The sequence below is a fragment of the Paenibacillus validus NBRC 15382 genome (assembly GCF_004000985.1).
Classification (GTDB): domain Bacteria; phylum Bacillota; class Bacilli; order Paenibacillales; family NBRC-103111; genus Paenibacillus_G; species Paenibacillus_G validus.
Window position 1 is genome coordinate 1 of sequence record NZ_BIMH01000012.1, and the last position, 115,343, is coordinate 115,343.

Here is a 115,343-nt window from a genome sequence, read left to right on the forward strand (position 1 = left end):
GCCCGTCCGCAAGGGTCGGGCTGCCTGGAGCGGCAAACGCGTTCGCAGGAGGGACTAGTGGACGGACAGGGCCATTCGCATGGCTTGCAGCGGGACGCTTTTGCGGCAGCAAGCTTGCGCCTCGGCAGCCGCAGGCGGCACGTTGGCCCCGCTTCTGGCCATACGCCCGCCTTCAGCGCTCCGGACGCCCGCTGCTTCGGGCTGAACCGGCGCGTTCATGAAATGCCTTCGTCATCGGAGCCAGAGTCCCCGTACTCCCGGGAATACGCCAAAGCGCCGTCGTCCCAATCGTCCAACCGCTCTTCCTCGACGATGCTTTGCAGATCGTATTCCGTAATGCTGACGATCGGATAAGGCCGCACGAGCGCTTGCCGGGCGGCCAGCTCCTTCATAAATTTCGGCGAGCCTTCCTTCTCCTCGTCATAGAGGATGACCATCCCGTCGGTATTGCGGAGCAGAAATTTGTTGCTCTCTTTAAATTGCCACCCGCCCTCATATTTCGTTTTCGTCACGCTGTTGACGTAATCGGCCCGCTGCAGTACGCCGCTGTACAGACCGCGCTTCTCTTCGCTCCACTTCTCGTCCTGCTCCAGAAACGGTGTGATGACGGCCAAACGAAGGCCCGGAAACTCGGACTTCAGCTCGACCGCCGCCTCGGCCGCCCACAGCTCGACGCCCCATTGTCCGCTGACGATGACCCATTCCAGCCCATCGTCCAGCAGGGCGACCAGCTGCTTCCGGATCGCCTTCTTGATAATGCCGATGCCCGGATGCTTCAGCGAAAAAATGCCGAGCTCCGACGCTTTATAACCGGTGACAAGAACCCGCTTCATCCGCTCCCACATCCCTAGTCCGTTCATTCTCTTCCTCGTACGTACTAGGGTAGCATAGACGAACGTGTTAATAAAGCACCGGCTTTAACGCCCCCTCCCCCACCCGCGCCTGAACGAAATAACGCCGAAGGCTGCTGCCCCCTCCTACTTCGTGCCTCCCCTAATGCGAAACGTGCCCGTGCCCAATGCGCACAGGTCGCCGCTTTCGTTATACGCGCGGGCTTGCGTCGTCACCATTTTGCGCGAGCTGTGCACGACTTCGGCAGTCACCCGCAGCGTACCGAGGTTCACCGGCGCCATGTAATGGAGATGCAGGTTGGTCGTCACGACGCTCTCCCCGGGCTTCCTCGCCATCGCCGCGAGCCCCATCGCGGAGTCGATCAAGGTCGCGTGCACACCGCCATGCAGAATCCCGATCAAATTGAGATGATGCGGCTGAATGTCCAGCGTAACGACGACGCCTTCCGGCGATAACGATTCCAGCTTCGCTCCGAGGTGATCCCAGAAGGTGCCCCGGGACGACTCTTCCAGCCGCTGTATATCAGATGACGGATCCATGGCCGTCTCCTCCCGTCTCCAGCCAAAATACGGGCAAATCCGCGAACGCCCGCCTTCCTAAAGGTCTTGTTTCAGCTTTTCCGCTTCCTCCTCGATCAATTTGCGGCGCAGCACCTTCCCGACGATCGTCTTCGGCAAGCTATCGCGAAACTCGAACTGCTTCGGCACCTTGTAAGCCGCAAGCCTTTCCTTGCACCACGCTTTCAGCTCTTCCGCCCCCGCCTCCCCATCCGGCTTCAGCACGATATACGCCTTGACCGTTTCGCCGCGGTACGGATCGATGACGCCGGCGACAACCGCCTCCTCGACATCCGGGTGCTCGAACAGCACTTCCTCCACTTCGCGCGGATAAATGTTGTAACCGCCTGCAATAATCAAATCTTTGCGCCGATCCAAAATATAAAAATAACCGTCCTCGTCCATCCGCCCCAAATCACCGGTGTACAGCCAGCCGTCCTTCAATACCTTCTCCGTTTCGTCCGGTTTGTTCCAGTAGCCCTTCATCACTTGCGGTCCGCGAACGACGAGCTCGCCGATTTCCCCGACCGGCAGCTCTTCCCCGGTTTCCAGATCGACGACCCGGCTGTCTGTGTCCGGAAACGGAATTCCGATCGAGCCCAGCTTGCGCTTCTCCCAAATATTGTTCGCATGGGTGACGGGCGACGCCTCGGTCAGCCCGTACCCTTCAATCAGCTTGCCGTTCGTCATCCTCTCGAACTCCACCTGCACCTCATGAGGCAGCGAGGCAGCCCCGCTGATGCAAAATTTGATTGACGACAGATCGTACTCCTTCACTTTCGGATGATGGATCAGCGAAATGTACATCGTCGGCGCACCCGGGAAAATCGTCGGCTTCAGCTTGTGGATCGCCGCAAGCACTTGATTCACGTCATAGCGCGGCATCAGCACGAGACAACCCGCGACATAGGCGGATTGATTCATGAGCACTGTCATGCCGAACACGTGGAAGAACGGCAGCGCCGTCATATACTTTTCCTTGGCGACCTCCGTTCGATACGCCCAGAGCTTACACTGAATGGCATTCGCGATCAAATTGTAATGGGTCAGCATGACGCCCTTCGCAATTCCGGTCGTGCCTCCGGTATATTGAATCAGCGCCAAATCGTTCTCCGAATCGACCGGAACGCCGCCGGGTTCGGGCGTGGCGCGACGCAGCAGGTCCACCCACGATACAACGCCGCCGCCATACGCAACCTCGCGTTTCAGGCCGTCTTTTTTGGCCTTCAAGGGGTACAGCCAGTTTTTCGGAAAAGGCAGGTAATCTTTGATCGAGGTGACGATCACCTGTTTAATTCCGGTCTGAGGGACGACCTTCATGACGCGTTCGAACAGCAGATCAAGCGTGACGATCGTCGCCGCTCCGGCATCGTTCAACTGATGTTCCAGCTCACGCGGCATATAGAGCGGATTCGTCATGACGACGATACCGCCGATCATCAGCGTTCCGTAATACGCAATCATCGCCTGCGGGCAATTGGGCAGCATCACAGCCACCCGATCCCCCTTGCGGACGCCAAGCCCGGACAGCGCGCCGGCAAACCGATAGGCGGCATCCAGAAGCTGACGGTAGGTCATCTTTTTTCCTAGAAAATGCAGGGCGTCCCGATCCGGATAATCGGATGCGCTTTGCACCAAAAAATGCGCTAAATTTTGCTTCGGGTATTCGTAGGTCGCTGGCACTTCGGCAGGATAATGGCTTAACCATGGTTTGCTGGACAAGTCGACCACCCCATGACTCATGATGTCGGGATCAGAGCACATATTTCTCGGCTTCGATCACGCGAGAACCGATGGAACGTTTCAGTGCGATGCTGTCTACCGCCGTTCGGCGCGCCAGCTTCTTCAGCACGGACAACTGGGTACGCAGCATATCGCCGGACTCCATAGCCGCGAGCGATTGTTTCGCCCGCGCTTCGATCCGATCGAACGATTCGTGGACGAACACGGTTGTCATCTCCACAGCAAGCCGGGACTTCGCTTCCCCCGAGCGGGCCATCAGCTTCTTCGCGCGCAGCAGCGCGCTTTCCATGGCGAAGACTTCGATCATGATGTCGGCCAAACCGCTTAGTATTTCCTGTTCTTGCTCCAGCTTCATTTGATACTTCTGAACAGCTCCGGCGCCGGCCATAAGGAACACCTTTTTGGCCATCGCCAGCAGATGCGTCTCCTGCTCCAGCGCGCCTTCGAACAGCTGCCCCGGGACGAGGGACAGCAGGTCGGATTGCAGCGCCATCGCCTTCTGCATCAAGGGCAGCTCGCCTTTCATCGCGCGTTTGATCAGCGTGCCCGGGATGAGCAGACGGTTGATCTCGTTCGTGCCTTCGAAAATCCGGTTGATCCGGGAGTCCCGATAGATGCGTTCAATCCGGTACTCCTGAATAAAGCCGTACCCGCCGTGAATTTGCACGCCCTCATCGGCGACGAAATCGAGCGTTTCCGAGCCGAACACTTTGTTGATCGAGCACTCGAGCGCATATTCCGCGATTGCTTTCGCCGATTGATAGCCGGCATTCTCGCTGCCGTGACCGACTTCGGCCAGTCCTTCATCGAACAAACCGGCCGTCCGGTACACCATGCTCTCCAAGACGAAGGTGCGGATGTTCATATCCGCCAGCTTGGCGCCGATCAACGGAAAGGATGAAATTTTGCGCCCGAACTGGGAACGCCCGTTCGCATACTTGGAAGCGTATTCGATCGCATCCTTGGATGCCCCGAGGCAGCCCGCCGCCAGCTTGAAGCGGCCGATGTTCAAAATATTGAAGGCGATCAAATGGCCTTTGCCGACCTCCCACAGCAGGTTTTCCGCCGGCACCTGCACGTCCTCGAGAATGAGCGGGCATGTGGACGACCCTTTAATGCCCATCTTCTTCTCTTCCGGACCGATGCTCACGCCTTCCATCGTGCGCTCGACGATAAATGTGCTGAAATCGGTGCCGTTCACCTTGGCGTACACGATGAAGACATCCGCAAATCCGGCGTTCGTAATAAACTGCTTCGTCCCGTTCAGCACGTAATGCGTTCCGTCTTCCGACAAGACGGCCGTCGTTTTGGCGCCAAGCGCGTCGGAGCCCGAGGACGGCTCCGTTAAGCAGTAGGCGGCGATTTTCTCGCCGGACGCGAGCGGCGGCAAATAGCGGCGCTTCTGCTCCTCGTTGCCGAAATACACGATCGGCAGCGTGCCGATGCCAACGTGCGCGCCGAGCGTCAGCGCAAAGGAAGACGCCTTCGTCAGCTTCTCGTTGATCAGCGTCGAGCTGATCTTATCGAGACTGAGCCCGCCGTACGCTTCCGGCACATCGGCGCCGAGCAGTCCGAGCTCGCCCGCTTTGCGCAGCAGGCTGACGGACAACGCATAGTTCAGCTTCTCCACTTCTTCCTCGTGCGGGACCACTTCGCCGGCGACGAAGTCCTCGGTCGTCTGACCGATCATGCGCTGCTCTTCCGTAAAATCTTCCGGGGTTACGACTCGGTTAAAGTCGATATCGTCGATGATAAAGCTGCCGCCGATCGTTTTGCTCATCTCGGGTTCTCTCCCTTGTACGCGATTTGGATTACGCATGAACTTCGAACACACCGGCCGCGCCCATGCCGCCGCCGATACACATCGAGACGACGCCGATGCCGCCTCCGCGGCGGCGCAGCTCGTGAATGAGCGTGGCGGACAGCTTCGTGCCCGTACACCCGAGGGGGTGGCCGAGCGCGATCGCGCCGCCGTTGACATTGACCTTCGCTTCGTCAAGCTCCAGCTGGCGAATGATGTGCACGCACTGCGAAGCGAAAGCCTCGTTAATCTCGAACAAGTCGACGTCGGCGAACGTCAGGCCTGCCATCTTCAGCGCCTTCGGGATCGCTTCGACCGGGCCGACGCCCATAATCTCCGGCTCGACGCCGGCGAGAGCGAACGAGCGGAACGTCGCCAGCGGCTGCAAGCCGAGCGCCTCGGCGCGCTCCCGGCTCATGAGCACTGCCGCAGCCGCGCCGTCGCTCATCTGCGACGCGTTGCCCGCCGTCACCGTGCCGCCGAGCTTGAACGCCGGCTTCAGCTTGCCGAGCGTCTCAAGCGTCGTATCGGCGCGGACGCCTTCGTCTTCCTCGAAGACGAACGTCCGGCTTCTCACCCTGCCGCCGTCGTCGACCTGTTGGAACTTGACCTGCACAGGCACGATCTCGTCGCGAAACTTGCCTTCGCGCAGCGCAGCCGCGGCCTTCGCATGAGAACGGGCGGCGAAGCGGTCCTGATCCTCGCGGCTCACGCCGAAGCGGTCGGCGACATGCTCGGCCGTATGGCCCATGCCGATGTACACCTGCGGCATTTGCTCCACGATCTTAGGGTTCGGCGACACCTTGAACCCGGTCATCGGCACGTGGCTCATGCTCTCCACGCCTCCGGCGATCAGCACATCCGCAGCGCCTACCATGATGCGCTCCGCCGCGAACGCGATCGACTGCAAGCCGGACGAGCAAAACCGGTTGACCGTCAACGCCGGCACCGTCGCCGGGAACCCGGCGTACAGCGACATGATGCGGGCGAAGTTGAGCCCCTGCTCGCCTTCCGGCATGGCGCAGCCGATGATGATGTCCTCGACGTCCTCCTTCTTCAGCCCGGGGGTCCGCTCCACGACGGCTTGCAGCACCGCCTTGCCCATATCTTCCGCGCGCGTCTGGGCGAAGCTGCCTTTCTTCGCCTTGCCGATCGCGGTTCGGGCGATCGATACGATTACCGCTTCTTTCATTCGCCTTCCCTCCTCTGTCGAATAGTCAGTTCCGCAGCGCTTTGCCCTTGGCCAGCATGTGCTGCATCCGGGCTTGCGTCTTCGGCTCGCCGCACAAGCTCAAGAACGCTTCGCGCTCCAGATCGAGCATGTATTGCTCCGTGACGAGCGAACCGGCCGGCACATCGCCGCCGGCAAGCACGTGAGCGAGCTTGTTCGCAATCTTCAAGTCGTGATCGCTGATGTAGCCTCCCTGCTTCATCCCGTAAGCGCCGAGCTGGAGAACGGCTTTGCCCTCTGCGCCGACGACGCGGATTTTCTCCTCCCGGATCGGCTCGTAGCCGCCGCGCGCGAGGCCCAGCACGGACCGCTTCGCTTCGTAAATCAGATGCTCCTGATTCACGACGATACGGTCGGTCGGCTTGAACAAGCCGAGCTTCAACGCGTCATGGCCGCTCGTCGATACTTTCGCCATGCCGATCGTTTCGAACGCCTGGTTGATATACGGCTGCATATCCGCATCGGGATGCGTAACACGCTGGCTCGTGCGCAGCGCCAGCTCCTTGCAGCCGCCGCCGGCCGGAATCAGGCCCACGCCCGCCTCCACAAGGCCGAAATACGTCTCGGCCGCAGCCACGATCCGGTCCGCCGGCATGCAGGCTTCGACCCCGCCGCCGAGCGTCATCCGGTGCGGCGCCGCGACGACCGGCTTTTCGAACCGTTTCACCTTATACATCGTGTTCTGGAACAGGCGGATGATACCGTCGATTTCGTCCCATTCCTCGTCCTGGGCTTCCATGAGCAGAATCATAATATTCGCGCCTACGCAAAAGTTCCGTCCCTGATTGGCGATGACGAGGCCGTCGTAATTGCGTCGAACCTCCTCCAAACTCTGCTGGATCATCACCAAAATATCCGCGCCGATCGCATTGTTCGGCGAATGGAACTCCAGGCACGCCACCCCGTCGCCAAGATCGATCAGGCTTGCGCCGCTGTTCGACTTCACGACTTTGTTATGCTCCTTCAGCCGCTTCAACGAAATCTCTTCCGCAGGCGTTTCCAGTTGCTTATATTCGCCCCGGCTCACATAGAACGTCGCGCCTTCCTGCTTGCGGTAAAACGACGTGTGGCCTGCCGCCACCCAGTCCTTCACCCAAGCGGGCACCGCCGTTCCTTCCGCTTCCATGCGCTGCACCGACTTCGGCAATCCGATGGCATCCCACGTCTCAAACGGCCCAAGCTCCCAATTGAAGCCCCACTTCATCGCCTCGTCGATTTCCCGGACGGTATCCGCAATTTCGCCGAGCTTCTCGGCCGAATACACGAGCACCTTCTTGAGAATGTTCCACGCCAGCTCTGAGTAGCGATCGCCTGCGCCGATCAGCGCCTTCGTCTTCTCCTTCGCGCCTTTAGCGAGCTTCACCGCTTCGAGCGAAGCGGAGGACGGCTTCTTCTGCGGCTCGTATTCCATCGCAGCTACGTTCAAAGAGAGAATTTCACTGCCGTTCGGACCCTTCTGCTTCAAATAAAAGCCTTGACCCGACTTCTCCCCGAGCCATCCCTTCTCCACCATGCCGCGCAGCGCCGCCGGGACGGCAAATACAGCTTTCTCCGCTTCGTCCTGCGTCGATTCGTATACGTTGTTCGCGACATGCACGAACGTATCGATTCCGACCAGATCGAGCGTGCGGAAGGTGGCGCTTTTCGGCCGGCCCATCGCAGGCCCGGTGACGGCATCCACCTCTTCGACGGCGAAGCCTTTGTCCAGCATTTCCTGCAGCGTCACGAGCAGCCCGTAGGTGCCGATCCGGTTGGCGATGAAATTCGGCGTATCCTTCGCCAATACGACGCCTTTGCCAAGGCGCTTTTCGCAAAATTCCCGCATCCCGCTGACGATGTCAGGTTCCGTGAGCTCGCCCGGAATCAGTTCAAGCAGCTTCATATACCGCGGCGGGTTGAAAAAGTGGGTGCCGAGGAAATGCCGTCTGAAAGATTCGCTGCAATCCGCCGACATGGCCTCGATCGAGATGCCCGACGTGTTTGAGCTGACAACCGTGCCGGGCTTCCAATGGGCTTCGACCCGGGACAACAGCCGCTGCTTGACCTCCAGATTTTCAACGACGACCTCAATGACCCAATCGACATCGGCGATTAACGCCAGATGATCGTCCAGATTGCCCGGCGTAATGCGGTCTGCGAACGCGTCGTCATACAGCGGCGAAGGCTTCGTCTTGCGAAGCTTCTCCACCGCCTGTGCGGCAAGCCGGCTGCGCACGGCCGCGTGCTCCAGCGTAAGCCCTTTGGCCGTCTCCTCATCCGTCGGCTGCTTCGGCACGATGTCCAGCAGCAAGCAGGGAATACCGGCGTTCGCCAAGTGGGCGGCAATGCCCGAACCCATCACACCGGACCCGATTACCGCCGCTTTACGTATCGATCTCATCATCATGGACCTACCTCCGTCTCAATGCGTAGTGGGAATTTGGGCATTTCCGGAGCCGAATACGGCTTGCTCCAGCAGCTCCGCGATATCTCTGGCTTTCACTCGGGATTCGACCTCCTTCATCTTCGTCCCGTCCTCCATCATTGTTAAGCAGTACGGACACGCGCTGCTGATGACCGTCGGGTTCGTGCGAAGCGCCTGCTCCGTCCGGGCCGCGTTGACACGCTTGCCGGACGTCTCTTCCATCCACATCATCCCGCCGCCGGCGCCGCAGCACATCCCGTTCTCGCGGGTGCGCTCCATCTCGACGAGCTCCACCCCGGGAATCGCCCGCAGTACGCTGCGCGGCTGATCGTACACGTTGTTGTAGCGCCCAAGGTAACACGAATCGTGGTAGGTGACGCGCTCCTTCAGCTCATGCTGCGGCTTCAGCCGGCCGGTGCGGACCAGTTCGTCGAGCAGCTCCGAATGATGCTGCACCTCCACGCCCTCCAGGCCGAAGTCCGGATACTCGTGCTTGAGCGTGTTGAACGTATGCGGACAGGCGGTGACGATTTTCTTGACGCCGTATTTCTCGAATGCTGCGATATTTTCAGCGCACAGCTGCTGGAACAACATTTCGTTGCCGAGTCTGCGCGGCGTGTCGCCGGAGTTTTTCTCTTCATTGCCGAGAATCGCGAAGCTGACGCCAGCCTCATGCAGCAGCCGGACGAAGGCGCGGGAAACTTTACGGCTGCGCAGGTCGTACGAACCCATCGACCCGACGAAGAACAAATAGTCGAAGGCCGGGTTTTCCTTCACCGTCGGCACCGCCAGCCCTTCGATTTCGCCGGTCCATTTGCTCCGGTCGCTGCGGCTGAGACCCCACGGATTGCCTTGGCGTTCAATGTTTTGCATCGCGCGCTGCCCTTCATGCGGCATGCTGCCCTGCATCAGGACCAGGTGCCTGCGCAGGTCGACGATCTTGTCGACATGCTCGTTGCCGACCGGGCATTGGTCCTCGCAGTTGCGGCACGTCGTACAGGACCAAATTTCGTCCTCCGTCATCACATCGCCGATCAGCTCCACTTCCGTCGCCGATTTCCCGGTTTGCGTCTTCCACGAAGCCTGCTGCCACTGCAGTGTAGGGCGAATATCGGTTACAACGTCGTCACCCGCTCTCCAGCCGACGCCTTGATCGTCCATCGCAGTCATCATATGAGCGCCCGCGGACGAGCCAGCTGGCCCGGTAAAGGCGAATTCCGGCACCCAGGGCGACTTGGACGTCACGGCCGCGCCCTTCTCTACGAGATGGTCCCGCAGCTTCACGATCAGATGCATCGGCGACAGCGTCTTGCCGGTGTTCGACGCCGGGCATACGTTCGTACAGCGTCCGCATTCGACGCATGCATAGAAGTCAAGCATCTGCTTCTGCGTGAAATCTTCGATCCTGCCGACGCCGAACGATTCGGCCTCCTCGTTCTCGAGATCCAGCTTCTTCAAGCGGCCGACCGGCTCCTGGCGCCGGAACCAGATGTTGACCGGGGCCGTCATGATATGAAAGTGCTTCGATTGCGGCACATAGACCAGAAAGGCGAGCAGAATGAGCAGGTGAAGCCACCAGCCGGCGTAAAAGGCGGCCTTCGCCGCACCGGCGGACAAGCCGACGAACGATGCGGCGATCGCGGACGAAATCGGAGCGTAGGCGCTTGCCGGATGCCCGAGCCATACGCGTTCGAACGCAAGCGACAGCAGAACCGAGAGCATCAGGCCGAGGATGAAGAAGAGGACGAGGCTCGGCTTCCATCCCTTTTTCAACCGGGGCAGCTTCTCGGCATACCGGCGGAACGCCGCATACCCCATCGCGATCAGGATCGAGAAGACAGTCGCCTCCTGCAGCAGGCTGAACGCGTCGTAGCCCGGGATCGGCAGATTCTTTCCCCCGGTCAGTCCCTTAAAGATCAGTTCCAAAGCCCCGAATTGCAGGATGATGAAGCCGTAGAAGATGACGAGATGCATGACGCCGCTTTTCCTGTCTTTCAGCAGCTTGGTTTGCCCGAAAATCTCGGCCATGAACGCCCCGGGCTTCTCGCGGCCCTGCCTTCTGAAATCGGCAGGCTGCCCGAGCTTCATATACAAATAACGGCGGTACACGGCTTTGCCGAACAAAAGGACGCCGTATCCGGTTACGGCCACAAACAACAGCGCGTTCACGATCTGCCACATCATCTCGCCCGACCTTCCTTTCAACTGATTTGGAAGCGGTTACAAACAGGTTTCATAAAAATCTTACGAGTGAAATACGTTGACAATAAGTACCGTTTCTCATAAGATTAGGATAATGAATGAGTATTCATTCAGTTATTTGAATCTTAACATCGGGGTGCCCGAAATGACAAGTAGGAAAAAAGAAAAATATCATTTTATTTTGGACGCCGCCTTGAAAGTGATTGCCGAGAACGGGTACCACAACGCACAAGTATCGCGGATCGCCAAGGAAGCCGGGGTCGCAGACGGGACGATTTATTTGTACTTCAAAAATAAGGAGGACATCCTTATTTCGCTGTTCCGGGACCGGCTCGGAGACCTCGTACAGCTGTTTCACGACAGCATTCAGGAAACCGATTCCGCGGATGAAGCGCTTCGCAAAATATGCGAAATTCACTTCACCCAGCTGGAGACGAACGTCAACCTGGCCTACGTGACCCAAATCGAGCTCCGGCAAAGTTCGATTGAGCTGCGCAAGGCGATCGGCGAAGTCGTGAAGACGTACATCGAGCTCATTGAGAAGGTGCTGCGGCAGGGCATCGACGCCGGCTTGTTCCGTGCCGATCTGGATGTGAAGCTGACCCGGCTGCTGGTGTTCGGCGCCATGGACGAGGTCGTCACGTCCTGGCTCATCTCCGGCCGCAAATATACGCTCGCGTCGCAGGTCGACAAAACCGTCGATTTTTTCATCAGAGGCTTGAAAGCATAGGTTCTCTATATTGTATGGGGAGGGGCAGTACACATGAACATTTATGTGCTGATGAAGCAGACGTTTGACACGGAGGAAAAGATCGTGATCGCGAACGGCGCCGTATCCGAGGACGGCGCGAAGTTTATCATCAACCCTTACGACGAGTACGCAGTGGAGGAAGCGATCCGCCAGAAGGAACGGCACGGCGGCGTCATTACGGTCGTCTCCGCAGGACCGGAGCGGACCGCCGAAGCGCTGCGGACCGCCTTGGCGATGGGCGCGGACGAAGCCGTGCTCATCACGGACGACCGGCTCTCCGGGGACGAGTATGCCGTATCCAGGGCGCTGGCCGCTTATCTCGGGCAGCAGCCCGCAGACCTCGTACTCGGCGGCAACTTCTCGGTCGATACGGGCGCCGGTCAAGTCGCGGTTCGCGTCGCCCGGCTGCTGAACCTCGCGCATACGTCCTCGATCACGAAGCTGGACATCGCAGACGGGCGCGCCACCGTACTGCGCGACGCCGAGGGCGATACCGAGACGCTCGAAGTGACCCTCCCCGCCCTGTTTACCGCGCAGCAAGGCTTGAACGAACCGCGGTATCCGTCCCTGCCCGGCATCATGAAGGCAAAGAAGAAGCCGTTCCGGCAGCTGACTCTGGACGATCTCGGTTTGAGCGAGGCGGACATCGCGCCCCGGACGGTGCGCGAGTCGCTCTCGCTGCCGCCGGCGCGCCAGGCGGGTCAGCTGCTGTCCGGCGATCCGCAGCAGCAAGCCGCCCAACTCGTGCATCTGCTTCGTACGGAGGCGAAGGCGCTTTAATCGAAGCGCCCGACATTACGCATACCAAGGAGGGTTCACCCTATGAGCCAAACGTATATGATCGTCGCGGAAGTACGAGGCGGCAAGCTTCGTCAAGTCTCATTGGAAACGCTTCACGCCGCCGCTCTGGCCAAAAGCGAGGGCGACCGCATCACAGCCGTCCTGATCGGCCATCAGCTAGCCGAATTCGCGCAGGAGCTGTCCGGATACGGCGTCGATCAGGTCGTGACCGCGGATCACGCCGGGCTCGCGCACTACAACCCGGACACGTATTTCGCGGCTTTATCGGAGATGATCGACGCCGTTCAGCCGTGCGCCGTCTTCTTCGGGCATACCTCGACAGGCCGGGATTTGGCTCCGCAAGTCGCCGCCCTGCTCGGCGCCGGACAAATATCAGATGTGATCGCCCTGGAGAAGGACAGCTCCGGGCTGGTGTTCACACGGCCCCTGTATGCAGGCAAGGCGTTCGAGAAGAAGCGGTTCACGCAAGGACCGTTCGTCGTCACGATCCGGCCCAACAACATCTCCGCCGCCGCAGCTGTGCCCGGCTCGCAGGCCGAAATCGTGCAAGCCGCTTACGTCCCTGCCGCCGATCTTCGCTCCGTCGTGAAGGACGTGGTGCATAAAGCTTCGGGCAAGGTCGATTTGACCGAAGCGAAAATCGTCGTCTCCGGCGGCCGCGGCGTCAAAAGCCAGGACGGCTTCAAGCCGCTCGAGCAGCTGGCTGAAGTGCTGAACGCCGCCGTTGGCGCTTCCCGCGGCGCATGCGACGCGGGATACTGCGACTATGCGCTGCAGATCGGCCAAACCGGCAAAGTGGTGACCCCGGAAATTTACATCGCCTGCGGCATCAGCGGCGCCATCCAGCATTTGGCCGGCATGAGCCAATCGCGCATCATCATTGCCATTAACAAAGATCCCGACGCACCGATCTTCCAAGTGGCCGATTACGGTATCGTCGGCGACCTGTTCGAGGTCGTGCCGCTCCTGACCGAGGAGTTCAAGAAAGCTTTGGCCTGACATCAACAAGAGCACCCTGACCATACGAGGTCAGGGTGCTCCACGAAACTTTCAACTCTTATGAGGTTACCACAATTCCGCCCTGCTGGTGGATACGGCAATCGCGCCGGCCTGGAATAAGGTGGCTACGTCCTCTTTCTTCTCAACGAACCCGCCAAGAATAATATCCACACCCGTTTCTTTCTTTACGGTTTCCAGCTTCGGATAAGAGAAGCTGGGGAGGATTTCAATATAGTCCGGCTTCACTTGCGCCGCAGCATGAATAATCGTTCTTATGGAATGAGAATCGATCAGAAAGCCCCGCTGAATGGCGCTCAACCCGTATTTCTTCGCATGAATCAAGGAAGAGGTTCTCGTACTGATCACGCCATCGATCTTGATCACTTTGGACAGAAAATGAATGGATGCCTCATCTTCCTTGATGCCTTTGACCATATCCAGATGGAGATAAATTTTCTTTTTCGCTCTTTTGACGCTTTCGACGATGCCTTGCAGCTGGATGAGCTCGCCTTCAAGCAGGAAAATCACATCTTGGGGCGCAGCGAGCGCCATTTCCAGCTCTTTAAAATTTCTTACGGCCGGTATAACCATATTTTTGATCATAACGCGTCCTCCACGTCCAGCTTATCTTCCTGACGTATGGATGGTGTCACTCTTCGTCCTTCTCCCATTCCATCGTTCGTTTCACGGCTTTCTTCCAGCCTTTGTACAGTTTCGTGCGGACTTCTTCCTCCATATTCGGCACGAACGTCGCATCCCCGCTCGCACGCTTCGCAATATCTCCTTTGTCCCAGAAGCCGACAGCGATCCCAGCCATATACGCCGCTCCGAGTGCCGTCGTTTCCGTCACCTGAGGCCTTTGTACGTTCACCCCCAGAAGGTCTGCCTGGAACTGCATCAGCAAATTGTTCGCCGTAGCTCCGCCGTCCACCCGCAGGGACTGCAGCTTCAATCCGGAGTCGCTTTCCATCGCGCTCAGGACGTCCTTCGTCTGGTAAGCCAGCGAGTTCAGCGTAGCTCTTATAATATGCTCCTTTTTGGTTCCCCGCGTTAAGCCGAACATGGCGCCTCTCGCGTACATATCCCAGTAGGGTGCGCCTAAACCGGCAAAAGCAGGCACAACGTACACGCCGTCGGTATCTTTGACTTTGCCGGCGTAAAACTCGGAGTCCGCCGCCGAATCGATCATTTTCAACCCGTCGCGAAGCCATTGCAGCGCTGCTCCGGCAATAAATATACTTCCTTCCAGCGCATACTCGACTTTGCCTTCCATGCCCCATGCGATCGTCGTCAACAGCCCGGACTTGGAGGCAACTGCCCGGTTTCCCGTATTCATCAGCATAAAGCAGCCTGTGCCGTACGTATTTTTGGCCATGCCCGATTCGAAGCAGGCTTGCCCGAACAGCGCCGCCTGCTGATCGCCCGCAACCCCGGCGATCGGAATTTCGGAGCCCCCGAATGTTTGCGGATCGGTGACCCCATAGAGGCCCGCGGACGGTTTGACTTCAGGCAGCATCGAGAATGGAATCCCAAGCTCCTTGAGCAGCTTTTCATCCCAGCACAGCTCTTTGATATTATACAGCATCGTACGGGCGGCGTTGGAATAGTCCGTGGCATGTATCTGCCCCCGCGTTAATTTCCAGATCAGCCATGTATCCACGGTGCCGAATAACAAATCGCCCCGCTGCGCTTTTTCCTTGGCTCCCTCGACGTTGTCCAGGATCCATTTGATCTTGGTGCCCGAGAAATAGGCATCGACGACAAGTCCCGTGTTGTCCCGAATGTAAGGCTCCAGACCTCTTTCCTTCAGCTCGTCGCAAATCCCCGCCGTTCTCCGGTCCTGCCATACGATTGCGTTGTATACGGGTTTTCCGTTATGTTTATCCCAGACGACCGTCGTTTCCCTCTGGTTCGTAATCCCGATCGATGCGACCTCCTGCGGGCGTATGCCGACGGTTTCCAGAACTTCCCGTGCTACCCCGCTTTGCGTTCCCCAAATTTCCATCGCATCGTGCTCGACCCAGCCGGCTTTCGGATACAACTGGGTGAACTCCTTTTGAGCCATGCCTACGATCGTTCCCGCTTTATCGAAGAGAATCGCCCGGGAGCTGGTCGTACCTTGGTCAAGGGCGAGTACATATTTCTTGTCCACACAAAAACCTCCTACTTATGTCTTGCTCCTGTCAAAGCACCCGTCATTTGCACGGCGTTGCATCCGGGAACCTGACTCCAGAAGAAATTCTCCGCACCGGCTGGCACAATCGTCCCTTATCCATTCCGGCTAAATGGCTTTGGAGTAGTTCCGCTTGGTCTCATCGCGAGGCGTGACCGCATCCTGCATCTCTTGTTCCAATTCGCTCGCGTACCTTGCGGCGGTCTCTTCGTCCCACCCGAACATCATCTTCATGCAATGAACGACCTGGTCCTTATATGCCTTGGCCAGACCCATATGAAACAGGACGGCCCCTGACCGCCGAATCAGGAAATCGACCGGTTTTACCGACATTTCCTCCTGTACGGCATACATCAAGCTGAGATACAGGTCGAGAGGCAAACCATACTTCTCCGCCTCGGCCTTGCCATTTCCCGATTTTGCGATCTCCAAAATTTTATCGATATTAGAACCATATAGCTGCGCCAATTTCCGGCCGCTCTCCAAGCTTAGCCCATATTGAAGCGCAAGTGTAGCCTTTTCTTCAACAAAATGCGCAAAATTCGAAGATCCGCCTACATCGCCGCCGGAGATAGGCAGCGTTTTGGTCCTGCAGGGTTGAAAGGTAAGCTGATATTCGTGATGAAGGTGCTCCGCAACCAGGTCGACGACCATCTCGGCCATCTTCCGGTAGCCGGTCAGCTTGCCGCCGGCGATCGTGATCAGCCCGGAGTCCGATTCCCAAATTTCATCTTTCCGTGAAATTTCAGAAGGGTCCTTGCCTTCCTCATAGATTAAAGGCCTTAAGCCGGCCCAGCTCGATTCAATGTCTTGCTCACGAATGCGCACATCAGGGAACATGTCATTGATGGCCTTGATCAAATAGCTTCGATCTTCCGTGGACATCTTCGGATGTGCGATATCCCCTTCATAAAAAGTATCCGTCGTCCCCACATAGGTTTTGCCGTTCCGGGGAATGGCAAAGACCATCCGCTTATCGGGAGTGTCAAAGTATATGGCCTGCTTCAACGGAAACCGGCTTTGATCAATGACGATATGCACGCCCTTCGTCAAGCGCAGCTGCTTCCCTTTTTTGGAATTGTCCTTCTCGCGCACCGTATCTACCCACGGCCCTGTTGCGTTTACAATCTTTTTGGCAAACAGCTGTATCGTTCTTCCCGACAACCGATCGACAACCTGGGCTCCGATTGCCTTGCCGTCCTCATACAAGAACTGCTCGACTTTCGCATAGTTCACAGCGAAAGCACCAAAATCTACCGCGCGTTTAAGGACTTCGATCGTCAGTCTGGCATCGTCCGTCCGATACTCGACATAATAGCCGCTGCCTTTCAAGCCTTTCTTCTGGAGCAAGGGCTCCCTTTGGAGCGTCTCGCTGACATTCAGCATCTTGCGCCGCTCGTTCGGCTTCACGGCGGCTAAGTAATCATAAACCATTAAACCGATCGAGGTTGAAAAAGTGCCGAACGTTCCGCCTTTGTAGATCGGCAGCAGCATCCACTCCGGCTTCGTCACGTGCGGTCCGTTCTCGTACACGACGGCCCGTTCCTTGCCCACTTCCGCCACCATTTTGACTTCGAAGTTTTTCAAATAACGCAGTCCGCCATGAACCAGCTTCGTGGAGCGGCTGGATGTTCCCGCGGCGTAATCCTGCATCTCTACCAATGCGACCTTCATCCCCCGGTTAGCGGCGTCTAAGGCAATACCGCTGCCTGTAATTCCGCCGCCTATCACTAATAAATCCACATGCATACCGTTTATTTGGTCTAATAAGGCGTCACGATCGAGCCCTGAAAATTTGGATGGCATCTGCTAAAACTCCCTCGCCGTTTGATTTACATGGTTGACGGAAACACAAAAATCCACACCCATTCGTATCCTTATTATGCCTAAGGATACCAAAAAGTGTGGATCTCAACATTCTCCGTCACATTGTATTTACTTGATACTAATCATAGTATTAGATGCAGCCGCTGTCAAGGGAAATGATCAGGGGCGTGCCTGGATTCGCCTTTCGTCAAGCGGGCGCTACGGCTTGCTCAACCTGCGGACCCATTCCGACAAGCGCTCTTTGCCGTTCACATAAATACGCTTCAGCTCCAAAGGCGGCTGCGCCGAAGTGGTCCAGCCTTGCCGGATTGTAAAGGCGTAACGGAACCCGGCCTCCTCCAGCACGGACAACGTGGTCTTGTTGAATTCGCCGTACGGGTAACAGAAGACGTCGGCCTTCGTCCCGAGCTTCTCCTCAATGAGCCGGCGCGCTTCCGTAATTTCCTCCTTCTGCTTCTCGGGAGAAAGCTTGGGCAGATGCGGGTGCGTCATGCCGTGCGGCTGAATATCCCAGCCCGACTCGTGCATTTGCTTCACCTGCTCCCAGTTCAGGTAACCGTCCTGACCTGCGACGCCGGGAGACATGAACAGCGTTGCGGGAAATTGATGCTTCTGCAGCACAGGCATCGCGTGCTCGAAGTTGTCTTCGTAACCGTCATCGAACGTCAGCAGCACGGGCTTCGGGGGAGCCGGCTTCTTTTTCTCAAGGATCAGGATAAATTCGGTTAAGGAGAGCGGCGTAAATCCGTGCTCGGCCAAATACGACATTTGAGCGGCGAACTTGTCCGGAGCAAGCACCAGCGAATTGCCCGGATCGTGACCGATGCTGTGGTAGTTGAGCACGGGCATGGATACCGTCTTCTTGTCTAGCGCAGCGGGGAAGGCTTCCGCCTCCGCGTTCGCGGAGGACCCGGCGTACACGACGGCCGTTACAGCCTCACGGCCTTCCGCAGCCGCTTCCGCCGCGGCTTGGGAGGCCGCCGCGGCCGCAGCCGTCTCGTTGACGCCGGGCGATGGCGCCGGGGCTTCGGGCGGCGACGTTGCCGCAGGCGGCGCATCGCCGGAAGCGCCAGCATCTGCGGCGTCCGTGTCCGCCGCGGACGCAAGCGCCGCTGCTGCAGAAGGCGGCACAGCCGCATCCGGTTCCGCAGGCGGCAGCGTCTCCTGCCGGGGCACCGCCGCAGTGAGGGGCGCTTCCCGCCCCGGCGGCGAGCCGGCTGAGGAAGTGCAGCCGGCGGCCCATAAACCGACGCCGGTCAGGACAGATAGCGATAGAGCGGAAGCCAGCTTACTTTTCATACGAATCCTCCCGCGCAAGAGTAATAAGCGAAGCCGGCAGCCTGTTTGCATGCTGGACATTCATGTCATTTTGATCCTCTTAGGTAAGGCTATACGACTCATTCTTACAATATGTATGCGGGCTGTCCGTGTTATTATTTCTCCATCGTCGAATAAATTCCTTTGCCCGCTTCGAAATCATGAGCTGCTCGGATGACGAACGGCAGCACTTGCGCGCTCACGGCCAAAAAGCGGAACGCCGTGCGCCGCAGCGCCCGAACATTCCGCTTCTGACCAGCCTGCCGCATCTAGTTCGCATGAGCTCTGCCCGTCACCCAGTTCCCTTGCCGGAACAACGGCTCTCGCTTGCCGTCCGGCAGCTCTCCGTCAATATCGAGCTCGGCCGATCCGACCATAAAGTCGACATGCGTCAGACTGACATTCGCGCCCTTCGCCAGCAGCTCCTCCTGCGTCATTCGCGTACCGCCCTCCAGCGTAAAAGGATACGCGCTGCCGATGGCAAAATGGCACGAGGCGTTCTCGTCGATCCCGGTGTTGTAAAACACCCGGTTCAAATTCGATATCGGCGAGTCGTGCGGAACAAGCGCGACTTCCCCCAGATAACGGGCTCCCTCGTCGGTTTCCAGCAGTGCGGTTAAATAGTCCAAACCCGCTTCCGCCGAATAATCGACGATCCGGCCGTTCTCAAAGGTGAGCGAAAAGCCTTCCACCAGCCGGCCATTCAAATTGAGCGGCTTCGTACTCGTCACCGTCCCGTGGACTCCCAGGCGATGAGGCATCGTATACACTTCTTCGGTAGGCAGATTGGCTACGAAATAAACGCCCTGATCGTCGGTTGTGCCGCCGCCATGCCAAATATGGCCCTCCGGCAGCTCTACGGACAAGTCGGTGCCCGGTGCCCGGTAATGCAGCTTTTTATATTTCTTCGCATTCAAATCGTCTTTCGCCGTCTTCAGCCGGTCGATATGCTCTTGCCACGCCGCGATCGGATCCTCCCGATCCACCCGGTTCATCTTGAAAATGGTGTCCCACATCGCCTGAATCCGCTCATCCTCCGGCAGATCGGCAAATACTTTGGCCGCCCATGCGCGGGTCGGAGCTTTCACCAAGCACCAGCTGAACTTTTTATTGCGTACATAGCCTTGAAACTTTTGGCGCGCCACAGCGGCCGCTTTCGTGGCAGCCGTTACTTTATGCGAGTCAACGCCCTTGTATAATTCGGGGTCGGGCACTTTGATGTTCAGCAGCGCTCCCCCGCCTTCTGCGAGCTGTTCCATCATTTGCGCAGTCCACGCCGGGTAATAAGAAAACGACTCGTCCGGCGCATAAGCGAAACGGGTTTTCGTCACTTCCTCGTCGTCCCACTGCACCTGAACATATTTGGCTCCCGCTTGATACGCTTTTTGCACCACCTTGCGGGTAAACCCGGCGGCTTCGAGCGGCGATTCCACCAGCAGCACCTGACCCGGTTGAATGTTGACGCCGACGCGTACGACGAGCTCCGCATATTTTTCCAGATGTTGTTCAAATTCGTTGCTATCCATCTGCCTTATCTCCTCGTCCGAAAGTTCAAAATGTATATCCGTTAGTATACGCCAAAATGATGAATGAGCCCAAAGTCAGTTCAATATACGGAGCAGCACGCGCTCGTACAAGTTCCATGGCAGCAGCGCTTTCGCCCGCAGCGCGATTTTGGCGCCCCTGCCAAGCGGGTACCGCAAACTCGGGTTGGACAAAGCAACCACCCCGGCGATCCGATCGGCCACTTCCCGGGGGTCGGGCGCCGCTTGCGCGGCCTGCCGCGAATAACGCAGGACGCGCGCGAGCGGCTCGCGGTAGGGAGACGTGGCTGACGTGCAGATCGTATCAAAGCCTTTCTGCCAAATCGCAGTGCGGTAAGCGCCCGGCTCGATCAGGACGACGCGTACGCCGTACGGTCTCATCTCCAATCGCAGCGATTCGCTGAACCCTTCGACCGCGAACTTGGACGCGGCATAAGCCGAGTATCCCGGGAAAGCCGAACGGCCGCTGATGCTGCTTACATTGACGATACAGCCGGAACGGCGCTCTCGCATATGCGGCAGCACCGCTTTCGTGACGGCGACCAAACCGAAGAAGTTCGTCTCCAGCTGCTCGCGGAACCGCTCCATCGGCACATCCTCGACGAACCCGCCGACGGCCATGCCGGCGTTGTTCACCAGCGCGTCGATCCGCCCGTACCGCTCCGTTACGGCAGCGACGGCCAGCTCAATCGATTCCGGCTTGGTCACGTCAAGCGGCATCGTTTCGATCAGCTCCCCTACGCCGTCCCGCACCGCCCGTTCCAGCAGATGTTCGCGGGCTGCCACGTTACGCATCGTGGCGACGACCCGATATCCCCGGCGCGCCAGCGTCACCGAAACGAGCAGGCCGAACCCGCTGGAAGCCCCTGTGACGAGCGCTACGGGCCGTTTGGCATCAAGGTTCTCCTTGCCCATCTTCATGACCTCCTCCGTTTCAACCAGCAGATGTTCATTAACGGCATCCCGTTTGCTCTCATCATACTTGGGATGGGCTGAGGGGACAAGCGAGGGGACAAGCGCAGCCCCCTGCCGATCCGCATTTTCCCGGGCCAACCGCCTGCGGGCGGGTGTCCTTCCCGCTGCTTTCAAGCGCGTATTCGTCGGACTTCACATCCAAACAATATTTATCGATACGACATTAACTGACATATTTTTCAACTATCTCGATATATAATATAACAGGTAACCCATATTATGGAATAAATGAACAGGAGTAAAGACAAGAATGAGTAACAATGTGATGGACGCCATACTGGAATCTCAAGAACGCTGTAAACAAATCGGATTAAATCCTGCTCTTATTCCATCCCCTTCCAAGAAACTGTCAGCTCGTGAACTATATAACCGACGCATGAAATATGACGAGCTGCTGTCCGTCATGAGCCTCTTTGCCGGGCGGGTCATCCACTTGTTGTCGCACACCCCGATCCTTCTCGTTCTAACCGACGAGCAAGGATTTATTCTTGAAATGTACGGCGACCAGTTAATTAAGAAAACCGTCATGGATCTCGGCATCATCAAGGGCATTCAATACAGCGAAGAAGATATGGGCACGAATTCGGTACATCTTGCCTTACAGGTCGACGCGCCGGTGGCCATTATCGGGGAAGAGCACTACCATCAGGCGCTTCATCAATCGGCTTGTTACAGCGTCCCGTTTCATTTCTGCAGCATATTCCCGCTTTCGGGAACGATTTCGTTATTGACTACTCTGGAGCAGAACAACCCGATTTATTTGACGCTGCTCAGCAACATTGTCGATTCGATCGAACGGGAGATCCTGCTGATCAAAAATAATCGTCAGCTCGACCTGCTCAACCGCATATTAATCGAAAATATGCGCTACGGGATCATCATTACCGACGTTTACGGCCGCATTACGGAATCCAGCCCGTTCATCGAACAAATTACGCAAAGCGCGAAGGCCGATCTGATCGGCTGCTCCGTGTTCGACATCGATCCGTTCGGCCGATATATGTTTGAAGTGCTGCAGCACGGCAAATCCTTTGAAAATGTGGAAATTACGTTCGGCAATCCGCTGAACGGCGGACTCGTCTGCCAATTCGACAGTTATATCATTTATGACGAGCACCGCCGGACCAAAGGCATGTGCGCGCAGTTTCGCGACATTACCGAGCGCCATATGCTCGAGAAGCAAATTATCGCCGCCGAGAAATATTCCGCCATCGGCAAGCTGGCGGCCGGACTCGCCCACGAAATCCGCAATCCGCTCACGTCCATTATCGGATTTATCAAGATGTTCAAATCAGGCGCTGTCCCCCCGGAGAAAGAAAAGCTGTATATCGATATGGTGTACAGCGAGCTGCTCGGATTAAACGACCTCGTTTCGCAATTTGTGCTGATGGCCAAGCCCAGCGTACCCGACCGCAAGCAGATCGATATTCAATCCCTCGTCGAAGATACGCTGCATTTCATGGAAAGCCAGTTTATTATGAAAAACGCTTACGTTCAATACCCCCTAAGCGGTCAACCGATCTACCTGCATGCCGACCCCGCGCAAATCAAACAAGTGCTCATTAATATATTGCAAAATGCCCTGGAAGCTTTACACGAGAAAGGTACGATCCAAGTCAGCATCGAACGCGACGATAAGCATGTGCGGATTCGAATCGAAGATAACGGTATCGGGTTAACCGAGAACGAGCTGAAGCAAATATTGCATCCTTTCTTTTCCACCAAGGAGAACGGGCTTGGGCTCGGGCTGTCCGTCAGCTACCGCATTATCGAAAACCATGGCGGCACGATCGATATCACCTCTACGAAATATGTCGGGACGACGATGACCGTCGTGCTTCCGCTGCCCTCAGCGCAGCCTCCGTACAGCAAGTAAAGCTGCATAGGTTTACGCACGCTTGTATACGCCAAGAAGAACCGTCCGCTCTGAACTGGTCAAGTTTTTGTAGACAGAGATATTAAAGCCGCTAAGCGCACTCCTTCCTGTAGGGAATGGGTGCGTTGTTTTTTAATCTAGATTGAGGCCTTTCGTTATTGTGAAAGAGCGCATGAACATACACAGCCTCCCGTAGTTCCTCAGGACTCCCAGGGCGGTAGTCTATGTACAGCTCATTCTTAAACCAACCAAAGAAGCTTTCGACGGGGAGGCGGTTCACTCCATCCGACCAAGCTTTAGCTACAGGCGTGTCACGGATCGACTTCGCAAGGATGGCTGGTGGACAAGTAAATAACGTGTACTCAAGGCCATGCAGCGGCTAGGAATTCAGGCAAGGCTTCGAAAAAAGCAAAAGCACAGAGTAGGAACGGAGCATCATTCCGTCGGTAATGTCCTGAATCGGAACTTTACTGCTACACGCCCCATGGAAAAGATCGTTACCGATGTTACATACTTGTATAGTCGCGGTACCGTTCAATACTTGTCTGTCTTCGTTGATCTCTACAACAATGAGATTTTGGAACTTGAAGTCAGCGACAGGAACGATCTTGAGCTTGTCATACGTCCACTCCAAAGACTGCTTTCCACCAAAAAGAGCGATTTTGGAGCTTTTTTAATTGTGCGATCTCCAATTTTAGTTTCGCGTTCTCGTACTGTAATCGTTCCATCTCGGAAGTGAAGGTCGTTTTAGGTCTGCCAATAGCAGGCGTTCCCTTAGGTCTGCCCTTCGCTTTAGGCTGTAAGCCGCTCGCACCATGCTCGATATAGATTGTCCTCCAACTACGGATAAGCCTTGGTTCTAATTGGTGCTGGACAGCCAGTATTTCTATGGATATGCCTTCTTTAAGATGCTGCTCCACAAGCCTTACTTTAAACTCCTGCGAATGTTTACGATGGATGGATCCTTTTTTGGACATGAAAAAACAACCCCCTAGGTAGACTTTTTCGGCTTTTTAATGCCATGTCTACATAGAGGGTAGCAGTTCAAACACGGGCGGTTCTTCTTGGCTGCACTCCGCAGGTTACGCGCGCGCTTCCGTTTCCACACTCACGCCCCGCTCTTGATAAATCCTCATGACGACCTGCAGCGCGCCGATCGCTTTCGGGAACCCCACGTAAGCGGAGCAATGCATGAGAAGCTCCACGATGTCCACCGGCCGTACCCCGACGTTCAACGCCGCATGGACATGAAAGTCCAGCTGATCGACCGCGCCTTGCGTAACGAGCGACGATAGCGTAATCAGCTCCCGCTGCTTCTCGTCCAGCGCAGGTCTCGTATAGATGTCGCCGAAACCGTTCATGACAATGAGCTCCTCGAACGCCGGGTAAAAGCCGCGAATCGCTTCAAGCGGCGGAAACTGTTCCAGTCCGGTAAGCTTGGACATGACTTGTTTGCCTTGTAAATAACGATCTTCGCTCATAGACAGCTCCTCCTTGATGGCATGCATTAGTCTAACGTTAACAATCGGGTTAAAATCGGCGGAATTTCCAACGGATCGACCATGATCTCGATAACCGTCGGTCCGTTATGCCGCAAAGCTACGGTAACAGCCGTTCGCACCTGATCGGCGTCGAAGCACCGGTGGCCGGCCGCTCCCAAGGACTGCGCAAACATCACCGCATCAAGCGGCGCCGTATAAATCGCCCCCACGCTGCGACCGGTATTGTAAGACATCCCTTTATCGACCATGTCCAGCCTTCCGTTGTTCAGTACGACGAAGATAACGGGGAGCCGGTGATTGGCTGCCGTAGACACTTCGGTGCCGTGCATCATGATGCAGCCGTCCCCCGTTAAACACACGACGGTGCGGTCCGGAGCAGCCGCTTTCGCGCCGATCGCATAACCGATCGCATGGCCCATCGCGCCGAACACGTCATCGAACACAAAGGTCCCGGCTTGCTCGACAGCGAAATGCTGAAGCGCGTAGAACGTATGGCTGCCGTCGTCGCCAAAAACGATAGCATCGGAGGGCAAAGCGTCGCGCAACGCACGAACGGCGTCAACCGCCGACAACACGCCGGCCTCCGCATCGCTTAGAGGCGTTTCCTCGACCTCTCCGGCCGTTGCCGCGGCTGCCGCTTGCGCCGCCGTATGCTCCAGCTCGATGAATCCGGCGCCTTTCTTCAACCGCGCGTTCATACGCTGCAAGTTTTCCTTGGCGTCACCCAGCACAAGGCACGTCTTGACCGGCAGCGCCTTGCCGACGAAGGTCGCATCGCAATCGAAGTGGATCACCTGCTGCGGCATCATCTCCGGGGTGAACCCGGACAAGGTCATATCGCTCAATTTGCTGCCGACGACGATCATCAGATCCACACCCGATTTCAAATACTGCCGCGCGGCTTCCGTACCGCCTAAACCGAAGTTGCCGAGGCAAAGCGGGTGCGAGGTCGGGAACGCTCCTTTGCCGCCCGGACTTAAGATGACCGGGAGCCGGAAGCTTTCGGCCAGCGTGCGCACCTCCTCATACGCGTTCGCCGCCATGACGCCTTTGCCAAGCAGGAGAACCGGCTTCCGCGCGTTTCCGATGAGCTCGATCGCATCATCGAGATTCGGCGAGATCAGCTTCGGGATGTGCGTCGGCAAGGGAATGGAGAACGGTTCGATGGACGCTGTCAAGATGTCGAAAGGAATGCACAAATGCGCGGGACCTTTTATGCCGGAGCAAGCTTTCTCAATCGCATGCTGCACATACCGCTGCACCAAATCCGCACGCTCCACTCGTGCGCTGAAAAGCGTGACGGGTTCGAACATTTTCACCAGATCCGTACCGAATAGACTCGAGTCTTGTCCCATCGCCTTTCCCGAGTCTTCCGCCGAAGGTTGTCCGGTCAGGATCAACAAGGGGACATGATACGCCTTCGCTTGTCCGGCCGCCGTCAATAAATTCGTTCCGCCCGGCCCTGACGTGCCGACGGCCACACCCAACGTCCGATTCATCATGGCGTAGCCGGATGCCGCGAACCCCGCTCCCGACTCGTGCCGGGTCAAGACGAACTCGATGCCTTCCGCATCAAAATCCAACATAATCGGGGATATGGGTTTACCAGGAATGCCGAAAATATGGTCGACTCCCCATTTTTTAAAATTTGCCGCCAGTACTTGAGTAACTCGCATCGCTCTCTTCTCCTCTGTCTCTATAATGCCTTACTGGGGAAATGCAGGCAGGCTTAAACTCGGAAGCCGGAATAGGCGGGCAGGCGCTCGCTCTGCCTGCATCCATGCGCGACTCATGCTTGTGGTCCGCCGGGCTGAGCGACCCCGGGAGGAACGGATGCATAGCGGCTTACACCGTTTGACATCCTATTCGGTCAAGCTTGATTTCCCTGCGCTTGACCCCAATCGTATGCGACCCAAGTAGGAAAGCCTATGCGATTGGCAGCTTTGATTAGCATTTAATTCCACATTTAGGATAAAAATCCCTTCTTTTTTTCGATAATTTTCCAAATTTTATGCATGTTTCCACATTTATCATGTAGAAATCCGATTTTTCGCCAAATCATGAGCTCCATCGTGAATGGAAAAGCCGGAAGGGTCCCCGCTTCGTTTCGACATATAAAAATACCCTTCGCCGCCTTAGATGAAGGCGCGAAGGGCACTGTTTACTTCTTCCATTCGTTATATGCGCCGGCGGACGGCAAAAAGATTTGACTTTCGGACACCGGCTAGTCATCTTCATTCGGACACCCCGCGCCGCTTCTCCAATGGCCGGAACGCGCCACTTTGGTTTGCAAATATTTTTCGTTATACGGCGAAATGTCACCCCACAACGGAATTCGGTCTTCGACGTTCATGCCCGAAGCCTTGAGCGCTTCCAGCTTCTTCGGGTTGTTCGTGATCAATGTCACCGGCTTTTGCCGCAAAAATCGAAGGATGCTGATCGCGTCGTCATAATTGCGCGCATCGTCCTTGAAGCCGAGCTCCAGGTTGGCTTCCACGGTATCAAGACCTTTCTCCTGCAAAATGTAGGCCATCGCCTTGCTGAATAAGCCGATGCCCCGCCCCTCATGATTAGCCAAGTAACATAGCGCGCCCGTTCCGTGCCGTACGATCATCTTCATCGATTCATGCAATTGAAACCCGCAATCGCAGCGCTTGCTGCCAAAAATGTCACCGGTGTGACAAATGCTGTGCATGCGGATGAGCGCCCGCTCGGCGCCGGCAAAATCACCGTACACCAGCACGCTGGACTGCTGCTTCTCCGCCAAGTTAAAGGAAGAGAGACGTCCGATCAATTGCTCCGTATCCGCCTGTTCCCGGCATATTCGGGCTGCCGCCGGATCATGAACCGGAAGCCAGCAGTACCACTGAAACAGGACCGTTTCCCCGTCCAACTCGACCGGCAGCCGTATCGGTCCGACCAAAATATTCGTCGTATTCGAGCCTGCCACCGTTTGAATACTATCGTCCAGCATGGCGGCGATATCGTGAGCGATCAATCGTATTCCACCTTCCTCGGACCGGGTCCGAACATGTTATACTAACAATTTGTCCCTGGGCTTGAAAAATATGCGCGCCGCGTTGAAGCCCCGCCCGAACGCAGCCGCACGGCGAGCCCCCCGCCAGCGCCCCCACTCACAAAATCTTCTCCCCGAACAACGCGCCGATGAGCTCAACCGCGGCCAGAGCCGTCCGGTTCTGCCGATCGAGCAGCGGGTTCACCTCGACGAACTCGGCGCTTCGGAGCACGCCCGCGTCGGCCAGCAGTTCCATCGCAAGCAAACTCTCGCGCAAGCGGATTCCGCCGGGGACAGGCGTACCGACACCCGGAGCTTCGCACGGGTCGAGCCCGTCGAGGTCAAGGCTCAGATGAAGGCCGTCCGTACCGTCCGCTGCCCGGTCCATCGCCCGCTTCATGACCTCTTCAATGCCGAGCCGCTCGATATCGCGCATCGTAAACACAAGGATGCCCCGCTTCTTGAGAAATTCACGTTCGCCGGGGTCGAGCGATCGCGCGCCGACCAGCACCGTATGCTCCGGCTGCACCTTCTCCGTCTTGCCGCCAATCCCGGTTAATCGGGGATGCCCGCAGCCGAGCGCAACCGCCAGGGACATCCCGTGGATGTTGCCGGAGGGCGTAGTCTCGGCGGTATTCACGTCGCCATGGGCGTCGAACCAGATGAGACCCAGCTTGTCGACGCGGCTGGACATCCCGGCCACCGTGCCGATGGCGATGCTGTGATCGCCGCCGAGCACAAGCGGCAGGCGGCCGTCTCCCGCCGCCTTCGCCACCGCCTCGCACAGACGTTCGTTGACTGCCGCGATTTCGTCCAGATGGCGCAGGGAGCTTGCCGTCCCCGGGACGGATAAGGAGCTGCACCGTTTCACGACCAAGTCTCCTTCATCCTTAACGCTGTGCCCAACCTGCTCCAATCGGCTGACCAGACCGGCGTTGCGAATCGCGGTCGGTCCCATGTCCGCGCCGCACCGGCTTGCTCCCAAGTCCATAGGCACCCCGATAATGGACAGCGTCCTGCCCGTTAGCTTCGTCATGCTGCTCACCTCTGTCCTGCATAATCGGATGAAGACCGGAACAAATGCTTGGCCACGAACCAGAAATTCGCCGGCCGCTCGGCGATGCGCCGCGTAAAGTAAGGGTACCAATGACGGCCGAACGGCGTGTAAACCCGCACGGCATAACCGGCATCCGCCAGGCTCCGCTGCAAATCGACGGCAATCCCGTATAGCATCTGAAATTCGAACCGATGCCGGGGAACGGCCAGTCGTTCGGTCAGCTCAAGCACGCTGCCGATCATCCGCGGGTCATGCGTCGCCACCGCCGCGTACCCGCCCTGCTCCAGGTGGGCGCGAACGAGACGGACGTAGGCCGCATCCACCTCCCGCTTACGGCGATACGCGACATCGGGCGGTTCGCGGTAAGCGCCTTTGACAATGCGCAGGTTCGTCCCTTGCGTTCCGATCTCCCGGACGTCCTGCTCGCTCCGGAACAGGTACGATTGCAGAACGAGTCCGATCCGTTCCGGACCGAAACCGCTGCGCAGCTGGCGAAACAAATCCACCGTCGCCTGCGTGACCGAAGAGTCCTCCATATCGATCCGCACGAAATTCCGGCAAGCGGCCGCCTCGCTTGCGATGCGTTCCATGAGCTTCAAGCATAGTCGAGGATCCGTCTTCAACCCGAGCTGCGTCAGTTTGACGGATACGTTCGCGCGCAGCCCATGCCGTTCGATGACCGGGAACAGCTCCGCAATGGCGGCGGCGGTTTGCTCGGCCTGACGAGCATCCGATACGTTCTCGCCCAGCAGATCGAGCGTAGCCAGCAGTCCGCGCTCGTTCAGCCTTTTCACTTGGGCGAGCGCCTCGGGCAGCGATTCTCCGGCAATGAATCGATCGACGCCGAACTTCATGCCGTGTTTCTCAAAGAGCCACCGGACCGGAGCAAGCTCCGCCACGGTCAGTACGCTTCGTCGAAGCATCGGATCCAGCATACGGGCGCCTCCCTTACCAGCATTCGGAAATGAGCTTAAGCGCCGTCAACCTTGACAAGCCCTTACGGGAGTAAGGATTCACGCCGTCAGCTCCTTTCCGTCAATACGTCTTCTACGCAATCTGCCGCCCAATCAAGCTCATCCTCCCGAATCGTCAGCGGCGGGGCTATCCGGATGACGCGATCGTGCGTTTCTTTACAGAGCAATCCGGCTTCCATCAAGCGCTCGCAGTACGGTCTGGCCGGCCCCTGAAGCTCTATCCCGATCAGCAGTCCTTGACCGCGGACGTCCCGAATCAGGGGCGAGCGGATCTGCTTGAGCCGTTCCAGCAGCCAAACGCCTGACGTCCGGGCGCGTTCGGCCAGATTCTCGTCCTCCAGCACCTGCAGCGCGGCCAGCGAAACGGCGCAGGCCAGCGGATTGCCGCCGAATGTCGAGCCGTGCGAGCCCGGATTGAAGACGCCGAGCACTTCACGGTCCCCGGCAACGGCGGATACCGGGAGCACGCCGCCGCCAAGCGCTTTACCGAGCACGTAAACGTCAGGCTGCACGTCTTCCCAGTCGCAGGCGAACTTCTTCCCTGTCCGGCCGAGCCCCGTCTGAATTTCGTCCGCGATCGTCAACACCCCGTGACTGCGGCATAAAGCGGCGGCCTCGCGCAAATAACCGGCAGGCGGAATGATGATCCCGGCTTCGCCTTGTATCGGCTCGAACAGGAAAGCAGCCGTTCGCTCGTTTATCGCTTGCCGAAGCGCTTCGGCGTCGCCGAACGGCACCGTGACGAAGCCTGGCGTGAACGGACCGAAGCCCGCCCGGTATGCGGGCTCGGTGGAGGCGGAGGTCACGGCAATCGTGCGCCCGTGGAAGTTGTTCCGGCACACGATGATTTCCGCCTGCGAATCAGGAATGCCTTTGACCTCGTACGCCCAACGCCGTGCCGCCTTGATCGCCGTTTCGACCGCCTCCGCCCCGGTGTTCATCGGAAGCACGGTCGTTTTGCCCGTCCAGCGGCATACCGCTTCGTACCAGTCTCCGGCCAGGTCGTGGTGAAACGCCCGCGACGTTAACGTGACCCGTCCGGCCTGCTCCGTCAACGCCTGAATAATTTTCGGATGCCGGTGCCCCTGATTCACAGCCGAGTAGGCGCTCAGCATATCCAAGTAACGCCTGCCGTCCGCATCCTCCAGCCAAACGCCTTCGGCGCGTGTGATGACGATCGGCAGCGGATGGTAATTGGCGGCTCCGTACAGCTCCGCCTTGCGAATGAACGGTTCGGAACGGTTCATGCCGTCCCCTCCTCTCTTCCTCTTGGCTTTAGAGCATCAATTCTTCCGCCGCCTCCTCCAGCTTCAGGAAGCCCAAATAAACGGAGCGGAACAACCTCGATACATCCGCGTCGCTTAACAGCTCAGGCTTGAGATCGTCCATGTACGCTTGACCCTTCCAACGTCTCAACCATTCCAACTGCTCCTGCCGCGAACGGGGAAAAGACAGCGGCACCGACAAGTCAGCCATCACGTTCACCTACTCCTTCAGGATGATGGAATACCGTTTTTCGCGATTAATGAAATGTTGGAATTTTCAGACTTTATTACATCATATGATCGACATTTCCGCTTCGTGATGTTTTTATGCTCGTGCCCCTGAAGTGCCAAGCCTGTTCCAGCACAGGTATGTAGCGACAGAAAAAAGGCGCAGCCGCCTGACGTATCGATGTTTTGTTTGGCCACAAACAAACACGATATCCCAGGAAGTACCCCTCTATCAGGTATTGTATTCACTAGGCCGAGCTGTCTTTCCTCCCCCGGTCTCCCCGGCTTAATACGGCACACGGACCGGGACGCAGCCCCTTGCATACGAATAGCCCGCTTCCCCGGCAGGAAAGCAGGCGGTTCGACAGTACGTATTCGCGGCTGGTCCGGCGTCCGCCCATTTGCATGTCTCTCTTCAACCGAAGTATAATGAGAACACACGTTCCTTGAGGAAAAACATACCTATTTACGCACATTATAAGGACAACAGGTGATCGAATACGATGGACCCGAACCGCTTTTATGAGGAAATCCGAATCAAGTACCAAGGCGAAGATCGCGCCAAGTTGGTCATGCAGCAGCTCAGAACGTATCAAGAAAGCAAAAAGCACCGCAAATGGTGGCAGAAGCTGCGCATCCTCAGGAAAACAAAAACGCAGCCCAAACCTTGGGATTGAAGCCGTTCATGGATGCCGCGGGATCACTGGCCATGGCATCCGGGCGATCGTACACCCGGATTCGCAATTCCAGCCAGGCGGCCCAGGTTGACCGCCGCCTGGCTACACGCCTCCAAGCATCCGCAGCACGTCCTCGTTCCCCGGCAGCGAAGATACGGCGCCTTTACGCGTCGTTGCGATCGCGCCCGCCGCATTCGCGTAAGCCAGCATCTCCCGGATGACGCCCGGTTCGAGACCGTTCACCGGTAATTCGCGCGTATGCAATTGATACAGCAGCGCCCCGATGAAGGCGTCTCCCGCGCCGGTCGTGTCCGCCACGGTAACGGAGTGCCCCGGGACGGCGACCCGTTCGTCCGCCGTATACCAGACGGCGCCGGCTGCGCCTTTCGTATAGACCACGTGCCGGACGTCGCCCGTGAACAACGAGGCGATCGCTTGTTCCTCGTCCTCCAGCCCGGTGACGAAGGCTAGCTCCTCATCGCTGATCTTCACGATGTGCGCTTTCGGAAGAAACGCCAGAATCGTCCGCCGGCACGCCTCCGGACTGCTCCACAACGGCAGCCGCACATTCGGATCGAAGCTGACGATGCCGCCCATGGCTTTCACCGCTTCAATCGCTTGAAGGTGCGCATATTTCACCGGCGCTTCGATCAAATCGACCGAGCAAAAATGCAGAATGTCGCCGTTCCCGAACGGAATCCCTCCGATCTCGTCCGCGGCGAGCAGCATGTCCGCGCTCGGATTGCGGTAGAAGGAGAAATCCCGGTTCCCGTCGCTGCTCAAGCTGACGAAGGCAAGTCCCGTCTTGGCTTCGCCGGTTCGAAGCACATGACGCACATCCACGCCTATGCCGCTCATCGTCTCGACGAGGAAATCCCCGAACGCGTCGCGGCCCAATTTGCCGATAAACGAGCTTAAGCCGCCGAGCTTCGCAACCGCGCACGCCACATTGAACGGAGCCCCGCCGGCAGCCCGTTCGAACCCGCTCACATCCTTCAGCCCGATGCCCTTTTCCGTTGGAATAAAATCAATCAGCGCTTCCCCAATCGTATACACGATAGACAATGAACGTCCCTCCTAAATATTAACCGATATCCCATTTCGTCAACGAAACGACCCTGCACTCGCCTTCGGAGAATAACGCAATTCCGCGCGCCTGTTCGTTCGGATAAATACGGCCGGTCATCACCTTATGCCCCTTCCCGAGGAACACCTCTACAGAGGAGACGTCGACGAAGATTCGCAAACTAAGCTTGCCGTCCTCCAGCTCGATGGACGTTTTTCTTTCCCCTTTCGGTCCTATCCCTGAACGATCGCGGTTGAAGCGGAACTGCCGCTCCTCCGCATGATAGGACAGCACGGTTTCCTCCCGACCGGACGTACGCAGCTTGATTCCGAACGCCGACGCACCCTTGGCCTCGATCACAACCTTCAGCTCATAACGGTCTCCTTGCGTCTCCAGAACCCGCTCCCCCTTCAGTATAACATCTGAAAGTTCGTAAGGGGCTTGCCGATACGCTTCGATCTCGTCCACTGGCTTGAACACCAGACGGTCGCCGTCCGTCAGCACCTCGCGCGGAACGGTCATCGCCCCCGCCCAGTGATGTCCTTGCTGCGTCGGCATCAACGATTCCCACATATCCATCCAGGCGATCATAACACGGCGGCCTTGTGCGTCAATCGTCGTTTGCGGGGCGTAGAAATCGAAGCCGTAATCGATCGGATAATACGCGTCATAATGAAAGCGGCCATCGTCCGTATCCAAGTGCCCGACCATATACGTCGTGGAATGCAAATTGCAATAATCGTCCCCTTGCGCGGGCACCCGCTGAGGCGACATCATCAGCACGTCCTTCGAGCCGAGCGCGAACACATCCGGACATTCCCAGTTATCGCCCAGCGTTCCATCGCTCTTCGCGATGACGTTCACATACTCCCAGTGTACCAGATCCGCCGATCGATACAGCAAAATCAACCCGTGTCCTGCGCCGTCATTCGATCCGAGCACGGCATAATACGCGTCTCCGCGCTTGAACACCTTCGGATCGCGGAAATCTTGGCGGCTCACGCCCTGCGGAATCGCCCCGGCAGCAATGACAGGATTATCCTTCCATTTCACGAAGGTCACCCCGTCCTCCGACACGGCGATCGCCTGCTCTTGCCGGTAGTCCCGGTCCTTATCCGGTCCGGTCTCGACATGCCCGGTATACATCAAGTACAGACGTCCCTCATGCTCGATCGCGCTGCCGGAGAAGCAGCCTCCCTGATCATAAGCTTCATCGGGCGCGAGAGCGACCGGCAGGTGCTCCCACCGGATCAGATCGCCGCTCACCGCATGGCCCCAATGCATCGGCCCCCATTTGGCCTCGTACGGATAATATTGATAGAACAAATGATACGTTCCGTTATAATGGATAAACCCGTTCGGATCGTTCATCCAGCCGTATTCGCTCATGAAATGGTAATGCAGCCTGAAGTCCGAACGCAGCTGATGTTTGTTTTCCCGAATAAAGCGGTTTGCTTTCTCTACGGTATAGGTCATTATGCATCCTTTCCGATCGCGCTGCGTCTTATATTTATTTAAGGAGCCCTGCACATTGAACAAGGGGAATATAAGGGCCATTATAGATGTCAAAGGTTTGACATGTCAATCGTTTGACATCATACGGTTTACGAAACTACGAAGCATCAATGCCCCGTAGTCCCGTTCTTAGCGCAGTCGTCTAGTCTTCATTCCGGTTACGTAGACTCCCGTTCGATCAATTCGACCGGAAGAATGTTGTGATAGTCGAATTCGGATTCGTCCAATTGCCGCTGAATAAGGTCAATCGCCAATCGGCTCATCTCTTCAATCGGCTGTCTTATGGTAGATAAGGAGGGGAACATCCAGGAAGCCGCGTTGACGTCGTCATATCCGACGACCCGTACGTCGCGCGGCACGTCTTTCCCGAGACGCCGGCATATTTGCACCACGAAAGCCGCAATGATATCGCTGGTCGCAAACACGCCGTCGATGTCGGGATGCTGCTGCAGCAGCTCTTCAATAATACGCTCGTACTGGCTTTGGTCGAACACGTTCATATCCGTTTGGATCATGACATGATCGGTCCCGCTCTGGTTGACGACGTTCTTAAACGCTTCGCTCCTTTGATTCGCAAGCAAATTAAGCTCTAAATTTCCGCAAATATGCGCGATCTTCTTGCAGCCCTTCCCGACCAACAATTTCGTCGCCAGCTCGCCGCCGCGGTAATTGTCCGAAGCGACAAATGGAATGTTGTCGCCGATCCGCCGATCCATGGTCACGACAGGCCGGTTTATATGCTTGTATTCCCCGACTTCCAACGTATGGCTGCCCATAATGATGCCGTCGACCCGGTTTCGTTTCATCATGTCGATATATTCGCGCTCTTTATTCGGGTCAAGCAAGGAGTTGCACAACAGCAGCTTAAATCCGTATTGATGCGCGTAGTACTCCAGATGCGTCGCCAGCTCACCGAAGAACGGATGGGACACGCTCGGCAGAATCAGCCCGATCAGGTTCGATTGCTTCTTCAATAACGAGCGCGCGATTTCATTGGGGCGATAGCCAAGCTCGTCCATGCATTCGTATACTTTACGCCGCGTCGCTTCGCTAATATAACCCCGATTGTTCAATACGCGCGAAACCGTCGTTACCGAAACCCCTGCCTTTAACGCTACATCATTAATGGTTGCCATACGCCGTACGTGTCTCCTCTTCTCCTCAAAAAATGGCTTATGCCAAACATACCTGAAAATGATCCTTGGGTAAAGGACAAGCTGGCCTCATATGCCGCCGTTATTGGCAAGGCACAGGCTTACGAACCTTCCCTCCCGGCTAGCCGCCCAGGTTATTGACGGCATTCACGGTAACCCCGTTCATAAACGATCGGACGTTGTCGACCGCCGTTGCCATTAATCGGGCTCTCGCTTCTTGAGTGGCCCAGGCAATGTGAGGGGTAATGATGCAGTTCGGCGCGGTAAGCAGCGGGTGTTCGGCCGGCGGCGGCTCGACCGCCAACACATCGAGCGCAGCGCCCGCGATACGTCCGGCGTGCAGAGCCTGAGCCAACGCCTGCTCATCAATAAGCGCGCCGCGCGAAGTATTGATGAGGAAGGCGGAGCGCTTCATTAATTCAATGCGCTCGGCATTGATCATGCGCTCGGTAGCCGGCGTTAACGGGCAGTGCAAGCTGACGACGTCCGATTCGGCCAGCAGCCGCTCCAGCGGCACCCACTCGACGTCTTCATGCGGCGGCGGAGTCGTCCGGCCGCTGCCTGCGGCAAGCACGCGCATGTCCAGCGCCCGGGCGATCCGGGCCGTTTGACCGCCGATCCGGCCCAGCCCGACCAGCCCCATCGTCTTCCCGGACAATTCGACCAGCGTCGACCGGGTGAAACAGAAGTCCTGACTGCGCGACCACTCGCCCTGCTTCACCGCCTCGTCATGCCGCCCCACCTGCGAACTGAGCTCCAGCAGGAGAGCGAATACGAATTGGGCGACCGATTGCGTGCCATACGTCGGCACATTCGTTACGGGAATTCCCCTCTGACGGGCAGCCTCCGTATCGATAACATTGTACCCCGTCGCCAATACGCCGATATACTTAAGCTTGGGAAGGCGGGCCAGGGTATCCGCCGAAAGCGGCGTTTTGTTCGTAATCAAGATCTCCGCTTCATAAGCGCGATCCACAATCTCCTCCGGAGAGGTGCGGTCGTATACAACCAAGCGCCCCAGCTTCTCCCATTCACTCCAACTCAAATCCCCCGGATTTAAGGTATAACCGTCCAGTACCACGATGTTCATCAACGTTTTCTCCTCCCTGAAGCTCCTGTTCTTTCTTGAACTACCATCCCTTATACGGTTTATTTATAAGGCCTGGTTTAACAAATACAAGTCTTCTTCTTGATTCCGGTCTTTCCCAGCGCTTCTACTTTGCGGATGTATGCCGTGGCGAGCGGCACCTTGCAAGCGGTTTCACCTACATCCACATGGACCTTGCCGATTTGTTCCGCCACTTCCCTCGCTTCCTCCTGCAGAGCGGCAATCGAGGTGCCTGCCACGATAACGAAGCCGTTCATCGTGTAACGCACGCGGTTACGCTCTTCATGAATCGTCTCCCGCACCCGCTTCAGCAGACCGCGGATTTCCGCGATATCCAGCTGCTCGTCCGGTGTTATCGAGATGTAGTTCGCATACGTGCTCCAGCCGCACGCAGCGATCAGCTCCTGGTCCGAATCGAGCCATTCCCTCGCCAGATCGAGCGCGAACGGACTTTCCGCCGCTACGCCCGCCACCGTATACTCGGCAAGCATATGCCAGTATGCCTGCCTGGCCCAAGTCTGAAGCTGTTCCTTCCCCATCTGTTTCGGATTTACCGACAGCCCGGCCAAATACATCGCGTCATGATTACCGGAATCGTATAACGCCAGCGCTAACGCCTGATCCTTGCGAACCTGCTTCACCAACGTTTTTAAATCTCCGATCTTCACACCGAAGCAAGGTTCTTTGGCCCCGTGACGAAAAAACGTTTTTTTCGTTTGTTCCGTTCCCATGGCTTCTAGCTTGCTCATAACCTCTTCCAAAGTCAACATAACCACTTCCTTATAAGGCGCAGTTTAGTTATATCCTATCACACTCCCGGCCATCTCCCAAGTATCCAAATCATATAAAAGAGCCACATTCGTGGCTCCCGCTCCATCGCCTCAGAAGAACAGGCAGCTTGCGAATGAAACCCGGTCTCTCCGCTTGCCGCCCAGCAGCTTGTAGACCGGCACGTTCAGCTTTTGCCCATCCTCTCGAGACAAGCGAATTCGATGCTGGCCAGGAGCTGTTTTCACTCCCCGGCTAAAACCAATACCATAATCCCGCGGGATCAGCACCTTCTACAACCGTCCCTCTCCCTGCCGCCGAAATGAAGGGTCGTTATGCTCCCCGACGGATCGCGTCACCTGATCGAGACAACGGAGAAGCCGTCCCGCCAGTTCACGGGTTAGCTTGCCCGAATCCACCAAATCGCGGATTTCCTCCCGTAGAGCGCGGACCGCTTCCAGCCAATGCTTCGGCTGATACAAGCTGAAGGCTTCCTGCCCTGCCTGTCCGCTTGCATCGGGGCTCAACAGCTGTACTCTGCGGCTGTATTCAGCAATGACGGATAACGATATTTCACGATTGTCATTCCGGATGCGCTCTTTCATGGCGGCTATCGCCGCTTTGTACATGTCGATTTTAGCGCAGCGCACCGATTCCGCATGTCGGATAAACCGGGCGATGCTTCTGCCTTCGATTACGAACAAGCCCGAGATGAACGATCCCATGTCGCGGAGGGAGGGTGCGGACGGAAAGGGCGTCCCTGGTGTCAACAGCAATTCCAACTGATTCAGCAGCTCTTCAAACTTATAAGCCGTCTCCCGGGAAATGCGTTCGTTCTGAAATAAGCTGCCCGCCTCCTCGCGCTCTGCCTGAATGCCGATAAGCCGGATTTCCGACTCCCGAAGCGCTTTGCGCTCCCGTTCTTCGGAGATGACCGATAGCGCAGCCGCTTCGCTGCAAACCGACAGTTCCTCGCGGATCAGACGGATCGTCGCCTGGAGGATTCGAATGCCGCCCGCTTGTCCGATCTCCTCTTGCTCCGCTTCGGCAGCGTCGTCTTCTGTCTTCATGAGCACCGGCAGCACAAAGCTTGCGGTTACCATCGTGAATACGATAACCCCGGCCGCCATAAAAATAATCAAGTCGCGTTGGGGAAAGGGCGACCCGTCCTGCAGCGTATAAGGAATGGAGAACGCTGCGGCCAGCGTGATCGCGCCCCGGACGCCGGATAAAGCGGTCAGCAGAGCCGGCTTCAGCTGCGGCTTGGTTATCTTATTACGGCTGCCGAGCAGCCAGGCTCCCGTCCAGCCTGCATAAATCCACAGAAACCGGAGCGCAAACAGCCCGGTGGAAAGGACTGCCACATACAAGAGCACCCGACTGATGTCGAAAGCCCCGCTCTCAACAGTAACAGCGGTGACGACGGGAATGTGCAGGCCGAGCATGATGAATACCAGTCCGTTCAGCATCAATAAAATAACCGACCAGGTGCTGGCCGATACGATTTGCAGCTTGAGCATGGAGGATTCGGCGCGTTCCTGCTCGATCGCATGTACGATGCCGCCCGCGACGACAGCCAAAATGCCGGATACGTGCAGTTCCTCTGCGGTCAAGTAAATGAAGAACGGCGTAACGATTTGGAGCAGTGTTTGTAGCGTCGCTTCTTCCACGCCCAGACGCCGGATCAGCACCCGGAGACGAATGATCAGGAACGATAAAGCAGCTCCGCACACCGTTCCTCCGATTGCCATCCACACGAAGCTTAAGCTCGCCGCCGACAGGGAGAATACGCCCGTCAACATGGCGGCTATCGCAAATTTGAAAGCGACCATGCCGGATGCGTCGTTGATCAGCGCCTCCCCTTCGAGCAGACGAAGGATGCTCTTGGGCAGATGAACTCGGCGGGAGATGGCGCCTACGGCCACCGCATCGGTCGGCGAGAGAATGGCCGCCAGCGCAAAGGCAGCGGGCAGCGGAATGGAAGGGATCAAACCATGTATGCCGTACCCGGCAATAAACACCGTCGCGAACACCAAACCCAGCGCCAGCAGCAGAATCGGGGCCTTGAGCTTCCATAGCTCGTCCCTTGGCGTTTTTCTGCCGTCATGGTACAGCAGCGGCGCGACGAACAGCACCAGAAACAGTTCCGGATTCAACGGAACGTGAATGCCGAATGGCGATAACGCGGCCAGACAGCCGAGAACGACTTGAAGGAGAGGAAGCGGCACGGCCGGCAAGAACCGGTGAACGATGACGGAACCCACAATAATAGCGAGCAGGATGAGAATATCGATAAACAGCTCCATCTCGAATCCCCCTTCTTGTGTAAGCTCGAACCCTGTATGGGCACTATCATTTATTTAAACCAAAATAAGAAAAACGTACCGGGACGGGAGCGCGGGGTGCGCGGTTGCCGTGTGTCCGGGACGGGGGCGCGAGGTTGGGCATTTCGGACAAAATGAATTTAAGGGAACATTTGTTCTGTAATCCAACTACATAGTCGGCCGGGCCTACGCAGCGAGCGGACTAAACGGCTCAGCCGCCCGACATATCTTCCACATCTCTAACATGAATTTGATAATCACTGACCCTCTCGCCACATCCCTCGATCAGCGAACACGTAGACGCTTATGCTGCTTGTTATACCGCTTCCGCCGTTTCCTCCGCCATAAAATGCCGGTGACCCCGCGAGAATCCTATTTACTGCCCATAATTTCCCCGGAAATGATTTGCCCGTTCCAGCTCCAGAACGACAATGTTTCGTGCGTCAGCCCCTTCACATGGGCCGCGTCCGCTGCCGTGCCCGTCTGTTCCCAAGTCCAACCGAGCAGGCGGCATGCGTTGATAGGGCACAAATATATTGGCCAGGCCGGGAAGTGTTGCGGGTCGAGGATATTTTCCAACCGCCGTCCGGGAACAGGCGGACGCCTTCGACCAGCACGGTTGCGAGGAGCTTGCGCAAAGCTGCGATGATAGAAGCCGAATCGGCTGTTCGCGCCGAACAGCTTCTCCAAGGCGAAGTAGGCGGTTCAGCTTTTACCCGCCAAGTCCATGTTGATTCTTGCCAGCCCGACAAAAAAACGTTCGTCAAAACGTCCAAGCTATCGGCTGTCGTATCTTCCGCACCGCCCATCGTGCGGGAGCTGTCGAGCCCCTTTCCCTTGCGGATCAAGTAGCAAACGTGCTTCTGATGTCCGGGATCTTCCTGGGCTATCTGGAATTAAACGGTTAGTTTTTCACGACTTTGGTGATGCCAGCATCCCTTGGAACGGATCGATCGGTTCGGCTGATCATTCAAAAAGTTGCGCGTTCGTATACATTGGTATACAATTTATGTGAACATTATTAACATATAAGAGGTTTATGATGGCGGAAACTTATCGCAAATCCAAAGTCGAGCATTATGTCTCGCGACTCCTGCTTCGAAAGAACGCTTTGAAGCGGCAAGTGGAGCAAGCGGAATTTGTGGAGATGAAAGATTTTTTCAGAGGGCAGCTCGCAGCCATCGATTTGATTATCGATGAGTTGACCGCAGAGTTTGCGCTTGAAGAATCACATACAAAGATCGAGGGGGAATCTTGCTCATGAACACAGGCACGACAGCGGCTAAACAGCAGCCGCAGCACAGCCAAATCAAGAAGTTGAAATTGCTCCGCAGGTCTATTTTCATGACCATAGGGGCTGCAATGGTTTCGGTAGGCTTAGAAATTTTTCTGGTGCCCAACAAAATCATCGACGGCGGGATCGTCGGCATTTCCATCATTTCCTCAGTGTTAAGCGGACTGCCTCTAGGTATTTTTCTGTTACTTCTCAACCTTCCGTTTCTTATTGTAGGGTATAAGCAAATCGGAAAAACGTTCGCGATTTCCACCCTATACTCCGTCCTGATCATGTCGATCGGCACTACGCTGCTCCATCCGGTCCCGCCCCTTACCATCGATCCGCTGTTAGCTGCGGTATTCGGCGGCATCATTCTGGGCATCGGCGTAGGCCTCGTCATCCGCTCCGGCGGATCGCTCGACGGTACGGAAATCGTGGCGATCTTGTTCAGCAAGAAGTCGGCGTTCTCGGTCGGCGAAATCGTCATGTTCATCAACCTCTTCATCCTCGGAAGCGCCGGCTTCGTGTTCGGCTGGGATCACGCCATGTATTCATTGATTGCTTACTATATTGCCTTCAAGATGATTGACATTACGATCGAAGGGTTCGACGAATCCAAATCCGTCTGGATCATTAGCGACTACAACAAGGAAATCGGCGAAGCGATTCTCCACCGTCTAGGCCGTGGAGTCACGTATTTGAACGGCGAGGGCGCCTTTACCGGAGGCCCGAAGCGAGTCATTTTCTGCGTGATTAACCGCCTTGAAGAGGCGAAGATGAAGACGATCGTAGAGGAAATGGATCCTGCCGCCTTCCTCGCCATCGGCAACATCCACGATGTGAAAGGCGGACGCTTTAAGAAGAAAGATATTCATTGAGTGGAACAAGCAGGCCAAAAACCTCCACCCCCGCCGGATCTGGCGGGGGTGGAGGTTTTTCATGAATCATATCCGTACAGGAGGTCTACTTCCCGTTCAATTGCCACCATTTCAGGTACGTGTAAGGATCAACGGGTTGCCATGGATTAATAGTATAAATGCCGAAGTGCAGATGCGGATCGAATTTTCCTTCCGTGCCGACCGGCCCGTAACCGGTATTTCCTACATAGCCGAGCAATTGGCCTTTCCGAACGGTTGCGCCCTTCTTCATGCCGTCCGCGTAGCCGGACAAGTGGGCATAGTAAAATTGCGTATTGTCATCCACTTTGACCGAAATGCGCCAACCGCCATACTCGTTCCAGCCGATGTTTACGATGGTTCCGTCCATGACGCTGTAAACGGGCGTTCCCTTCTTCGCCATAATATCGACGCCTTCATGTGTTCGAGTTTCCGTCCCGTCCGGAGACCATGTCCGGGAATCGGCGTAATTGTTCGTAAACGGTTCATATGTACCTGCCCGCAGCGGGAAAATGCCTTCCAGATATGCCGCAGGCTTTTGCGGAATATGAATGGCGAGTCCCGGCCATATATTGTTCGGATCGGCGATTTGCGGGTTCGCTTGGATGAGCGTGAGTGTGCTGATTCCGTAACGGGCGGCTATTTTCCAAAAAGTATCGCCGTTTTGGATGATATACGTATTCGGATCGTCAGGGAGCTGTAAGACTTGCCCCGGATAAATCGAGGTCGAGGATAGCCCGTTTGTTTTTACGATTTGATCAACAGTCGTCTTGTTTGCCGCAGCGATTTTCCATAAGGAATCTCCCGGCTTGACCGTGTATGCGGATGCATGGGCCGTCAAGGCGATGGACATACTGGCTACGGTGCTCATGAGCAGGAAAGTAATCTTTTTTCTCAAGCGGTGCCAACTCCTTTGATGTATTATGCTTGCACCGTTGATTATAGACGAGGAAACGTTTGAATTCTAACGTTAAATATTGGGAAGAAGCCCACCGCACAGTCACGCGAACTCTTGAATCTCAGACGCTCACCACGCTTTCGACAACCGTCAGCGTAGATTGGGTCGCGTTCAAATTAACCCTAGCGCCGATCGGAATAGCCGCCTTGTAGATCCCGTGTCCGGACGCCAAATTCGTCAGCAGCGGTTTGCCGAGCGGCACAAGCACCTCATTGATCAAATCGTCGTATGTTTTTCCGTAGGCCACCTGGCAGCCCGTGCATTCACCCATGACGATCCCGATGCAATCCCTCAATTTTCCAGCCAACTTCAACCGGTTGATCATGCGGTATACTTTGTTGATCGGCTCGTGCGTATCTTCCAGCAGCAAAATTTTCCCTCTCGTGTCAATTTCAAAGGGCGTTCCGAGCGTATCCGAGAACGAGGTCAGATTGCCGCCCACGATCGGACCCGTGACGTTGCCGCCCACCCTGCCGATGAGCGGAAAGCCCGGCGGGTTCAAGATAGGCCTTGTTGCGACCGGAGTAGAAGTTGCCTGAAAAAATTGATTGAAACTATAAGCGGGTTCGGAAGTAGTGAAATTGATGAGGAGCAAGCTGTGGAAGGTTATCAGATTGGCGAACTGGTACAGGACGTTAAGCAAAACGGTAATATCGCTGTAGCCCGAAACGATTTTCGGATTGCGGGCAATGACAGGATAATCGAGAAACGGCAAAATACCGGCTACGCCTACGCCTCCTCGCGTAGGGAGAATCATGTTGACGTTCGGATTCTCGATCATGCTCATGAAATCGGCTGCGCGTTGTTGATCCGTGCCGGCGAGATATCCGTCTGCGGCATAGACGTATCTTCCTAAGACAACTTGAAAACCAAGGGCTTGCAATGTCATCACTCGGTTGTTGATGATTTCCGGGCTGAGGGGGCTTCCCAATGCGACAATGCCTATGGTGTCCCCCTGCTGCAAAATCGGCGGTTTAATCGCCATAACTTCCCACCCCTCCACTAGGCATTTGTACCAGCATATGTACGTGGAGCCGGAAAGGTGCGGGATGAATGCGATATGCCGTCCGGTAACGAAACGGCCCAGCCTGGGCCCAGGCTCATTTTAACGTTGGAGCGTTTTTTTTAATGACCGATATGATCCAATAGAGGAGCGGCAAACATTCCATGACCAGCGCGAAAGTCGGCCAAGCGTGCAGCAGAAATTGATTGAGCTCGATCGAATTGTCCACGATATGCATGGAAAGTCCCAGCATAATCGCGCCGAACGAGAAAGTAAGCGGCCTCGTATCTTTAAGCCTGAATAGCTGGGCCGTGATGAATACCGGAATATAAAGCAGAATACTAATTTTAACAAATAAGCTGGACAACCAAATGGCAACCACAATAGGGTCCAAATTTTCCAGGAAGCCGCCGATTCGGATAAAACGGATCATTTCCAGCACCGGGTAGGTCAATTGCGCCGACACGTGCGGCCCAAACAACAGCAGACATAACAGGAAACTCATCTCGATAAAGTAAATGCTCGCAGCCGACGACCACAATAAGGAACGAAACGTCTTCCCGGAATTATGAATATAGGGGAAAATGAAAAGAATCAGCATCATTTCTCCGAACCAGGGGATGAACGGATACGTATCGCTAAATAGACGGCCCGGATTCAAATGCGTAAAGAGCGCAATCGTGCGGTTAAAATTCAAGTCTTTGCCATACATAAAAGGGATGAACGAGGCCGTGCCGAAAATGACGAAAAAAAAGCCGGAGGCACAACGAAAAATCGCTTCGATCCCCGCCCTTACGGCGATTGAAACGACAAAAGCGAACAAGCTGGCGACCATCCACGACGGTGTCGTCGGCAAATACACCTGGATAAGGAAATCCGTGATCTCCCGCAGCACCAGGCCGGCAAGATGAATAAAAAAGAAACCAAATCCGATCATCAGAATGATATGAAGCCAGCGGCCCACCAGATCCTTGCCGTAGTGAACCAGAAACTCGCTCGGTCTGCGCTTGGCAAGCGCAAAGGAAATATAAGTAATAAGCAGCCCTCCGGCAAAGGCAGTCAAGATGACCAACCAGCCCTGATAATCCGCCGTCGGGAAAATCAGACCCATTAAAAATCCCGTAGCCGTCGAAAAATGGAACAGGACGAACATTAAACCTAGCTGAAGCTGGGTGACCCGCTGCATGAACAGCCGCCTCCTTAGTTTCGAACGATGTGTGCTATAGGGCCAAACATCCATTCAATCAGTTGATTAGGACTTGGGAGGCCCTCGACGGTATAAACCGCGAATAAATACCCATAAGCGACAAGCAGCCAGCCGCCTACAATCCAGTAGGTTCTTTTTTGCCGTTGGCGGGCTTTTAGAAAATGCCACTCATAGTACGCTATCCCAAGAAAAATGACGGTCATGACAATCATCGCGATCCACCCTGTTGACGCTGCATCTGACGCACGATTGGATTTTTTTCAACGCCCGTTCTTTTCACGCTTACTTGGGTAACCACGCTAAATTCGCAGTTTTTATACGTGCTGCGCCAATGGTCCTGATGCTCGTACCATACTTTAGGATACCGCCATTCGATATATCTGCCGAATGCGAACACATCGATCCCCATTTGCTGCGTTTTTTGAATGGCACTCATAATTCTTCCCTTCAATTGCTGCGACAGCAAATTTTCGATCTTGCTGATTTGCTCCGGATCGTTCAAATCAATATCCGATTCCGATGACATGACGTCGTCTTCCGCTTCAATCCGGATATCAAATCGGATACGGTCTCCCGAGACAACGGGTTTTATTTGGGATTTCGAGTTCAAGATGAGAAAACTAATCGTTTTTCCATCGGTCGGCGACTTCAACGAAATGACGGAGCTTTTCATTTTTCCATCAATCCAGAGCGCCGCTCTCATCTCCTGAACATTGAAGGTTCCGACCATTTTTCCGTTTTTAAAGAGGGCGGCGCCATCCGTGCCTACCCATGTGCTTAACTTCCCCTTCTCGCTTACCATCTTCACTTTGCCAATCGTTAGCAGCGCGGCAGCCGCATCCCCTCCTCTTGCGGCCGCTTCTAACAAGTCTTTGACACTCGTATCCAAAGTGACTTTTCGTTCGGCAAATTCACGCAGCACCTCGGAAGGAAGCCGCTCAAACACAGGGGTTAACTCGGTGATGTCTTTTCCTTTCCCGGGGGCGACCAAGAAGTAGCTTTTCGTGTGAAAGTTCGGTTCACGGGTCACGAATTCCAGGATCGGATCGACGCCGGACTCCGCCATTTTGGTACCGACGATAATGATCCGGCAGTGTCCCCATGATATTTCCCGGGATAGATCCGAGCGGATTTTCCGGATGGCCTCGGGGATGCTGCCGGCTCTCTTGCTCACAATCGCATAAGGATTTCCGTCGCTGGCCCCTCCCGAAGGCATACTGCCCCCGGACGACAACCGGTTCGACAGGGGAAAGCCTAAGGATACTTCATAGCCGCTCTCCTCGGAAACGTCAACATACATACCGCTCACAAAGGCTCTATCGTTGATTTCGACCCTGGACCAGCATCCGGTTATCCAGAGCAAACAGGCGGCTGGCAGGAGCAAACGCGCGGCTTTCATTGTCACATGCAGGAACATCAGTCACCATCATCCTGAGCTAGTATTGGTCTTCCGCGATACGTCATCCGTTCATCGCTTTTCGTTCCGTACAGCAGCGGTCTTTTCTTCATCAGCCACCAGGGAGCCCGAATCAGTACGTCCTTCCAATCGCTAAACACGATAGGCGCAGTAGGTGAAAGATAGGGTGTGCCGAAGGACCGGAGCGATACCAGGTGAATATAAATCAGCAGAATACTGATGATCACACCGTATAAACCGAAGCTCGCGGCAAGGATCATGACCGGGAAGCGCAGGAGACGAAAGGTCAGCCCGAGATCGAAATGCGGTATGATGAAAGAGGCTATGCCCGTAATGGACACGACAATAACCATCGGAGCGGAAACGATGCCTGCCTGAACGGCCGCCTGCCCGATCACCAAAGCTCCGATAATGGAAACGGTTTGTCCGATCGGCTTCGGAATCCGGAGTCCGGCTTCCCTGAGGCCTTCGAACGTAATTTCCATAATGAACGCCTCGACGATAGCGGGAAAAGGAACATTCTCGCGGGCCGCAGCCACCGTGACCAATAAATTCGGAGGCAGCATCTCCGGATGGAACGTCGTTACCGCGATATAAACCGAGGGCAGCAGAAATGAAACCAGCAAAAAGATGAAACGAATCCACCGGATCCACGTGGCGGCAATGAATCGTTGATAGTAATCCTCGGCCGACTGAAGCAGCATGTACAAGGTGACCGGGACAATAATCGGAATCGGCGTTCCGTCCACCATTATCGCCACTCGCCCTTCCAGCAGGGCTGCGCTTAGCGTGTCCGGCCGTTCCGTATATTGCACCTGAGGAAACGGGGAGAACGGGTTGTCCTCAATAAATTCCCCAATATAGCTGCTGCCCAGCACGCTGTCTATGTCAATTCGGGACAATCGTTCCTTTACTTCATCGACAAGCGTTTGCTTGCATAAACCCTCCACGTAACAGATGACGACAGCGGTTCTCGTATACTTGCCAAACTCGCAATGCTCCGTTTTTAGAGCCGGATGTTTGATTCTTCTGCGGATCATCGTGATGTTGGTCGCTATATCTTCGACAAAAGCCTCTTTAGGTCCGCGGATGACGTTCTCATTTTCCGCCTGTTGAATGGACCTGATCTCAACGGACTTCATCGGAAACAAGACGAGCTGCGGCTCGCTGTCCATCAGACAAACAATCGTACCTTCAAACAAAGCATACAAAGCCTTGTTTAACTCCGTGCTTGTTTCCAGATACGAGACGGGAAGCCGCTTCAGCTCCACAATTTGATGCAGCAGCTCTTGGGCCGATTGCCCCGTCAATTCAAACTGAAGCGGTGACAGGACTTGCTCCTGCAGCAGCTTCTGATCGATCAGTCCCTCGATATAAATCAATGCGAAAGGGATGTTTCCCGGCAATTGAACCTCATGAAACTTAACGTCTGAACATTTGTTTAACTGCTGCCGAAACCAGCCCAGTCTCGCCGCAAAATCATTCCCTACAGGCGGTTCTGAAGAAACCTGTTGCGGCAAAGCGCCGCTAATTTTGCCTTTTCGCTGCTTGGTAAGCCATTTAAATAAAAACATTAAACACCTCTATAGGTATTTTCTGTATATCATGTCATCAAATATCGTCATTTATGCAAACGAATGCGTAAAGGGCTGTCCCTCCGTAGTCTGAACTACGCTTGGGACAGCCCTATGAACGGTAACCTGTCGAAACTTCAATTAGCTTCAGTTAAGCTCGGTCATCTTCTTCCTTACATATTCAATCGAGGTCGCGGCATACCAATCGGGGTCGGCTGCCCGCGTATGAAATCCGACTTCCATTGACAAATAGCCCTGATAATCGATTTCTTTAAGCGCACGCAGCACGGCGTCAAAATTGCAGCTCCCTTGTCCGGGCGGCAGACGGTCGGCATCGGAAATATGAATGTGGTGGAGCTTATCCTTCATGCGGTACACATAATCGCTCGGCACTTCATTACGGTAGATCGCATGATACGTATCAAACATCACCTTCACGTTGTCTTCCCCGGATTGCTCCGCCAGCTGCAGCGCGTCGTCGGCCGTTTCGATCAAGTTGCTGTCCGCCGAAGTAGGCTCTACCACCATCGTTATCCCGAGTTCTTTCGCATATTTGGCGCAATCCGTCAAGCCTTCCAGACTATAATTCCAAGCATCCTTCTGCGGCGTTCCGAAAACAGCCCAGCCCGCTACCCAAATCACGGTCGGGCATTCCCATTCGTGGGCAAGGCGGATCACATCCTTGTAATGCCTGACGGTAAACGCCCTCTCCTCCGCCGTAGGCGAGCTCGGGTTCATCCCCGGACCGCCGCCAGGCGCAGGCAGCATGGCAGAAACGTTCAAGCTATGCGATTTCAACAGCGCCTTAACCTCGCTTCTCCGTTCCTTGGATAAATAATCGGGCCAAGCATGCGGACTGGCGCAGCCGATTTCAATGCCGTCATATCCCATACCGGATAATCGCTTCACGACCTCCTCGAGCGGATACGACGGAAGCCAACTCGGAAAAGAACTGTACACCCACGTATTAAACGATATGCCTTTCATTGCCTGCACCTCCAAGAGTAATCGGAATATTACCAAACAAAGACGGCTTTTTCCGTTTTTCTTTCATCAAACATTTGAAATGCCAGCTCCGCTTGTTCCAGCGGGAATTTATGGGTAACTAATTTTTCGACATCAACGTTCTTTCTGACGATGAACTCGCAAATTTCTTCAAATTCCTGGATCGGGAAATACCACGAGCCCATCACCGTAATTTGCTTGCGAATCAACTGCTCGCTTGGCCGGATGGTGGATTCCCGGCATTCGCCTACGAACGCAACCCGTCCATGAGGTCTCACGCAATCCAAGGCTTGATTCTCGGCGATGGTGCTGCCCGAGCAATCGATAGCGGCATCGGCTCCCCGATTCCCGGTCAATTCCCGGATTCTGCTTACGACATCCTCGGTTTTCCCGTTAATCGTAAAGTCGGCCCCCAATTCCTCTTTAGCCAGCTTCAATCGCTCCTCGATCATATCGACGGCGATCACCGTCGCTCCCAGCGCCTTGGCGACCAGAATGCCCGCCCCGCCCATCGGTCCCAATCCGAATACGACCAGCGTGTCTTTGCCTGATATGTGAAGGCGCTTCTGCGCATGATAGAGCGTTCCGACCGCATCGGTAGATACCGCAGCCGCCACGTAACTCATGGAATCAGGAATTTTCATGCAATTTTTCTCAGGCACCACCATGTACTCGGCATCGCCGCCGTGAACATCGAAACCGACGCATTTCCATGAGGTGCAGAACATCATGTACCCGCTCTTGCAATGCACGCACTCTCCGCAGCCCAGCGCAAGGTAAACGGCAACGCGATCCCCTTCGCGAATCGAAGCGACGCCCTCTCCGGTCTGAACGACCAGACCCGCCGGCTCATGTCCCGGAATGATGGTTCTCGTCGCCGCCGCATCTCCCCCTACCACGGGATTGCCGTAATAGATGCTCATATCGCTGCGACAAATGGCGGAGGCTTTCATCTGGATCAAGACTTCATTCGGACCCGGTATCGGCACGGGAAACTCCTGGATTTGAACTTGCTTCTGGCCTGGGAATACGACACCCTTCATCGTGTTCATCCTATAATCCTCCATTCGAAAAAATAATTATTTAACAGAGCCCATCGTCAATCCTTTGATCATGTGATTTCTCACCAGAATGGCGAAGATGAGCACAGGGGTTGTCATAATGGTGGAGGCTGCCGTCAGCTCGCCCCATTTTACGCCGTACATCGTAATGAACTGATTCGCGATAACCGGCGCGGTCACCACATCGTTCCTGGACAGCACCAGGGCAAACATAAATTCATTCCAGCTGAACATCAGACAGATGATCGCGGTTGCCGCTAAGCCCGGAGCGATCAAAGGCAGAATAATCTTGTAAAAGGCCGTCATTCTCGAGCATCCGTCCACCGTCGCGGCTTCTTCCAAATCGATGGGGATATCGTCGAAAAAGCCTTTGAGCATCCAAACGACGAACGATAAATTAAAAGCGGTGTAAGGAATGATCAAAGCGGCATACGTATCGATCAGATCGAGCCAGCTCATCATCATAAAAACCGGAACAAGTGTGGCGGCCGGAGGAAACATCCGGGTCGACAAAATCCAAATCGCGATGTCCTTCCCTCGCTTCAGCCTGAAACGGGATAAAGAGTAAGAGGCGAGCGCGCCGAATGCGACGGAAAGAACCGTGGACACGATGGAAACGAATGCGCTGTTCCACAGCAAACTTGTAAACTCGCTTGAAGACCCTTTATTCGCGAACAGGGCGGTGTAGTTTTCAAAGGTTGGGACAAACACCCAGATGGGCGGCAGCGCCTGTGCATCCCACGACGTTTTGAGCGAAGTGAGCACCATCCATAACACAGGAAAGATGGAAATCACGAGAATGACGTACGTTAACAGATCGAGAAACCGGTTCAGGACCAACCGTTTCGAATTAGAAGGTGATATTCCCATATGTTTCAACCCCAGTACGTAAATGTTCGGTAATCAATCTTGATCCTCAGCTCATTTCGAAGTTTCTCTATAAAGAAAACGGATAAATTGCGACGTAATAACGATAACAAGAATCAGGAATAACCAGGAGATCGCAGAGGCATAACCCGTTTCCCAAAATTTAAATGCCACCCGGTACACGCGCAAGCTCAGCAGCTCCGTGCTTAAACCGGGGCCTCCGTTCGTAAGCGTCCAAACGACATCGAACGATTTAAAAGCATCGATCATCCGAATCAAGAGAACGACTAAAATAACCGGTCTTAGCTGCGGCAAAGTAACATGCCAAAACAATTGCAGCGGCGAGGCGCCGTCCATCCAAGCGGCTTCCACAGGATCATCGGGCAAGGACTGCAAGCCCGCCAATAAGGAAAGCACCATGAAGGGCGTCCATTGCCAGATGTCGACCAAGACGACAACGGGCATCGCCAGCGCATGGTCGCCGAGCCAATTGGGACCGGTGATCCCGAACCAGGCGGATAAATAATAATTGAAGATCCCGAAATCGGTGTTGAACAACCACCTCCACATCAATCCCACCGCGACCGGCGTAGCCATCATAGGCAGCAGCAGCAGCATGCGGATCACAGAGATGCCTTTCATCTTCCGATTCATAAGTAAAGCGATCAGAATACCAAGAATAAATTCAAAAAAAACGGCACAGCCCACATAAATGACCGTATTTAGAAAAGAAATTTGGACATCCTTATCCGTTAAGGCCCGAACGAAATTGTCCAATCCGACAAAGCTCCAACGTTCCGGCTCCGTCGCTTTGTAATTGGTCAGACTGGTGAGCAAAGAAAAAATAAAGGGAACGATGGTCATCGAGATGAGAACGAGCATCGTCGGCACAAATAATAAATACTTCAACCTGCCCGATTCCTGATTTTTAATCATGGGGTTCACTCCGTTTAATGCAGGCGCTTGAGCATGAGCTTTCAAGCGCCTGCCTTATTTAGCTCAATATCCCGCTTGCTTCATCAGCGTTTCAACTTGCTTGGCGCCTTCATTCAGCGCGGTCTTCGCGTCTTTCTTGCCCGATAAATAATCGTTCACGACGATTTGAACCGCTTCGGACACTTGATCGTAATTCGTAATCCGCGGTCTGCCTACGCCTACGCTTAAGGAGGACCCGAGAACCTGATAATATTCCTTCAATAAGGGATCGGATAACGATTTGGCTGCATCGTAAGCGGATTTACGAGTCACATGCTGATTAAATTTCAAATATCCTTTTTGCACTTCAGGGCTTGTCAAATATTCGGCGAGCTCATAAGACGCTTGTTTGTTTTTGGAGTATTTGCTGATTCCGACGCCCCAAGAGCCAAAGTGCGGGCCTCTTACCACGTTGCCGCCGTTGTCCACGCCCGGGAACACGAAGTAACCGGTTTCGCCGCCCTTGACCTTCGGATCGAGCTTCATATCGTGGTAGTTCATCCCCATGGCAACCTGTCCGGAACCGAACACCGTAGCGACTTCGTCCCATGTGTAGGTGAGCACGCCGGGAGGCGTTACTTTATGCTGATTGATCCAGCTTCCGTAGGTTTCGAGTGCTTTCACGCCTTTTTCGTCATTAAAGACGGGCTTCAGGTTCGCATCAAAGATGCTTCCGCCGAAATCGCTCAGGAACGACTTGAAATCCACAAAATTCGCTTCGTGCTTTTTCCCCATCAACGTCGTCCCGTACAAATCGATTTTTCCGTCGTTATTCGTGTCCCGTGTGAAAAATTTGGCGATGTCCAGGTACTCGTCCAGCGTTTGCGGAACCGCAAGCTCCCGGTTATACTGCTTTTTGAATGCTTCCATGTTTTTCGGATCTTTGAAGAGATCTTTACGATAGCTTACCGTCAGCACGTTCGATTGGATCGGAAGGCTCCAAATATCGAATCCCGATGAGACGATTTGATCCAGATTGATCTCGTTCATCTGAGGCGGATTCAGCTGAGGGGCATCTTTCTTAAACACGGAGGTATCCATGAACGCCTTGGCAATAAAATCGTTCAGCTGCAAGCTTTCCGGCTTTGCCGCTTTAATATAAGTCGTCATCGGCTCCAAATGCTGAATAATTTTAGGAACCCACGGCGTATCGATGGCAATCAGATCGTAATGGTCGCTTTTTTGAGCCAGCTCGGAGAATACTTTTTCCTGCAGATTGTTATACGGGAACGTATTGACCTCGATCTTGATTCCCGTCTGCTGTTCGTATTTTTTGGCCGCATCGATGATGGCTTCAGACCCGGCTTCAACGGTAGCGTACAGCACTTTAAGCGCTTTCGGTTTTTCATTGGCGGATGTGTTCGTTTCCTGAGCCGTTGGGGAATCATTTTTCGAGCATCCTGTGATAAGAACAAGTGCCGAAAGTGAAACAAGCATCAAATGTTTTACTTTTTTCATGAACCCTTACCCCTTTTTTTTGAATAGTTAGCGACGCCTTTTATTCAATTATAGGGAGATCGATTTATCGAAAACAGGAGAATAATTTAGCGCAAAGGGGCGAACTTTTTAGCCTCCTCAGGAATCCGCCTCATCGCCCGCAGCTCCGATGCCGTTGCGCCTGCGATATTCGGACGGCGTACAGCCGAATTCTTTCTTGAACAAGGTCCGGAAATACCGGTAATCGACATATCCGACTTCTTCGGAAATTTCATTGATCTTTTTGTCGGTTTTGAGCAATAGGGATTGGGCATGCTGCAGCCGGCTTCGTACCAGGTACCGGACGAAATTCATACCGGTCTGCTGCTTGAATATACGGCTTAACGTAACCGGATGCACCCCAACGACGTCGGCGATGGACTCCAGACTCAAGTTCGGGTCTCTTGACGTATCTACCATATGCAGCGCTTGGTCAAACCAGCTTAACCCGGATTGATGCTCCAGATGCATCAGCGCGCGAACGCCATCCAAAACAAACTTCCGGATCCTGCTTTTCAGCTCGTCCCACGTTTTGTGTTTGGCTACCCATTGTGACCAATAGTGCAGCTTCTCGTCTTCAATCACGATCATATCGCTCTTGCTGAGACCTTCGTCGAGCAGCGCCATCAGATTAACGCATTCTTTCTTGAGCTGATTTAAATCCAAATCAAGCAATGTATTCAGCCAAGCCTCCAGCGCCGTTTCTAAATTCGGGTAATGGCCTTCCTTGGCAAACGATAATATTTTTTGCCGGAGCCCGGCAGCTTGTTTGCCCGCATCCTTCCGGTCCTTTCTCCGGCTCTCCGGCGACGGCTGCGAAGCACCAAAAAACCTGCGGCTTTCCCAGGCTTCGATGGCGTTTTGCACGACCGGCAAAAAGTCGCGCTTGGCTTGAAACCGGTGCTCTCCCGGAACGGAGGAAGCGCTCACGACGATTCCGCCGTAATCGTGATTGACGGAAAAGGCGATCAGGATACGCTCCGGCGATCGTTCCCAGCGCTTTAACAGCTCCCCGGTATCCCCGAGATGAATGTCCTTGGCCTCCCGTTCGTCAAACCATAGGCTCGTGTTCAAGCAGCGCAAATCATGAATAAAGAGATAAAGGCTGGATAAGTGACCCAGGTATAGGTCAAACTCCTTCAGAAACGCCGCTTCCATCTCCTGCTTCACCTTGGTCACGACATCGCGGAGCTGGTCGCGGTCCGCCGGCTTCAGCAAATAATCCGTAGCCCCCAGCTGAAGCGCCCTCCGGGCATAGTCAAAATCGTCATATCCCGATAAAATAACTACTCGAATGTGCGCTTTCTCTTGTTTCAACGCACGCAAAATGTCCAAACCGTCCATCTCCGGCATCCGAATATCCAAAAAGACGAGATCCGGTTGTACGACAAGAATTTGTTCCAACGCTTGCCGCCCGAACTCTACGTCAAAGATTTGAGCAGCCGGGTAAACCGTTTTCAACTTATGTATGATGCTTAATCGCACTTCCTTCTCATCATCGGCCACGCAGATCTTCATACCGGCTCATCTCCTTGCAAGGAATCACAACATTCACGCAGAATAATAGTATAACGAATCGTTTCAAAGGGGAAGATGACCATGCCGCCGTTTTTCCAGTCCCTTAAACATAAGGTGGACCATCTATCGCTGAAATACAAACTTTTTTTACTGTTAGTGGCGTTATCCGTTATCCCGATTATTCTGGTCAGCTACAGCTCCCAATACTTCATGTTTCGTTCCAGCACCAAATATTCGGCGTCTATCTCTTCCCAGTACGTGGAGTTTGTGTCCAAGGATATTACGAACTATTTGCAGGATCTGAACCAATCGTTCGATACGCTGTTTACGAATTTCCAATTTCAAAAATTTTTGACGACGCCGGATGACGATCTGGCTGCTCAAGCCAACCTCATCATCGACTTTCGGCCGATTCTGAAAAACTCCCTGCAATTTCGCAATGAAATTGTCGGCGTTCTATATCTCGATCAGCTTGGCAAAGTCTACTTCGATTCTTATCAAAAAGCTCTGAACTACAGGTACTCCTTCCGGGACGACCCGATCTACGGCACGGTTTTCAGCACGACCAAGCCGGAGCTTACCCTGCCTCATGCCATGGATTATATTCTTCTCGGCACGCACGAGAACGTCTTTTCTTTTGTCAGACCGATCATCAACCTGAATACGGGGGATATTCGATCCTGGTTCATCGTGGAGCTCAGGGAAGACAAAATCAAAAGCATGCTGACCGATGCCAGCCCCGAACAGGAAGGACAGCTTCTGTTGTATCACGCCGGGAGCAGTACGCCCGTTTCCAACACCCCCATTGATGCAGCCTTGCTTCAAGACTTCCGTAAGGCGCTGGGGAAGGACGCGCGGACAAGCAAAGAATTTCTGTTCACCTCGGACGGTGTGACGTATGAAGCGACCTATGCGAACATTCCCTACGGGGATTGGAAGCTGGTATGGATGGCTCCGTTAAGCGGGATCACCAAAGGCGTCCAGCAATCGTTTGTTCTGACGTTAATCATTGCTTTCGTCAGTCTCGCGATTGCGATCGTGATCGCGTTTCCTGTCATGAATATGGTGCTTTGGCCTTTATACAAGCTCAAGCAAGGGATGCAGAGTTTGGGACGGGGAACGTATGTCCCGATCAAGATGCAGACCGTTAACGACGAGATCGGTTTTTTGGTGAGAAGCTATAACCGCATGCTGGATGAATTGCAGCAGATGGAGCAGGAGGTGTTTCAGTCCAAATTAAAGGAAAAGGAACGGGAACTCCTGCAGCTTCAAGCCCAAATTAACCCTCACTTTCTATTCAATACACTCGAAACGATCGAATCCTACGCAGTCCGAAATCATGGCGACGCGGTCGGCGAGATGGTTCAATCCGTTTCCAAGATGATGAGGTTTTCCGTACGAAACGATGGCGGCTGGGCTCCCTTGAAAGAAGAGATGGCCTATATCCGAAATTTTATGAGAATTCATTACTATCGCAACGGGCTGGACGTCAATGCACATTTCGAGCTGGACCCGGAAGCCTTGGAAATCCCCATTATGAAGCTAAGCATACAGCCCTTCGTCGAAAACGCTATCAAATACGGGTGGAGCCCTTCCATGAACGCGGAAGAGTTCTTATTGACCGTGGAGGCGAAGATGGAGAAGGAACATCTGCGTATTTCGATCCGCAACACGGGCGCGGGCATACCTGCGGATATCATGTCCAAGCTATCGGAGCTTATGGCCTCCAAAGGGGAACGGATCGATCCTTATTTCCAAAGGCATACGGGCATTTATAATGTTTATCGCCGTTTCCTGCTGGCTTACGGGGACTCGATCCCCTTTCATATCGAATCCACCCCGGGGCAGGGAACGCTGGTTGAGATTGCGGTTCCATGCAACACGCCTCGAACCGGAAAATAGAAGTCTTTGTGACAGAACGGCCAAATCATTGAAGCCCGCTTCATATGGATCATATAATAGGGAGAGGTTGCCCGGCGAGGCAATCCTGATAAATTTCGCATAAATGGGTGATACTAACATTGTGGAAGCCTGACCGTAGGAGCAAAAAACCTCTCTACCAGCAAATTGCCGATGATATGGAACGAAGAATCCTATACGGCGAATACCCGCCGGGGAGCTTTCTTCCGTCAGAGCGAAAGCTTGCGGAGCAAATAGAAGTAAACAGAAGCACTGTCGTACAGGCGTACGAAGAGCTGCGTGCCAAAGGGATTGTCGAGAGCAGTTCGGGAAGCGGCACCAGGGTGAGCAAGCGGCTGTTGGGGGTAACGCCGAGTTTAACCCCGAATTGGAGAGCGTACGCCCGGGGCGGGACGTTCGCGCCCAACCTGCCTATGATTCGTCGGATCCGGGAAGTTTTGCGGGAGCGGGGATCGATCATCGACTTTGCAAGCGGAGAGCTGTCGCCCGATTTATATCCCAATCAGGCCATCCAGCAGCTGTTAAGAGAAGCTCCGTTCGAGGCGTCATTAGGCTACGACGACCCTCAAGGCTTTCTCCCGTTGCGGGAAACGCTGGTCTCTTTTCTTGACAAACAATTGAATATTCGTACCACAGAGTCTTCGATTCTGATTACTTCCGGATCGCAGCAGTCCCTTTATTTGATTACACAGTGTTTATTAGCCCCTGGTGACGCTGTCGCGATCGAGGATCCTTCTTACAGCTATTCCCTTCCGATGTTTCAATCCGCGGGACTCCGGCTGTTCCGTTTACCTGTGCATGAGAACGGGATTGATCCTGAGGAAATCGAAAGTCTGTTCCGGCAGCATCGTATCCGCATGATCTTTCTGAATCCGAATTATCAGAACCCGACCGGCAGCATTCTGGCCGCCTCCAAACGTCCGCGATTATTGAAGCTCGCCGCAGAGCTCGGCATTCCTATCGTGGAGGACGACCCGTTCAGCTTGACATCATTCGATAACCGTCCGCCGGCTAATTTGAAATCCATCGATGCGCATGGTTCCGTGCTGTATGTCGGATCTCTTTCCAAAATTGCCGCATCCGGACTTCGAGTCGGTTGGCTGATCGCGCCGCAAACCGTCGTCAAGCGTCTGGCCGATGCAAGACAGCAGATGGACTTCGGACTTAGCGTCGTTCCGCAATGGCTGGCCAATGAGTTTCTAAGATCGGGTCTATTCGACCGGCACATCCGGTTCTTGCGGGATGCGTTATCCCGGAAGCAGCTGCACCTGATGACGGCCCTGAACCGAATGCTAGCCGGCAAGTTTAGCTGTATCCCGGCTCAAGGCGGTTTGAATTCATGGCTGAAACTCAATCAGCCTGTCGATGATTCCAAGCTTCTGGAAGAGTCCTTGAAAAGAGGCGTCGTGTTCATGCCGGGAACGGTATTCGGTTCTGAACCGGGATACGTTCGATTCAGCTTTGCAAGGCCTGCCGATCATGAATTGGAGTCCGGCATTCAGAAATTCGCCCAAGCATTGCATGCGCTGAACGATTAAGGGGAACCGGCTGGATTGGATGGGTTAAAAGACGACAAAATGGATGGTTACTTGCCGACAAAATGTTGATATATTGTCTACTTGAAGAAGATCATCAGATGAGGTGACCCTAATGCCGCTGATTGCTTACTATATTATTTTTGCTACGATCATGTTGGTTGCTGTAATCTCAACCATTCTCGTCGGCATTTCCAAAAAAAACAAAGAGGGCAACCCCCAATACGATACCAAAACGAAAGGCAACTGGTCCCGACTATCCTGGATCTACATTTTTTTTATCGTCTTAGGTTACGTTGCCTTGATTCTGTATATCGTTAACACAAATTCGTAATAAGGCGCTGCACCTCAGGTACCGCCGTACTCCGCTTCCCAGGCGCGGTCAACTTCTAACTGCCCCCGGTATCCCCAGCCGGATAAGAATACGCTGATTTCGTAAAGCAGCAGCAGCGGAATCGCGACCAGAATGTCGGAAATAAAGTCCGGGGGCGTGACCACGGTTGCCGTGACAATGAGCACAAAGTAGGCGAGTTTGCGGATTTTCCTTATACTTGATGCAGAAGCACCGGAAGGGTCATGATGAAGGCGATCATTTTAAGCTTTTACAATATTGCGGGGAAGCACAACGTTTTTGGGATTCCCGTCCACAAACGCCTGTATATTGTCAACGGCCAAATCCAAAAGACGGCTGCGCGCTTCCTTGGTAGCCCTAGGCAATATGAGGCGTGATGATACAATTTTTGGCCTGCAGCAGCGGATTCGGATCCTCAGCGTATAGCCATCCAACACACACATGTTCACGGATTTCCGCTCCATTCATCCTATTTCATTTCTATTTGCGGATAAGCTTGCTTACCGCAGCGAAATCCTGGTCTCCGTCCGTTAAAGCCGCCATTTCGTAGAGCTGGTAAGCCAGGGTGGAAATCGGCAATGAGATTCCTTCGCCTTCCTTGATCGCAATACCGACGTCTTTTTTCATTAGATTTAACCGAAATCCCGGTTCAAACTGGCCGTCCGCCACGGCTTTCAGTTTGTTGGCAAAAATCCAGGAGCCGCCGGAGCTCTTTCCGACAACCTCGTTCAGCATATTCAAATCCACTTCCAAACTTTCGGCAATTGCAAGCGCTTCCGAAGAAGCAAGCATATGAACAGCCGCCAGCAGTTGATTGATGGCTTTAACCGCTTTTCCCGCACCGTAAGAGCCGACGAGGAAAAAGCTTTTGCCCATCGCTTCCATGACCGGCTTCGCTTCCTCGACATCTTCTTGCTTGCCGCCGATCATGAGGGTAAGCGTCCCTTGCTCGGCGCCGGTCGTCCCTCCGCTGACCGGAGCATCCAGAACGCGAATTCCTTTGTCCATATAGGCTTTTGCAACTTTTTTCATCATTTGGGGAGAGCCGGATGTCATTTCCAGCAGCAAAGCTCCGGGCTTCGCCGATTCAAGAACCGATTCCTCCAGCAAAACGGATTCCATTTCTTTATCTGAAGGCAGTATACTGATGATCATATCGCAAGCTTGAACGGCATCCGCCGCATGCTCATGCACCGTCGCGCCCATACCGGCAAGCTCCTCCACCGGCAGCGGGTTTCTATGCTTGATAATATGCAGGCCGTGTTCAGCCTTAATCAGACGTTTGGCCATCGGCAGCCCCATAGCGCCTAACCCGATAAAAGCGATTTCCATTCGTATCTCCTCCTACAGAACGGTGTGATCGAGTTCCCAACCCAATTGCTCATACAGTTTTCGGCGTTCGAAAATCGTGCTGCACCGTGCCTTAATGATGCATCATGTTCCCATCCATCCCGTCGCGAGCATCTGCCACCCGCAAATCCTTACACAATTCCAAGATCTTCTCTCTGTCGTCCATGTGTAAACATCCCTTCAATTTTAGTGGTTGTAGATTCAGGATATGTAAATGACCATGGGGCCAAGTTACCTGACATTGTCCGCAGCTTCTTGTTTACCGTTTTAGTAAATCGTTTTCCTTGCTTTATTCTATATGCTCCGGCGGCATGTGTCAACCAAAAGTCCGTTCATTTCTATCCGGGCTGCGGTCTCCGACTCGCCTCTTGTTAAGCGCTTGCATTTTATTCGAAAACGTTCGCCCGGACACTGGTTCTCCGCATAGCCTTAATATTTTGACCCTTTCCGGGGAAGCTCCTTTTTGCGGCCCAAACACGCAGGAAACCGTTCGGGCCAATTAAAGGATTAATGCGAGCCGCAGGAATGTCTTACAATCAATTCAGGCTCCAATACAACGGTTTTTGGCCTTTTTTTGGTTTTGGAAGTTATTTTCTTAATCATATTTTTCGCTGCGATAGCTCCCATTTCATAAGCCGGCTGTTTGATCGTCGTAAGCGGAGGGTTGAGGTGCTTCGCCCAGACCGTTTCATCGTAGCCAATGAGCGCAACATCGTCGGGCACCTTGATATTCAGCTCCTTGAACCCTTCCAATATTTCCAGAGTCATCATGCTGCTTGTGGAAAAAACAGCATCCGCGGCCGATGAGGATTTAAAATACTCGATGACCGCTTCCTTCACCCGGCCGACTTCATTCTTCACTTCAATCACTCGATCATGAACGGCGATCCCATGCTCGGACAAGGCTTCCTTAAAGCCTGTAACCCGATCCTGCCATGTACTGACGCCATGCGGCTGATAGACGAAAGTGACGATGTTTCTTTTGCCCAATTGAACAAAATGATCTACAGCCATTCTTGCTCCGTTAATGTTGTTGACGACAACGCTATCTACGACGTCAATACCTTCGATTCTGCGGTTTATAAAAGTAAGAGGATATTTGTTGTTGGCCATTTCCTCAAATAAAGCCTTGTTATTGGCTGTCGGGTTGACGATAATCCCGTCAACCTGCCGCATCCGAAAGCCTTCGATCAATTCCGCTTCTCTATATGAATCTTCATTTGAATTGCATATCATGAGACTGTATCCGGACAAACGACAGGTATCCTCTACCCCTTCCAATACCTTGGCCCAGAAAGGGTTGTTCAAATTCGACAATACAATGCCAATGATGTTCGTCCTCATTTGCTTCAATCCCCGGGCCATCGGATTCGGATGATAGTTCAGCTCACGAATGATTTTTTGAACTCTTTCCTTGGTTTCTTCCGTAGTCTGGGAGTAATTGCCGTTCAGTATCCGGGATACAGTCGTTTTGGAAACACCGGCCTGCTTGGCCACATCATCAATAGTGATTCTCAACGTGCACTCCTCATTTCGAGCAAATAGTAAAGAAAACGATTTAGTGTATCGTTTCCTGAACCTAATATATCAGAATTCCGAATAACCAGTCAATTAATCAGTGAATTATATTATATTTGCTATATTATATATATTTTACTTCTTTTTTCTTTCTATTACTCCATAATTCTGGTCAATTTGATGCCCGAAATCATGAAATTCTACCCGCTTCAGCGACGGCAACGGGCAACATCCACCGCAATGACGGCAATCCTTTTACAATTTCCTGTACAAAAGGATGCACACCGACCATATTCATCCCGTTGGACAATACTGTAGTTAACAGAACCCTGTCTTTCCTATCATGATTTCCTTTAGTTAATTATGATAAAGAAGTGCGGGAAGAGAGAAAAATCAGAGCGCTGATGGAAAAAGATACTATCAAATTATCCCCTCAATGTGGAATGAAAGTGTTTACACCCCCGTCGTTCGTATGTCATAATAGAAGGTAAAGAGCATACATTTCAGGCGGTAAAATACTTCAAGGTGGTGTTTTCGTTGGCACAGCAAGTACCCCTGTCTTCCGTTTACAATGCGATTCGTATCTTGCGTGAATTTACTCTAGAAGATGAGGAACTTGGCATAACGGAATTAAGTCAACGGTTAGGACTTGCCAAAAGTACAATTTTCCGTTTGGTTAACACACTGTATGGGAATAACCTTGTGGAGAAAAATATGCACACCCACAAATATCATTTGGGGATCGGTGCATTTGAGCTTGGCTTCGCCGCTTATCATCGCAATGAATTGCGGCTCATCGCGTATCCGCTGTTAAACAAGCTGATGTCGACCGTTCGCGAGGCGGTTCACCTGGCTGTTTACGATCATGGGGAAATCGTGTTCTTGAGTAAAATGGTTCCCGACTATCACCAGGGAACGGTATCGAAAATAGGCAAGCGCATACCCAGCTACTGCAGCGCCTCGGGCAAGGTGCTTCTAGCCAACCAATCCGAGCAGGAGATCGACCGGGTCATTCAACAAGGCCTGTACCGGCACACGCCCAAGACGATTACAGACGGCCAGACGCTCACCGAGCATCTGCGCGACGTACTCAAAAACGGATACGCGATCGGCCTCTCGGAATATAACGAAAGCGTATGCTCCATAGCGGTTCCGGTGTACAACGATACCGGGCAAGTGATCGCAGCCATCAGCCTGGCCATGATCAAATCGTATTTGTATCCGGCGCAAATCCAAAATTATGTCAAAGAATTGAAAACGTACAGCCGGCTTATCACGGAGCGGCTAAGTTAAGTTAACGGGATGGTTCCGCCGTCCCGTTTTTTTATTGTTCCCTATCTCGGACGGGGCAGGAACGTCGATATCTGAATTGAGCCCTTATCGCTCCAGAGTGCCCGAACTACGGGATGTTCATTTCCGCATAACAGAACAGCCGGATTGTTTCCCTCTGCCTGATGACGATAAGATAAGAGTACTACTCTTTAGATACCGAGGTGAAGGCCGTGTCTTCTTCCGCTCCCGTTGTTATCCGGCATCACCGGTCATGAACGGCAAATTCCAGTTTTATCTGATGCTGGCGACGTTTTTCTTGTCGAACTTAGCAGTTAGCGGCACAAGGCCGATTGTGTCCATTCATGCCCACAGTCTGGGAGCTTCCACATTTTTTATCGGGCTGCTCGTTTCCGCCTTCGCCGCATTCCCGCTGATTCTGGCTATCCGCATCGGCAAGTGGACCGATCGCTTCGGCACGAAAGCATTGACGCTATGGGGAGGGACAGGCGTCCTTGCGGCGTTGGCGGTACCTTTATGGCAGCCTACCCTCGCCGGATTGCTATTTTCGCAAATTTGCATGGGGCTCTCGAACAACTGTATCGTCACAGCGACGCAAAAGCGCGTCTCCATCGTTGGCGGCAACCGGGATAAGGCCGTTACCGGCATGACCACGACTGCGGCGGCGGCTGACTTTGTCTCCCCCTTGACGGGCGGCTTTCTGTATGAGCACGGAGGCATTCGGATCACCTTCCTCGTCCTGCTGGTCATTCAAATCATGATGCTGGCCTTGGTCCGCATGATGGATTCCGAGCCTCGGAGGGACGCGGCATCCACCCGTACGGAAGAAAAGAAAAACACGTTGATTCTCCTGAAGGATCCCCATATCCGCAAGGGCGTGCTGGTCAGCGGAATTGTCGTCTACTCCAAAGACATCTTCACCGCATACTTCCCCGTGCTTGCCGCCGGTTACGGCTTCTCTCCCAGTCAGACAGGCACCGTGCTCGCCTGCGTAGCCGCCGCTTCCGTTGCGGTACGTCTACTGCAATTCAAGCTGGTGGAATGGGTGGACAGGGATAAACTGATGGCGGCGGCGCTGCTCGCCGGTGCAGCGGCCTTCACAGCGACTTCGATGCTTGAGCATCCGTGGCTGCTTAGCGCGACTGCGGTCTTGCTCGGCGCCGGCCTGGGGCTCGTTCAGCCCTTGAGCTGGGTATATTTGATCCAATATACCCCCAAGGGCAGGGAAGGCGAAGTGCTCGGACTGCGCAGCATGCTGAACCGCTCGTGGCAATTGTCCGGCCCGTTGATGCTCGGTGTCGTCGGCCATACGTTCGGCCTGCTGCCGGTGTTTTGGGTGTGCGGACTGACGCTTCTATGCGGGTCCTGGTATTCTCATCCAGTGTCGCTGCTTCCGCTCCGCAGGGCGCCCGGGACCCCGGAACAGGCCGAACCAAACAAAGAGGCATGAGCCCATGCCTCAGGGCGGTTGTTCCTTCGCGTTATGACGATGGTAAATGGATAAAGCCCGCCGCTCCGGACTTGGAGCAGCGGGCTTTATTCGTTTACATCGGTTTGTTATGGCGGGCCGAACGCAGGAGTAACGCCGCCGCCCTTCAAGAAGTTCAGCTTCGGAACGTTACCTGGCTTTACCGGGCGATACCGTGACGAGGAGCGGATTCGGCTCCCCTTCCCCGCCCGCCGTTCTCAGCGCCATGTCTGTCTCCTCTAAAGGATAGTCATGGGAATTCATGATGCTGAGCGGAAATTTCCCCGAAGCGATAAAATCGACGGCCATTTTCACCGATTGGTAGCTGTGGCCTCTCACGCCTATAAGCTTCAGCGTCTTGGTGACGATCATGTCGATGTCGAATTCGGGAACCTTCCTATACTTGTAAGCTCCGAACAAGACCGTACTGCCCCGGCCGGCTATAGCTATGGACGAAGTGATCGGCTCCGTGCCTCCGGATGTGACGTCGATGACGACATCGGCCATTTTACCGCCTGTAATTTCGCGGACGCGGGTTTCCAAATCCTCGGTTTGAATATTAACGATATGATCCGCGCCCAAACGCTTGGATAACTCAAGCCGCTTCATGCTCGTTGTTCGTCCAGTGACGATGACACAATCGGCCCCCGCAGCCTTCGCCGCAAGCGTACAGGCAAGCCCCTGTTGGCCCGGCCCTTGAATGACGACCGTTTTCCCCGGGCCTACGCCGCCTTGCAGCGACATCCACTCGAATCCGTTGGCCAACGGCAGCGTCAACGCCGCCTCCTCCGGAGGAACGTGCGCAGGCATCGGGTGCAGCACCGAGTTCGGGTGCAGGTACATATATTCGCTGAAGCCGCCCCATAGAGAGGGACTCAAGTCTGCCGGGGTGGAGCCGTAACGAATACCCCCCGCCCTCGGGTCCGTCGTTTTGCAGGAACGGTACATGCCTGTGCGGCAAAAGGTACATTGCCCGCATGGAATGTATTCCTCCAGCGCGACCCGGTCCCCTGCCTTCACGCCCCAACGCGCAGCTGCCGTTTCGCCGATCTGTTCAATAAACCCGACGATGTGATGGCCCAGAATACGGGGGGATTGCAATTTTTTGTAGTAGGACACGTCGCTGCCGCACACGCCTACGGTTTCAATGCGGAGCAAGCCGGAATCGTCGGCAAGCGGAGGCAGGCTGAATTCCTGCAGCTCCGTCGTTTGTACGCCCGTAGCGACTGCCGCTAATGATGTTCGTTTCATGAGATCAACCTCATTTCTGCATCTTCATGAGGATCCGGCTGCGGCTCGAAGCCATGCCGATCAAGCCGGCAGCCATCACGCATTCCTTCTTCTAAATGGTATACTGCTCCAGGGCGGATTTCACGAATAGCTCTTCGACCGAAAGCTTGTTCTTGATAAGCCCCTGCTCATAGGAATAGCTGACGAGCGCTTCCAAAGTGGCGCGATTGTTCTGTAATCCGTAAGGCCAGAAATCCTCGCCCATCAGCTTCTTCGTTTGCTCGATTTCCGATACGAGCCAAGGCAGCGTCACCTTCAAGGCTGCGGTTTGATTGAAGCCCTCGTACACTTTATTTTTCGCCTCGACAAAAGCCTGATACAGGTTTTGCGCGACCCACGGATGCCGCTCCAATATTTCGTCGCGAATCGCTATGACGTGCATGATCGGGAAAATGCCTGTTTTCTGGAAATAGGCCTTCTCCACGGAGACGTAGTCTTCAAACAGTCTGTTCACACGCGGCGATCCGTTCAAGAAACAAGACGGGGCGCGGGGTGCAATGAACGCGTCCAGTTCGCCGTTCTCCAGCATCTGGTTCAGCGTCTGCTCCGGACCGATCGGCTGAAGTCTAACGTCGGCCGGCAGCTCCAGCTTGATCTTCTCGACGCGGCCCGGTGTCTCCTGACCGCCGAAGAACCATTCCACCTCGGACGGATGTACGCCGTATTCATGCTGCAGAAATCCCCGGATCCATACACAAGCGGTCAATTGATATTCGGGAATACCGATCCGCATGCCCTTTAAATCCTCCGGGCGGCGAATCCCCGAATCCACGTTCACATAAATGCCCGAATGCCGGAAAAACCGCGACGGGAACACCGGAATCGCTGTAAAATTCGGAAAGCCCCGGTCCCTTGCGATTAAATAGGACGACGCCGACAGCTCGGATACATCGAATTCCTGGTGGCGCATCATACGGAAAAAGGTTTCTTCCACCGGCATTTTGAGAAAGTTCAGTTCAATGCCGTTGGGACGGACGGAACCGTCGATTAACGCCTGGACGCGGTCGTAATCCCAGCAGGCGAAGCTTAAGTTCAGTTTATTCATGTGGAAATCCTCCTTATTGATTTGCGTATAGGTCAGTGTCTTGTAAACGCTCTCGAATCTAGGCGGAGATCGACTCGTTGCCGTCTAGCGATCGTTCCTGCCTGGGCATAAACACAATGAGCAGATTCGCGATGACGATCGTGCCCGCCACGAAATAGAAAGCGGCGAACAAACCGTACTTGTCGGAAATCATGCCGCCAAGCAAAGGGGAGATCGATTGGCCGACCGACTGCATGCCGAACAGGATGCCTACGCTGGTGCCGGCCATATGCTTGGGTGACGATTCCATCAGCCAAGCCTGGATCACGGGACGGACCGCGTACATAAAGAAACCGAGAACCGCGATTAAACCGATGAACAGCGGGGATTTCCCCATAGCCGTCATCAGGATCAGAATGACTGCCGTCATCGCCATGCTGGCCGTCAGTACTTTTTTGCGTCCCCACTTGTCGGACAAATGGCCCGAAATCGGAGCGGCGATAAAGCCTCCCATCTGCAGCAGAAACAAGCCTGCGCCGACCCACAACGGCGGGTAATTCAATTCATGCGCCAAATATAGCGGGAGAAACGTCAGCAGCGCGTTTTGCGTCATCGAGCGAAAGGCCGAGCTGGTTGAAATGAGCGCCAGGCTGCGGTTTCGAAACAATCCCTTCAGCCCGCTCACATATTCCTTAAGCGTCTGCCCTTCCTTCTCTTCTCCGGCCGCTTCCTGATTCTTTCTGGAGCCCGACTGCAAATTCCGCAGCAGGATGACAATGAGCAGCGCCATCGTAATGCCGGGAACGATATTGATGACCACGATCTGCCTCCACGTAAACACGGCCAGCAGAGCGCCTATCGCAAGCGGCGCGAGCGCGTCGCCCACATTGGCCGCCATGCCGTGAACCGAAAGCACGAAGCCCCTCCGTTCCGGGTACCACTGCGCGAGCGTAGGGATCGCGGTCGGGTGCCAAAGGTTGTTGCCGATGCCGACCAGCGTAACGCAAAGAAGCAGCATCCAATACGTGGTCGTAAAATTCATAAACAAGTAGGGAATGCCGACCCAGAAGAGCGACAATGCCATCAGAAGACCTTTCTTGCCGATCGTATCGACCAGCATGCCTCCCGGCACGTTGGCGATCGTGCTTGCCAAATATTGAAACGTAATGATCATGCCGGTTTCGGTATAGCTGAGCCCCAGTTCTTTCCCAATGATGGGGAGCAGTAAATAAAAGGTGGCCGGATACCAATGGGTTAATCCGTGGCCGATTGTGATCAGCCACATCTCTTTCATGGATCTCGGCGACGATGAGTCAACCGCTTCACGCAAGGCCAACCCCTCCCTAATGTCACCAAACTTGAATAATGTCGGAAGCTCCCACCGCATTCCAGAGATTCATCACGCGGAACCCGTCCCGTTCGGCCTGAGGCCACATCGTATCCACCTCGCGCAAGCCAATGACGACTTTCACGCCTTGTTCCCTCAGATGCTTCGCATAATCGGCCCCGTCTTCGCTGTAGCCGAGCACGGCCACCGTTTTGCCCCGTAGTTCTTTTTGAATCGCCATCATGGCTTCTCCTCTCTTCCGGTAACTGAAGTTTGTATCAGGATTGTTCTATGCCTTAACATTACCGCATGAGCTGCATATTTAGATACGGGATGTTCCCGTAGACGGAACAAATGAACGATTTACATCCGCAACCTGGCCTGATAATAATCCCAAACTTTGCGGTACAGGCCGGGCCTCGCCAAATTGCGGACACAGTCCTCGATTTCCTGCTCGTTTAACACATAAGGCATGCCCAAAGCTTGAGCCCTGTACTGTCGTTTGGCGTTCTCCTCCAAATAAATGCACAGCGCGAACGTTTCCTCAAGCGTTGAACCGGCGATGACGCTGCCATGGGACTTCAGCAGAACGGCCCGGCTTTCCCCAAGCTCGTGGGCCAAACGACTTCCCAGCTCCGGCGTATTCACGGAATCGATGCAATCAAATACCGGTATTGAACCTAACAGCGCCGCCTGAGGGAACACGGGTCTGATCGGGACCCCGGTCATGCTGAAATAGGTCGACCAATTCGGATGAGCGTGAATAACCGCCTGCACGTCGGGTCTTCGTTTATAAATTTCCAGATGAATGTGCATTTCCATCGGAGGAGCATCATGCCCATCCAGCTGTCTGCCGCCGCTATCGATCGTGACGATGTCCCGGGCCGTCAGAGCGTTCCGCGCACACGGGCCCGAATTGATAAGGATGTGATCGGTGCCGGGAATGCGTACGCTGCCATGTCCGTTGTAATCGATAATCTCGGCTCGTTCAAGCATTCGGATACCTAGCGCCAAATTTTGCTTTAACGTTTCAGAATCGGGTGCTACCATAGTCTCTCCTCCAGTATGCGAAATGAAAGGCGCCGAACCTCAAGCGCGCTGAGATTCGGCGTGAAACGGACGAGTTACGGTTTAAAACTTGGCTGTCATATCCTCAAGCAGCCCTTCCTTCCAATCCACGCCTTTAGGCAAAAACTTGTCGCAGCCTCTGACCATGTTGTACGTGCTTGGATCTACGCCACGCGGTACTTTGCCCGCCTCGATGTCTTTCATCGCCTCGAGCAGCAGCTGGCGCGCCACGATGATCGCGGTGTCGGCGGTGCCCAGCTTTTCCCTGGTGCGGTCGCAGAACGGCAGCTCCATCGTTTCCTGCAGGGCGTAGTCCTGAGTGTTGATTCCGGCGATGCCGGTGAACGTTTTGGTTCTTTGCACCTCGCGGTCAATGAGGAAATCGTTGGAAGGATTGCGTACCAATTTGTAGCCCGGCAGCATATCTGCTTTGCCGCGCCCGAAATCCGTTTCATGCTTCTCCACAAATTCGGGAGTAAACGGAATGTTAACGTCCGACGAATAAATAAAGTTGTACACCCATACGTTGGAGTCGTCGATCGGCACCCAAATATGTCCCGCGATGGACGGGAATTTCTCCATTTGGCCGTCGGTCCAGCGCACCATGGCCCCCCTCATCTGCTGTGCGGGCATAATGAACTGGTAAGCCCTTACATAGTTTCCGTCCTCTTTCAAATCGCGGATGCCGGCATATTTAAAGCCGTAGTCGGTTTTGACCACTTCAAGCTTCGGCGCGGTAGCTCTGGACCGGAGCGCGTTCTTATCGGCAATGTTATTGTTGTGGGCGAACGAGGAGTGGGACGTATCGATGCCTCCCTCAAGCGCCTGAAGCCAGTTACAAGCTTCGAATGTTTTCGAGACGTTGCGGAAATTTTCCGGCGCCCGCATCCATTCGTAATCCGGGTAGCCCGGCTGCAGCTCCTTCGGTCCCATGTAGGTCCAAACAATGCCGGCCTTCTCATAGGTAGGATAAGACTTCAATTTGACGCTATGTTTAAAATCACTAGTCGGCGGCTCGTTCGGCGTATCCGTGCATTGACCGTTCGTATCGAACTTCCAGCCGTGGTATACGCAGCGAAGCCCGCATTCCTCATTGCGTCCCCAGAACAGATGCGCCCGGCGGTGAGGACAGTAGGCATCGAGCAGCCCGATCGTACCGTTCGTATCGCGGAATGCGACCAAATCCTCGCCCAACAACCGGACGCGAACCGGCGGACAATCCGGGCCCGGCAGCTCTTCGCTTAAGACGGCAGGAATCCAATAACGCCGGAACAGCTCGTTCATCGGCGTCCCCGGACTCACCCGGCACAGCTTCTCGTTATCTTCTCTTTTTAACATGTCCATCTCTCCCTTGAGTTCATAGATGAGGTTACCCGTTAACTTAAGTATAAATGCTGGCTTTTCCGCCTAAAATCTTGAGTTCTTCTATGATGAACAAGCGCCAAAAAAGTTTGCGTTTTCACATGCCGCTCCCACTAAAAAAAGGCGTCCGTTCAGCACGGACGCCCTTCGCCATTATTTGGCATAAAACCGTTCATCCACTACTTTATCGAGGCTCACATCTTTGGAAAGCGCCCCGGTTGCCTTGACGGTATCGATCGCCCATTTCATGCCTTCGATATTCATCTTGCCCTTGTCCGCGAGGCCCGGCAGCACGAAATCGAGCGATTTCTCCGCTTCGGCCTTGCTCATGCCCAGCTCCGCCATGGCGATCGCCAGCACCTCTTCGCGGTTGGCGCTATCCTTGATATACTTGACGGCCTCGGCCTGACCCGCCATGAAAGCGTAGACGACTTCCGGTTTGTCTTTAATCAGGTCTCCGTTTGCTGCCAGCATGTTGTGATTATAGGTGGTCAGTTCATCCCGCATTAAGGACAATCGGACAAAGCCTAATTCATCGGCCTTCAAATCGGTCGGCTGGCTCAGAATGGTTACAGACGCTTGCCCGGTTTGCAGCGCTTGCAAACGGCCCGCATTTTCACCGGAGTTAATGAGGCGTACGTCCTTATTCGGCTCGAGCCCGTTCTTCTTCAGCCAATACTGGAGTTGAATGTCGGTTCCGTTACCCGGCACGTTGCTGGCCGCCGACTTCCCTTTCAAATCCTCAGGCTTTTTGATGTCTTTAGCCACAAAAATCGAATACATCGACTTGTCGTCCAGCGTGCCGATCAGCTTGACGTTCGCGCCTTCCGCCACTCCGGTAATGATCGACTCCGGCAGCGAAGAGATGATCGGATATTCCCCGGTTTGAAGCCCCCTTAGCGCGAGTACGCCGCCCTTCACATATTCGAGGTTGATCTCCAAATTGTTTTTCTTATAGAATTCTTTCTTCTGAGCCACGTAAATCGGGAGGTAGCTCATGTTCTTCGAAGGCAGCGCCATCTTGATCGTGGTCAGCTGATCCGGCTTCATCTTCACAGTCGCAGGAGCGCCTTGGCCACCGGCATTCCCTTCAGCCGCCGGCACATTGGCCGCCTTACCCCCGCATCCGACAACGGCCAGTAACAGTGAAGTACAGGCAATAAGCTTCAGCGAGTGCTTCGCTGCCCCTTTTAATGAACTTTTCAAATCATTTCGTGTCAGGCTCTTCATTTCTTTCGTTCCCCCTATAATATATTAATGGTTTCGCCATGGGGCGATCCATCGTTCTACATATTTCAACAGCTGCGTCAATAAAACGGACAAGACCATCAATACGCCGACATACCCTAAATATTCGGAAGTCCGGAACAGCTCGGAGGCATGCCGGATGGCGTAGCCGATGCCTTTGTTGGCGGCAAGCATTTCCGCCACAACGACCGCGATCAAGGCGCGACCGATAGCCAGACGAATACCGGTGACGATATAAGATAAGGTCGAAGGAAATATGACCTCGCGAAACATTTGGTACGAGTTGGCCCCATAGGAGCGTGCGGCCTTGATCAGCGACGGATCCGTCGTTTTCACCCCGGCCATCGTATTGATCAGGATCGGGAAGATCGCCATCGTAAACACCATCATAATTTTCGAAAGCGTCTCCAATCCGAACCATAAAACAAACAGCGGCGTCAGCGCCACAACGGGCGTCGTGTAAAGCGCGGTGATGATCGGATCGAATGCATACTCGATTTTACGCCAGTAGCCGAGGATCAACCCGATGGGAATACCGATGAGCGCCATCCCAAATCCGATGCCAACCTCGACGGCGCTGATTGCCAAATGCCCGAACACCGAGCCGTTAGCGATGAACGCCCATGTTTGCTCCAAAATTTTGCTCGGCCAGCTGAACATAAAGGGATCGATGCCTCCCAGCTGCCCGACGATCTCCCAGATCACGAAGATGATGCCAATCGTGACGACCGGATAGGTGACGGACGGGGGCAGCTTTGCCTTTTTCCGAGGGGCAGAGGTCAGGGATGGTTGAATGGTTGCTGTTTTTGCCATGTTATGCTTCTCCTTTCTGATACTGACGGGTAACTTCGCCTTTGAGATGATTCCATATGATCGATTTATATTCCTGGTACTCCGGCAGAAGCTTCGTTTCGAGCGTCCTTGGGTACGGAATGTCGATGGTCAGGTCATCGATGATCCGACCCGGCCGCACCGACATCAGAAACACGCGGTTGGATAAGAATACGGCCTCGTCAATCGAGTGGGTGATGAAAATAACCGTTTTCTTCTCATGCTGCAGCATCTTGAGCACTTCTTCCTGCATGATCTCCCGGGTTTGCTCGTCGATGGCGGAGAACGGCTCATCCATCAGCAAAATTTTCGGTTCCACCGCGAACGCCCTGGCGATGCCCACCCTCTGCTTCATGCCCCCGGACAGCTGGTGCGGATATTTATGCTCGAAGCCGTCGAGTCCGACCATGCGAATATAGTGCATCACGTGATCTTTCACGTCTTTATTGTTTTTTCCGGCTAAACGCAAGCCGAAGGCCACATTCTGAAATACCGTATGCCAGGGCATCAGCGCGAAATCCTGAAACACCATCGCCTTCTCTCCGCCCGGACTTTCAATCGGCCGACCGTTAATGGATACGCTTCCGGAAACAGGACGAATCAAGCCGTCCAACGTATGCAGCAGGGTCGATTTTCCGCACCCGCTCGGGCCGATGATCGAAATGAATTCCCCTTCCCGGATTGTACCCGACACATCTTTCAGCGCATGAACCTGATTCGGCTGTCCTTGATTATAAATCACATTTATTTCGTTAAAACTCATCAACGGCACTGTGGTGGCGGTCGTCATTGTCATGGATCATTCCCCTTCGTCGATATGGTTAGCCATTTCTTTGAAAACATGAAAGCGTCATCATTAGTATAAACCATGGAGGCGACTTTATTATGCTTTCATCATTAAAAATACTATTTTTGTGCCGGGTAACAAAACTGGCCGTTCTTCTATGCGGCACATGCAAAAAAAATATAATTTGGATCTCGGAACGATTACAAATTGCGAGACACCTAAAGCCGCCGGTCGCCCATATAATACAGGGAATCCGAAATGCGTATCAGAACCATTTGCAGGGCGAACAAGGTTTAAAGGAGCGATAAACAAATGAAAAGCATGACGCTCGAGACTGCGAAACATGTGATAAAAGCTGCGGAACAGAAAGCAAAAGAGCTTCGAATTTCGCAAGTGATCGCGATCGTCGATGAAGGCGGCAATTTCACCGCTTGTCACCGGATGGACGATGCCTGGCTGGCCAGTATCGACATCGCGCAAAATAAGGCATGGACCGCCGTTGCGATGCGAATGCCAACTTCACATCTGGCCCATTTGGCAGCCCCTCATGCGGAACTGTACGGGATCAATACGACTAATCATGGCCGGGTGGTTGTGTTCGGAGGTGGAATTCCGCTTGTAAGAGAAGGAAGGATCGTCGGCGCCGTCGGTGTCAGCGGCAGTACGGTCGCTAATGATGTGGAGGTTGCCAAAGCGGCTGTTCATGCCTTTGAGTCGTATGCATCGCACATGCCTCAGGCACGCAGACTTGACTGGGCCTGGATTCCGTAAGAGTCAGGCTGGAGAGAAGCCATAAAGACGAATGACATTCCGCCTATTGCGTACAAATAGGTAAAAGCCGCTTGAAAATTCAAGTCGGCTTTACCTTTACCCCGTCTGTCTGCGTGAGCAAAACCGTTCGGGATCAGCGATTCGATTCAGATTGAATGAAACGGGATATTTCACGATGATAGCGCATCAAGCACCAGACATACATACCTACGGACCAAGCCTGCAGAAAGCAACCGTTAAGCGGCTCCGGCCTGTTCGCGCGATACAGCTCGGCAGCCATGCCCATTTCATCCAGAATCCGCGATGCGATCATCCGCAGGAAGGCGACGCCTTGCTCCGGGCGTCCCGCGTTAAATTCGGCCAAGGCTACCCAGCCGGTCGTCAAATTCCAGACAGCGCCTTCCTGATAGCTGGACGGATCGTACCCGTTTCCTTCATCAGCCGCACTTCTTGTCCGGACGCCGAACGGCGTCGTCACCTCCGCCGCTTCGAGCTTCTCCAATGACGCCTTCACCCGATCGGGATCGGCTAACGTGGAGAACATCAAGTTGACGGCATAATTGGGGCGCAGCGTAGGGTCGGGCGTGCCGTCTTCCAACAGCCGGTCGTAGTAATACGCTCCGTCTTCGTACCAGAACGCATCCTCGTACTGCTGCTCCACCTGATCCGCCAGGGTGCGCCACTTGAGGGCAAACTCCGTCTCCCCGATCAAATGGGCGACGTCCGAAGCGGAACGGAGCGCATGCCAATACAAACCTTGCACATCGTTGCCGCTCTTTCTCCGGTCGATATGGTCCATCCATTGCGTATCCGGAATCGTGAACGCCTGCGAGGTGGATACGTCGCCGACGATGCCGTGCTCCAGAAATCCGTCCCCGTCACGGTCGCAGCGCAGAGCCCAGTTCACCGATTCAAGCAAGCTTGGAAAATAAGCGCGCGCAAATTCCGTATCCTTCGCGGCTTGAACATATTCGCGGAATAATATCGCCTGCAGCAGGACGCCTTCCGCCGAGCCTCCCCAGGAGGTTTGATGCATGAAGCCCGGTCCGCTGATCACGGTAGGCATATCCCCTGCCATCGCGCCGGGGCGATCCTCTTTCAGCTGCAGGGAGATGAAGTTTAATAAAACCTCTTTAACAAACTCGACATCCCCGATAGCCAAATAAGCGAACGCCGTCCACGCCGAATCCCTGCTCCAGTAGTTCGGGAAACGGGGAAAGCCCGCACAAATGCCGATCCCGATTTCCGGATGATTGAATTTCAACAGCTTCAGGGCAAGCTTGGCAAAATCAAAGGCCCTGTCCAGCTCATCGTCTCCCGTATAAGCCGCGGCGGTTTCCTGCAGGTAATCCCGATAAGACCCGGCCGTCTGAACGAACAGCTCTCCGGCCTGAGTTAAGCATCGCGTTGCGGTTTCTACGGCTGCCGCTTCATGCTCCGGGTCGCCGGTCAGCACAACCGTTACCGTCAGCGACGAATGGGGCGCGATTTCGCATGGAATCCGGAGCTGAACGCGAGGGTCCGCGCCTTGATATTCGCTGCCGAACGATGCTGTGCAGCCGGCATCGCAGGCAATAACGGCAACATACGGCAGCTGCGGGTTTTCCATGATTAATTTTCCTTCGGTTTGACGAAACTTAAACTGTTTCGCCTTCACGCCGAGCAGTCCGTACGGCACCAGCATCGCTTCCACATCGGCGATGAGCTCGAACGTCTCGGTCCCGTCCCCGTGGTTCGTTAAAGTGAACCGGGTAAGCACCGCCGCGTCCGCGGGCGACATGAACACCTTGCGGTCCACAGTCAACCGGTCGAATCGGCTGAACGCCTCGAGTCTGCCGGGCAGATGGTTCGCGCGCTCCGTGAAGCGGACCAACGGATAAGCTTCCTGCCCCTCCCCTTTACGCAGCTGCCACTTCAAATGACGGATGTACCTCGCCGGAGGACTGTACAAGCCGCCGTTATCCGTGACGAGTCCCCACCAGTTCCAATCGGCCGACAGATCGCCTGCCCAGTTCAAGACCGTAAACGAAGTATCGTTGGATAACGCGAGCGGACGGTCAAACGGACCCGTTTTGGTCAGACAAGGCTCTTGGATATCCGCGACTTGATCCTTAATCGTAAACCGGGAATAAATTTTCCCGAACGCGTACTGCTCGGTCACGATAACGAGCGTATGCTCGCCCGGCGTCAGACCGCCGGGATACAGCACCGACCACTCCGTAGCCGCCCCGACCTCGAACGTGAACGGCTCCGCTTCAGATATCGTTCCCGCATTGCGGCCGTGCTGATCTTGCATAATCCAGACTTTGTCCGGACTCATTTCGTTCCCGTCCAGCAGCAGCTTGAAGTCGATAGCCATGCCGCCAAGGGCGAGCGGAGGATTGTCCAGATTAAATCTGAATCCGATACACACCCCGCCCGAATAATCGTTGCGCAAGCTCCCTTTGACATACGTCATTTCGTAAAAGATGTCTCCGAGCTGCTTGGCTTGAATTTTACGCATTGGAATTCTCCCTTCATTAGCCTTTCACGGCTCCGGCCATCAGGCCTTTGACAAATTGCTTCTGTACGCTGAGGAATAAAATCAGCACCGGAATCAGCGAAAGTACGTTCGCGGCCAAAATCCGCGACCATGGAATCGCGATGCTCTCCTGCGCCAATAGGGCGAGCCGCAGCGGAATCGTGAATTTGTCTTCGGATTGAAGCAGCACGAGAGGCATTGTAAAGGAATTCCAGTTATGCACAAACTCGACAATGATCAAAGTAATGATTGCCGGTTTAATAAGAGGAAGCACGATCTGATAAAACAGGCGGAACTCCCCGCTGCCGTCGATTCTCGCGGCTTCCAGCATTTCCGTAGGCACATCGTCAATGTACTGCTTCGTGAAAAAGATCCCGAACACCGTTACGCTGAAAGGCACGATCAAGCTGATCAGACTGTCGTATATCCCCATCTTCGTAATGATGAAATAGAGCGGCAGCAGCAGCACCGTCGGTGGAACGGTCATGGTGGCGATCAAGGCGATGAACAGCACATTTTTGCCGAAAAATTGCTTCTTGGCAAAAGCGTAGCCGGCCATACTGGTAAATATCACGATGAGTGCGGTCGTGGAAATGGTCACGATCATCGAGTTCATGAACGTCGTGCCGAATTTCAGCGCTTCCCAGATTTCAGGGTAATTGCTCCATTCGAGATGTTCCGGCCAAAATGTCGGAGGAAACCGCGTAATTTCCGAGTCGCTTTTCAAACTGGACACGAACAACCAGTAAAGCGGCAGAAAAAAGATCAGGCCTAAAGCCCAAAGCACGATCGAAGACAGCCAATTTTTTTTCATCGTTTCCCCCTCCTATCCTAACCGTTTGTCGACTATTTTTTTCTGAACGATCGTGATGATGAGCACCAGGAAGAACAAAATATAGGACATCGCTGCGGAAGATCCGATCCTGTAATATTTGAACGCCTCATTATAAATGAGGAACGGTACAGTCGTCGTCGAATCGGCAGGTCCTCCGCCGGTCATGATGTAGATTTCCTGAAACACATTGAGCGAATCGATCAGCAACAGGATGAACACGACTAACGAGATGCGGCCGAGAAGAGGCCATGTGATTAAACGCAGCCGTTGAAAAGGCGTGACCCCGTCAACATCGGCCGCTTCATACAAATCTTTCGGAATATTTTGCAGACCGGCCAAATAAATCAGCATGAAATAGCCGATTTTTTTCCAGCAGGTCATGATGGCAATGACCGGCATGGCCCAAACCGTGCTGGCCAGCCAATTCGGACCCGAGATGCCGAACAAGTTCAACAGCGCATTGATTAAACCGCGGTCCCCGTTAAAGAGAAACATGAAAATCAAGCTGGCGCTGACTACCGATAAAATATAAGGAATAAAGAAAACGGTGCGGACCAGATTGACCCCTTTTAATTTCTGGTTAAGAAGAAGTGCCAGGCACGCCGAGGCGAACATCGTAACCGGAATGAAAATAATGCTGAAATAAACGGTATTTACAAGCGCTTTAATAAACAGCTCATTCTGCAAAACCCTTGCATACTGATCGAATCCGACAAAGGCGCCGGGAATTTCGAAAAGCCCTGAATTTTTCAGCGTAATGGGCTTAATATCCTTAAAGCTGGCGATAAAGGACCAGATGATCGGATAGATCAAAAAAAGTCCGAGAATGATGACCGAAGGCAAAATAAACACATAGCTGGTCCAGTCTCCGATCCTGCTGCGGATTCTTTTTTTCATGTTTTGCCTCCTTAGGCAAGCAGAGCACCTAGCTGGTTAGGTGCTCTGTCCTGACTTGATTACTGGATGGACTTACTTCGCTTTTAAAATGGCGTTGCCTTTTTCTTCGAGCGTTTTCAAGCCTTGTTCGGCCGTGATGGCGCCGGAAACAACCTGGTTCAGTACGCTTTGATAGACTTCCGCCTCCACTTGAGCCCACTGTGGAACCGGCGTCGATATGCTCGGGTATTCCAGGCCTTTGATAAAGACGAGGAATTCCGGATGCTCTTTAAAATAAGGCAAGTCGTAAAGGTCTTTGCGAATCGGCACGCGGAACGGGTAGAAGTTGCCGTCGTCGGCTTTTTCCCCCTTCATTACCAGCTCCTGTCCTTCTTTAGAGCCCAGGAACTTGATCAGCTTCACGGAAGCGGACAGCTTGTCGCCTTTCACGCCCGTCGGCACGGAAAGCATGTAAGGTCCGATATCGGCTGCTTTGCCTGCAGGTCCGGCCGGCACTTCGGCCGTTGCGACTTCAAATTTGTTGGCCGCCTTCCAAGCATCGGGAACCCCCCATGGTCCTTGGAATTGCATAGCCACCACCTGGTTGCGGAAATCGGCCATAACAGCCCCGCCGTCTTTATTCACTGTATCCGGAGGCGATACTTCTTTGACGAGCTTCGTATAAAATTCCAATGCCTTCTTGCCCTCAGGAGAGTTCAAGCCGACCTGATAATTGCCCTTGCCGTCATCTTTGACAATGTTCGCTCCGGCTTGATTCATGAACATATTGACCATCCAGGTAATATCGTAAACTTGCTTCCCGACGAGTCCGATGCCATATTGATCCGGTTTGCCGTCACCGTTCGTATCGACGGTCAATTTCTTGGCGGCGTCATAAAGCTCATCCCACGTTTTCGGCGGATTTTTAATACCGGCTTTGTCGAACAACGTCTTATTATAAATTAACTGAACGGAATGTCCGAGCCATGGAAAGCCGTAAAGCTTGCCGTCCCAAGTCCCCAAATCCCAAAGCTGCTGATAGTAGTTGTCCTTCTCCGCATTCAAATCCTTCGACAGATCAAGGTACGCTCCTTGCGGCGCAAGACCGCGAACGTCGCGGTAAGCGATCTGCATGACTTCCGGAGCATCTCCGCTCAAAATTTGAGTCAACAGCTTTTGACCGTTTTGGGCGCTGCCGAGCAGTTCAACTTTAACATCCTGGTTTTTCTTCTCGAACTCGTCCAGGATGACGCGAATCGCTTTGCCGCGCGGCGAATCGCTTGCCCATGCGATCTGCATGCGGATTTGGGTCGTTTTACCCGGCTCCGCTTGCGCTTGCTCTCCTGCGGTATTAGCCGATTCCGGTTTGGCGGACCCGCAAGCGGTCAGTGAAATAGCGAGCGTGCCAGCGACTACAACTTTTGGCCATTTGTTCATATGAGGTAACTCTCCCCTTTTTAGGTACTTTTATATAAAAATCCAATCATCAGCACCTTTGCCAACGTTGGCATTTTTATCTAAAAAAATTTAGGTCGACTGTCTTTCGCAAATCATCGGTGAGATCAGCACACGCGTGCCGTTTTTTTCAGCCCCGTCAAGCTGCTTGACCAGGAGCTGCATGACCGTCTGAGCCATGGATGTAATCGACTGGTCGATGGTCGTGATCGGAGGATGATAAAATTCCCCCATCTCGGTCTTATCGATGCCGAGTACGGCAACCTGCTCCGGAATGCGCAGTCCTTGCTCGTAAACCGCGCGGTATACGCCGATAGCCCTTTCATCGCCGGAGATAAAAATGGCGTCCGGATGCTGCGGCAAGGCCAGCGCCTCCTTCGTCCGCAGATAAGCCGATTCAATGCTCGACACATCGTACAGAATGTTCCACTCGATCGCCTGTTCTTGATGTGCGGAGAAATAGCGGCTGATTCCTTGCGCCCGTTCCTGATTCACGATGTAATCCGCATGGCCCAGCAAGAACAGGATGTTCCTGCGGCCCTTCGAGGCCAAATATTGGGCGGCCAGGTAACCGGCGGACACATTGTCCAAATCCACATAGGAGGTGTCGAAATGATCCATGTCTTTTCCCAGAATAACGAATGGGATTTGTCGTTCCCGCAAATACTCCACCCGTTTATCTTTTTCTTTGGTGTCGAACATGACCGCACCGTCAGCCATGCCGTGCTTCAATAGATAAAATCCGTCGTTCTCGTTCTCCTCATAGCTCTCGGCCGATGAAGAGGAAATAATCAGACGGTAATCCATCCGGTGCGCTTCCTTCATCATCTTCTGCAGAATTTCATTATGAAAAGCGCCCCAAAACCGTCCGCTATGCTGATCTACGAAAGCAATCAAGGTGTTTGTCTTCTTCTCCCTCAGGCTTTTGGCCAGCATGTTGGCTTTAAAGCCGGTTTCTGCGACCACCTTGAGGATTTTCTCTCTCGTTTCCGCCTTCACATGGGGATCTTCGTTAATGACGCGGGAAACGGTTCGAATAGACACGCCTGCCAGCTTTGCCACATCTTTGATTGTTTGCGTTTTCATTTAGGGTCCCTTACTCGAATCTAGTTTATGCCATCGTTGGCATTTATAATTGTAACCGTTCTCGCTCGGGGTGTCAATATCTAGCTTTTTGAAACCGGCGTTTTAAAAAGTCCGGCCAAAATTTGCTTCAGCGCATCGTAGGAATAACGCTCTTCCCCTAATCGAAAGTTATGTTCCATGCGGGCACTGCGGAATTCGCCATCCTGTAAATAACGGAGCACTTCCCGGCCGGCCGCCTCCATCACTTTGCTTTCCACATGGACCAATCCTTCTTCGTCTACCGTATGCTCGCTGCCCAAGGAAACGATGTGAAACCCGCATGGCTTAATGTCTGTTCCATATACCGGATATTCGTATACGGCCATCGGCTTCTTCGCATACAGGCCTTCGAGGAACTGGTTGCCCCAGCCTTCCAAAACACTCGGGTACGTGATAAAGTCCGCATGCACGTAAGCGTCCCACAACGAGTAAAGCTTCTTGCCGTTTCTGGTAACGCGGGTCGCTTCGATCCATTCGTTAATATACAGCAGCTTCACCTTCTGCCTCTCGGCTCTTCGGTTCAAGCCTTCCACGTACGCTGCCGAGGCTTCCTGAAGACCTGCGAGCACAAGCACGATTTCCCCGTCATCCCCGAGCATTCTCCCGTCATAAAGCGGGCTTTCTTTCAACAGCTTCATATTGTCCGGCTTACCGACCTCTGCCGCCAAATCAATCGCAAGCTCAATCGCTTTCCGTTCGGCGATCCGGGTTGCCTGCAGGAAAAGGATGTCGTTATCTTTCACGCCGATCACCTTGCGAAAATCGCCGTTGTAATCGTCGAGCGTCCAGGCAGGAGCGGTAAAGTCGAATACGTTAGGCACGACTGTCGACGGTTGTCCGGTGCGCTTCAGCAGCTCCTCTTGAGCGATTTTATTAATCACGACTTGCTTGACATTCGGAAGCTTCGGCGGAAAATATTGCTCCAGCCAGTCTGAGATGCAGGCATCGGTCGGATTGCTGTACCTTGTCCGCTCCCAATGGAAATCATGATTGTGCGCGATGCAGGCGATGTTCCTCTTGCGCGCGACTTCCGCGAAAGCAATCCCTGCAGGCAGCCCCCAGCCTAACGACCAAATATTGTTGGGCACCAGCATATCCAGCTTGTATTCGTCAATCGCACGGCACAGCGCTTCCTCGATCCGGGCCGCAAACGCCAGTACATCCTCCCGGAATGCCTCGGCATCGGGATAATCCGAGAGCCGGTCGTAGGCGTTGGCGACGAATTTGTTGTTGACCGGGTGCTGATAGTGCAGCTCTTCGAGCACAATCCCTTCTTCTTCTCCCAAACTTCCGGCTAACAGATACACCCGATGACCCAATTCCTCGAGAACCTTCTTCCATTTTTCCATTTCCAAGGAAACGCCGTCGGTCTCCCCGACACGAAAGTGACATAATGCAATATTCATGCTGTGGGTTCCTCCTAAAACATAAAGTTTTCATGATGCAAGCTGGCGGCTTGCATTTTTGCCAACGTTGGCAAAAATAATGATAACCTGATTCTAAACGAATTTATCCGAAAAAACAATTCATTATTTCATGCAAAAGCCCGAAATGCCTGCTCTGAGGCATTTCGGGCTTGTTAGCCGAATCCGGCCATTGGGTAACGGCCGAAAGCAGGGCGATCAGGAAGCGGCCGATGTAGCGTTCCCTTCGCCATCTTCTTTTTTCTTGCCGAGCAGTTTGCCGGCAATCACAACGACAATAGCCAGCACGATCGGAATGATGTAATGTCCAGCATGGAAATACGTTTCGAACCAGTGTCCCACCGCTTTATCCGTCAGCATCATTTCCCCTGCCGTATAACCGAGCAGGCCGGCTCCAAACCAGACAATAATCGGGAAACGGGTCATCAGCGTCATGAGAAGCTGACTGCCCCAAATAATCAACGGGATACTGATGGTAAGCCCCAGGGCGATCAGGAGCACGTTGCCTCCCGCCGCTCCCGCGACAGCAAGCACATTATCCAGGCTCATAACCAGATCGGCGATCATAATCGTCTTAATCGCTTCGGCTATGGTATTTCCCGATTTCAGATGCTCTTCTTCTCCTTCGCCTTTCACCAGCTTGACCGCAATGTAGAGCAGCAAAAGTCCCCCAAGCACTTGCACATAAGGAATGGCAAGCAGCCAAACCGCCACAAACGTCAGGATGATCCGCAAACCGATCGCACCGAAGCTTCCCCAGAAGATCGCACGTTTCTGTTGGTGCGCAGGCAACGCACGGCAGGCAAGCGCAATCACTACCGCATTATCACCGCTCAATACGATGTTGATGAGGATCAATTTTAATAAGCCTACCAATAAATCGCCTTCCATACTTCGACTCTCCTTTTAGTAGTTACTCATTTATGTCTATTACATTATAGTGCAGACCTGTCTGTTGTAAAAGAAAAAAAAATAGAAAGCTGAACAAGTCCAACCGCTCCAAAAATAAGAACCCCTCACCCCGGGCTATCGGTTTGGGGTGAAGGGTTTATTCAGCGCCGTTACTTCGTTACAACGGCCTTGATGTTGATTTTGCGCCAATCCTGCTTCTCCAGGATGAACGAGAACACGATTCCGCCGGCCAATCCCCAGAACGGCGCTCCGATCCTGAATAACGTGATATCCGATAACGTAATCATGAAGGCAAACAGAGCGCCCAATTTATGACCGGCCGAGAAACTCATTTGCAGGGAATTCACGAGCACTCCGATCATGGCCAATCCCCCGAGCAGCTTAATCAAGGAGGCGGGGATCGAATCCGTCAAGAGCACAGCCATCGGCGCCAATAAACCGAATAAGACCCACAATGCCCCCATCACGATCGACCCCAGGTAACGGTGTTCCTTGGGTCCGTTCTTCTCATCGGTCAGAATCGCCGTCATCGGACCGGCAATACAGGCTGAATGTGCGCCCATCAACGCATTCGCCAAAGAACCGATTCCGCTCCATCGGGTCATCGCATTCACCGGCGGCTCGTACCCGTCTCCTCTGAGAACCCCGATGCCTTGCGCGTTCTGGACGGCGATAACGGTCATCGCCAGCGGAATGACAAGCTCGCCGATGGTGCTCCAATCGAACGCGGGACTATACACATGCGGCTTCGCTATCCGGAATACGATCTCTCCTGCGGGACTCCCCCCGAAAAAAATGAGCCAGACGGCGGAAACGGCGATGGCCCCCAGAATGGGAGGAATCCGTTTGGCCCACCGGGTGAAATAGGACAAAACCAGAAACGTAAGCAGCGTCAAGCCGTTCAGCAACGGAGCGTCTTTCAGCGAGGTCACGACATTGGACCCGAAGGGGAGTAAGACACCCGAAACCATCCCCATCATAATCGGCAGCGGAATCGATTTCATCAGCTTCTCCACCAGGCCGACCATGCCAAGCAGGAGAATCAGCAGCCCCGTCAGCACATAAGCCCCGATGACGACGTTGAAGGGATGGTTGGAAAGCGACGTACCTACAAGGACAGCGCCCGGGATGGAGAAAGCTACCGCAATAGGCTGCTTGTACAAGACGGACAGCATGATCGTCAGCGCCCCGCCGGTCGCATAGACGGCGAACACCCAGGAGGAAGTCGCTTCCGGCTGGAGCTGTCCCTGTGCGGCCGATTGCAGAATGATCAGAAACGGCCCGGTGACGCCAAACAACCAAGCGATAAAGCCGCTCGTACAATGATTCATGGAAAACGGGTTCAAGCTTGTAAATCGGAACCGGCCTTTCATGCGCTATGAGCGCCTCCGAGATACGCTTGCAGGATCATGTCGTTATGCAGCAAGGCATTCGCCCGGTCGGCCAGCTTGATGCCTCCGTTTTCAATGACGTACCCGCGGTCGGCAATGCGCAGCGCCTGGCGGGCATTTTGTTCCACGAGCAGGATGGTCATGCCGCTGGCTTTCAACGTCTGAATCAACCCGAAAATTTCTTTAATCACGAGGGGAGCGAGACCCAGGGAAGGCTCATCGAGCATCAGCAACTTGGGCTGCGCCATCAATCCGCGCGCGATCGCAAGCATCTGCTGCTGTCCTCCGGAAAGCGTCCCTGCCGGATGATGCCTGCGGTCTCTCAGCAGAGGAAAAATGTCATAGACATGTGCCAATAAATGCGGCGTATCTTGCTTGCTTGCATACATGCCGCCGGTGAGCAGATTGTCTTCGATCGTCATCCTTTTCAGAATCGCCCGGCCTTCCGGAACATGGACCAGCCCCGACTTTACGATCACATGCGTCTGTTCTTGATGGATGGGCGCGCCATTGAAACGGATTTCCCCGTTCGTAGGCCGGATGATTCCGGAAATCGTCTTGAGCAGTGTGCTCTTCCCCGCTCCGTTCGACCCGATGAGAGCGACAACCTCTCCTTCGTATACGTCCAGATTTACGCCCCGAAGCGCTTGAATTTGCCCATATGCGGCAGAAGCTGCCTTCACTTCAAGAATCGCGGTCATACGGCCTCCTCCTCCTCGCTTCCCAAATAAGCTTCAAGCACAGCCGGATGATGCCTGATGTCCTGCGGCGTTCCCTCCGCGATTTTTTGGCCGAAATTAATGACGGTGACGATGTCGGAAATCTTCATGACCACGGACATGTCATGCTCGATAAGCAGAACCGTCACTCCATGATCGCGTATCGTCAAGATGAACTCGTTCAATTGCGCGCTCTCTTCCGGATTAAGCCCGGCCGCCGGCTCATCCAGCAAAATTAACTTGGCCCCGGAGCAAACCGCCCTGCCGATTTCCAAACGTTTCTGCTCCCCGTACGAGAGCTGGCTCGCCGGCAAATCTCGCTTACGCTCAAAGCACAGCAAGTCAAGCACTCTTTCCAATTCGCCCTCAAGGCTCTGACGCTTGTTCCCATGCAGGTAAGGAATCAGGCTGGACAGGCCGAAGGAGATTTGCGTGCCTTGACCCATCCGCAAGTTTTCCTCTACCGTCATATGCGAGAACAGCCGGATGTTTTGAAAGTTCCGGCTGATCCCGAGCTTGGCGATCCGATGCGGCTTTAACGGATTCAACAACGTTTGTTCGAAGCGAATGTCGCCGGAATCCGGTTTGTATAAGCCGGTGATCAGGTTGAACAGCGTCGTCTTCCCCGCACCGTTCGGGCCGATAATGCTGTGAATCCGCCCGGCCTTCACGTGCAGATTCAGGCCGGATATGACATCCATTCCACCGAAGCGTTTAGACAAATTTTGAATGTTCAGCATGGACAGGTGAATCCCTCCTTTAGCGAAGTGAGGATATGGATGAAGGCGACTGCCGCTGTTTGCGCGCGAACCGGCTGCGGATCGTTTTCACCGTCTTCTCCGAAATGAGACCCTGAGGCCGTACCGCCATCATGACGACGATGATGATCCCGTACACAACCAGCCTCCATTCCTCGAGCCCCCGGAAAATTTCAGGAATCAGCGTGAGAAGGAACGCGCCCGTCACCGCTCCCCAAGGGGTCTGGTACCCGCCGATCAGCACGTAGAACAAGATGAGCAGCGACGTATGAAAACCGAAGCTTTGCGGATCGATGAAAAACATGTAGTGGGCGTAATAGGCGCCGGCGATACCGGCAATGCCCGCACTGATCGTAAACGCGCATATTTTGAAAAACGTGACGTTCAATCCCATCGATTGGGCAGCGACTTCATCCTGCTCCACGGCCTTGAACGCCCAGCCTAACCGCGTGCGGTTCATATATAAGACGGCGGCAAGCACGACGACCGTGCCGACGGCCACATTCGCAAGTGTCGTTCCCGACATCCCGCTCAGCCCGGAGGCGCCTCCGATATAGTCCACATTGCGCAGCACGACCTCGATCATTTCATTAAATCCGAGCGTTCCCACGGCCAGGTAAATGCCTTTAATCCGCAGCGCCGGAAAGCCGATCGCAAACCCGACGAGTGCCGCAGCCGCAGCCCCTGCCAGAAACGATAGAACAAGCGGAATGGAGAAATGGACCGTCAGGATGGAAGAGACATAGGCGCCTAGTGCCATAAATGCTCCATGCCCCAAGGAAAGCTGCCCGGTCGCCATCGTCACGTACAAGCTTAACGCGAGGATAATGTTGATTCCTGCAAATATAAAAATCGATTGCTCCATCGGCTACACCCTTTCCGTCTGCACGCTTGAACCCATTAATCCGGTTGGGCGGAACAATAAGATAAGAATGAGCATCCCCCAAACGACGGCATCGGCGTACTCGGTCAAACCGAGCGGAAGCGCGATAGCCATGACCTCAAGCAGTCCCATCAAAATACCGCCGATCATCGCGCCCCTGATGTTCCCTAAGCCGCCGATGATCATGACCGCCAAGCCCTTCAGTCCGACCATCGTTCCCATAAACGGGGACACCGTTTCGAAACGGATCGCGTACAGCATGCCGGCGACTGCCGCCAGCAGCGAGGCCAAGACGAAGGTCGAAACGACGACGAAGCGTACATGGACGCCCAGCAGCTTCGCCGCCGTTTCGCTTTCCGAGAGCGCTCTCATCGAACGCCCCAGTTTGGTGCTTTTCATAATATAGCTTAGGCCCAGCATGGAGACGAGCGATACGAGCAGCAGGATCATTTGCGGACTGCTGATCAGCACTTCGCCGATTTGCAAATTCGACAGGTGGATGACAGAAGGAACGGACTTGGCGTCGGAACCGGACAAATTGACGACCAGTTCGGAAATGACGATGCCAAGCGCAATTGTGCTTGCCAGCGGTGCATAATGATAATCCCGCCGAATCGGCCGGAAACTGACGAGCTCGATCACCATGCCGAGCGCAATGGAGCCTGCCAGAACGATCGGAACGGCGGCGTACAGCGGGAGGTGAACTTTATCGATCAGGATATAGACCATAATGCCCGATGTCATGAAAACTTCGCTGTGAGCCAAATTCATCATGCTGAGTACCCCGAATATCAGGGTGAACCCGATCGCCAGTAGCGAGTACAAGCTTCCCTGCAGCAGGCCGTTAATCAACTGCTGGATCAACTCCATGGTGGCGCCTCCCTTACTTTAACGGAGCGTAGTTCCCGTCTTTTATCGTAACCGTATGCACTTCCTTGACGCCGTCGCCTTCCGCATCAATCGTCATTTTGCCTTGCGTGCCTTCATAGTCCTTCAGCTTTTCCCAGCCGGATCTCACCGTTTCGCGCAGCTTCTTCACATCGCTGTCTCCATTCAAGCCGGCGTCTTTAAGCTGTTTGGCAATAATTTGGATATTGTCGTACGCATTCACCGCATACGGATCCGGCTTTGAAGCATCCGGTGTCAGCTTTACCGCTTCCGGCTCGAACTTTTTCAGAAACTCCTGGGCCTGCGCCCGGTCGATTTCCGGATACCAGTAAGTGCCTACCACGATATCTTTAGCCGCCTCGCCGGCTAATTTCGGGAAAGCCGACGCATAGATGCCAACCGTACCGATGATCGGAACGTTCACGCCCTGCCTTCTCAGCTCTTTCACCAACCCGGCCCCTTCTTGATACAAGACGCTGACGGCGATAGCCTCCGGCTTCATGCCTTTGACCTTGGTGACGATCGCGCTATAATCGGTATCTCCTGTCTTAATAGCCAGAGGATTGCTCTTGTTGACCCATTCAAAGCCGTTCTTCTCTATCGCGACAGGCAGCACATCCACACCCGCCGATTTGGAGACGGCGTCCTTCTCGTCATAAATAACGGCAAATTTCTTGACGTTGTAATGCTTGGCGAATACCGGAAGCGCCGTACTCAGCAGCTTGTCGTCCGTCATGGAGTTCCGGAACGCCCATGGACGGTTGGCTGCGGAAATACCCGGCTTGGCGGAAGCGTAAGAGATGATCGGAATCTTCAGCTCGTTGGCGATCGGAAACGTCACCTCGGCTTCACCGCTGAAGTGGGGGCCGGAAATCGCAACGACGTTTTCCTTTTCAAGCTTCCGCGTCAACAGCACCGCCTGCTTGTTGTCGCCGGCCGTATCCTCAGTCACCAATTCAAGCTTGCTGCCGTTAATGCCGCCTGCGGCGTTGATTTCATCGACTGCGATTTTAGTGGCGATTTCCTCTTTTTCTCCGTAATCTTTCCCTTTTCCCGTTTTCGGCACAAGAAAGCCGATTTTGATCGGTTTCGCTGTCGCCGTCTTCTCCTGATTTGCGCTTGGCGCGCTTGCCGGTTTCGTATCGGCCGAGCCACAGGCGCTCAACACGGAAATGACCAAACTTGCGATTGCCGCCAAACGAACCACTTTTTTCCCAAAACTCATTTTGTTTGCCCCCTCAAGAGTGTTTGGTACCGCTTTCAATAAGAAGTATGCGTCACACCTGTGTACCCATGATGAAACACGACATGATTACAAGCGTTTTATGAACTTTCGTAAAATAAACATATCATATCAGGATGTGGCAAACACGGCAGTCTTCCAGGATCATGCTTTGAAAATACGGAGCGATGGCAATGAAGTGATCCAAGATCACTTGAAGCCCTCCTTTATCGGTTGCCGGATCGGAAGCGGTTTCAAAAACTGGGCGGGGGACACCTCCCTATATCATTATGTTTTTGTGACTTTCGTGTTATATCCATAATATAATATGATCCCCGTCACACCGTCAATGCCCAAGTTTAAATCTTTTTCACGGCGGGTGCCGCATCTAAGCAAACAGGCGCACAGCAAGGCAATCTGCCTCCGGTCTTGTCCGAAGTCCGATCGCCGCGTGCCGGCTGCCGCTAATAGTGCAATAATGCGGAGCCCCAGCCTAAGCCTCCGCCGAATGCCGCTAAAGCCACGACATCTCCTCGCTTGATTTTGTTTGCCTTCACCGACCGGTCCATGGCCAAAGGGATGGTTGCGGCCGAATTGTTGCCGAAATACCGGATCGTGCTGATCATTTTATGCTCCGGGACTTCGAGCGTTCTTCCTACGGCATCAATGATTCTTTGATTCGCCTGATGCGGAATCACCCAATCGACCTGCTCCAGCGTATACCGGCAATGCTCCAGCGTTTCCATGATGCTCTGGCTCATCAGGTTGACCGCCAGTCTGAAGATGCGGTTGCCGTTCATGTGAATTTTGTTTTTGTTGCTTTCATCGCCGGCCCCCGGGTACCTGCTGCCGCCTCCGGGAACGATCGCAGCGTCGAAGTATTCGCCGTTGGCATGAACCGCCGTATGCAGCAGTCCGAGCGTGCCGCCGCCTTCTTCACGCGATAATACGAAGGCGCCCGCTCCATCGGCAAAAATGATGCAGGTCGAGCGGTCCGTATAGTCCGTAATCCGCGATAACGTATCCGCGCCAACGACGAGTACGTGCCGGTGCGGACCGGCTTTGACAAACTTCTCGGCGACGTGCAGCGACGCGATAAACCCCGTGCACGCTAAATGGACGTCAAATGCGGTGACTTGCCGGCAGCCGAGCCGCTGCTGCAGCTGACAGGCTACGGGCGGAAACGGATGGTCCGGCGTTTCGGTGGCCACGATAATCATATCGATATCGGCGGCGGTAATTCCCGCGCTTTGAATCGCTTCCAGTGCGGCAAAATAGGCCAAATCGGAAGTGGCCTGATCATCCGTAACGATTCTGCGTTCGGCTATACCCGTTCTTTCGAGGATCCATTGGTCCGAGGTATCCACCAGCTTCTCCAGATCGTGATTGGTTACTATATGCTCAGGGACATAAGAGCCGGTCCCGCTGACAATCGCCTTGTACATGCGCACACCCCGCTTTGCTATTCGCCTGTAAACACAGGCTTTCTTTTCTCTTGAAAGGCAGCCAGAGCCTCCACCCGATCCTTGGTCGGAATGATGACCTCATAGGCTTTGGATTCAAAATCCAGTCCCGTCTGCAGATCGCCTCCCGCTCCCACATCGATCGCGCGCTTGGCTTGATAGACCGCAAGCGGAGCATTGTTCAATATTTCGCCCGCCAGCTTCCCGCACAGCTCGGCCAGGTGTGCCTGATCGTCGGCCACCGCGTTCACGAACCCGATGGCGTGCGCCTCGTCGGCCGTTATTTTGCGGGCGGTAAGAATCAGCTCCTTCGCTTTGGAAGGGCCGATTAACCGGGGCAGCCGCTGCGTGCCGCCCGCGCCCGGAATAATCCCCAGACTGACCTCCGTAAGCCCCATCAATGCTCCGCGGATCGCATAGCGAAAGTCGCATGCCAGCGCAAGCTCGAACCCGCCGCCGAAGGCATAACCGCTTATTGCGGCAATCGAAGGCTGCGGCAGCCGTTCCAAGGCGCTGAATACATCGCGGATTTTCCTGACGTTGCGGCGAACCTGCTGTTCATTTAACGATTTCCGTTCCTTCAGATCGGCGCCCGCGGAGAAAGCGCGCCCCTCGGCTTCCACAATGACGACGCGGATCGCTTTCGGATCGTTGGCAATTTCGTCCAAAATATTATCCAAACAAACGAGCGTTTCATAATTAAACGTGTTCAGTTCCTCCGGACGGTTCAATCGGATGCAGCCGACATGACCCCGTCTTTCCAATAGGACAGGTTGATCTCCCACCTTCGTTCCCCTCCCTACGCTTCATAGTGCCAGACGCCGCTGCGCATAGCCTTCCCGATTGCCGCTTTGGACTCCGCATAATCCAACAAACCGATAATCTCCGACATGACCGCCGAGAATTCGGAATCATATTTTTGCGGATATAAAACTTGCGCCAATTGAAAGGCCGTCGTGCTTCCGCTGCGAATGTAAGCTTTCAATTTCTCCGCCTTTTCCTCAATGCGCGCCAACCGCTTGCCGATAAGCTCATGAGGCCGGTCCACCGGCTCGCCATGACCGGTATAGACGATGTCCGCCTTCAGCTCCAGGCACTTCGTCAAGGACCGGGCGTAAGCAACCAGCGTCGGTATCCGATTCCCTTCCCGGTCCGGTTCGACAAAGGCGTTGCTGGAAATATGCCTGATTAGATGATCGCCGGCAAACAGCCTCTTTTCCCGCTCATCCCAGAAGGCAAGATGATCCGGCGAATGGCCGGGAACCTCGATGACCCGGTAAGCTCCGATCCGGTCCGATTCCCGAAGCGTCCGGATGGGGGCCTTTATTTTACTTGGATCGTTGTTCCTGATCGCGCGTTGAAGGCGTGCGGCATGTCGTTCTCCTGCTTCCCCGCAGCCCATTTCCCGGTATAACCGCTTGTAGAAGCTTGCGCGCATGGACAAAAAATCGGGTTCTCTCGTTAATCGCGGAACCGCCTCCGGATGTGCATAAACGGGGACATCCGTGAGCGCCGTAATCCGATTGACCAACCCGGTATGGTCCGGATGGCTGTGCGTAATTAAAATTTGCGACAAATCGCGCAAAGCGAACCCGGCTCTCTCCAGAGCGCCATGGAGCGCATCCCAGCAAGCCTCGGAGTCGTCCCCGGCGTCGATTAACGTAAGCGTACGCTCATCGGACACCAGAAACATATTGACGTCGCCCACGTCGTAAGGCGTCGGCGCAACGACCGGAATGACACGGCGGGAAGCCGTAACTTCACCGTTCATCAGATATTCACTTCCCTACGTTTGTGCTTTGAACGGCCCGATAGCCTCTCAAGCGTTCAACCATGGATTAATTTGAACCGTCTCGACGGCCGTATCCTCTTCCAGCAGCGCGCGGGCTTCGTCCGGAATCGGCACGGCAAAGATGCGATCCCCCTCCTGCTTGACCCAGCCCCGCAATTCGTAGCCGTGCCCCGTTCTCGCTTCTCCCCGGAATACCTCGTGATTCAGCTTCACCGTTCTGCGGTTGACCTCCGTTACCTCGGTGGCAATGGTGATGATATCGTCATAATACAGCGGTTTCTCGAAGGTGCAGCGCACATCGAGCAATGGGAGAATGATGCCGTGCTTCTCGCCAAGCTCGGCAGGCGGGAGACCGATGCTCCGGAAAAATTGATGGCCGGCGATATCGAACCATTTGAAATAGTTCGGATAATAAACGATCCCCGCCTTGTCCGTATCCCCGAAATTGACCCTGATTTGAAACCGGTTGCGTCTCATTCGCACGTCTCCTTATTGCCGGTTACCCAACGTTTCAAAAAAACGATATGGATTATGAACATCCATAATCCATATCGCATTCCGGCGCTTATTCAGATCGTACCGGCGGTTCCTGTTATTGGCCTTGCCAGTTCGGCTGGCGCTTCTCCAGGAAGGCCGCCAAGCCTTCCTTCGCATCGGCGGAACGGAACAAGAGGTTTTGCAGCTCGCCCTCGTATCGGATGGCAACGTTGAGCGGCATTTCGATCCCGTTCTGGATCGACAGCTTGATGTTCGAAACGGCGTACGTGGCGCTGTTTGCAATTTTACGAGCATATTCCAGCGTCTTCTCTCTCGTCTGTTCTTGCGGGAACACTTTATTGACAAGTCCGATATGAAGGGCTTCCTCCGGCGTCAACAGGTCGGCCGAAACGTTCAGATCAAGCGCGCGCGACGGCCCGATCAGGCGGGCAAGGCGCTGAGTGCCGCCCGTTCCGGCAAGCACGCCGAGCGTCACTTCCGGCAAACCGATCTTGCCGGCTTTGTCGCCCATGAAGCGCAGGTCGCAGCCGAGCGCCATCTCCAGACCTCCGCCAACCGTATGCCCTTCGAGGCAGGCGATGAACACTTGCGGCGAGCGCGCGATTTTATCGAGCGTTTCGTTGCAGAACAAGCAAAATTGCGTTTTGAACTTCGGATCGGCCGCTTTCAGGAAGTTGATGTCCGCGCCGGCCGAGAAGAAATTCGGCGTATCGCTCAGCAGGACCGCGACTTTAATGGAAGGATCGAAGCGGATATCGTCGATCGCGGCATTTAATTCTCTGTAGAAGTCCAGACTGTAAGAGTTCGTTTTGTTGATATGAAGGTGAATTTCGGCAATTCCGCTTTCTTTCGTCAACGTTAAATTTTGTCCCATGATCAGTTCCTCTTTTCTTATATGGATTAGAGTCCGAATAAATTAAGCGGCTTCGGCCCGACGTAAGAAACGACGCTTTTCGTTTCGGTATACAAGTTGAGCGTTTCAAGAGCCAGCTCGCGCCCGAAGCCGGACTGCTTATAGCCCCCGAACGGAGTGCCGGGAAATGCCGAAATTGGTGAGTTGACCATCACGATACCCGCCTTGATTGCGCTTGCCACGCGATGGGCTTTGCCGTGGTCCTTCGTCCATATCGCCGAACCGAGGCCGAAGATCGTATCGTTGGCCTGACGGATGACGTCCTGCTCATCGTGAAACTTCATGACGACGACGACCGGTCCGAAAATTTCCTCCTGCGCGACGCGCATATCGTTGCGGACATTGCCGATGACGGTCGGCATGTACCAGTGGCCCTTCTCGAATTCCGGCCCTTCCGGACGTTTGCCGCCGAGCAGCACTTCCGCCCCTTCTTCGACCGCAAGTTTTACATACCCGTCAATGACCCGCTCATGGCTAGCCGAGATGACCGCTCCCATATGCACGCCTTCGGCGAACGGATCGCCGACGCGCAGGCGCTTCGCCTTCTCGATGAACTTCTCCATGAACCGGTCATAAATGTTCGCGTGTACAAACAAGCGGGACCGCGCTTCACAGGATTGGCCTGTATTATAGAAGATTCCGTATAAGGAGCCGTCTACCGCACCGTCGATATCGCAATCGTCGAACACGATGTTCGGCGATTTCCCGCCGAGCTCCAGCGTGATCCGTTTTATCGTTTTCGAAGCGCGCGCCATAATGTCTTTACCCGTTTCCGTTTCGCCGGTAAACGCAATCTTGTCGATGCCCGGGTGCTCCGTCATATAGGGTCCGATTTCCGAACCGCTGCCTGTAATAACGTTGACCACACCCGCAGGAACGCCGGCCTCCTGGCAAATCTCCGCAAGCATGTAAGCGGTAATCGGGGTAGGGCTGGCCGGTTTCAGAACGACCGTACAACCGGTAGCCAGCGCAGGCGCAATTTTCCAGGCGGCCATCATCAAAGGATAGTTCCAGGGAATGATTTGTCCGCATACGCCGACCGGTTCCTTCACGGTATAGTTAAAAAATCCGTTCGGCACTTGATTGACGTCTCCGCTTTGCGTCATGGCTGCAGCCGCGTAAAACTCGAAGTCCTCTATCGCTTGACCGATCTGTCCCTTGGCGGCGCTGACCGTTTTACCGCTGTTCAGCACTTCCGCTTTAATTAATTCCGGCAGGCGCTCGGTCATGATGCTCGCGATTTTAATCATGATCTTGGCTCGGCGAGCCGCATTCATTTTCGGCCATTTGCCTTGCTCGAACGCCGCTCTCGCGGCGGCAACCGCCTTATCCACGTCTTCCCGGTTCGCTTTGGCGACCGTGCCGATCACCTCGCCGGTGGCAGGGTTGAACGTTTCAATGACTTCCCCGCTGCTGCTTTCCACAAATTCACCGTTGATGAATAAAGGATAATGCTGCTTCATCGAACCTACCCCCTCAGTCCCATTTTTCCACAATTGTGGCGATTCCCTGGCCGACGCCGATACACATGGAAGCCAAGGCATACCGGCAATCCCGCCGTTTCATTTCGTGCACCAGCGTCGTCATGATCCGGGCGCCGCTGCATCCCAGAGGATGCCCGAGCGCGATAGCCCCGCCGTTCACATTGACCCGCTCCGCATCAAGCCCGAGCTCCTTCACGCAAGCTAAAGACTGCGAGGCGAAAGCTTCGTTCAATTCGACCAGATCGATCTGGTTCGCGGTGAGTCCCGCCTTCTGCAGCGCTTTGCGGACGGCGGGTATAGGTCCCACCCCCATGTAATCGGGATGGACGCCTGCCGTCGCCGAAGTCACGATCCGGGCTATCGGCCGCAAGCCCAGCCGTTCCGCCGTCTGTCTCTCCATCACGAGAAGCGCGCTCGCTCCGTCGTTGATGCCGGAGGAATTGCCGGCCGTTACGGTGCCGTTCTTGCGGAACGCGGGCTTTAATTCCGCCAGCTTCTCCAGCGTCGCATCCGCCCGCGGATGCTCGTCGGTATCGAACAGAACCGTGTCGCCCTTGCGCTTGATCGGGAACGGAACGATCTCATCCTTGAACTTTCCTTCGCGGATTGCCTGCTGGGCGCGCTGCTGGCTGGTCAAGGCGAATGCGTCCTGTTCCTCGCGGCTGATCCCGTATTTGCTTGCGACATTCTCCGCCGTCTCTCCGAGCGTGATCGGCGGGTATTTCTCTTCCATGACCGGATTTACAATCCGCCAGCCCAGCATCGTATCATAGAGCGTCTGGTTGCCTCGGGCCCCGGAATGCTCCGGCTTGAGCATGACATAAGGCGCTCGGGTCATACTCTCCGTGCCGCCGGCAATAAACACGTCCCCGATATCGGCTTTGATCGCGTTCGCCGCCTGATTGACGGCCTCCAGCCCCGATCCGCACAGTCTGTTCACGGTAACCCCGGGTATCGATAAGGGGAGACCGGCCAGCAGCACCGCCATGCGGGCCACGTTCCGGTTATCTTCACCCGCCTGATTCGCGCAGCCGAAGAACACGTCTTCAATCCGTTCCGGCTCCACCCGGCTGCGGTTCAGCAGCTCGCGAATCACGTGAGCCGCCAGATCGTCCGGCCGCGTATCCTTCAACGTTCCGTTGTATTTGCCGATCGGCGTTCGAACGGCATCCACAATGACAGCTTCCCTCATGATGGAAACTTCCTCTCTTCCGGGTAAGTGTAAAATCCGCGGCCGCTTTGAAGGCCGAGCCGGTTCGCGTACAGAAGCTTCCGCAGCAGCGGCGCGGGACGATAGCGGTCTTCGCCGATTTCGCGGTGAAGGCCGTTCAGGACGGCGACAATATCATCCACGCCGACCGTATCCGCCCATTCCAACGGCCCCATCGGATAGTTCGTTCCTTGTCGCATCGCCGTGTCGATGTCCTGCGGCGATGCGATGCCTTCCATCAGCCCGAAGGCCGCTTCATTGATGATCAGGGACAAGATCCGCGCATAAACCAGGCCGACCTCATCCTGCACCGTCTCGGTTTGTTTCCCCAAGGCTTCAAAAAAACGGGCGGCCTGGCGTAATTTCGATTCCTCCGTCTGCAAGGCGGGAGCGATTTCAACCAGCTCCGACTTCTCGATCGTAGCGAACGCCGAGAAGCCGACTAACCGCGTGGAATCTTGAAGCCAAGATGCGCTTTCGGTCGCGCTGATCCCGAGCACGGTGGAAAGAATCAGCGTATCCCCGCCTGCGGCATAGGTTTCCGCCGATGCGAGATTTGCTCTCTTTTGCGCCAAATCGGCATTCGTCGTCTCCACGATGACGTCCATCTCCCGTTCAAGGCGGCTGCCGTCCGACAGCTGCACGCGTCCCGAATCGGAGCAAAGCTTGCGTAATGCCGCTGCCAGGGAGTTATTCCCCAGAATAAGAACGTTAGGGAGTTCCCTCATACGAATAATACCCCTCTCCGGTTTTTCTCCCCAGCCGGCCCGATTGCGCCATGCGCTGCTGATAGTAATGGGGACGGAAGCGCGGATCCCCGTAAAAGGCTTCATACACCGACACGGTCGTGGAGAAGTTGATATCGATCCCAATTAAGTCCTGCAGTTCAAAAGGCCCCATCCGGAACTGCCCGCTCCGCTTCATAATGCGGTCAATTTGCTCCGCCGTGGCAATGCGGTCCCCGAGAATGCGAAGCGCTTCGTTGTAGAAGGGGCGCGCCACCCGATTGACGATGAAGCCGGGCGTGTCCGCGCAAGATACCGCAGACTTCCCGATCGACGCGGCGAACTCAAGCAGCGCCCGTATCGTTTCCTCGCTCGTTCGAATGCCCTTCACCACCTCGACCAGCGGCATGAGCGGGGCCGGATTGAAGAAATGCAAGCCGGCCACCCGAGCCGGAAGACTCGTTTCGGCTGCGATCGCCGTGATCGAGAACGAGGACGTATTCGACGCCAATATCGTTTCCCCGGGACAGCTTTCGTCGAGCTTCCGGAACACATCCCGCTTGATGTCCATCGATTCGGGCACCGCTTCGATCACGAGCTGGCATTCCTGCATATCCGAGAGCCGCACCGTTGTCCGGATGGCGCCCTTCACATCTGCGGCCGCTTCGGCCGACAATTTGCCCTTCTCCGCCAATCGGTCGATTTGCCTGTCTATGGCTGCCTTGGACTTGTTGACGATTTCTTCGCTTCGATCGAAAAGAACGACCTGATAACCGTGCTGAGCCGTCGTCTGCGCGATACCGGCCCCCATCGTGCCGGAACCGATGACCCCAACCGATCGTATAACCATGTCCCTCACTCCTTATGATTCGTCCGGGTGCTCCTCTTGCCAACGAACGAATTCAAAGACGCTTTTACATGCGTTGCAATAATATTGGCGGACGAGCTGGGCCGTGCCGAACGGCGCGATCAGCGTGACGTCCTTGGATTCGCAGAAGCAGCAGAACGGTTCGGCGCATCTCTCTTCCCGGTCAACCATGGGCCGCCGTCCTGTGCGCCACGTCCGCCTCGATCATTTGATCGAACCGGGCGGTCAACGCCGTGCCCGCTTTCATGTAACCGCTTGCATAAAGCTCTTGATCCGCCTCCAGCTTGACCAGCCATGCGCGCGCTTCGGCCACTCTTTCCTGCAGCGCTTCACGAAACTTGCGCGGTACCGCCCCTGTATCGTTCGCCAGCTGAACCGCCCAGCCTCTACAGTAGGCGACATGATCGCCCTGCTCTCTCAGCAGCTTATGAATGCGCATGACGATATCCGTGTGACCGGCTTCAAACATCGCCTGAAGGACCAAATTAAAGCTCACGTTGATCGTGTAAGCGGATGCAATTAATCCGATCCAATCGGTCGTGTTCCCGGCGAAACGGAACGCTTTACCTGTCTGGTCGCGAACGTCCTGCTTCTTTCCGGTTAAGCCTTTCAGATCGAAGGCCCAATTATATAACAACCTCGCATGACCGAGTTCACCTTGCGCCATCGCAATCGATGACAGGCTTGCTTCCAAATTCGGCCCGCCGACCCCGATTTCCACCAATCGGTCGCCCAGTACAAACTTATTGTCCGCGATCGTCTCCACGATGTGAATAAAAGAGTCTCTGCCTTTCGTCATCGCCCGTCACCCCATTTTTCGAAAAGCCCTTCAGGCTGTCGGATCCAAGTCATTTCCTCTCTCGGAACGACGCACATTTCCACCCAATCTTCCTCGTCATACACGAAGGTCGCGTATACCTTCGCAAGCTGGTCCGTCTCGGCCGCAACGGTGCCGACCATGACCAAGTCGTCGCCGCGTTTAATCCTGGTAAACACGTTGTATTCCTTCTTCTGCTTGCTGCTGCTGTTCATCGCGCGCTAACCCCCCACGTTTTTAATTTCTCGCGAGCAGCCGCCGAAAGGCGATCTACGGTCCAAGGAGGGCTCCAAACGACATTCATGCGCACTTGTTCAACTCCGGGTTCCTTCAACAAACGTTTTTGAATATCGCCCTCAATCCATTCCATACAAGCACAGGAGGCGGCGGTATAGGTCATCGTCACTTCCGCTTCGCCGTCTTGAACCGAAATCCCGTAGATTAATCCCATATCGACGACACTGACCGGGAATTCCGGATCCATCACTTCATATAGAGCATTCCAGCAGCGTTTCTCGATCAGGCTAATCTCGCTCATCTCAGACCACCTCTTGGCGAAGCGCTTCCAGTTCGTGGGCCCCCCGTTGAATGCGGTTTACAAATTCCTGATTGCGCGGGCCTCTGTTCTTAAAGCGCTGAATCACGTTATCCCAGGTATCCGGCTGATCGTACAGCCATTTCTTCTGGTCAGCATCGAATTTGCACGGGAACGGTACGTCCAGCATGTATTTCTGCTGCGCTTCGTCGTAATGCGCCGGCGGCTTCAATCCGATTGACTCCAGGAACGGAACGGCCGTCGACAACCATTTTTGGCGAAGCCCGTCGTTCGTCTTGCCTTTGAGCTTATAGTCAAGCTGCGCGGAGCGGCTCTTCAATTCGTCGGAAACGCCGAAGAACTCCAGCGCCATCAGGAACATCCAATCCATCGCTCTGCGAACCTGGTCCGCCGTCTCCGGATGGTCCATGGCCGCCTTCAGAATGATTTCGCCATTGCGCAGATGGAACAATTCCTCTTTATCCACTTTCACAAGCGCCCGCTTCCACGGTCCGTACGAGGTATGCTCGAAAGCGTCGCCGAGGAGCGTATAGCCCGCGCGGTCAAACAAAGCGTTGAACATGCCGAGCTCCACCCAATTTTCCAGCTCGAAATCGAAGGCGTACGGATTTTTCCACTTGTTGGCCGGCCGGTCGTACACGATGGAATCGACATTTTCCCCAAGATCTTTCAGCAGGCGGTACGCGATATGCGCGTGTCCGATTTCATCCTGCATGATCGCCAGCGCCGTAATTTTGTGGTTCAGCGTAGGAGCTTGATCATACACGGTCAACAAGGGCGGTACGCTTAACAGCTCCGTATCGCCGACAATAAGCAGTGTTTGTTTTAAGGCTTGCAAATACGCCTCATCCATATCCTCCATACGTTCAACAAAAAAACCGGCATTCACTTTTTCTTTGAGTAAAGCGGAACGATCCATAACATTCACCCCATTACGTTTATTTCACTTTCGTTTCATATACATAATATATCAACGATCCAACTTGTAGTCAATACGTTTATTTTACGTTCGTGATAAAAATGTAATAAAAGATCCCCGTTCGTCAGAAACGGGGATCTTTGGGGAAAGCGCCAAGATCATGCTATAATATAGGTTCATTCAAAACCCGGAAGGAGTCCATCACGTTCATGGCATCCCCACACGATTTTGTCGTATCGGACGAATTATTGCAAAAATACGAAATGACCCGAACGGAATTGGCGAATCGGCTGAACGCTCATCTGCAGCATACTTTATTGGGAGCTCTGGACATGCGTTACGCCGAACTAAGCGCGGATCGGGTCGTCATGCGTATGCCCGTCAGTGCAAAAACAAGGCAGCTGTTCGGATTTTTGCACGGCGGAGCCTCGGTCGCGCTGGCCGAAACGGCCGCCTCGGTCGCTGCCTTGCTCAATATCGACTCGCGTACGCACGCCGCCTTCGGAATGGAAATCAACGCCAACCACATCCGCAGCAAAAAAGACGGCACGGTAACCGCCACAGCGGTTCCTTTGCACAAAGGACGCACCTCGATGGTATGGGATGTCCGGATTACCGACGAGCTGGAGAACCTGATTTGCGTATCGCGGTGTACGGTTGCCGTCGTCCCTATTCGCGAAGCCGATCAGGAAAGCTGGCCCGCATTTCCGTAGTAATAATGCCTGCCCTCCCGGATCTCGCTGGACAAGCGTCCCGCATCCTCCAGATACACCAAATGCGCCAACGTTTCCGCGAGCGCAAACCGCCATTGGTGCGCGTTTAATTCCCTGTGCCCGAACAAAACCAGGGCCGTTTCGTATGCGGTTCGGCCGCCGGAAGCGAGCTGAAGCACACGTTCAAGACGGCCTTCATGATGCGCCAATATTTCATCGATCCGCTGCCGCGTATCTGGAATGACGTCCGCATGAGACGTTAAAGCCAGCTGAATGTCCAGCGGTTTCAGCCGGTTTAACGATTCGATGTACAGCTTCAGCGGATTGGGCGAGGCGTTCGGCCATCGGCTGATATTCGGAGTAATTTTGTGCAAAACGTGGTCGCCGGCAAACAGCAGCTTATGTTCGGGCTGGTACAAGCATACATGCCCGTCGCTATGCCCGGGGGTAATGAGGATGTCCCAGTCCATGTCGGCCAGCCGCACCGTTTGCTGCGCGAGCGGCGTAATGACGGGGAGCCGCACCCCGCCGGACAATACTTTCATTTGCGCCTTAACCTGCTCCGCCAGCTCATCCGGCATGCCGTGCGAAAGGCACATCCGCCTGACCTCCTCGGCTTGGGTGCTCCCGGGTGACCATACCTGCTTCGCCATGGTCATTTCCTGGGGGCTCATGTAGACGGGAGCTCCCGTCCAATCTTGAAGCAGCCCCGCTAAACCGAGATGATCCGGGTGAAAATGCGTCACGTACAGGCTGTGCACCGCTTTCGGGTCGATCCGCAGCCGGTCGAATACCGATTTCCAGGCTCGAACGGCCTCCTCATGCTGCATCCCCGCATCGACAATGCTCCACCCCCTGCGGTCTCGAAACAAATAGCAGTACACAAACTTCATCGGGAACGGCACCGGTATAGGAAGGCGGAATAATCCCTCCCGAATCTCACGGATCTCCATCAGGTTCTCTCCTCTTATTCATTCGTCCTTACCCTTGGAGCGGAACGGGCGGCCGAAGTACAGAATGGCTTTTCACATCGTAAACCCCCAAAGGAACAATACGCAGACCGGGTAAAAAATCACAGGTCAAAAACAAGAGCGTGTATAAAATGTCATGAAACGGATAGCCTAGCCTCTTCAAAGCGGCCAGCAATTCATTCTGGTAGTTGACGGCTTGAGCAAAGGACGTATGATCCGTCATCATGCCGCCGACCGGCAGCGGAATCTCAAGCGCGAGCTTGCCGTCCTGTACAATGGCGATGCCGCCGCCCATCTCATGAACGCTTGCCGCGGCGCGAGCCATGGCTTCCGGGTTTTTGCCGATCGCGAGCAAATCCGTCGGGGTGTTGTACGTGGAAGCCATCCCCTCCAGCTTGTCGGCAAATCCTTCGATCAGTCCGTTCGTTCTCCACTTGCCGAAACGATCGATCAACGCCACATGCAGCAGCCCGTCTTTGCCGGCAATGTCGGCATACCCGTCCTTGGACGGAAGCGTCGTCTCCATCCCCTTCGTAATGACGGTGCTCCGGAAGCCGATGACGGGAACAGGCACATCCGGGTTCGGATGAGGGAAGCGGTATATATCCGGATTCGCCAGAACGGACTTCTCCACCTCCAGGCATCGGCCGATCCTATACCGGCTCCAGTCGATGTGCGGCAACTCCTTCTGCAAACTTCCTCCCTCGAACACCGTCTCGCCGCCGGAAATGACGAGGCTCGGCTCGAATTGCTCCAAATCCGGCAAAATGATAATGTCCGCTCGCCGCGAAGGCGCAATGCCCCCGATTTCTTCATCCAGCCGCAGGAAGGTAGCTGCATTGACCGTTACCAATTGTATCGCTTGGACAGGCGGCAGTCCGAGCCGGACCGCTTTGCGCACCAGGCCGTTGACGAAGCCTTCTTCCAGGATAAATGCGGGATGCGGGCCGTCCGTCGTCATCAGCAGCCGGTGCGTGTCGACCTTCCCCTCCGTAATCGCCTTAATCAGCTCTTCCAAATCGGGACGAAGCGAGCTGTTTCTCAGGTTGGTCCATAACCCGAGTCTTAACCGGTCCAGCGTTTCCTGCGCGGTGATCGCCTCGTGGCAGGCACTGATGCCGGAAGCTGCAATCGCATTCAACTTCTCATAGGAGCAGCCTGCCGTATGTCCATCCGACAATTTCCCACGCTTCTTCGCGTATTCAATCGTTTCAATCAGAAAGGGGTCGCCCTCATACAGCAGAGGCCATCTCGTAACTTCCGCGGTCCCGACGACCTCCTCCATATCCAGCAGCATCCGCAGGTCAGCGTGGTTAAACCAGTCCCGCTCCCCGATGAATTCCGCCTGCGAAACCAGACGCGCAAGCCAGAGCTGGTTGCCCGGCAATTCGCGCAAATCTTCCACCATCCGTTTAAAGCCCTGTGCACCCATATGCAAATAGAAAAAGAGATTGTCGTTCACTATCGTCGTCGTTCCGGTCGAGACGCTTTGAGCGGCCAGACTGACCGGATTATAGATGACCCATGGATGGGCATGCACTTCGATAAAACCCGGGCAAACGAATTGGCCTTCGGCATCGATCACGCGCGTGTTCTCGCCGACCATCGCGCAGCTCTCTCCGACATAGGCGATCCGGTCCTTATACACGGCAACGTTCTGCGGCAGCAGCTCGCCCGAATACACATTGACGACTGTGCCGCCCTGGATAAAGAGATCGGCCGGCCGCTGGCCTTTCGACACTTCGATGAGTTCATAACGATTGGCTCTCCATTTCAACGTGACAACCTCCTCCTATATGGCAAAGTCCCCCTATCCAAGCGAGAGGGGGACTTTGCCCATATCCGAACAGCCTTGTTCGGCTATCCGGAGCCTTACATTTCCACAAAAGGATTAATCGCGTGTTCGCGGTCGCCGACAACTTCATGCCCCGGGGCCTGCTCGATGACGGATTCAAAATATCGAACCGCCCCGACCGATACGATTTGGTGAACGCTTCGAAACAATTCCCGTGCCGTATTTCCCGTCCAATCGCCCGGCAGCAGCTCGGAAGGAAAGAGCGGATCCAGGAAAAGGAACTTCCGGTATTCATGAACAAGCTCCGTCCGCTCAATAAAGCAATCCCGGTCCGTCAAGGAATTGTCCCATATCCGGGCCTGAAGGTCGGCGAATTTCTCCCGGTATTTCTGGATGAAAGGAACATACTCGTTCGCAATCGCTTCAAAATCCCAGCCGCGCTTCACCACTTCGCTGTCGCTGTGAGACATGACGGTGCTTGCGCTAAACAGCATCGTGTAGGCTTCCAATTGATACGTCTTGATCATTTCGAGCGTCTGCCGCTCGAGCGGGTTCGGGCTTACCCAGGTGCTGTTGGATATCATGCCGAACCCGGTCCAGACCAATTCCTTGCGGACTTGATTTCTCAGCTCCCGCTTCTCCTCCGGCATGGAATACGTAAGAATGCGCCAATAGCCGTCCCACTTGTGAGGCGTTATCGTATACACCTTCTTAACCCCGTCTTCGATTCTTCGCTTGCCCTTGTCCGTTAACCGGTAATAGCTGTTCAGCCCCATTTTGCGAACTTGAAAAAGCTCCTGCTGAACCATGCGAAGCGTCGCGCCGCGGACGGAAGACTCGGAAATGCCAAATTCACCCATCAGCTTAATCAGGCTTCCAATCCAAATTTCCCCTCCGTAATATTGAACATAATCGCCGAACAACGTAAACATCAGTGATCTGGGCTTCATGCTGGGTTCTCCTTATATACGACCATTTTTCGAATTACAATCACTGATACTAGATTATGCCAGTTCGTTTACGAATTCAAGGCGTTTCCGGCGAGAAATGGACGAAGGCCCTCTTCAGGATGATTAAGATCCGGTCCGTAATTTAAAACGCTGAATTTTACCCGACTGTGTCTTCGGAAGCTCATTCACAAACTCGATCAGCTTCGGGGATTTATAGGAGGCAAGCTCGTTCTTGACGAAAGCTTGCAGCTCGGACTTCAAACTTTCGTGAGCAACGATCCCCTCCTTCAGTACGACATAAGCTTTCGAGACCGTAAGATCATCCTCCAGCTTCACTCCTACGACGGCAACCTCGAAAACGGTTTCATGTTTGATTAAAGCGTTTTCAATTTCAACGGGAGAGACCCAGATGCCATTCACCTTGATCATGTCGTCCGACCGTCCGCAGTACCAGAAATAGCCATCCTCATCCATATAATATTTATCGCCGGTATGCAGCCATTCTCCGATAAACTTACGTTTGTTCTCCTCATGCAGGTTCCAATACCCGTGGGCGATGCTGTCCCCCTTCACGAGCAGGTCGCCGACCTCCATAGCCGATGCGGGCATCCCGAGTTCGTTCACGACTTTCGCATCGTATCCGGGAACGATCTTGCCGGTGCTGCCTGGCCGAATATCCCCGATACCATTGGACAAAAAGATATGCAGCACTTCCGAAGAACCGATGCCGTCCAAAATATCAAGGCCGTACAGCTGCTTCCATTTCTTCATGAACTGCGCAGGCAGCGCTTCTCCGGCCGATACGCAGATTCGCACCGAGGAGAGATCGTATTTGCGCTGCGAACGTTCTGTCAGATCGATCATCGATCCGTATAAGGTAGGAACGCCAAAAAACACGGTCGGCCTGTATTTCTCGATCGTTTCGAGCACAACATCAGGCTTCGGACGTCCCTTAAGCAGAACGGTCGAAGCGCCTGCGCCAAACGGGAAATACATGCCGTTGCCTAACCCGTAAGCAAAATATAGTTTGGAAGCCGAGAACGTGATATCGCTTTCGTTCAATTGGAGCACATTTCGGGCGTAAGCGTTAAAGGCATACTCCATATCATGCTGCAAATGAATGATCCCTTTCGGATTGCCTGTGCTTCCGGAGCTGTACAACCAGAAGGCGGAATCGCTGTGCGTCGTATGCGCCCCTTCCAAGTTCGTCGATTCTCCGTTCGTCAATTGACGGTAATCCATCACGTCAGCTTCATGGTTAGCGCTTTCATGAATGACGATTACATGCTTGACATAACGCAACCGATCCCGGATGTCGCGGATTCGATACCATAAGCTTTGATGGGCCACAATGACCTTGGCTCTGCTGTTATTCAGAAAATACTCGTAATCTGCCGGAGCCATCGCCGTGTTGACCGGAATAGGAACGGCGCCGACCTTCACGGCCCCGAAGAAGCTTTCCACGAATTCCGGCGCATCGTCGCATAAGAGCAGCACACGGTCTTCCATCGTAATGCCCAATCGGAGCAGCGCATTGCCGAACCGGTGAACCGCCTGCTGCAGCTCGTCGTAGGTGATGGAGATATCCTGGAAGTAGATGGCGACTTTATGTCCTAGCCCGTTTTCCACATTTCGGTCTATAAAACGAGAAGCGGCATTATAAGGCAAACCCATTCCTTTCAACGTATCCATTGCATCCTCACCTTCAATCTGAAGTTGAGCGGCAATATTCTTTTTTTAGTCTGTCATCTAAAAATATTGCCGCGCAAGTACGCTCTCCACCATACTTTTCGCAAGATAGGCTCTGTTATTGTCCCTTCCAGTTCGGTTGACGCTTCTCAAGGAATGCGCTCAAGCCTTCTTTGGCGTCTTCCGAACGGAACAGCAGGTTTTGCAGCTCGCCCTCGTAACGAATGGCAACGTTCAGCGGCATTTCGATGCCGTTCTGAATCGACAGCTTAATATTGGATACGGCATAGGAGGCGCTGTTCGCCAGCTTCCGGGCGTATTCCAGCGTCAGCTCCCTTGCTTGCTCCTGAGGGAACACTTTGTTAACCAAGCCGATCTCAAGCGCCTCCTGCGGCGTCAGCAGATCGGCGGATATATTCAAATCAAGCGCGCGGGAAGGGCCGATCAGACGGGCCAAACGTTGGGTGCCGCCCGTGCCGGCAAGAACGCCCAGCGTAACTTCAGGCAATCCGATTTTACCCGATTTGTCGCCCATAAACCGGAGGTCGCAGCCGAGAGCCATCTCCAATCCGCCGCCAACGGTATGCCCTTCCAGACAAGCGATGAACACTTGCGGCGAGCGCGCGATTTTATCCAATGTTTCGTTGCAGAACAAACAGAATTGCGTTTTGAATTTCGGGTCCGCCGCCTTCAGGAAGTTAATGTCCGCACCCGCAGAGAAAAAATTCGGCACGTCGCTCATCAAGACGGCAACCTTGATGCTCGGATCGAAACGGATATCGTCGATAGCCGCGTTAAGCGCTTTGTAAAACTCAAGGCTGTAGGAGTTCGTTTTGTTGATATGAAGATGAATTTCGGCGATGCCGTCTTCCTTCTTTAGCGTCAGCAAGCTTTCTTGTTTCGTTTCAGTTGCCATAGGGTATAGCCTCCTCTTAATATTATGTTTTTATTTCAATCGTCTACAATACATAATATACACAATTAACCGTTTACATTCAACAACTGAAAATCAACCAAACCACGCGTATATATGCGGAAAATAGGAGTAAATCTTGGATATGCTCCCTAATTCTCATATATTACGTTTTTTAGACGAATGTTTAATAAACATTTTAAGCTCTCTTTTCGGTCGAATGCCAAATAGGAACGATCCCTCACTCGCATAATTATTCCATGTCCGTATGGCAATTCCCTGCTGAACGGTCTTCCAACTTTCCCGCATTCCGGTTGGGTAGGCGCGCAATCTACAAAAAAAAGCCTGAATCATAAGATTCAGGCCTGCTGTTGAAACACCCGTATGTTTTTTATCCCAACCATCAGCTCACTTCTACTGCACCATATCCCACTCGTGAACTTCATAGGAGCGTGCGCCGGAACGCACATAGGGATCGTTCTCGGCCCACGTCCGCACGTCTTCTATCGCCTCGGCTTTATAAATGACCATACCTCCCCAGCCATCGGCAAACCGGCCATTGGCGAATATGTGCCCCTGTGCACGCTGCTCTGCAAGGTAGGCCAAATGCTCATTTCTATGCACCTGGCTTTTTTCTGCATCAAGCATCGGCAAAAAAACGACGAACATTTTCATGACGGAAACCTCTTTCTATACGTTATCTTTCAAGCAACCTCGTACGAAAATGGAAGCTGCATACTTTTCTCGTTATACATATGCCGTCAAAAATTTTCGGACGATCTCTAGGACGTCAGGCGTCCAGAAGCGGATGCCGTGCCCGGCGCCTTTCACTTTGTAGAACGTGACGTCTTGTCCCGCTTCTTTCAACGCTTCGTACAGCAATACGCTTTGATTAAACGGAACCAGCTCATCCTGGTCTCCGTGCATGATCAGGAACGGCGGCAACGCTTTTTCCCTGGAAATATAGGTGATCGGATTCGCTCTCGAAACTTTGTCCGGATGCTCCTGAATAGGACCGCCGATGAGCAAGGATTCAGGCGAGTCCCCGGCATCATGGTCCACTTTGGAAGGATACTTGTTCATTTGCAGCAAATCCGTAGGGCCGTAGAAATCGACGACGGCTTTCACTCCGCTGGACTGCTCCGTATACCGGTCCGATTCGAACTCCGCAAAACCTTCGCTTACGCCGACTAAAGCGGATAGATGTCCGCCCGACGAATCTCCCCATACGGCAACCCGTGCAGGGTCAATCTGATACTTGTCGGCATTGGCCCTCAAATAGCGGATGGCGGTCTTAACGTCTTGAATTTGTGCAGGAAACGTTGCTTCGAGGGAATGCCGGTATTCGACACTCGCCACAACATACCCGTGATGGGCGAAGTCGGACAATTGAGGAATAGCCATATACAGACTTTGAGGAAGCCAGCCCGATCCTTGTACATACACCAGTAACGGATAAGGCCCCTTTGCTCGGGAAGGCATGACGATATTTATCTTTAAGGAGCGGTCTTCGTATTGAGCATACTCGATATCGGGCAAATATACACACGCATAGCCGTCATTTTGATCGCCATATACGATCTGCATGCCCTCCGGACTTTTTTGATCTGCAGGAACATGCATATCCCTGAATTTTATTTTCGGTGCAGACATCGGTCGGAGCTCCTTTATTCTGTATTGGGTAACGTCCACAAACTAAAGCAGCCTTGATCTTGTAGACCAGATCAAGGACGCTCAAGCGACTCCCGTTAAAACTCCATAGGCAGTCCGATATAATTTTCCGCGAGACTGGTCGATGCGGCACGCGAAGACGTGACGTAATCCAGCTCGGCCAATTGAATACCTCGTTCGAATGGTGTATGTCCCATGTCCCGGTGCAGCATCGTGGTCATGAACCAAGAGAAGCGCTCCGCCTTCCAGATGCGCCGCAAGCAAATTTCCGTATACCGATTGAGGATATCCGTCTTTCCAGCCTTGTAAAACGCTTCAAGCCCCCGCGCCAGCACTTGCACGTCTGCCGCTGCGAGATTCAGCCCCTTAGCCCCTGTCGGCGGCACGATATGAGCGGCATCGCCGGCCAAGAACAGTCTTCCGTACTGCATCGGGTCGCAAACGAAGCTGCGCATCGAAACGATGCCTTTTTGAAAAATCGGACCTTCGATGAGCTTAAACCCGTCCTTCGTCTCAAGCCTTGTGTGCAGCTCCGACCAAATCCGGTCGTCGGACCAGTTGTCGATATGGTCTTTGGCGTCGACTTGAAGATACAGCCGCTGAATTTGCGGGGAACGGGTGCTGACCAGCGCAAAGCCCTGTTCATGGTTCGCATAGATGAGCTCATGCGACGATGGAGGCGCTTCCACAAGGACGCCCAACCAACTGAACGGATAGATCTTCTGATATTCCTTGCGGACCGATTGCGGGATCGCCGGACGGCTCGGGCCGTGAAACCCGTCGCAGCCGGCAATATAATCGCATGCGATCTCTTGCAGTTCGCCGTCCTTATTCGGGCGGAATCGTATTTTGGGCGCGCTTGTATCCACATCGTGAAGACTTACGTCTCCGACATTGAAGTAAATTTGGCCCCCTGCTTGAAGCCGTGCCGCAACCAAATCTTTAATGACCTCGTGCTGCGCATAAACCGTGACATACTTGCCCCCGGTGAGCTCGTGAACATTGACCCGATGCCCGGTTCCGTTGAACCGCAGCTCAAATCCTTCGTGAAAATGCCCTTCTTTCATCATTCTTACGCCTACGCCCATCTGATTCATCAGATCCACTGTACCTTGTTCGAGCACGCCTGCACGGATCGTTCCCTCGATCTCCTCGCGGGTCCGGCTCTCGATAATAACGGACTCGATGCCTTGCAAATACAGCAGATGGGAGAGCAACAGCCCGGCAGGACCGGCTCCGATAATGCCAACCTGAGTACGCATAAATACCTCCTGTTGCTCCTTGATAGCGGTTATTATTTGTTCATCAGGGATTGAAAACCTTTCGCTCCGTTGATTGCCGGAGGCCACTCACATAAGTCGAACGGATAATCCGTGCCCGGCACAACCCGATCCTCTCCGACCAATTCCACCAAGTAGTTCAATCCATCGGGATTCCAGAGCACCGTATCATACCAGAATCGCCGGATCTGCTCCTGCGGCGATTGCTGCAGGTGGGCGAATGCCCCGCCCCACTTCTCATACCCTTTGGCCAGCCTTCCGATTTGGTAAGGAAGAAAGCCTCCGCCGTGCGCAAGCAGTACTTTGGCGTCCGGGTAACGTTCAAGCGTCCCGCTCAGCAGCAGGTCCGTGGCGCTAACGGTCGTTTCCCACGGTACGCCGATCAGGTTGGGCATCATCCGTTTGCTTAATCGCGGATCGGTGCACAACAAGGGATGAACGAATACGACGGCTTTCCGCCGGTTGGCCGCTTCCCAGAAAGGAGTGAAGCGCTCTTCGCTTAACAGGTGGCCGGACCAGGAGGAGGCCAGGATGGCTCCCTGAAGTCCGCCGTCCATGGCCCGCTCCAATTCCCGGGCAGCCGCCTCCGGATCGTTCATCGGCAGCGTAGCCAGTCCAGATAGTCGGCCCGGATGGCTCCGCGCCCACTCCGCCAAGCTATCGTTATAAACGGCAGCCAGCTCCTTGGTGATGTCCGCTGGGAAATCATACAGAAACAGCTGGGGGATCGGGGAAACCAAGGAGTGGACAACCCCTTGCTTCCCCTGCTCTTCCAAATATAGAAGCGGATTCACGAACGCTTCCTTCAGCTCGAATTCCCAGTTTCCGTTGACGCTCAGGAACTCGGCTTTGTTCGGGTCCTTCTTGACCCAGCTGGCGTTAACCGAAGCCTTGTTCTCTTGCAGCCACCGCAGCACGTCGGGAGGGATAAAATGCGTATGAACATCGTACATCTTCAAGACCTCCAGGTAAGCTGATGGATACGTTTTACTTCCGTCTCTCCGATACCGGAACCCCGGCGATACCCCAGTGCGTCTTCGGAACTTCCGTGACGAGCACCCGGATATTTTCTTTCGGGGCATCCAGCTCTTCGGAAACCGTATCGGTCACGCGGGCAATCAGGCTTTTCACTTTTTCAGGCGGACGGCCTTCCAGAATCTGAATGTTAATAATCGGCATATCTGATCATTCCTTTGCTATTCTTTTACAATAAAATCGACGGTACCCAGTCCATCGAACTTGGCCGAAACGGAATCGCCCACATTCAGCATGACGGCGCCCGTTATTCCGCCGCTCAAAATAATTTGTCCGGCTTTCAGCTTCAGCCCTTTTCTTGCGAGCATATTGGCCAGCATCGCGACGGAGTTCGCCGGATGCCCGACGACAGCGGCTCCTGCGCCAAGATCCTTGATTTGTCCGTTAATGCTCAACGTAACACCGAGTAAGTCCAGCTCCAGATTGTCGGGACGCTTAATCGTGCTGCCAAAGAAAACTCTGGACGAAGAAGCGTTGTCTGCAATGACATCGGGAAGCGTAAACTGGAAGTTTTGGTAACGGCTGTCGATGATCTCGAGCGCAGGCAGCACGTAGTCCGTAGCCGCGAGCACTTGAGCTCCCGTAATGCCGGGGCCCTCGATATCTTTGCCCAGTACGAAAGCAATCTCCGCCTCCACCTTCGGGTGAATGAGATCGCTTATGGCAAGCTCCTGACCGTTCACTACCATATAATCGAAAATATATCCGTAAATAGGCTCGTTCACATTCATTTGCTTCATCTTCGCTTGGCTGGTTAACCCCATCTTCGGACCTACGATGCGGTAGCCTTCTTCCAGCTTCATATGCACCAATTGCTCTTGAATGGCATAACCGGCTTCAACGGTCAAATCGGGATGCTCGTTCGTTAGCTTGAGCACCTCTTTCTTCTCCACTTCCGCATTAATCAGGAAGCGGGCGAGGTCTTTGATAACAGTCTTATCCATCTTCGTCCTCCCGAATTTGTTTAGTTGCGTTGTTTGGCTAGCTCTGCGGCCACATCCACGATCATATCTTCTTGACCGCCAACGACTTTACGCTTGCCCAATTCAATTAACACATCCCGCGAGTCGATGTTGAACCGTTTAGCCGCGCGCTGTGCGTGAAGCAGGAAGCTCGAGTATACGCCCGCGTAGCCAAGCACCAGATTATCGCGGGTAATTTCTTGAGGAACCTGCAAAATCGGCGCAATCACTTCTTCTGCGACGTCCATAATTTTATAGAGATCGATCCCGGTCCGGATGCCCATATGCTCAAGCACGGCAATCAGCACTTCCGTTTGCGTATTGCCTGCGCCGGCTCCCAGGCAGCGGATGCTGCCGTCGATGCGTTTGGCCCCTTCTTCGATCGCAGCCAGCGTGTTGGCCATGGCCAGAGACAAATTGTTATGGCCGTGAAAGCCGACGTCCACCTGCAGGTTTTGACGAAGCGCGCGAACTCTTTCCTTGACCTGATGCGGGAGCAAGGCCCCTGCGGAATCGAACATGTATACCGCATCCGCACCGTAGCTTTCCATTAATTTGGCTTGCTCGACAAGCTTGTCGACCGGCGCCATATGCGACATCATCAGGAAGCCAACCGTTTCCAGTCCCAGCTCTTTAGCCTTGGACAGATGCTGCGCCGCAACGTCCGCTTCCGTCACATGCGTTCCGATCCGGGCCATCTTGACTCCAAGCTTGGCCGCTTCCTTCAATTCATGGACCGTACCGATGCCCGGTAATACAAGCACCGCGATTTTGGAGTCGCCGCTGACGGAGACGGCCGCTTCAATAAGCTCCATTTCATTCGTATGGGACAAGCCGTATTGCAGGGAAGAGCCGCCCAAGCCGTCGCCGTGGGACACTTCGATATAGGGGACGCCCGCTTCGCCGAGCGCCTTGGCCACCTTCGCGACTTGCTCAACCGTATATTGATGGGCGATGGCATGGCTGCCGTCGCGGAGGGCCACTTCCGTAATCAGTAGATCGCGTTCTGTCGTCATCTTCGAGCTCGCCTCCTTACTTAGTCGTTTGGGCCAGACGGTGGCGTGCGATTTCTTCCGCCACTTTGACCGCAGCTGCCGTCATAATATCGAGATTGCCGGAATAGGTAGGCAGGTAGTCGCCCGCCCCTTCCACCTCGAGAAACACCGTTACTTTGTTGCCGTCAAAAATCGGAGCCGTCCGAAGCCGGTACCCCGGTACGTACGATTGAATGGAGGCTACCATCTCTTCGATCGAGCGGCTAATCGCCTCTTCGTCCATCTTATCGGGGTCGACTAAGGCATAAACGGTATCGCGCATCAGAATCGGCGGTTCGGCGGGGTTCAGAATGATGATCGCCTTGCCCTTCTTCGCTCCACCGATGCTTTCGATGCCGTGGGCCGTCGTTTCCGTAAACTCGTCGATGTTGGCACGGGTGCCGGGACCCGCGCTCTTGCTGGAAATGGTCGCGACAATTTCCGCATATTCCACCGGACACACCCGGTTCACAGCATGAACGATCGGGATCGTCGCTTGACCGCCGCAGGTGACCAAATTGACGTTATCCGCTTCGATATGCTCCTTGAGGTTGACCGTCGGTACGACCAGCGCGCCTACAGCGGCCGGCGTCAAATCCATGGCCAGCTTCCCTGCGTTTCGCAGCGCCTTCGCATGGCGAATGTGGGCTTTAGCCGAAGTGGCGTCGAATACGATATCCGCCAGCTCCGGTCTTTCCAGAAAGCCCGGCAGACCGTTCTCAATGGCAACGTATCCCCGTTCTTTCGCACGAGCCAATCCATCCGACGCCGGATCAATCCCGATCATCGTCGTCATTTCCAATACTTCGGACCGCTCAAGCTTATACATTAAATCCGTGCCGATGTTGCCTGAACCAAGCACGGCGACTTTTATCTTGGACATGACATGCACCATCCCTTCATTATGTGTCCTGAAACCAAATAGCTTTAACCTTCGAAGCTTACGCTGACCTCGCCCAAGTGGGCAAGCCGCGCGCGGAAATGATCTCCCGGCTTGGCATGAACAGCTGCGGACAACGCGCCCGACAAAATCACTTCGCCGGCTTTCAGCGTAATGCCGAACTCGAACAATTTGTTGGCAAGCCACGCCACGCACGCTGCAGGATCTCCGAGAGCCGCGGCGCCTACGCCGGTATTCATAATCTCGCCGTTCTTATATAGCACCGAACCTACGAGAGTCAGATCGACGGCATCCGGCTTGACCGGTTTGCCCCCAAGGACATAAAGTCCGGAGGATGCGTTATCCGCAACCGTATCCTGGAGCTTGATCTTCCAATCGGCCACCCGGCTGTCGACAATTTCAAGCGCAGGCAGCACGTAATCGGTTGCGAGCAGCACATCCAGCGCCGTTACGTGCGGGCCGATCAAATCTTGTTTCAGCACAAACGCGATTTCCGCCTCGACTCTCGGCTGGAGCAAGCGGGAGAACGGAATGACTCCGCCGTTCTCCACAACCATATCGTCCAGCAAATGTCCGTAATCAGGCTGATCCACCTTCAGCAGCTGTTGCATCGCCAAGGAAGTCAGACCGATCTTCTTCCCTACGATGACGCTGCCTGCCTTCACTTTCTTATCGATATTGATAAGCTGCACCTGGTAAGCGTCTTGTATGGTCAGATCGGGGTCTAATGAAGTAAGCGGATCTACGCCCTTGCCTTGCCGGACCGCCTGCTCCAAATGATCTGCATAGTTGATCCATTTGCCATCCATTCGATTGTACCACCTGTCTGATTAGAGTTTGATGCAAATATTGGTTAACTCGGAGTAGAACTCGAAGCTGTGTACGCCTCCCTCGCGCCCGATGCCGCTTTGCTTCATACCGCCGAACGGCGTGCGAAGATCGCGGAGGAACCACGTGTTCACCCAGACGATACCGGCTTCGATCTGACCGGCCACCCGGTGCGCCCGGCGCAAATCGTTCGTCCATACGGAGGCGCTGAGCCCGTAATGCGTATCGTTAATTTGCTCGAGCACTTCTTCTTCCGTATCAAACGG

112 protein-coding genes (1 of these 112 running past the window's edge) are annotated in these 115,343 nt (G+C 54.3%); 14 read left to right on the plus strand and 98 right to left on the minus strand.

Annotated features, from left to right (window positions below; genetic code table 11):
• Positions 1-54: 54 nt before the first annotated feature.
• The 8 genes from PVA01S_RS26570 to PVA01S_RS10535 form a co-directional block, all read right to left on the minus strand.
• A complete protein-coding gene (locus PVA01S_RS26570) occupies positions 55-219 on the minus strand; it encodes a hypothetical protein (RefSeq protein ID WP_155613862.1) in 165 nt (54 codons plus the stop codon).
• A complete protein-coding gene (locus tag PVA01S_RS10505) occupies positions 216-833 on the minus strand; it encodes an SLOG family protein (RefSeq protein ID WP_127607572.1) in 618 nt (205 codons plus the stop codon). The genes PVA01S_RS26570 and PVA01S_RS10505 overlap by 4 nt, the downstream gene beginning before the upstream one ends.
• Before the next feature lie 144 nt (positions 834-977).
• The gene (locus tag PVA01S_RS10510) at positions 978-1,391 is read right to left on the minus strand and encodes a PaaI family thioesterase (RefSeq protein WP_127607422.1); all 414 of its coding nucleotides are present in this window, start codon (positions 1,389-1,391) and stop codon (positions 978-980) included.
• A gap of 57 nt (positions 1,392-1,448) precedes the next feature.
• Positions 1,449-3,131, minus strand: coding sequence for a long-chain-fatty-acid--CoA ligase (locus tag PVA01S_RS10515; protein WP_372813434.1), 1,683 nt, complete (start codon positions 3,129-3,131; stop codon positions 1,449-1,451).
• A gap of 31 nt (positions 3,132-3,162) precedes the next feature.
• Complete coding sequence (locus PVA01S_RS10520) at positions 3,163-4,932, minus strand: acyl-CoA dehydrogenase family protein (protein ID WP_127607424.1); 1,770 nt, start codon at positions 4,930-4,932, stop codon at positions 3,163-3,165.
• 31 nt (positions 4,933-4,963) lie between these two features.
• Complete coding sequence (locus tag PVA01S_RS10525) at positions 4,964-6,145, minus strand: acetyl-CoA C-acyltransferase (protein ID WP_127607426.1); 1,182 nt, start codon at positions 6,143-6,145, stop codon at positions 4,964-4,966.
• Between the two features lie 25 nt (positions 6,146-6,170).
• Positions 6,171-8,567 carry a 3-hydroxyacyl-CoA dehydrogenase/enoyl-CoA hydratase family protein gene (locus PVA01S_RS10530; RefSeq protein ID WP_127607576.1) on the minus strand — a complete coding sequence of 799 codons (2,397 nt, stop codon included), beginning with the start codon at positions 8,565-8,567 and terminating at the stop codon, positions 6,171-6,173.
• A gap of 18 nt (positions 8,568-8,585) precedes the next feature.
• On the minus strand, positions 8,586-10,772 hold the full coding sequence (locus tag PVA01S_RS10535) for a (Fe-S)-binding protein (protein ID WP_174817577.1): 2,187 nt from the start codon (positions 10,770-10,772) through the stop codon (positions 8,586-8,588).
• 163 nt (positions 10,773-10,935) lie between these two features.
• Here PVA01S_RS10535 and PVA01S_RS10540 point away from each other — a divergent pair, with 163 nt between their 5' ends.
• The 3 genes from PVA01S_RS10540 to PVA01S_RS10550 are packed head-to-tail and all read left to right on the plus strand — an operon-like array spanning position 10,936 to position 13,341.
• Complete coding sequence (locus PVA01S_RS10540) at positions 10,936-11,520, plus strand: TetR/AcrR family transcriptional regulator (protein ID WP_054798451.1); 585 nt, start codon at positions 10,936-10,938, stop codon at positions 11,518-11,520.
• Positions 11,521-11,553: 33 nt separating this feature from the next.
• Positions 11,554-12,321, plus strand: a complete 768-nt coding sequence (locus tag PVA01S_RS10545; protein WP_054798450.1) for an electron transfer flavoprotein subunit beta/FixA family protein — start codon at positions 11,554-11,556, stop codon at positions 12,319-12,321.
• A gap of 42 nt (positions 12,322-12,363) precedes the next feature.
• A complete protein-coding gene (locus PVA01S_RS10550) occupies positions 12,364-13,341 on the plus strand; it encodes an electron transfer flavoprotein subunit alpha/FixB family protein (protein ID WP_127607428.1) in 978 nt (325 codons plus the stop codon).
• A 66-nt stretch (positions 13,342-13,407) separates the two neighbouring features.
• On the opposite strand, the gene PVA01S_RS10555 is transcribed toward PVA01S_RS10550, so the two are convergent.
• The 7 genes from PVA01S_RS10555 to PVA01S_RS10580 form a co-directional block, all read right to left on the minus strand.
• Positions 13,408-13,944 carry a glycerol-3-phosphate responsive antiterminator gene (locus tag PVA01S_RS10555; protein WP_054798448.1) on the minus strand — a complete coding sequence of 179 codons (537 nt, stop codon included), beginning with the start codon at positions 13,942-13,944 and terminating at the stop codon, positions 13,408-13,410.
• 46 nt (positions 13,945-13,990) lie between these two features.
• A complete protein-coding gene (glpK, locus tag PVA01S_RS10560) occupies positions 13,991-15,493 on the minus strand; it encodes a glycerol kinase GlpK (protein WP_054798447.1) in 1,503 nt (500 codons plus the stop codon).
• A 129-nt stretch (positions 15,494-15,622) separates the two neighbouring features.
• Positions 15,623-17,320 carry a glycerol-3-phosphate dehydrogenase/oxidase gene (locus PVA01S_RS10565; RefSeq protein WP_127607430.1) on the minus strand — a complete coding sequence of 566 codons (1,698 nt, stop codon included), beginning with the start codon at positions 17,318-17,320 and terminating at the stop codon, positions 15,623-15,625.
• Positions 17,321-17,539: 219 nt separating this feature from the next.
• On the minus strand, positions 17,540-18,640 hold the full coding sequence (locus PVA01S_RS27205; protein ID WP_230875908.1) for a polysaccharide deacetylase family protein: 1,101 nt from the start codon (positions 18,638-18,640) through the stop codon (positions 17,540-17,542).
• 134 nt (positions 18,641-18,774) lie between these two features.
• The gene (locus PVA01S_RS26575) at positions 18,775-18,927 is read right to left on the minus strand and encodes a hypothetical protein (RefSeq protein WP_155613859.1); all 153 of its coding nucleotides are present in this window, start codon (positions 18,925-18,927) and stop codon (positions 18,775-18,777) included.
• Positions 18,928-20,184 (minus strand): aminopeptidase, encoded by a 1,257-nt coding sequence (locus tag PVA01S_RS10575; RefSeq protein WP_127607432.1) that lies wholly within the window; start codon positions 20,182-20,184, stop codon positions 18,928-18,930.
• 75 nt (positions 20,185-20,259) lie between these two features.
• Positions 20,260-21,117 carry an SDR family oxidoreductase gene (locus tag PVA01S_RS10580; protein WP_397375990.1) on the minus strand — a complete coding sequence of 286 codons (858 nt, stop codon included), beginning with the start codon at positions 21,115-21,117 and terminating at the stop codon, positions 20,260-20,262.
• Positions 21,118-21,427: 310 nt separating this feature from the next.
• Here PVA01S_RS10580 and PVA01S_RS10585 point away from each other — a divergent pair, with 310 nt between their 5' ends.
• Entirely contained in the window at positions 21,428-23,053 is a 1,626-nt protein-coding gene (locus PVA01S_RS10585; protein ID WP_127607434.1) for an ATP-binding protein, read from the plus strand.
• Positions 23,054-23,144: 91 nt separating this feature from the next.
• Here PVA01S_RS10585 and PVA01S_RS27710 read toward each other — a convergent pair whose 3' ends face one another.
• From PVA01S_RS27710 to PVA01S_RS10630, 9 genes are all read right to left on the minus strand, one after another.
• Complete coding sequence (locus tag PVA01S_RS27710) at positions 23,145-23,333, minus strand: IS3 family transposase (RefSeq protein ID WP_164751793.1); 189 nt, start codon at positions 23,331-23,333, stop codon at positions 23,145-23,147.
• 337 nt (positions 23,334-23,670) lie between these two features.
• Positions 23,671-24,030, minus strand: coding sequence for a transposase (locus PVA01S_RS10595; protein WP_127607436.1), 360 nt, complete (start codon positions 24,028-24,030; stop codon positions 23,671-23,673).
• 105 nt (positions 24,031-24,135) lie between these two features.
• Positions 24,136-24,534: a carboxymuconolactone decarboxylase family protein gene (locus tag PVA01S_RS10600; protein ID WP_054797939.1), complete on the minus strand. Its 399-nt coding sequence runs from the start codon at positions 24,532-24,534 to the stop codon at positions 24,136-24,138.
• A 26-nt stretch (positions 24,535-24,560) separates the two neighbouring features.
• Positions 24,561-26,231, minus strand: coding sequence for a thiamine pyrophosphate-binding protein (locus PVA01S_RS10605; RefSeq protein WP_127607438.1), 1,671 nt, complete (start codon positions 26,229-26,231; stop codon positions 24,561-24,563).
• A gap of 548 nt (positions 26,232-26,779) precedes the next feature.
• Positions 26,780-27,529: a GTP cyclohydrolase II gene (locus PVA01S_RS10610; RefSeq protein ID WP_372813497.1), complete on the minus strand. Its 750-nt coding sequence runs from the start codon at positions 27,527-27,529 to the stop codon at positions 26,780-26,782.
• A gap of 160 nt (positions 27,530-27,689) precedes the next feature.
• The gene (gene rocF / locus PVA01S_RS10615) at positions 27,690-28,607 is read right to left on the minus strand and encodes an arginase (RefSeq protein WP_127607442.1); all 918 of its coding nucleotides are present in this window, start codon (positions 28,605-28,607) and stop codon (positions 27,690-27,692) included.
• 5 nt (positions 28,608-28,612) lie between these two features.
• Positions 28,613-29,563 (minus strand): proline dehydrogenase family protein, encoded by a 951-nt coding sequence (locus PVA01S_RS10620; RefSeq protein ID WP_230875907.1) that lies wholly within the window; start codon positions 29,561-29,563, stop codon positions 28,613-28,615.
• Between the two features lie 86 nt (positions 29,564-29,649).
• Positions 29,650-30,849, minus strand: a complete 1,200-nt coding sequence (locus PVA01S_RS10625; RefSeq protein ID WP_054800353.1) for an ornithine--oxo-acid transaminase — start codon at positions 30,847-30,849, stop codon at positions 29,650-29,652.
• A 28-nt stretch (positions 30,850-30,877) separates the two neighbouring features.
• Positions 30,878-31,081 (minus strand): hypothetical protein, encoded by a 204-nt coding sequence (locus PVA01S_RS10630; protein WP_127607444.1) that lies wholly within the window; start codon positions 31,079-31,081, stop codon positions 30,878-30,880.
• Between the two features lie 517 nt (positions 31,082-31,598).
• On the opposite strand from PVA01S_RS10630, the gene PVA01S_RS26580 reads away from it, so the two are divergent.
• A complete protein-coding gene (locus PVA01S_RS26580) occupies positions 31,599-31,772 on the plus strand; it encodes a hypothetical protein (RefSeq protein ID WP_155613858.1) in 174 nt (57 codons plus the stop codon).
• A gap of 102 nt (positions 31,773-31,874) precedes the next feature.
• On the opposite strand, the gene PVA01S_RS10635 is transcribed toward PVA01S_RS26580, so the two are convergent.
• The 8 genes from PVA01S_RS10635 to PVA01S_RS10670 form a co-directional block, all read right to left on the minus strand.
• Entirely contained in the window at positions 31,875-32,837 is a 963-nt protein-coding gene (locus PVA01S_RS10635) for a carbohydrate kinase family protein (protein ID WP_127607446.1), read from the minus strand.
• A 19-nt stretch (positions 32,838-32,856) separates the two neighbouring features.
• Complete coding sequence (locus PVA01S_RS10640; protein WP_127607448.1) at positions 32,857-34,314, minus strand: glycoside hydrolase family 32 protein; 1,458 nt, start codon at positions 34,312-34,314, stop codon at positions 32,857-32,859.
• A 197-nt stretch (positions 34,315-34,511) separates the two neighbouring features.
• Positions 34,512-35,489, minus strand: a complete 978-nt coding sequence (locus PVA01S_RS10645; RefSeq protein WP_127607450.1) for a LacI family DNA-binding transcriptional regulator — start codon at positions 35,487-35,489, stop codon at positions 34,512-34,514.
• A 139-nt stretch (positions 35,490-35,628) separates the two neighbouring features.
• Positions 35,629-36,597, minus strand: a complete 969-nt coding sequence (locus tag PVA01S_RS10650) for a D-2-hydroxyacid dehydrogenase (protein ID WP_054797943.1) — start codon at positions 36,595-36,597, stop codon at positions 35,629-35,631.
• Between the two features lie 77 nt (positions 36,598-36,674).
• Positions 36,675-37,382 carry a DNA alkylation repair protein gene (locus tag PVA01S_RS10655; protein WP_127607588.1) on the minus strand — a complete coding sequence of 236 codons (708 nt, stop codon included), beginning with the start codon at positions 37,380-37,382 and terminating at the stop codon, positions 36,675-36,677.
• A 114-nt stretch (positions 37,383-37,496) separates the two neighbouring features.
• The gene (locus PVA01S_RS27500; RefSeq protein ID WP_280531815.1) at positions 37,497-37,631 is read right to left on the minus strand and encodes a hypothetical protein; all 135 of its coding nucleotides are present in this window, start codon (positions 37,629-37,631) and stop codon (positions 37,497-37,499) included.
• Positions 37,632-37,676: 45 nt separating this feature from the next.
• A complete protein-coding gene (locus PVA01S_RS10665; protein WP_127607452.1) occupies positions 37,677-39,689 on the minus strand; it encodes a Na+/H+ antiporter in 2,013 nt (670 codons plus the stop codon).
• A 470-nt stretch (positions 39,690-40,159) separates the two neighbouring features.
• Positions 40,160-40,555: a hypothetical protein gene (locus PVA01S_RS10670; RefSeq protein ID WP_127607455.1), complete on the minus strand. Its 396-nt coding sequence runs from the start codon at positions 40,553-40,555 to the stop codon at positions 40,160-40,162.
• 194 nt (positions 40,556-40,749) lie between these two features.
• Here PVA01S_RS10670 and PVA01S_RS10675 point away from each other — a divergent pair, with 194 nt between their 5' ends.
• Together PVA01S_RS10675 and PVA01S_RS10680 are read left to right on the plus strand one after the other, a co-directional pair.
• Positions 40,750-40,971: a hypothetical protein gene (locus tag PVA01S_RS10675; protein ID WP_127607457.1), complete on the plus strand. Its 222-nt coding sequence runs from the start codon at positions 40,750-40,752 to the stop codon at positions 40,969-40,971.
• A complete protein-coding gene (locus tag PVA01S_RS10680; RefSeq protein ID WP_127607459.1) occupies positions 40,968-41,861 on the plus strand; it encodes a YitT family protein in 894 nt (297 codons plus the stop codon). Before PVA01S_RS10675 ends, PVA01S_RS10680 begins: the two co-directional genes overlap by 4 nt.
• An 85-nt stretch (positions 41,862-41,946) precedes the next feature.
• Here PVA01S_RS10680 and PVA01S_RS10685 read toward each other — a convergent pair whose 3' ends face one another.
• The 12 genes from PVA01S_RS10685 to PVA01S_RS10735 form a co-directional block, all read right to left on the minus strand.
• Positions 41,947-42,777 (minus strand): M23 family metallopeptidase, encoded by an 831-nt coding sequence (locus PVA01S_RS10685; protein WP_127607461.1) that lies wholly within the window; start codon positions 42,775-42,777, stop codon positions 41,947-41,949.
• Between the two features lie 121 nt (positions 42,778-42,898).
• Positions 42,899-43,822: a S66 peptidase family protein gene (locus PVA01S_RS10690; RefSeq protein ID WP_127607463.1), complete on the minus strand. Its 924-nt coding sequence runs from the start codon at positions 43,820-43,822 to the stop codon at positions 42,899-42,901.
• A 115-nt stretch (positions 43,823-43,937) separates the two neighbouring features.
• Positions 43,938-45,026 carry a GerAB/ArcD/ProY family transporter gene (locus tag PVA01S_RS10695; RefSeq protein ID WP_164751794.1) on the minus strand — a complete coding sequence of 363 codons (1,089 nt, stop codon included), beginning with the start codon at positions 45,024-45,026 and terminating at the stop codon, positions 43,938-43,940.
• A 14-nt stretch (positions 45,027-45,040) separates the two neighbouring features.
• A complete protein-coding gene (locus tag PVA01S_RS26585) occupies positions 45,041-45,259 on the minus strand; it encodes a hypothetical protein (protein ID WP_164751795.1) in 219 nt (72 codons plus the stop codon).
• Positions 45,256-46,464, minus strand: coding sequence for a Ger(x)C family spore germination protein (locus PVA01S_RS10700; RefSeq protein WP_127607467.1), 1,209 nt, complete (start codon positions 46,462-46,464; stop codon positions 45,256-45,258). Before PVA01S_RS10700 ends, PVA01S_RS26585 begins: the two co-directional genes overlap by 4 nt.
• Positions 46,464-48,038 (minus strand): spore germination protein, encoded by a 1,575-nt coding sequence (locus tag PVA01S_RS10705; protein ID WP_127607469.1) that lies wholly within the window; start codon positions 48,036-48,038, stop codon positions 46,464-46,466. The genes PVA01S_RS10700 and PVA01S_RS10705 overlap by 1 nt, the downstream gene beginning before the upstream one ends.
• A 147-nt stretch (positions 48,039-48,185) precedes the next feature.
• Positions 48,186-49,025, minus strand: coding sequence for a sugar phosphate isomerase/epimerase family protein (locus tag PVA01S_RS10710; RefSeq protein ID WP_127607471.1), 840 nt, complete (start codon positions 49,023-49,025; stop codon positions 48,186-48,188).
• Between the two features lie 29 nt (positions 49,026-49,054).
• The gene (locus PVA01S_RS10715) at positions 49,055-50,095 is read right to left on the minus strand and encodes a zinc-dependent alcohol dehydrogenase family protein (RefSeq protein WP_230875906.1); all 1,041 of its coding nucleotides are present in this window, start codon (positions 50,093-50,095) and stop codon (positions 49,055-49,057) included.
• A 27-nt stretch (positions 50,096-50,122) separates the two neighbouring features.
• Positions 50,123-50,974, minus strand: coding sequence for a carbohydrate ABC transporter permease (locus PVA01S_RS10720; protein ID WP_127607472.1), 852 nt, complete (start codon positions 50,972-50,974; stop codon positions 50,123-50,125).
• A 51-nt stretch (positions 50,975-51,025) separates the two neighbouring features.
• Entirely contained in the window at positions 51,026-51,907 is an 882-nt protein-coding gene (locus tag PVA01S_RS10725) for a carbohydrate ABC transporter permease (protein WP_127607474.1), read from the minus strand.
• Positions 51,908-51,970: 63 nt separating this feature from the next.
• Entirely contained in the window at positions 51,971-53,404 is a 1,434-nt protein-coding gene (locus PVA01S_RS10730; protein WP_127607476.1) for an ABC transporter substrate-binding protein, read from the minus strand.
• Between the two features lie 117 nt (positions 53,405-53,521).
• Positions 53,522-54,940, minus strand: a complete 1,419-nt coding sequence (locus tag PVA01S_RS10735) for a response regulator transcription factor (RefSeq protein WP_127607478.1) — start codon at positions 54,938-54,940, stop codon at positions 53,522-53,524.
• Positions 54,941-55,021: 81 nt separating this feature from the next.
• On the opposite strand from PVA01S_RS10735, the gene PVA01S_RS10740 reads away from it, so the two are divergent.
• The 3 genes from PVA01S_RS10740 (at position 55,022) to PVA01S_RS10750 (ending at position 58,729) form a co-directional block, all read left to right on the plus strand.
• Entirely contained in the window at positions 55,022-56,842 is a 1,821-nt protein-coding gene (locus tag PVA01S_RS10740; protein ID WP_127607480.1) for a cache domain-containing sensor histidine kinase, read from the plus strand.
• 119 nt (positions 56,843-56,961) lie between these two features.
• Entirely contained in the window at positions 56,962-58,398 is a 1,437-nt protein-coding gene (pdxR, locus tag PVA01S_RS10745) for a MocR-like pyridoxine biosynthesis transcription factor PdxR (protein ID WP_127607482.1), read from the plus strand.
• A 112-nt stretch (positions 58,399-58,510) separates the two neighbouring features.
• Complete coding sequence (locus PVA01S_RS10750; RefSeq protein ID WP_127607484.1) at positions 58,511-58,729, plus strand: hypothetical protein; 219 nt, start codon at positions 58,511-58,513, stop codon at positions 58,727-58,729.
• Positions 58,730-58,743: 14 nt separating this feature from the next.
• Here the strand turns inward: PVA01S_RS10750 and PVA01S_RS10755 are convergent, their stop codons facing one another.
• The 3 genes from PVA01S_RS10755 to PVA01S_RS10765 form a co-directional block, all read right to left on the minus strand.
• The gene (locus PVA01S_RS10755; RefSeq protein WP_127607486.1) at positions 58,744-58,944 is read right to left on the minus strand and encodes a twin-arginine translocase subunit TatC; all 201 of its coding nucleotides are present in this window, start codon (positions 58,942-58,944) and stop codon (positions 58,744-58,746) included.
• A gap of 283 nt (positions 58,945-59,227) precedes the next feature.
• The gene (locus PVA01S_RS10760; protein ID WP_127607488.1) at positions 59,228-60,079 is read right to left on the minus strand and encodes an NAD(P)-dependent oxidoreductase; all 852 of its coding nucleotides are present in this window, start codon (positions 60,077-60,079) and stop codon (positions 59,228-59,230) included.
• Between the two features lie 525 nt (positions 60,080-60,604).
• Positions 60,605-61,615, minus strand: a complete 1,011-nt coding sequence (locus PVA01S_RS10765) for a LacI family DNA-binding transcriptional regulator (protein ID WP_127607490.1) — start codon at positions 61,613-61,615, stop codon at positions 60,605-60,607.
• A 537-nt stretch (positions 61,616-62,152) separates the two neighbouring features.
• Between PVA01S_RS10765 and PVA01S_RS10770 the strand changes: the two genes are divergently transcribed.
• Both PVA01S_RS10770 and PVA01S_RS10775 read left to right on the plus strand, forming a co-directional pair.
• Positions 62,153-62,908, plus strand: a complete 756-nt coding sequence (locus PVA01S_RS10770; RefSeq protein ID WP_127607492.1) for an IclR family transcriptional regulator — start codon at positions 62,153-62,155, stop codon at positions 62,906-62,908.
• A 250-nt stretch (positions 62,909-63,158) separates the two neighbouring features.
• On the plus strand, positions 63,159-64,355 hold the full coding sequence (locus PVA01S_RS10775; RefSeq protein WP_127607494.1) for an MFS transporter: 1,197 nt from the start codon (positions 63,159-63,161) through the stop codon (positions 64,353-64,355).
• 168 nt (positions 64,356-64,523) lie between these two features.
• Here the strand turns inward: PVA01S_RS10775 and PVA01S_RS10780 are convergent, their stop codons facing one another.
• From PVA01S_RS10780 to PVA01S_RS10820, 9 genes are all read right to left on the minus strand, one after another.
• A complete protein-coding gene (locus PVA01S_RS10780; protein ID WP_127607496.1) occupies positions 64,524-65,624 on the minus strand; it encodes a zinc-dependent alcohol dehydrogenase in 1,101 nt (366 codons plus the stop codon).
• Between the two features lie 91 nt (positions 65,625-65,715).
• Positions 65,716-66,708: an ABC transporter substrate-binding protein gene (locus PVA01S_RS10785; RefSeq protein ID WP_054795698.1), complete on the minus strand. Its 993-nt coding sequence runs from the start codon at positions 66,706-66,708 to the stop codon at positions 65,716-65,718.
• Between the two features lie 58 nt (positions 66,709-66,766).
• The gene (locus tag PVA01S_RS10790; protein WP_218029635.1) at positions 66,767-68,017 is read right to left on the minus strand and encodes an MFS transporter; all 1,251 of its coding nucleotides are present in this window, start codon (positions 68,015-68,017) and stop codon (positions 66,767-66,769) included.
• Between the two features lie 19 nt (positions 68,018-68,036).
• The gene (locus PVA01S_RS10795; protein ID WP_164751796.1) at positions 68,037-68,255 is read right to left on the minus strand and encodes a hypothetical protein; all 219 of its coding nucleotides are present in this window, start codon (positions 68,253-68,255) and stop codon (positions 68,037-68,039) included.
• Between the two features lie 122 nt (positions 68,256-68,377).
• Positions 68,378-69,064: a class II aldolase/adducin family protein gene (locus PVA01S_RS10800; RefSeq protein ID WP_127607502.1), complete on the minus strand. Its 687-nt coding sequence runs from the start codon at positions 69,062-69,064 to the stop codon at positions 68,378-68,380.
• A gap of 81 nt (positions 69,065-69,145) precedes the next feature.
• The gene (locus PVA01S_RS10805) at positions 69,146-70,420 is read right to left on the minus strand and encodes a Rieske 2Fe-2S domain-containing protein (protein WP_054795696.1); all 1,275 of its coding nucleotides are present in this window, start codon (positions 70,418-70,420) and stop codon (positions 69,146-69,148) included.
• A 177-nt stretch (positions 70,421-70,597) separates the two neighbouring features.
• Positions 70,598-71,674: an ABC transporter substrate-binding protein gene (locus tag PVA01S_RS10810; RefSeq protein ID WP_127607506.1), complete on the minus strand. Its 1,077-nt coding sequence runs from the start codon at positions 71,672-71,674 to the stop codon at positions 70,598-70,600.
• 24 nt (positions 71,675-71,698) lie between these two features.
• Positions 71,699-72,505: an ABC transporter permease gene (locus tag PVA01S_RS10815; protein ID WP_127607508.1), complete on the minus strand. Its 807-nt coding sequence runs from the start codon at positions 72,503-72,505 to the stop codon at positions 71,699-71,701.
• A 1-nt stretch (position 72,506) separates the two neighbouring features.
• Entirely contained in the window at positions 72,507-73,319 is an 813-nt protein-coding gene (locus PVA01S_RS10820; protein WP_230875904.1) for an ABC transporter ATP-binding protein, read from the minus strand.
• A gap of 303 nt (positions 73,320-73,622) precedes the next feature.
• Here PVA01S_RS10820 and PVA01S_RS10825 point away from each other — a divergent pair, with 303 nt between their 5' ends.
• Positions 73,623-74,081 carry a GlcG/HbpS family heme-binding protein gene (locus PVA01S_RS10825; protein ID WP_127607510.1) on the plus strand — a complete coding sequence of 153 codons (459 nt, stop codon included), beginning with the start codon at positions 73,623-73,625 and terminating at the stop codon, positions 74,079-74,081.
• A 133-nt stretch (positions 74,082-74,214) separates the two neighbouring features.
• On the opposite strand, the gene PVA01S_RS10830 is transcribed toward PVA01S_RS10825, so the two are convergent.
• The 27 genes from PVA01S_RS10830 to PVA01S_RS10955 all read right to left on the minus strand — a co-directional run bounded on the left by PVA01S_RS10830 (position 74,215) and on the right by PVA01S_RS10955 (position 100,335).
• On the minus strand, positions 74,215-76,584 hold the full coding sequence (locus tag PVA01S_RS10830; RefSeq protein WP_127607512.1) for an amylo-alpha-1,6-glucosidase: 2,370 nt from the start codon (positions 76,582-76,584) through the stop codon (positions 74,215-74,217).
• Positions 76,585-76,600: 16 nt separating this feature from the next.
• A complete protein-coding gene (locus PVA01S_RS10835) occupies positions 76,601-77,416 on the minus strand; it encodes a carbohydrate ABC transporter permease (RefSeq protein ID WP_127607514.1) in 816 nt (271 codons plus the stop codon).
• Positions 77,417-77,428: 12 nt separating this feature from the next.
• The gene (locus PVA01S_RS10840) at positions 77,429-78,334 is read right to left on the minus strand and encodes a carbohydrate ABC transporter permease (RefSeq protein WP_127607516.1); all 906 of its coding nucleotides are present in this window, start codon (positions 78,332-78,334) and stop codon (positions 77,429-77,431) included.
• A 72-nt stretch (positions 78,335-78,406) separates the two neighbouring features.
• On the minus strand, positions 78,407-79,750 hold the full coding sequence (locus tag PVA01S_RS10845; protein ID WP_054795686.1) for an ABC transporter substrate-binding protein: 1,344 nt from the start codon (positions 79,748-79,750) through the stop codon (positions 78,407-78,409).
• 90 nt (positions 79,751-79,840) lie between these two features.
• Positions 79,841-80,854, minus strand: a complete 1,014-nt coding sequence (locus tag PVA01S_RS10850; protein ID WP_127607518.1) for a LacI family DNA-binding transcriptional regulator — start codon at positions 80,852-80,854, stop codon at positions 79,841-79,843.
• Between the two features lie 80 nt (positions 80,855-80,934).
• Positions 80,935-82,299: a glycosyltransferase family 4 protein gene (locus tag PVA01S_RS10855; RefSeq protein ID WP_127607520.1), complete on the minus strand. Its 1,365-nt coding sequence runs from the start codon at positions 82,297-82,299 to the stop codon at positions 80,935-80,937.
• A gap of 216 nt (positions 82,300-82,515) precedes the next feature.
• A complete protein-coding gene (locus PVA01S_RS10860; RefSeq protein WP_127607522.1) occupies positions 82,516-83,208 on the minus strand; it encodes a TerC family protein in 693 nt (230 codons plus the stop codon).
• Between the two features lie 170 nt (positions 83,209-83,378).
• Positions 83,379-84,602, minus strand: coding sequence for a benzoate/H(+) symporter BenE family transporter (locus PVA01S_RS10865; protein ID WP_127607524.1), 1,224 nt, complete (start codon positions 84,600-84,602; stop codon positions 83,379-83,381).
• A complete protein-coding gene (locus PVA01S_RS10870) occupies positions 84,599-85,312 on the minus strand; it encodes an ABC transporter ATP-binding protein (RefSeq protein ID WP_459558712.1) in 714 nt (237 codons plus the stop codon). The genes PVA01S_RS10865 and PVA01S_RS10870 overlap by 4 nt, the downstream gene beginning before the upstream one ends.
• A 5-nt stretch (positions 85,313-85,317) precedes the next feature.
• Positions 85,318-86,079 carry an ABC transporter ATP-binding protein gene (locus PVA01S_RS10875; protein ID WP_127607527.1) on the minus strand — a complete coding sequence of 254 codons (762 nt, stop codon included), beginning with the start codon at positions 86,077-86,079 and terminating at the stop codon, positions 85,318-85,320.
• Positions 86,080-86,098: 19 nt separating this feature from the next.
• Positions 86,099-86,962 (minus strand): branched-chain amino acid ABC transporter permease, encoded by an 864-nt coding sequence (locus PVA01S_RS10880; protein ID WP_127607529.1) that lies wholly within the window; start codon positions 86,960-86,962, stop codon positions 86,099-86,101.
• 3 nt (positions 86,963-86,965) lie between these two features.
• Positions 86,966-87,850 (minus strand): branched-chain amino acid ABC transporter permease, encoded by an 885-nt coding sequence (locus PVA01S_RS10885; RefSeq protein WP_054795676.1) that lies wholly within the window; start codon positions 87,848-87,850, stop codon positions 86,966-86,968.
• Positions 87,851-87,863: 13 nt separating this feature from the next.
• On the minus strand, positions 87,864-89,093 hold the full coding sequence (locus tag PVA01S_RS10890) for an ABC transporter substrate-binding protein (protein WP_127607531.1): 1,230 nt from the start codon (positions 89,091-89,093) through the stop codon (positions 87,864-87,866).
• 461 nt (positions 89,094-89,554) lie between these two features.
• Complete coding sequence (locus tag PVA01S_RS10895) at positions 89,555-90,535, minus strand: beta-ketoacyl-ACP synthase III (RefSeq protein WP_054795673.1); 981 nt, start codon at positions 90,533-90,535, stop codon at positions 89,555-89,557.
• Between the two features lie 17 nt (positions 90,536-90,552).
• The gene (locus PVA01S_RS10900; RefSeq protein WP_054799015.1) at positions 90,553-91,338 is read right to left on the minus strand and encodes an enoyl-CoA hydratase-related protein; all 786 of its coding nucleotides are present in this window, start codon (positions 91,336-91,338) and stop codon (positions 90,553-90,555) included.
• A gap of 14 nt (positions 91,339-91,352) precedes the next feature.
• Positions 91,353-92,324 (minus strand): MBL fold metallo-hydrolase, encoded by a 972-nt coding sequence (locus tag PVA01S_RS10905; protein WP_127607533.1) that lies wholly within the window; start codon positions 92,322-92,324, stop codon positions 91,353-91,355.
• A 48-nt stretch (positions 92,325-92,372) separates the two neighbouring features.
• Positions 92,373-92,822, minus strand: coding sequence for an acyl-CoA thioesterase (locus PVA01S_RS10910; protein WP_127607535.1), 450 nt, complete (start codon positions 92,820-92,822; stop codon positions 92,373-92,375).
• Between the two features lie 115 nt (positions 92,823-92,937).
• Positions 92,938-93,717 (minus strand): enoyl-CoA hydratase/isomerase family protein, encoded by a 780-nt coding sequence (locus PVA01S_RS10915; RefSeq protein WP_054795669.1) that lies wholly within the window; start codon positions 93,715-93,717, stop codon positions 92,938-92,940.
• 26 nt (positions 93,718-93,743) lie between these two features.
• On the minus strand, positions 93,744-95,219 hold the full coding sequence (locus PVA01S_RS10920) for an aldehyde dehydrogenase family protein (RefSeq protein WP_127607537.1): 1,476 nt from the start codon (positions 95,217-95,219) through the stop codon (positions 93,744-93,746).
• Between the two features lie 13 nt (positions 95,220-95,232).
• Positions 95,233-96,432 carry a thiolase family protein gene (locus PVA01S_RS10925; RefSeq protein ID WP_054799013.1) on the minus strand — a complete coding sequence of 400 codons (1,200 nt, stop codon included), beginning with the start codon at positions 96,430-96,432 and terminating at the stop codon, positions 95,233-95,235.
• On the minus strand, positions 96,429-97,178 hold the full coding sequence (locus tag PVA01S_RS10930; protein ID WP_127607539.1) for a 3-hydroxyacyl-CoA dehydrogenase family protein: 750 nt from the start codon (positions 97,176-97,178) through the stop codon (positions 96,429-96,431). Before PVA01S_RS10930 ends, PVA01S_RS10925 begins: the two co-directional genes overlap by 4 nt.
• Positions 97,162-98,025: a 3-hydroxyacyl-CoA dehydrogenase NAD-binding domain-containing protein gene (locus PVA01S_RS10935; protein ID WP_054795668.1), complete on the minus strand. Its 864-nt coding sequence runs from the start codon at positions 98,023-98,025 to the stop codon at positions 97,162-97,164. The genes PVA01S_RS10930 and PVA01S_RS10935 overlap by 17 nt, the downstream gene beginning before the upstream one ends.
• A gap of 12 nt (positions 98,026-98,037) precedes the next feature.
• Positions 98,038-98,214: a PaaD-like zinc ribbon domain-containing protein gene (locus PVA01S_RS26590; RefSeq protein WP_164751797.1), complete on the minus strand. Its 177-nt coding sequence runs from the start codon at positions 98,212-98,214 to the stop codon at positions 98,038-98,040.
• Positions 98,207-98,842, minus strand: a complete 636-nt coding sequence (locus tag PVA01S_RS10940; RefSeq protein WP_127607541.1) for a Phenylacetic acid catabolic protein — start codon at positions 98,840-98,842, stop codon at positions 98,207-98,209. Before PVA01S_RS10940 ends, PVA01S_RS26590 begins: the two co-directional genes overlap by 8 nt.
• Entirely contained in the window at positions 98,839-99,075 is a 237-nt protein-coding gene (locus tag PVA01S_RS10945) for a hypothetical protein (RefSeq protein WP_054795666.1), read from the minus strand. The genes PVA01S_RS10940 and PVA01S_RS10945 overlap by 4 nt, the downstream gene beginning before the upstream one ends.
• Positions 99,072-99,398, minus strand: a complete 327-nt coding sequence (locus tag PVA01S_RS10950; RefSeq protein ID WP_127607543.1) for a metal-sulfur cluster assembly factor — start codon at positions 99,396-99,398, stop codon at positions 99,072-99,074. The genes PVA01S_RS10945 and PVA01S_RS10950 overlap by 4 nt, the downstream gene beginning before the upstream one ends.
• Before the next feature lies 1 nt (position 99,399).
• Positions 99,400-100,335 (minus strand): Phenylacetic acid catabolic protein, encoded by a 936-nt coding sequence (locus PVA01S_RS10955; protein ID WP_127607545.1) that lies wholly within the window; start codon positions 100,333-100,335, stop codon positions 99,400-99,402.
• A gap of 263 nt (positions 100,336-100,598) precedes the next feature.
• Here PVA01S_RS10955 and PVA01S_RS10960 point away from each other — a divergent pair, with 263 nt between their 5' ends.
• The gene (locus PVA01S_RS10960; RefSeq protein WP_127607594.1) at positions 100,599-101,048 is read left to right on the plus strand and encodes a hotdog fold thioesterase; all 450 of its coding nucleotides are present in this window, start codon (positions 100,599-100,601) and stop codon (positions 101,046-101,048) included.
• Here the strand turns inward: PVA01S_RS10960 and PVA01S_RS10965 are convergent.
• The 15 genes from PVA01S_RS10965 to PVA01S_RS11035 form a co-directional block, all read right to left on the minus strand.
• Positions 101,021-102,001, minus strand: a complete 981-nt coding sequence (locus PVA01S_RS10965; protein ID WP_127607547.1) for an MBL fold metallo-hydrolase — start codon at positions 101,999-102,001, stop codon at positions 101,021-101,023. The two genes, PVA01S_RS10960 and PVA01S_RS10965, sit on opposite strands and share 28 nt — an antisense overlap.
• A 28-nt stretch (positions 102,002-102,029) precedes the next feature.
• Positions 102,030-103,796, minus strand: coding sequence for an adenine deaminase C-terminal domain-containing protein (locus PVA01S_RS10970; RefSeq protein ID WP_127607549.1), 1,767 nt, complete (start codon positions 103,794-103,796; stop codon positions 102,030-102,032).
• Between the two features lie 95 nt (positions 103,797-103,891).
• Positions 103,892-104,764, minus strand: coding sequence for a PaaX family transcriptional regulator (locus PVA01S_RS10975; RefSeq protein ID WP_127607551.1), 873 nt, complete (start codon positions 104,762-104,764; stop codon positions 103,892-103,894).
• A 123-nt stretch (positions 104,765-104,887) separates the two neighbouring features.
• Entirely contained in the window at positions 104,888-106,456 is a 1,569-nt protein-coding gene (locus PVA01S_RS10980) for a benzoate-CoA ligase family protein (RefSeq protein WP_127607553.1), read from the minus strand.
• Positions 106,457-106,571: 115 nt separating this feature from the next.
• Complete coding sequence (locus PVA01S_RS10985) at positions 106,572-107,369, minus strand: enoyl-CoA hydratase/isomerase family protein (RefSeq protein ID WP_127607555.1); 798 nt, start codon at positions 107,367-107,369, stop codon at positions 106,572-106,574.
• A gap of 411 nt (positions 107,370-107,780) precedes the next feature.
• The gene (locus PVA01S_RS10990) at positions 107,781-108,041 is read right to left on the minus strand and encodes a YciI family protein (protein WP_127607557.1); all 261 of its coding nucleotides are present in this window, start codon (positions 108,039-108,041) and stop codon (positions 107,781-107,783) included.
• A 72-nt stretch (positions 108,042-108,113) separates the two neighbouring features.
• On the minus strand, positions 108,114-109,019 hold the full coding sequence (locus PVA01S_RS10995; protein ID WP_127607559.1) for an alpha/beta hydrolase: 906 nt from the start codon (positions 109,017-109,019) through the stop codon (positions 108,114-108,116).
• 95 nt (positions 109,020-109,114) lie between these two features.
• Positions 109,115-110,299, minus strand: coding sequence for a 4-hydroxybenzoate 3-monooxygenase (pobA, locus tag PVA01S_RS11000; protein ID WP_054799010.1), 1,185 nt, complete (start codon positions 110,297-110,299; stop codon positions 109,115-109,117).
• A gap of 32 nt (positions 110,300-110,331) precedes the next feature.
• Entirely contained in the window at positions 110,332-111,270 is a 939-nt protein-coding gene (locus PVA01S_RS11005) for an amidohydrolase family protein (RefSeq protein ID WP_127607560.1), read from the minus strand.
• A gap of 34 nt (positions 111,271-111,304) precedes the next feature.
• Entirely contained in the window at positions 111,305-111,496 is a 192-nt protein-coding gene (locus PVA01S_RS11010; RefSeq protein ID WP_127607562.1) for a 4-oxalocrotonate tautomerase, read from the minus strand.
• Between the two features lie 17 nt (positions 111,497-111,513).
• Positions 111,514-112,296 carry a 2-keto-4-pentenoate hydratase gene (locus PVA01S_RS11015; protein ID WP_127607564.1) on the minus strand — a complete coding sequence of 261 codons (783 nt, stop codon included), beginning with the start codon at positions 112,294-112,296 and terminating at the stop codon, positions 111,514-111,516.
• Positions 112,297-112,316: 20 nt separating this feature from the next.
• The gene (gene dmpG, locus PVA01S_RS11020; protein ID WP_054795663.1) at positions 112,317-113,330 is read right to left on the minus strand and encodes a 4-hydroxy-2-oxovalerate aldolase; all 1,014 of its coding nucleotides are present in this window, start codon (positions 113,328-113,330) and stop codon (positions 112,317-112,319) included.
• A 16-nt stretch (positions 113,331-113,346) separates the two neighbouring features.
• Positions 113,347-114,231, minus strand: coding sequence for an acetaldehyde dehydrogenase (acetylating) (locus PVA01S_RS11025; RefSeq protein WP_054799046.1), 885 nt, complete (start codon positions 114,229-114,231; stop codon positions 113,347-113,349).
• Between the two features lie 44 nt (positions 114,232-114,275).
• A complete protein-coding gene (locus PVA01S_RS11030) occupies positions 114,276-115,058 on the minus strand; it encodes a 2-keto-4-pentenoate hydratase (protein ID WP_127607566.1) in 783 nt (260 codons plus the stop codon).
• A 21-nt stretch (positions 115,059-115,079) separates the two neighbouring features.
• Positions 115,080-115,343, minus strand: the 3' portion of a protein-coding gene (locus PVA01S_RS11035) for an aldehyde dehydrogenase (protein WP_054795661.1). Its footprint extends 1,197 nt past the window's final position; only the last 264 of its 1,461 coding nucleotides appear in the window; its start codon lies off the right edge, out of view — the gene reads right to left on this strand; it ends in the stop codon at positions 115,080-115,082.

Bases quoted from the DNA above. Each gene is read 5' to 3' on its own strand.
- PVA01S_RS10505 (WP_127607572.1), bottom strand. From the start codon at position 833: ATGAAGCGGGTTCTTGTCACCGGTTATAAAGCGTCGGAGCTCGGCATT.
- PVA01S_RS10955 (WP_127607545.1), bottom strand. From the start codon at position 100,335: ATGGATCGTTCCGCTTTACTCAAAGAAAAAGTGAATGCCGGTTTTTTT.
- PVA01S_RS10725 (WP_127607474.1), bottom strand. From the start codon at position 51,907: ATGATTAAAAATCAGGAATCGGGCAGGTTGAAGTATTTATTATTTGTG.
- PVA01S_RS26585 (WP_164751795.1), bottom strand. From the start codon at position 45,259: ATGATTGTCATGACCGTCATTTTTCTTGGGATAGCGTACTATGAGTGG.
- pobA (WP_054799010.1), bottom strand. From the start codon at position 110,299: ATGCGTACTCAGGTTGGCATTATCGGAGCCGGTCCTGCCGGGCTGTTG.
- PVA01S_RS10920 (WP_127607537.1), bottom strand. From the start codon at position 95,219: ATGAAGCAGCATTATCCTTTATTCATCAACGGTGAATTTGTGGAAAGC.
- PVA01S_RS10995 (WP_127607559.1), bottom strand. From the start codon at position 109,019: ATGTCTGCACCGAAAATAAAATTCAGGGATATGCATGTTCCTGCAGAT.
- PVA01S_RS10580 (WP_397375990.1), bottom strand. From the start codon at position 21,117: ATGGGCAAGGAGAACCTTGATGCCAAACGGCCCGTAGCGCTCGTCACA.
- PVA01S_RS10740 (WP_127607480.1), top strand. From the start codon at position 55,022: ATGCCGCCGTTTTTCCAGTCCCTTAAACATAAGGTGGACCATCTATCG.
- PVA01S_RS10800 (WP_127607502.1), bottom strand. From the start codon at position 69,064: ATGGTAGCACCCGATTCTGAAACGTTAAAGCAAAATTTGGCGCTAGGT.
- PVA01S_RS10710 (WP_127607471.1), bottom strand. From the start codon at position 49,025: ATGAAAGGCATATCGTTTAATACGTGGGTGTACAGTTCTTTTCCGAGT.
- PVA01S_RS10825 (WP_127607510.1), top strand. From the start codon at position 73,623: ATGAAAAGCATGACGCTCGAGACTGCGAAACATGTGATAAAAGCTGCG.
- PVA01S_RS10680 (WP_127607459.1), top strand. From the start codon at position 40,968: ATGAACACAGGCACGACAGCGGCTAAACAGCAGCCGCAGCACAGCCAA.
- PVA01S_RS10830 (WP_127607512.1), bottom strand. From the start codon at position 76,584: ATGCGTAAAATTCAAGCCAAGCAGCTCGGAGACATCTTTTACGAAATG.
- PVA01S_RS11005 (WP_127607560.1), bottom strand. From the start codon at position 111,270: ATGTACGATGTTCATACGCATTTTATCCCTCCCGACGTGCTGCGGTGG.
- PVA01S_RS10705 (WP_127607469.1), bottom strand. From the start codon at position 48,038: ATGTTTTTATTTAAATGGCTTACCAAGCAGCGAAAAGGCAAAATTAGC.
- PVA01S_RS10760 (WP_127607488.1), bottom strand. From the start codon at position 60,079: ATGGAAATCGCTTTTATCGGGTTAGGCGCTATGGGGCTGCCGATGGCC.
- PVA01S_RS10960 (WP_127607594.1), top strand. From the start codon at position 100,599: ATGACCCGAACGGAATTGGCGAATCGGCTGAACGCTCATCTGCAGCAT.
- PVA01S_RS10820 (WP_230875904.1), bottom strand. From the start codon at position 73,319: ATGACAATGACGACCGCCACCACAGTGCCGTTGATGAGTTTTAACGAA.
- PVA01S_RS10855 (WP_127607520.1), bottom strand. From the start codon at position 82,299: ATGAATATTGCATTATGTCACTTTCGTGTCGGGGAGACCGACGGCGTT.
- PVA01S_RS11010 (WP_127607562.1), bottom strand. From the start codon at position 111,496: ATGCCGATTATTAACATTCAGATTCTGGAAGGCCGTCCGCCTGAAAAA.
- PVA01S_RS10625 (WP_054800353.1), bottom strand. From the start codon at position 30,849: ATGAACCGTTCCGAACCGTTCATTCGCAAGGCGGAGCTGTACGGAGCC.
- PVA01S_RS10595 (WP_127607436.1), bottom strand. From the start codon at position 24,030: ATGTCCAAAAAAGGATCCATCCATCGTAAACATTCGCAGGAGTTTAAA.
- PVA01S_RS11015 (WP_127607564.1), bottom strand. From the start codon at position 112,296: ATGGATAAGACTGTTATCAAAGACCTCGCCCGCTTCCTGATTAATGCG.
- PVA01S_RS26575 (WP_155613859.1), bottom strand. From the start codon at position 18,927: ATGCGGCAGGCTGGTCAGAAGCGGAATGTTCGGGCGCTGCGGCGCACG.
- PVA01S_RS10965 (WP_127607547.1), bottom strand. From the start codon at position 102,001: ATGGAGATCCGTGAGATTCGGGAGGGATTATTCCGCCTTCCTATACCG.
- PVA01S_RS10540 (WP_054798451.1), top strand. From the start codon at position 10,936: ATGACAAGTAGGAAAAAAGAAAAATATCATTTTATTTTGGACGCCGCC.
- PVA01S_RS10795 (WP_164751796.1), bottom strand. From the start codon at position 68,255: ATGGCGATTCAAAAAGAACTACGGGGCAAAACGGTGGCCGTGCTCGGC.
- PVA01S_RS10895 (WP_054795673.1), bottom strand. From the start codon at position 90,535: ATGTACAAGGCGATTGTCAGCGGGACCGGCTCTTATGTCCCTGAGCAT.
- PVA01S_RS10650 (WP_054797943.1), bottom strand. From the start codon at position 36,597: ATGAACATCGTGGTACTGGACGGTTATACCTTAAATCCGGGGGATTTG.
- PVA01S_RS10975 (WP_127607551.1), bottom strand. From the start codon at position 104,764: ATGAAGCCCAGATCACTGATGTTTACGTTGTTCGGCGATTATGTTCAA.
- PVA01S_RS10550 (WP_127607428.1), top strand. From the start codon at position 12,364: ATGAGCCAAACGTATATGATCGTCGCGGAAGTACGAGGCGGCAAGCTT.
- PVA01S_RS10985 (WP_127607555.1), bottom strand. From the start codon at position 107,369: ATGGCAACTGAAACGAAACAAGAAAGCTTGCTGACGCTAAAGAAGGAA.
- PVA01S_RS10700 (WP_127607467.1), bottom strand. From the start codon at position 46,464: ATGTTCCTGCATGTGACAATGAAAGCCGCGCGTTTGCTCCTGCCAGCC.
- PVA01S_RS10925 (WP_054799013.1), bottom strand. From the start codon at position 96,432: ATGAGGGAAGCTGTCATTGTGGATGCCGTTCGAACGCCGATCGGCAAA.
- PVA01S_RS10555 (WP_054798448.1), bottom strand. From the start codon at position 13,944: ATGATCAAAAATATGGTTATACCGGCCGTAAGAAATTTTAAAGAGCTG.
- PVA01S_RS10690 (WP_127607463.1), bottom strand. From the start codon at position 43,822: ATGGCGATTAAACCGCCGATTTTGCAGCAGGGGGACACCATAGGCATT.
- PVA01S_RS10890 (WP_127607531.1), bottom strand. From the start codon at position 89,093: ATGAGTTTTGGGAAAAAAGTGGTTCGTTTGGCGGCAATCGCAAGTTTG.
- PVA01S_RS10780 (WP_127607496.1), bottom strand. From the start codon at position 65,624: ATGAAACGAACATCATTAGCGGCAGTCGCTACGGGCGTACAAACGACG.
- PVA01S_RS10990 (WP_127607557.1), bottom strand. From the start codon at position 108,041: ATGAAAATGTTCGTCGTTTTTTTGCCGATGCTTGATGCAGAAAAAAGC.
- PVA01S_RS10885 (WP_054795676.1), bottom strand. From the start codon at position 87,850: ATGGAGTTGATCCAGCAGTTGATTAACGGCCTGCTGCAGGGAAGCTTG.
- PVA01S_RS10545 (WP_054798450.1), top strand. From the start codon at position 11,554: ATGAACATTTATGTGCTGATGAAGCAGACGTTTGACACGGAGGAAAAG.
- PVA01S_RS10520 (WP_127607424.1), bottom strand. From the start codon at position 4,932: ATGAGCAAAACGATCGGCGGCAGCTTTATCATCGACGATATCGACTTT.
- PVA01S_RS10835 (WP_127607514.1), bottom strand. From the start codon at position 77,416: ATGAAAAAAAATTGGCTGTCTTCGATCGTGCTTTGGGCTTTAGGCCTG.
- PVA01S_RS10905 (WP_127607533.1), bottom strand. From the start codon at position 92,324: ATGAACGGTGAAGTTACGGCTTCCCGCCGTGTCATTCCGGTCGTTGCG.
- rocF (WP_127607442.1), bottom strand. From the start codon at position 28,607: ATGACGAAGCTAACGGGCAGGACGCTGTCCATTATCGGGGTGCCTATG.
- PVA01S_RS26570 (WP_155613862.1), bottom strand. From the start codon at position 219: ATGAACGCGCCGGTTCAGCCCGAAGCAGCGGGCGTCCGGAGCGCTGAA.
- PVA01S_RS10810 (WP_127607506.1), bottom strand. From the start codon at position 71,674: ATGAAGAGCCTGACACGAAATGATTTGAAAAGTTCATTAAAAGGGGCA.
- PVA01S_RS10715 (WP_230875906.1), bottom strand. From the start codon at position 50,095: ATGAACACGATGAAGGGTGTCGTATTCCCAGGCCAGAAGCAAGTTCAA.
- PVA01S_RS10785 (WP_054795698.1), bottom strand. From the start codon at position 66,708: ATGAATAAACTGAACTTAAGCTTCGCCTGCTGGGATTACGACCGCGTC.
- PVA01S_RS26590 (WP_164751797.1), bottom strand. From the start codon at position 98,214: ATGGTTGACCGGGAAGAGAGATGCGCCGAACCGTTCTGCTGCTTCTGC.
- PVA01S_RS10735 (WP_127607478.1), bottom strand. From the start codon at position 54,940: ATGAAGATCTGCGTGGCCGATGATGAGAAGGAAGTGCGATTAAGCATC.
- PVA01S_RS10815 (WP_127607508.1), bottom strand. From the start codon at position 72,505: ATGGCAAAAACAGCAACCATTCAACCATCCCTGACCTCTGCCCCTCGG.
- PVA01S_RS10775 (WP_127607494.1), top strand. From the start codon at position 63,159: ATGAACGGCAAATTCCAGTTTTATCTGATGCTGGCGACGTTTTTCTTG.
- PVA01S_RS10585 (WP_127607434.1), top strand. From the start codon at position 21,428: ATGAGTAACAATGTGATGGACGCCATACTGGAATCTCAAGAACGCTGT.
- PVA01S_RS10860 (WP_127607522.1), bottom strand. From the start codon at position 83,208: ATGGAAGGCGATTTATTGGTAGGCTTATTAAAATTGATCCTCATCAAC.
- PVA01S_RS10665 (WP_127607452.1), bottom strand. From the start codon at position 39,689: ATGGAGCTGTTTATCGATATTCTCATCCTGCTCGCTATTATTGTGGGT.
- PVA01S_RS10935 (WP_054795668.1), bottom strand. From the start codon at position 98,025: ATGGTTATACGATCGGTTGGGGTCATCGGTTCCGGCACGATGGGGGCC.
- PVA01S_RS10610 (WP_372813497.1), bottom strand. From the start codon at position 27,529: ATGCTGGACGATAGTATTCAAACGGTGGCAGGCTCGAATACGACGAAT.
- PVA01S_RS10720 (WP_127607472.1), bottom strand. From the start codon at position 50,974: ATGGGAATATCACCTTCTAATTCGAAACGGTTGGTCCTGAACCGGTTT.
- PVA01S_RS10530 (WP_127607576.1), bottom strand. From the start codon at position 8,567: ATGATGAGATCGATACGTAAAGCGGCGGTAATCGGGTCCGGTGTGATG.
- PVA01S_RS10980 (WP_127607553.1), bottom strand. From the start codon at position 106,456: ATGGATACGTTGAAAGGAATGGGTTTGCCTTATAATGCCGCTTCTCGT.
- PVA01S_RS10805 (WP_054795696.1), bottom strand. From the start codon at position 70,420: ATGTTAAAAAGAGAAGATAACGAGAAGCTGTGCCGGGTGAGTCCGGGG.
- PVA01S_RS10850 (WP_127607518.1), bottom strand. From the start codon at position 80,854: ATGAAAACGCAAACAATCAAAGATGTGGCAAAGCTGGCAGGCGTGTCT.
- PVA01S_RS10940 (WP_127607541.1), bottom strand. From the start codon at position 98,842: ATGACGAAAGGCAGAGACTCTTTTATTCACATCGTGGAGACGATCGCG.
- PVA01S_RS10640 (WP_127607448.1), bottom strand. From the start codon at position 34,314: ATGACCTATACCGTAGAGAAAGCAAACCGCTTTATTCGGGAAAACAAA.
- dmpG (WP_054795663.1), bottom strand. From the start codon at position 113,330: ATGACGACAGAACGCGATCTACTGATTACGGAAGTGGCCCTCCGCGAC.
- PVA01S_RS10950 (WP_127607543.1), bottom strand. From the start codon at position 99,398: ATGAGCGAGATTAGCCTGATCGAGAAACGCTGCTGGAATGCTCTATAT.
- PVA01S_RS10565 (WP_127607430.1), bottom strand. From the start codon at position 17,320: ATGCCATCCAAATTTTCAGGGCTCGATCGTGACGCCTTATTAGACCAA.
- PVA01S_RS10525 (WP_127607426.1), bottom strand. From the start codon at position 6,145: ATGAAAGAAGCGGTAATCGTATCGATCGCCCGAACCGCGATCGGCAAG.
- PVA01S_RS10915 (WP_054795669.1), bottom strand. From the start codon at position 93,717: ATGGGACAAAATTTAACGTTGACGAAAGAAAGCGGAATTGCCGAAATT.
- PVA01S_RS10605 (WP_127607438.1), bottom strand. From the start codon at position 26,231: ATGCGAGTTACTCAAGTACTGGCGGCAAATTTTAAAAAATGGGGAGTC.
- PVA01S_RS10840 (WP_127607516.1), bottom strand. From the start codon at position 78,334: ATGAAAAAAAGAATCCGCAGCAGGATCGGAGACTGGACCAGCTATGTG.
- PVA01S_RS10510 (WP_127607422.1), bottom strand. From the start codon at position 1,391: ATGGATCCGTCATCTGATATACAGCGGCTGGAAGAGTCGTCCCGGGGC.
- PVA01S_RS10845 (WP_054795686.1), bottom strand. From the start codon at position 79,750: ATGAACAAATGGCCAAAAGTTGTAGTCGCTGGCACGCTCGCTATTTCA.
- PVA01S_RS10880 (WP_127607529.1), bottom strand. From the start codon at position 86,962: ATGGAGCAATCGATTTTTATATTTGCAGGAATCAACATTATCCTCGCG.
- PVA01S_RS10695 (WP_164751794.1), bottom strand. From the start codon at position 45,026: ATGCAGCGGGTCACCCAGCTTCAGCTAGGTTTAATGTTCGTCCTGTTC.
- PVA01S_RS10875 (WP_127607527.1), bottom strand. From the start codon at position 86,079: ATGCTGAACATTCAAAATTTGTCTAAACGCTTCGGTGGAATGGATGTC.
- PVA01S_RS10675 (WP_127607457.1), top strand. From the start codon at position 40,750: ATGGCGGAAACTTATCGCAAATCCAAAGTCGAGCATTATGTCTCGCGA.
- PVA01S_RS10645 (WP_127607450.1), bottom strand. From the start codon at position 35,489: ATGGCAACCATTAATGATGTAGCGTTAAAGGCAGGGGTTTCGGTAACG.
- PVA01S_RS27205 (WP_230875908.1), bottom strand. From the start codon at position 18,640: ATGAAAAGTAAGCTGGCTTCCGCTCTATCGCTATCTGTCCTGACCGGC.
- PVA01S_RS10865 (WP_127607524.1), bottom strand. From the start codon at position 84,602: ATGAAAGGCCGGTTCCGATTTACAAGCTTGAACCCGTTTTCCATGAAT.
- PVA01S_RS11025 (WP_054799046.1), bottom strand. From the start codon at position 114,231: ATGTCCAAGATAAAAGTCGCCGTGCTTGGTTCAGGCAACATCGGCACG.
- PVA01S_RS10730 (WP_127607476.1), bottom strand. From the start codon at position 53,404: ATGAAAAAAGTAAAACATTTGATGCTTGTTTCACTTTCGGCACTTGTT.
- PVA01S_RS26580 (WP_155613858.1), top strand. From the start codon at position 31,599: ATGGACCCGAACCGCTTTTATGAGGAAATCCGAATCAAGTACCAAGGC.
- PVA01S_RS10930 (WP_127607539.1), bottom strand. From the start codon at position 97,178: ATGAGGGAACTCCCTAACGTTCTTATTCTGGGGAATAACTCCCTGGCA.
- PVA01S_RS10535 (WP_174817577.1), bottom strand. From the start codon at position 10,772: ATGATGTGGCAGATCGTGAACGCGCTGTTGTTTGTGGCCGTAACCGGA.
- PVA01S_RS11030 (WP_127607566.1), bottom strand. From the start codon at position 115,058: ATGGATGGCAAATGGATCAACTATGCAGATCATTTGGAGCAGGCGGTC.
- PVA01S_RS10945 (WP_054795666.1), bottom strand. From the start codon at position 99,075: ATGAACAGCAGCAGCAAGCAGAAGAAGGAATACAACGTGTTTACCAGG.
- PVA01S_RS10600 (WP_054797939.1), bottom strand. From the start codon at position 24,534: ATGAGCGAAGATCGTTATTTACAAGGCAAACAAGTCATGTCCAAGCTT.
- PVA01S_RS10620 (WP_230875907.1), bottom strand. From the start codon at position 29,563: ATGCTGGATCCGATGCTTCGACGAAGCGTACTGACCGTGGCGGAGCTT.
- PVA01S_RS10910 (WP_127607535.1), bottom strand. From the start codon at position 92,822: ATGAGACGCAACCGGTTTCAAATCAGGGTCAATTTCGGGGATACGGAC.
- PVA01S_RS10750 (WP_127607484.1), top strand. From the start codon at position 58,511: ATGCCGCTGATTGCTTACTATATTATTTTTGCTACGATCATGTTGGTT.
- PVA01S_RS10575 (WP_127607432.1), bottom strand. From the start codon at position 20,184: ATGGATAGCAACGAATTTGAACAACATCTGGAAAAATATGCGGAGCTC.